Origin of the sequence: Streptomyces sp. NPDC090106 (genome assembly GCF_044747265.1) — a bacterium.
In the GTDB taxonomy this organism is placed as follows: domain Bacteria; phylum Actinomycetota; class Actinomycetes; order Streptomycetales; family Streptomycetaceae; genus Streptomyces.
Map to the genome: position 1 here is coordinate 504,876 of NZ_JBIVDS010000004.1, position 111,629 is coordinate 616,504.

At 71.0% G+C, this 111,629-nt stretch carries 100 protein-coding genes, 4 tRNA genes and 1 riboswitch (2 of these 105 cut by a window edge); of the genes, 55 read left to right on the forward strand and 49 right to left on the reverse strand.

The window, feature by feature from the left end:
* The 3 genes from ACIPSE_RS16060 to ACIPSE_RS16070 all read right to left on the reverse strand — a co-directional run.
* A protein-coding gene (locus ACIPSE_RS16060) for an MFS transporter (RefSeq protein WP_401662747.1) crosses the window boundary here: on the reverse strand, nucleotides 1–1,140 show its 5' portion. Its footprint begins 126 nt before the window's first position; only the first 1,140 of its 1,266 coding nucleotides appear in the window; it begins with the start codon at nucleotides 1,138–1,140; its stop codon lies off the left edge, out of view.
* A gap of 98 nt (nucleotides 1,141–1,238) precedes the next feature.
* A complete protein-coding gene (locus ACIPSE_RS16065) occupies nucleotides 1,239–2,321 on the reverse strand; it encodes an inositol-3-phosphate synthase (RefSeq protein ID WP_401662749.1) in 1,083 nt (360 codons plus the stop codon).
* A gap of 46 nt (nucleotides 2,322–2,367) precedes the next feature.
* The gene (locus tag ACIPSE_RS16070) at nucleotides 2,368–3,060 is read right to left on the reverse strand and encodes a PadR family transcriptional regulator (RefSeq protein WP_401662751.1); all 693 of its coding nucleotides are present in this window, start codon (nucleotides 3,058–3,060) and stop codon (nucleotides 2,368–2,370) included.
* Nucleotides 3,061–3,423: 363 nt separating this feature from the next.
* Between ACIPSE_RS16070 and ACIPSE_RS16075 the strand changes: the two genes are divergently transcribed.
* Complete coding sequence (locus ACIPSE_RS16075; protein WP_401662753.1) at nucleotides 3,424–6,033, forward strand: transglycosylase domain-containing protein; 2,610 nt, start codon at nucleotides 3,424–3,426, stop codon at nucleotides 6,031–6,033.
* A 164-nt stretch (nucleotides 6,034–6,197) separates the two neighbouring features.
* A complete protein-coding gene (locus ACIPSE_RS16080) occupies nucleotides 6,198–7,781 on the forward strand; it encodes a glycosyltransferase family 87 protein (protein ID WP_401662755.1) in 1,584 nt (527 codons plus the stop codon).
* A 102-nt stretch (nucleotides 7,782–7,883) separates the two neighbouring features.
* Here the strand turns inward: ACIPSE_RS16080 and ACIPSE_RS16085 are convergent, their stop codons facing one another.
* The 3 genes from ACIPSE_RS16085 to ACIPSE_RS16095 all read right to left on the reverse strand — a co-directional run bounded on the left by ACIPSE_RS16085 (nucleotide 7,884) and on the right by ACIPSE_RS16095 (nucleotide 10,605).
* The gene (locus ACIPSE_RS16085; protein WP_401662757.1) at nucleotides 7,884–8,915 is read right to left on the reverse strand and encodes an alanine racemase; all 1,032 of its coding nucleotides are present in this window, start codon (nucleotides 8,913–8,915) and stop codon (nucleotides 7,884–7,886) included.
* A gap of 74 nt (nucleotides 8,916–8,989) precedes the next feature.
* Complete coding sequence (gene femX / locus ACIPSE_RS16090) at nucleotides 8,990–10,111, reverse strand: peptidoglycan bridge formation glycyltransferase FemX (RefSeq protein ID WP_401662759.1); 1,122 nt, start codon at nucleotides 10,109–10,111, stop codon at nucleotides 8,990–8,992.
* A gap of 179 nt (nucleotides 10,112–10,290) precedes the next feature.
* Nucleotides 10,291–10,605, reverse strand: a complete 315-nt coding sequence (locus ACIPSE_RS16095) for a hypothetical protein (RefSeq protein WP_401662761.1) — start codon at nucleotides 10,603–10,605, stop codon at nucleotides 10,291–10,293.
* Nucleotides 10,606–10,869: 264 nt separating this feature from the next.
* Here ACIPSE_RS16095 and rpsF point away from each other — a divergent pair, with 264 nt between their 5' ends.
* The 4 genes from rpsF to rplI all read left to right on the forward strand — a co-directional run bounded on the left by rpsF (nucleotide 10,870) and on the right by rplI (nucleotide 12,597).
* Complete coding sequence (gene rpsF / locus ACIPSE_RS16100; RefSeq protein WP_010353482.1) at nucleotides 10,870–11,160, forward strand: 30S ribosomal protein S6; 291 nt, start codon at nucleotides 10,870–10,872, stop codon at nucleotides 11,158–11,160.
* A gap of 81 nt (nucleotides 11,161–11,241) precedes the next feature.
* Nucleotides 11,242–11,838: a single-stranded DNA-binding protein gene (locus ACIPSE_RS16105; protein ID WP_401662763.1), complete on the forward strand. Its 597-nt coding sequence runs from the start codon at nucleotides 11,242–11,244 to the stop codon at nucleotides 11,836–11,838.
* A 57-nt stretch (nucleotides 11,839–11,895) separates the two neighbouring features.
* Nucleotides 11,896–12,132 (forward strand): 30S ribosomal protein S18, encoded by a 237-nt coding sequence (rpsR, locus tag ACIPSE_RS16110; protein WP_003949403.1) that lies wholly within the window; start codon nucleotides 11,896–11,898, stop codon nucleotides 12,130–12,132.
* A gap of 18 nt (nucleotides 12,133–12,150) precedes the next feature.
* A complete protein-coding gene (gene rplI, locus ACIPSE_RS16115) occupies nucleotides 12,151–12,597 on the forward strand; it encodes a 50S ribosomal protein L9 (protein WP_401662765.1) in 447 nt (148 codons plus the stop codon).
* A 206-nt stretch (nucleotides 12,598–12,803) separates the two neighbouring features.
* Here the strand turns inward: rplI and ACIPSE_RS16120 are convergent, their stop codons facing one another.
* Complete coding sequence (locus ACIPSE_RS16120; RefSeq protein WP_401662767.1) at nucleotides 12,804–14,141, reverse strand: MATE family efflux transporter; 1,338 nt, start codon at nucleotides 14,139–14,141, stop codon at nucleotides 12,804–12,806.
* A 459-nt stretch (nucleotides 14,142–14,600) separates the two neighbouring features.
* Here ACIPSE_RS16120 and dnaB point away from each other — a divergent pair, with 459 nt between their 5' ends.
* Entirely contained in the window at nucleotides 14,601–16,073 is a 1,473-nt protein-coding gene (gene dnaB, locus ACIPSE_RS16125) for a replicative DNA helicase (RefSeq protein WP_401662769.1), read from the forward strand.
* 52 nt (nucleotides 16,074–16,125) lie between these two features.
* Nucleotides 16,126–17,511 (forward strand): serine hydrolase domain-containing protein, encoded by a 1,386-nt coding sequence (locus ACIPSE_RS16130; RefSeq protein WP_401662771.1) that lies wholly within the window; start codon nucleotides 16,126–16,128, stop codon nucleotides 17,509–17,511.
* A 169-nt stretch (nucleotides 17,512–17,680) separates the two neighbouring features.
* On the opposite strand, the gene ACIPSE_RS16135 is transcribed toward ACIPSE_RS16130, so the two are convergent.
* Nucleotides 17,681–18,133, reverse strand: a complete 453-nt coding sequence (locus ACIPSE_RS16135; protein WP_401662773.1) for a GNAT family N-acetyltransferase — start codon at nucleotides 18,131–18,133, stop codon at nucleotides 17,681–17,683.
* Nucleotides 18,134–18,188: 55 nt separating this feature from the next.
* On the reverse strand, nucleotides 18,189–18,647 hold the full coding sequence (locus ACIPSE_RS16140) for a MarR family winged helix-turn-helix transcriptional regulator (protein ID WP_401662774.1): 459 nt from the start codon (nucleotides 18,645–18,647) through the stop codon (nucleotides 18,189–18,191).
* Nucleotides 18,648–18,787: 140 nt separating this feature from the next.
* Between ACIPSE_RS16140 and ACIPSE_RS16145 the strand changes: the two genes are divergently transcribed.
* The gene (locus tag ACIPSE_RS16145) at nucleotides 18,788–19,996 is read left to right on the forward strand and encodes an MFS transporter (RefSeq protein WP_401662776.1); all 1,209 of its coding nucleotides are present in this window, start codon (nucleotides 18,788–18,790) and stop codon (nucleotides 19,994–19,996) included.
* A gap of 65 nt (nucleotides 19,997–20,061) precedes the next feature.
* Here ACIPSE_RS16145 and ACIPSE_RS16150 read toward each other — a convergent pair whose 3' ends face one another.
* Nucleotides 20,062–20,928: a GNAT family N-acetyltransferase gene (locus ACIPSE_RS16150; protein ID WP_401662778.1), complete on the reverse strand. Its 867-nt coding sequence runs from the start codon at nucleotides 20,926–20,928 to the stop codon at nucleotides 20,062–20,064.
* Between the two features lie 169 nt (nucleotides 20,929–21,097).
* Here ACIPSE_RS16150 and ACIPSE_RS16155 point away from each other — a divergent pair, with 169 nt between their 5' ends.
* Both ACIPSE_RS16155 and ACIPSE_RS16160 read left to right on the forward strand, forming a co-directional pair.
* Entirely contained in the window at nucleotides 21,098–21,730 is a 633-nt protein-coding gene (locus ACIPSE_RS16155; protein WP_401662780.1) for an HAD family hydrolase, read from the forward strand.
* Between the two features lie 393 nt (nucleotides 21,731–22,123).
* The gene (locus ACIPSE_RS16160) at nucleotides 22,124–23,773 is read left to right on the forward strand and encodes a globin domain-containing protein (RefSeq protein WP_401662782.1); all 1,650 of its coding nucleotides are present in this window, start codon (nucleotides 22,124–22,126) and stop codon (nucleotides 23,771–23,773) included.
* 124 nt (nucleotides 23,774–23,897) lie between these two features.
* On the opposite strand, the gene ACIPSE_RS16165 is transcribed toward ACIPSE_RS16160, so the two are convergent.
* The 5 genes from ACIPSE_RS16165 to ACIPSE_RS16185 form a co-directional block, all read right to left on the reverse strand.
* Nucleotides 23,898–24,380, reverse strand: coding sequence for an NUDIX domain-containing protein (locus tag ACIPSE_RS16165; RefSeq protein WP_401662784.1), 483 nt, complete (start codon nucleotides 24,378–24,380; stop codon nucleotides 23,898–23,900).
* Nucleotides 24,381–24,434: 54 nt separating this feature from the next.
* Entirely contained in the window at nucleotides 24,435–25,340 is a 906-nt protein-coding gene (locus ACIPSE_RS16170) for a LysR family transcriptional regulator (protein ID WP_401662786.1), read from the reverse strand.
* 308 nt (nucleotides 25,341–25,648) lie between these two features.
* The gene (locus tag ACIPSE_RS16175) at nucleotides 25,649–26,788 is read right to left on the reverse strand and encodes a cystathionine gamma-lyase (RefSeq protein WP_401662788.1); all 1,140 of its coding nucleotides are present in this window, start codon (nucleotides 26,786–26,788) and stop codon (nucleotides 25,649–25,651) included.
* Nucleotides 26,785–27,276: a low molecular weight protein-tyrosine-phosphatase gene (locus ACIPSE_RS16180; RefSeq protein ID WP_401662790.1), complete on the reverse strand. Its 492-nt coding sequence runs from the start codon at nucleotides 27,274–27,276 to the stop codon at nucleotides 26,785–26,787. The genes ACIPSE_RS16175 and ACIPSE_RS16180 overlap by 4 nt, the downstream gene beginning before the upstream one ends.
* 6 nt (nucleotides 27,277–27,282) lie before the next feature.
* Nucleotides 27,283–27,660: a phage holin family protein gene (locus ACIPSE_RS16185; RefSeq protein WP_401662792.1), complete on the reverse strand. Its 378-nt coding sequence runs from the start codon at nucleotides 27,658–27,660 to the stop codon at nucleotides 27,283–27,285.
* A gap of 60 nt (nucleotides 27,661–27,720) precedes the next feature.
* On the opposite strand from ACIPSE_RS16185, the gene ACIPSE_RS16190 reads away from it, so the two are divergent.
* The 4 genes from ACIPSE_RS16190 to ACIPSE_RS16205 all read left to right on the forward strand — a co-directional run bounded on the left by ACIPSE_RS16190 (nucleotide 27,721) and on the right by ACIPSE_RS16205 (nucleotide 29,990).
* Nucleotides 27,721–28,038, forward strand: a complete 318-nt coding sequence (locus ACIPSE_RS16190) for a cupin domain-containing protein (protein WP_067436029.1) — start codon at nucleotides 27,721–27,723, stop codon at nucleotides 28,036–28,038.
* A gap of 189 nt (nucleotides 28,039–28,227) precedes the next feature.
* Complete coding sequence (locus tag ACIPSE_RS16195; protein WP_401662794.1) at nucleotides 28,228–28,440, forward strand: DUF5326 family protein; 213 nt, start codon at nucleotides 28,228–28,230, stop codon at nucleotides 28,438–28,440.
* Between the two features lie 278 nt (nucleotides 28,441–28,718).
* On the forward strand, nucleotides 28,719–29,453 hold the full coding sequence (locus tag ACIPSE_RS16200) for an IclR family transcriptional regulator (protein WP_401663125.1): 735 nt from the start codon (nucleotides 28,719–28,721) through the stop codon (nucleotides 29,451–29,453).
* A 99-nt stretch (nucleotides 29,454–29,552) separates the two neighbouring features.
* Nucleotides 29,553–29,990, forward strand: coding sequence for an SsgA family sporulation/cell division regulator (locus ACIPSE_RS16205; RefSeq protein WP_401662796.1), 438 nt, complete (start codon nucleotides 29,553–29,555; stop codon nucleotides 29,988–29,990).
* 303 nt (nucleotides 29,991–30,293) lie between these two features.
* Here the strand turns inward: ACIPSE_RS16205 and ACIPSE_RS16210 are convergent, their stop codons facing one another.
* The gene (locus tag ACIPSE_RS16210) at nucleotides 30,294–31,838 is read right to left on the reverse strand and encodes a YibE/F family protein (RefSeq protein ID WP_401662798.1); all 1,545 of its coding nucleotides are present in this window, start codon (nucleotides 31,836–31,838) and stop codon (nucleotides 30,294–30,296) included.
* Between the two features lie 71 nt (nucleotides 31,839–31,909).
* Nucleotides 31,910–32,099: riboswitch (TPP riboswitch) on the forward strand.
* Between ACIPSE_RS16210 and thiC the strand changes: the two genes are divergently transcribed.
* Nucleotides 32,092–33,897, forward strand: a complete 1,806-nt coding sequence (gene thiC, locus ACIPSE_RS16215) for a phosphomethylpyrimidine synthase ThiC (RefSeq protein WP_401662800.1) — start codon at nucleotides 32,092–32,094, stop codon at nucleotides 33,895–33,897. (Overlaps the previous riboswitch by 8 nt.)
* Before the next feature lie 220 nt (nucleotides 33,898–34,117).
* Here thiC and ACIPSE_RS16220 read toward each other — a convergent pair whose 3' ends face one another.
* The 3 genes from ACIPSE_RS16220 to ACIPSE_RS16230 form a co-directional block, all read right to left on the reverse strand.
* Nucleotides 34,118–34,981, reverse strand: coding sequence for a hypothetical protein (locus tag ACIPSE_RS16220; RefSeq protein WP_401662802.1), 864 nt, complete (start codon nucleotides 34,979–34,981; stop codon nucleotides 34,118–34,120).
* A 193-nt stretch (nucleotides 34,982–35,174) separates the two neighbouring features.
* On the reverse strand, nucleotides 35,175–36,245 hold the full coding sequence (locus tag ACIPSE_RS16225) for a metallophosphoesterase (protein WP_401662804.1): 1,071 nt from the start codon (nucleotides 36,243–36,245) through the stop codon (nucleotides 35,175–35,177).
* A 277-nt stretch (nucleotides 36,246–36,522) separates the two neighbouring features.
* Nucleotides 36,523–37,635 (reverse strand): LacI family DNA-binding transcriptional regulator, encoded by a 1,113-nt coding sequence (locus ACIPSE_RS16230; RefSeq protein ID WP_401662806.1) that lies wholly within the window; start codon nucleotides 37,633–37,635, stop codon nucleotides 36,523–36,525.
* Nucleotides 37,636–38,045: 410 nt separating this feature from the next.
* Here ACIPSE_RS16230 and hisC point away from each other — a divergent pair, with 410 nt between their 5' ends.
* The 6 genes from hisC to ACIPSE_RS16260 all read left to right on the forward strand — a co-directional run bounded on the left by hisC (nucleotide 38,046) and on the right by ACIPSE_RS16260 (nucleotide 48,631).
* A complete protein-coding gene (gene hisC / locus ACIPSE_RS16235) occupies nucleotides 38,046–39,125 on the forward strand; it encodes a histidinol-phosphate transaminase (protein ID WP_401662808.1) in 1,080 nt (359 codons plus the stop codon).
* A 250-nt stretch (nucleotides 39,126–39,375) separates the two neighbouring features.
* A complete protein-coding gene (locus ACIPSE_RS16240) occupies nucleotides 39,376–40,890 on the forward strand; it encodes a cytochrome ubiquinol oxidase subunit I (RefSeq protein ID WP_401662810.1) in 1,515 nt (504 codons plus the stop codon).
* Nucleotides 40,891–40,908: 18 nt separating this feature from the next.
* Nucleotides 40,909–41,916 carry a cytochrome d ubiquinol oxidase subunit II gene (cydB, locus tag ACIPSE_RS16245; RefSeq protein WP_401662812.1) on the forward strand — a complete coding sequence of 336 codons (1,008 nt, stop codon included), beginning with the start codon at nucleotides 40,909–40,911 and terminating at the stop codon, nucleotides 41,914–41,916.
* 60 nt (nucleotides 41,917–41,976) lie between these two features.
* Nucleotides 41,977–45,480, forward strand: a complete 3,504-nt coding sequence (cydD, locus tag ACIPSE_RS16250; RefSeq protein WP_401662814.1) for a thiol reductant ABC exporter subunit CydD — start codon at nucleotides 41,977–41,979, stop codon at nucleotides 45,478–45,480.
* 269 nt (nucleotides 45,481–45,749) lie between these two features.
* Nucleotides 45,750–47,435 (forward strand): GAF domain-containing sensor histidine kinase, encoded by a 1,686-nt coding sequence (locus tag ACIPSE_RS16255; protein WP_401662817.1) that lies wholly within the window; start codon nucleotides 45,750–45,752, stop codon nucleotides 47,433–47,435.
* A 128-nt stretch (nucleotides 47,436–47,563) separates the two neighbouring features.
* Nucleotides 47,564–48,631, forward strand: a complete 1,068-nt coding sequence (locus tag ACIPSE_RS16260; RefSeq protein WP_401662819.1) for a M23 family metallopeptidase — start codon at nucleotides 47,564–47,566, stop codon at nucleotides 48,629–48,631.
* Between the two features lie 16 nt (nucleotides 48,632–48,647).
* Here the strand turns inward: ACIPSE_RS16260 and ACIPSE_RS16265 are convergent, their stop codons facing one another.
* The 6 genes from ACIPSE_RS16265 to ACIPSE_RS16290 all read right to left on the reverse strand — a co-directional run bounded on the left by ACIPSE_RS16265 (nucleotide 48,648) and on the right by ACIPSE_RS16290 (nucleotide 54,930).
* Nucleotides 48,648–49,532 carry a Cof-type HAD-IIB family hydrolase gene (locus ACIPSE_RS16265; protein ID WP_401662821.1) on the reverse strand — a complete coding sequence of 295 codons (885 nt, stop codon included), beginning with the start codon at nucleotides 49,530–49,532 and terminating at the stop codon, nucleotides 48,648–48,650.
* Between the two features lie 50 nt (nucleotides 49,533–49,582).
* Complete coding sequence (locus ACIPSE_RS16270) at nucleotides 49,583–50,485, reverse strand: LLM class flavin-dependent oxidoreductase (protein ID WP_401662823.1); 903 nt, start codon at nucleotides 50,483–50,485, stop codon at nucleotides 49,583–49,585.
* Nucleotides 50,486–50,637: 152 nt separating this feature from the next.
* A complete protein-coding gene (locus ACIPSE_RS16275; RefSeq protein WP_401662825.1) occupies nucleotides 50,638–51,186 on the reverse strand; it encodes an RNA 2'-phosphotransferase in 549 nt (182 codons plus the stop codon).
* Nucleotides 51,187–51,308: 122 nt separating this feature from the next.
* The gene (locus tag ACIPSE_RS16280; RefSeq protein WP_401662827.1) at nucleotides 51,309–52,229 is read right to left on the reverse strand and encodes a MerR family transcriptional regulator; all 921 of its coding nucleotides are present in this window, start codon (nucleotides 52,227–52,229) and stop codon (nucleotides 51,309–51,311) included.
* A 71-nt stretch (nucleotides 52,230–52,300) separates the two neighbouring features.
* Nucleotides 52,301–54,058, reverse strand: coding sequence for an SDR family oxidoreductase (locus ACIPSE_RS16285; RefSeq protein ID WP_401663127.1), 1,758 nt, complete (start codon nucleotides 54,056–54,058; stop codon nucleotides 52,301–52,303).
* 29 nt (nucleotides 54,059–54,087) lie between these two features.
* Nucleotides 54,088–54,930: a M24 family metallopeptidase gene (locus tag ACIPSE_RS16290; RefSeq protein ID WP_401662829.1), complete on the reverse strand. Its 843-nt coding sequence runs from the start codon at nucleotides 54,928–54,930 to the stop codon at nucleotides 54,088–54,090.
* A gap of 280 nt (nucleotides 54,931–55,210) precedes the next feature.
* Here ACIPSE_RS16290 and ACIPSE_RS16295 point away from each other — a divergent pair, with 280 nt between their 5' ends.
* The 6 genes from ACIPSE_RS16295 (at nucleotide 55,211) to ACIPSE_RS16320 (ending at nucleotide 59,443) form a co-directional block, all read left to right on the forward strand.
* A complete protein-coding gene (locus tag ACIPSE_RS16295; protein WP_401663129.1) occupies nucleotides 55,211–56,188 on the forward strand; it encodes an ABC transporter ATP-binding protein in 978 nt (325 codons plus the stop codon).
* Nucleotides 56,178–57,086 carry an ABC transporter permease gene (locus tag ACIPSE_RS16300; protein WP_401662831.1) on the forward strand — a complete coding sequence of 303 codons (909 nt, stop codon included), beginning with the start codon at nucleotides 56,178–56,180 and terminating at the stop codon, nucleotides 57,084–57,086. Before ACIPSE_RS16295 ends, ACIPSE_RS16300 begins: the two co-directional genes overlap by 11 nt.
* Nucleotides 57,083–57,994 (forward strand): ABC transporter ATP-binding protein, encoded by a 912-nt coding sequence (locus tag ACIPSE_RS16305; protein WP_401662833.1) that lies wholly within the window; start codon nucleotides 57,083–57,085, stop codon nucleotides 57,992–57,994. Before ACIPSE_RS16300 ends, ACIPSE_RS16305 begins: the two co-directional genes overlap by 4 nt.
* 10 nt (nucleotides 57,995–58,004) lie before the next feature.
* Nucleotides 58,005–58,724, forward strand: a complete 720-nt coding sequence (locus ACIPSE_RS16310) for an ABC transporter permease subunit (protein WP_401662835.1) — start codon at nucleotides 58,005–58,007, stop codon at nucleotides 58,722–58,724.
* A 133-nt stretch (nucleotides 58,725–58,857) separates the two neighbouring features.
* Nucleotides 58,858–59,091, forward strand: a complete 234-nt coding sequence (locus ACIPSE_RS16315; protein ID WP_401662837.1) for a hypothetical protein — start codon at nucleotides 58,858–58,860, stop codon at nucleotides 59,089–59,091.
* Nucleotides 59,092–59,358: 267 nt separating this feature from the next.
* Nucleotides 59,359–59,443 (forward strand) — tRNA-Ser (locus tag ACIPSE_RS16320).
* Nucleotides 59,444–59,503: 60 nt separating this feature from the next.
* Here ACIPSE_RS16320 and ACIPSE_RS16325 read toward each other — a convergent pair.
* From ACIPSE_RS16325 to ACIPSE_RS16365, 9 genes are all read right to left on the reverse strand, one after another.
* On the reverse strand, nucleotides 59,504–60,322 hold the full coding sequence (locus tag ACIPSE_RS16325; RefSeq protein WP_401662839.1) for an HAD family hydrolase: 819 nt from the start codon (nucleotides 60,320–60,322) through the stop codon (nucleotides 59,504–59,506).
* Nucleotides 60,319–61,596, reverse strand: a complete 1,278-nt coding sequence (gene serS, locus ACIPSE_RS16330; protein ID WP_401662841.1) for a serine--tRNA ligase — start codon at nucleotides 61,594–61,596, stop codon at nucleotides 60,319–60,321. Before serS ends, ACIPSE_RS16325 begins: the two co-directional genes overlap by 4 nt.
* A gap of 591 nt (nucleotides 61,597–62,187) precedes the next feature.
* On the reverse strand, nucleotides 62,188–63,120 hold the full coding sequence (gene pheA / locus ACIPSE_RS16335; RefSeq protein ID WP_401662843.1) for a prephenate dehydratase: 933 nt from the start codon (nucleotides 63,118–63,120) through the stop codon (nucleotides 62,188–62,190).
* A gap of 90 nt (nucleotides 63,121–63,210) precedes the next feature.
* Complete coding sequence (gene efeB, locus ACIPSE_RS16340; RefSeq protein WP_401662845.1) at nucleotides 63,211–64,512, reverse strand: iron uptake transporter deferrochelatase/peroxidase subunit; 1,302 nt, start codon at nucleotides 64,510–64,512, stop codon at nucleotides 63,211–63,213.
* Nucleotides 64,513–64,518: 6 nt separating this feature from the next.
* On the reverse strand, nucleotides 64,519–66,432 hold the full coding sequence (locus ACIPSE_RS16345) for a copper resistance CopC/CopD family protein (protein ID WP_401662847.1): 1,914 nt from the start codon (nucleotides 66,430–66,432) through the stop codon (nucleotides 64,519–64,521).
* 25 nt (nucleotides 66,433–66,457) lie between these two features.
* A complete protein-coding gene (locus tag ACIPSE_RS16350) occupies nucleotides 66,458–66,919 on the reverse strand; it encodes a copper chaperone PCu(A)C (RefSeq protein ID WP_401662848.1) in 462 nt (153 codons plus the stop codon).
* Nucleotides 66,916–67,569 (reverse strand): SCO family protein, encoded by a 654-nt coding sequence (locus ACIPSE_RS16355; RefSeq protein WP_401662850.1) that lies wholly within the window; start codon nucleotides 67,567–67,569, stop codon nucleotides 66,916–66,918. The genes ACIPSE_RS16350 and ACIPSE_RS16355 overlap by 4 nt, the downstream gene beginning before the upstream one ends.
* Before the next feature lie 101 nt (nucleotides 67,570–67,670).
* Nucleotides 67,671–68,417 (reverse strand): YcnI family protein, encoded by a 747-nt coding sequence (locus ACIPSE_RS16360; protein WP_401662852.1) that lies wholly within the window; start codon nucleotides 68,415–68,417, stop codon nucleotides 67,671–67,673.
* A gap of 168 nt (nucleotides 68,418–68,585) precedes the next feature.
* Entirely contained in the window at nucleotides 68,586–69,488 is a 903-nt protein-coding gene (locus ACIPSE_RS16365; protein ID WP_401662854.1) for a hypothetical protein, read from the reverse strand.
* A gap of 231 nt (nucleotides 69,489–69,719) precedes the next feature.
* On the opposite strand from ACIPSE_RS16365, the gene ACIPSE_RS16370 reads away from it, so the two are divergent.
* From ACIPSE_RS16370 to ACIPSE_RS16380, 3 genes are all read left to right on the forward strand, one after another.
* Nucleotides 69,720–70,169, forward strand: a complete 450-nt coding sequence (locus ACIPSE_RS16370) for an ATP-binding protein (protein ID WP_401662856.1) — start codon at nucleotides 69,720–69,722, stop codon at nucleotides 70,167–70,169.
* A 93-nt stretch (nucleotides 70,170–70,262) separates the two neighbouring features.
* Nucleotides 70,263–71,207, forward strand: a complete 945-nt coding sequence (locus ACIPSE_RS16375) for an intradiol ring-cleavage dioxygenase (protein WP_401662858.1) — start codon at nucleotides 70,263–70,265, stop codon at nucleotides 71,205–71,207.
* A 9-nt stretch (nucleotides 71,208–71,216) separates the two neighbouring features.
* Entirely contained in the window at nucleotides 71,217–72,044 is an 828-nt protein-coding gene (locus ACIPSE_RS16380; RefSeq protein WP_401662860.1) for a triphosphoribosyl-dephospho-CoA synthase, read from the forward strand.
* A 59-nt stretch (nucleotides 72,045–72,103) separates the two neighbouring features.
* Here the strand turns inward: ACIPSE_RS16380 and ACIPSE_RS16385 are convergent, their stop codons facing one another.
* Nucleotides 72,104–73,588: an aminopeptidase P family protein gene (locus ACIPSE_RS16385; protein WP_401662862.1), complete on the reverse strand. Its 1,485-nt coding sequence runs from the start codon at nucleotides 73,586–73,588 to the stop codon at nucleotides 72,104–72,106.
* A 100-nt stretch (nucleotides 73,589–73,688) separates the two neighbouring features.
* Nucleotides 73,689–75,203, reverse strand: a complete 1,515-nt coding sequence (locus ACIPSE_RS16390) for a PP2C family protein-serine/threonine phosphatase (protein WP_401662864.1) — start codon at nucleotides 75,201–75,203, stop codon at nucleotides 73,689–73,691.
* 448 nt (nucleotides 75,204–75,651) lie between these two features.
* Here ACIPSE_RS16390 and ACIPSE_RS16395 point away from each other — a divergent pair, with 448 nt between their 5' ends.
* Together ACIPSE_RS16395 and ACIPSE_RS16400 are read left to right on the forward strand one after the other, a co-directional pair.
* Nucleotides 75,652–76,317 (forward strand): bifunctional DNA primase/polymerase, encoded by a 666-nt coding sequence (locus ACIPSE_RS16395; protein ID WP_401662866.1) that lies wholly within the window; start codon nucleotides 75,652–75,654, stop codon nucleotides 76,315–76,317.
* Between the two features lie 57 nt (nucleotides 76,318–76,374).
* A complete protein-coding gene (locus ACIPSE_RS16400) occupies nucleotides 76,375–77,025 on the forward strand; it encodes a hypothetical protein (protein WP_401662868.1) in 651 nt (216 codons plus the stop codon).
* A gap of 254 nt (nucleotides 77,026–77,279) precedes the next feature.
* On the opposite strand, the gene ACIPSE_RS16405 is transcribed toward ACIPSE_RS16400, so the two are convergent.
* The 3 genes from ACIPSE_RS16405 to ACIPSE_RS16415 form a co-directional block, all read right to left on the reverse strand.
* Nucleotides 77,280–78,269: a DUF5926 family protein gene (locus tag ACIPSE_RS16405; protein ID WP_401662870.1), complete on the reverse strand. Its 990-nt coding sequence runs from the start codon at nucleotides 78,267–78,269 to the stop codon at nucleotides 77,280–77,282.
* Nucleotides 78,270–78,387: 118 nt separating this feature from the next.
* Nucleotides 78,388–79,020, reverse strand: coding sequence for an ATP-binding protein (locus ACIPSE_RS16410; protein ID WP_401662872.1), 633 nt, complete (start codon nucleotides 79,018–79,020; stop codon nucleotides 78,388–78,390).
* A gap of 161 nt (nucleotides 79,021–79,181) precedes the next feature.
* Nucleotides 79,182–79,991: a glycerophosphodiester phosphodiesterase gene (locus ACIPSE_RS16415; protein WP_401662874.1), complete on the reverse strand. Its 810-nt coding sequence runs from the start codon at nucleotides 79,989–79,991 to the stop codon at nucleotides 79,182–79,184.
* A gap of 313 nt (nucleotides 79,992–80,304) precedes the next feature.
* On the opposite strand from ACIPSE_RS16415, the gene ACIPSE_RS16420 reads away from it, so the two are divergent.
* The 4 genes from ACIPSE_RS16420 to ACIPSE_RS16435 all read left to right on the forward strand — a co-directional run bounded on the left by ACIPSE_RS16420 (nucleotide 80,305) and on the right by ACIPSE_RS16435 (nucleotide 83,100).
* Nucleotides 80,305–81,762 (forward strand): S1C family serine protease, encoded by a 1,458-nt coding sequence (locus tag ACIPSE_RS16420; RefSeq protein WP_401662876.1) that lies wholly within the window; start codon nucleotides 80,305–80,307, stop codon nucleotides 81,760–81,762.
* Nucleotides 81,763–81,831: 69 nt separating this feature from the next.
* A tRNA-Ser gene (locus tag ACIPSE_RS16425) sits at nucleotides 81,832–81,918 on the forward strand.
* A gap of 371 nt (nucleotides 81,919–82,289) precedes the next feature.
* Nucleotides 82,290–82,730 carry a hypothetical protein gene (locus tag ACIPSE_RS16430; RefSeq protein ID WP_401662878.1) on the forward strand — a complete coding sequence of 147 codons (441 nt, stop codon included), beginning with the start codon at nucleotides 82,290–82,292 and terminating at the stop codon, nucleotides 82,728–82,730.
* A 10-nt stretch (nucleotides 82,731–82,740) separates the two neighbouring features.
* A complete protein-coding gene (locus ACIPSE_RS16435) occupies nucleotides 82,741–83,100 on the forward strand; it encodes a TIR domain-containing protein (protein ID WP_401662880.1) in 360 nt (119 codons plus the stop codon).
* A gap of 43 nt (nucleotides 83,101–83,143) precedes the next feature.
* Here the strand turns inward: ACIPSE_RS16435 and ACIPSE_RS16440 are convergent, their stop codons facing one another.
* Together ACIPSE_RS16440 and ACIPSE_RS16445 are read right to left on the reverse strand one after the other, a co-directional pair.
* Nucleotides 83,144–83,575, reverse strand: coding sequence for a hypothetical protein (locus tag ACIPSE_RS16440; RefSeq protein WP_401662882.1), 432 nt, complete (start codon nucleotides 83,573–83,575; stop codon nucleotides 83,144–83,146).
* Nucleotides 83,576–83,699: 124 nt separating this feature from the next.
* Nucleotides 83,700–84,569 carry a bifunctional DNA primase/polymerase gene (locus ACIPSE_RS16445; protein ID WP_401662884.1) on the reverse strand — a complete coding sequence of 290 codons (870 nt, stop codon included), beginning with the start codon at nucleotides 84,567–84,569 and terminating at the stop codon, nucleotides 83,700–83,702.
* 359 nt (nucleotides 84,570–84,928) lie between these two features.
* Here ACIPSE_RS16445 and ACIPSE_RS16450 point away from each other — a divergent pair, with 359 nt between their 5' ends.
* The 6 genes from ACIPSE_RS16450 (at nucleotide 84,929) to ACIPSE_RS16475 (ending at nucleotide 91,406) form a co-directional block, all read left to right on the forward strand.
* Entirely contained in the window at nucleotides 84,929–85,243 is a 315-nt protein-coding gene (locus tag ACIPSE_RS16450; protein WP_401662886.1) for a hypothetical protein, read from the forward strand.
* 218 nt (nucleotides 85,244–85,461) lie between these two features.
* Nucleotides 85,462–86,421 (forward strand): bifunctional MaoC family dehydratase N-terminal/OB-fold nucleic acid binding domain-containing protein, encoded by a 960-nt coding sequence (locus ACIPSE_RS16455; RefSeq protein ID WP_401662888.1) that lies wholly within the window; start codon nucleotides 85,462–85,464, stop codon nucleotides 86,419–86,421.
* A gap of 11 nt (nucleotides 86,422–86,432) precedes the next feature.
* Nucleotides 86,433–86,828, forward strand: a complete 396-nt coding sequence (locus ACIPSE_RS16460) for a MaoC/PaaZ C-terminal domain-containing protein (RefSeq protein ID WP_401662890.1) — start codon at nucleotides 86,433–86,435, stop codon at nucleotides 86,826–86,828.
* Nucleotides 86,825–87,991, forward strand: a complete 1,167-nt coding sequence (locus ACIPSE_RS16465) for a lipid-transfer protein (RefSeq protein ID WP_401662892.1) — start codon at nucleotides 86,825–86,827, stop codon at nucleotides 87,989–87,991. The genes ACIPSE_RS16460 and ACIPSE_RS16465 overlap by 4 nt, the downstream gene beginning before the upstream one ends.
* 1,004 nt (nucleotides 87,992–88,995) lie before the next feature.
* Nucleotides 88,996–89,565, forward strand: coding sequence for a SigE family RNA polymerase sigma factor (locus ACIPSE_RS16470; protein ID WP_401662894.1), 570 nt, complete (start codon nucleotides 88,996–88,998; stop codon nucleotides 89,563–89,565).
* Between the two features lie 164 nt (nucleotides 89,566–89,729).
* Entirely contained in the window at nucleotides 89,730–91,406 is a 1,677-nt protein-coding gene (locus tag ACIPSE_RS16475; RefSeq protein ID WP_401662896.1) for a long-chain fatty acid--CoA ligase, read from the forward strand.
* Between the two features lie 39 nt (nucleotides 91,407–91,445).
* Here the strand turns inward: ACIPSE_RS16475 and ACIPSE_RS16480 are convergent, their stop codons facing one another.
* Nucleotides 91,446–95,462 carry a PAS domain-containing protein gene (locus tag ACIPSE_RS16480; protein ID WP_401662898.1) on the reverse strand — a complete coding sequence of 1,339 codons (4,017 nt, stop codon included), beginning with the start codon at nucleotides 95,460–95,462 and terminating at the stop codon, nucleotides 91,446–91,448.
* A 256-nt stretch (nucleotides 95,463–95,718) separates the two neighbouring features.
* The gene (locus tag ACIPSE_RS16485) at nucleotides 95,719–96,144 is read right to left on the reverse strand and encodes an SSI family serine proteinase inhibitor (protein ID WP_401662900.1); all 426 of its coding nucleotides are present in this window, start codon (nucleotides 96,142–96,144) and stop codon (nucleotides 95,719–95,721) included.
* Nucleotides 96,145–96,294: 150 nt separating this feature from the next.
* Between ACIPSE_RS16485 and ACIPSE_RS16490 the strand changes: the two genes are divergently transcribed.
* From ACIPSE_RS16490 to ACIPSE_RS16500, 3 genes are all read left to right on the forward strand, one after another.
* Nucleotides 96,295–96,385: transfer RNA gene (locus tag ACIPSE_RS16490), tRNA-Ser, on the forward strand.
* A 199-nt stretch (nucleotides 96,386–96,584) separates the two neighbouring features.
* Nucleotides 96,585–96,657: transfer RNA gene (locus ACIPSE_RS16495), tRNA-Arg, on the forward strand.
* 69 nt (nucleotides 96,658–96,726) lie between these two features.
* A complete protein-coding gene (locus ACIPSE_RS16500) occupies nucleotides 96,727–97,368 on the forward strand; it encodes a signal protein (protein ID WP_401662902.1) in 642 nt (213 codons plus the stop codon).
* Between the two features lie 3 nt (nucleotides 97,369–97,371).
* Here ACIPSE_RS16500 and ACIPSE_RS16505 read toward each other — a convergent pair whose 3' ends face one another.
* The 3 genes from ACIPSE_RS16505 to ACIPSE_RS16515 form a co-directional block, all read right to left on the reverse strand.
* Nucleotides 97,372–97,581, reverse strand: a complete 210-nt coding sequence (locus ACIPSE_RS16505; RefSeq protein ID WP_401662904.1) for a hypothetical protein — start codon at nucleotides 97,579–97,581, stop codon at nucleotides 97,372–97,374.
* Between the two features lie 229 nt (nucleotides 97,582–97,810).
* Nucleotides 97,811–98,365, reverse strand: coding sequence for a hypothetical protein (locus ACIPSE_RS16510; protein ID WP_401662905.1), 555 nt, complete (start codon nucleotides 98,363–98,365; stop codon nucleotides 97,811–97,813).
* A gap of 239 nt (nucleotides 98,366–98,604) precedes the next feature.
* Nucleotides 98,605–99,126 (reverse strand): MarR family transcriptional regulator, encoded by a 522-nt coding sequence (locus tag ACIPSE_RS16515; RefSeq protein ID WP_401662907.1) that lies wholly within the window; start codon nucleotides 99,124–99,126, stop codon nucleotides 98,605–98,607.
* A gap of 81 nt (nucleotides 99,127–99,207) precedes the next feature.
* On the opposite strand from ACIPSE_RS16515, the gene ACIPSE_RS16520 reads away from it, so the two are divergent.
* From ACIPSE_RS16520 to ACIPSE_RS16555, 8 genes are all read left to right on the forward strand, one after another.
* Entirely contained in the window at nucleotides 99,208–99,567 is a 360-nt protein-coding gene (locus tag ACIPSE_RS16520) for an HGxxPAAW family protein (RefSeq protein WP_401662909.1), read from the forward strand.
* Between the two features lie 57 nt (nucleotides 99,568–99,624).
* Nucleotides 99,625–100,530 carry a DUF2797 domain-containing protein gene (locus ACIPSE_RS16525; RefSeq protein WP_401662911.1) on the forward strand — a complete coding sequence of 302 codons (906 nt, stop codon included), beginning with the start codon at nucleotides 99,625–99,627 and terminating at the stop codon, nucleotides 100,528–100,530.
* A 101-nt stretch (nucleotides 100,531–100,631) separates the two neighbouring features.
* Nucleotides 100,632–101,372 (forward strand): response regulator transcription factor, encoded by a 741-nt coding sequence (locus ACIPSE_RS16530; protein ID WP_026179246.1) that lies wholly within the window; start codon nucleotides 100,632–100,634, stop codon nucleotides 101,370–101,372.
* Nucleotides 101,369–102,991, forward strand: coding sequence for an ATP-binding protein (locus ACIPSE_RS16535; RefSeq protein ID WP_401662914.1), 1,623 nt, complete (start codon nucleotides 101,369–101,371; stop codon nucleotides 102,989–102,991). The genes ACIPSE_RS16530 and ACIPSE_RS16535 overlap by 4 nt, the downstream gene beginning before the upstream one ends.
* A 14-nt stretch (nucleotides 102,992–103,005) precedes the next feature.
* On the forward strand, nucleotides 103,006–104,526 hold the full coding sequence (locus ACIPSE_RS16540; protein WP_401662916.1) for a glycosyltransferase: 1,521 nt from the start codon (nucleotides 103,006–103,008) through the stop codon (nucleotides 104,524–104,526).
* Complete coding sequence (locus ACIPSE_RS16545) at nucleotides 104,523–106,748, forward strand: ArnT family glycosyltransferase (protein WP_401662918.1); 2,226 nt, start codon at nucleotides 104,523–104,525, stop codon at nucleotides 106,746–106,748. Before ACIPSE_RS16540 ends, ACIPSE_RS16545 begins: the two co-directional genes overlap by 4 nt.
* Before the next feature lie 110 nt (nucleotides 106,749–106,858).
* Nucleotides 106,859–108,229, forward strand: a complete 1,371-nt coding sequence (locus ACIPSE_RS16550; RefSeq protein ID WP_401662920.1) for an MFS transporter — start codon at nucleotides 106,859–106,861, stop codon at nucleotides 108,227–108,229.
* Between the two features lie 73 nt (nucleotides 108,230–108,302).
* Nucleotides 108,303–109,061: a TetR/AcrR family transcriptional regulator gene (locus ACIPSE_RS16555; RefSeq protein WP_401662922.1), complete on the forward strand. Its 759-nt coding sequence runs from the start codon at nucleotides 108,303–108,305 to the stop codon at nucleotides 109,059–109,061.
* A gap of 15 nt (nucleotides 109,062–109,076) precedes the next feature.
* Here the strand turns inward: ACIPSE_RS16555 and ACIPSE_RS16560 are convergent, their stop codons facing one another.
* Entirely contained in the window at nucleotides 109,077–109,547 is a 471-nt protein-coding gene (locus ACIPSE_RS16560) for a PPOX class F420-dependent oxidoreductase (protein ID WP_401662924.1), read from the reverse strand.
* A 285-nt stretch (nucleotides 109,548–109,832) separates the two neighbouring features.
* Between ACIPSE_RS16560 and ACIPSE_RS16565 the strand changes: the two genes are divergently transcribed.
* Nucleotides 109,833–110,549: a GAF and ANTAR domain-containing protein gene (locus tag ACIPSE_RS16565; RefSeq protein WP_401662926.1), complete on the forward strand. Its 717-nt coding sequence runs from the start codon at nucleotides 109,833–109,835 to the stop codon at nucleotides 110,547–110,549.
* 30 nt (nucleotides 110,550–110,579) lie between these two features.
* Here ACIPSE_RS16565 and ACIPSE_RS16570 read toward each other — a convergent pair whose 3' ends face one another.
* Nucleotides 110,580–111,401, reverse strand: coding sequence for a YceI family protein (locus tag ACIPSE_RS16570; protein WP_401662928.1), 822 nt, complete (start codon nucleotides 111,399–111,401; stop codon nucleotides 110,580–110,582).
* Nucleotides 111,402–111,484: 83 nt separating this feature from the next.
* Nucleotides 111,485–111,629 carry the 3' end of an MFS transporter gene (locus ACIPSE_RS16575; protein ID WP_401662930.1) on the reverse strand. Its footprint extends 2,360 nt past the window's final position, so the window shows 145 of its 2,505 coding nt (coding positions 2,361–2,505); its start codon lies off the right edge, out of view; the stop codon is at nucleotides 111,485–111,487.

Sequence of the window (111,629 nt, forward strand, 5' to 3'; positions counted from 1 at the left end):
GAAGGCCACGTTGAACAGCACGTCGTAGACCGAGAAGACGCGGCCCCGGAACTCGTCGTCGACCGCTGACTGCACGAGGGTGTCCGTCGAGATCTTCGCGCCCTGGGTGGTCAGGCCCAGGACGAACGAGGCGGTCAGCATGGGCACGGTGGCGAAGGGGAGGCCCAGCGCCGGTTCCAGGACCGCGGCCGTGCCCGCGCACACCACGATCCAGCGGCCGGGACCACCGAGCCGTCGCGTGGCCCACGGTGTCACCAGGGCGGCCACGAAGAAGCCGGCGCCCGAGATGCCCAACGCCAGGCCCAGCAGGGCCAGTCCGTCGTCGGTCGTGTCGGAGAACGCGTAGCGGCACAGCATCAGCAGCATGACCAGCAGAGCGCCGTAGCAGAACCGCATCAGGGTCATCGAGGCGAGCGCCCAGGCGGCCTCCCTGCGGGGTTCCCCGGCCAGATGGCGTACGCCGGCCCTGAGGTCGCGTGCCGTGCCGGAGAGGGCCGCCGTGAGGCCCGGCCGGACCAACGCGCGGTCGGGGCCGAGCAGTTCCCGGGAGATGCGCAGCGAGGCCAGCGCCGCACACAGATACAGGGCGGCCCCGAGAAGGACCACGGCGGCGTCGGAGTCCGCCACCACCAGGCGGACGACGAAGGCGAGACCGCCGCCCAGAGTCGCCGCCAGCGTCCCCGCGGTCGGGGAGAGAGAGTTGGCGACGACCAGGCGCTCGTCGTCGACGACCCGGGGCAGTGCGGCGGACAGGCCCGACAGGACGAAGCGGTTGACGGCGGTGACGCACAGGGCGGAGACGTAGAAGAGCCAGTCGGGGACATGGCTGACCATCAGGACTGCCGTCGCCGAGGCCATCAGGGCCCGCACGAGATTGCCGTAGAGGAAGACCTGGCGGCGGCGCCAGCGGTCCAGCAGGACGCCGGCGAACGGGCCCACCAGGGAGTACGGGAGGAGCAGGACCGCCATGGCGGAGGCGATCGAGGCGGCCGAGGTCTGCTTCTCCGGGGAGAAGACGACGTACGCGGCGAGCGCGACCTGGTAGACGCCGTCGGCGCCCTGGGAGAGCAGACGTACCGCGAGGAGGCGCCGGAAGCCCTGGAAGCGCAGCAGAACGCGCAGATCACGGACGACGGCCATGGGCACAGCCTCACACAGGGGGAGGGCTCCCGGGTGGGTGACCACCCGGGAGCCCTCGATTCAGCCCTGGCAGGAGCGTTTTTGACCGGGAGTGAGCTTTAGCGCTCGACCTCGCCCTTGATGAACTTCTCGACGTTGGCGAAGGCCTCGTCGTCGAAGTACTGGACCGGCGGGGACTTCATGAAGTACGAGGACGCCGAGAGGATCGGGCCGCCGATGCCGCGGTCCTTGGCGATCTTCGCGGCGCGCAGGGCGTCGATGATGACACCCGCGGAGTTCGGGGAGTCCCAGACCTCGAGCTTGTACTCCAGGTTCAGCGGGACGTCGCCGAAGGCACGGCCCTCGAGGCGGACGTAGGCCCACTTGCGGTCGTCGAGCCAGGCCACGTAGTCCGAGGGACCGATGTGGACGTTCTTCTCGCCCAGGTCGCGGTCGGGGATCTGCGAGGTGACGGCCTGCGTCTTCGAGATCTTCTTCGACTCGAGGCGGTCGCGCTCCAGCATGTTCTTGAAGTCCATGTTGCCGCCGACGTTGAGCTGCATGGTGCGCTCAAGACGGACACCGCGGTCCTCGAACAGCTTCGCCATCACACGGTGCGTGATGGTCGCGCCGACCTGGGACTTGATGTCGTCACCGACGATCGGGACGCCCGCCTCGGTGAACTTGTCCGCCCACTCCTTGGTGCCGGCGATGAAGACCGGGAGGGCGTTGACGAAGGCGACCTTGGCGTCGATGGCGCACTGGGCGTAGAACTTCGCCGCGTCCTCGGAACCGACGGGCAGGTAGCAGACGAGAACGTCGACCTGACGGTCCTTGAGGATCTGGACGACGTCGACCGGGGCCTCGGCGGACTCCTCGATGGTCTGGCGGTAGTACTTGCCGAGACCGTCCAGGGTGTGGCCGCGCTGGACCGTGACGCCCTTGTTCGGGACGTCGCAGATCTTGATGGTGTTGTTCTCGCTGGCACCGATGGCGTCCGAGAGGTCGAGACCGACCTTCTTCGCGTCGACGTCGAAGGCGGCGACGAACTCGACGTCACCGACGTGGTAGTCGCCGAACTGGACGTGCATCAGGCCGGGCACCTTGGACGCCGGGTCGGCGTCCTTGTAGTACTCGACTCCCTGAACCAGCGACGCGGCGCAGTTGCCCACACCGACGATGGCTACGCGAACCGAACCCATTCCGGTTGCTCCCTGTGTGTGTACGAAGTGAGGCCGTGTTCGGCGCTCACGTGGTGGTGTCGTCGGGCGAATCGGGCCGGGGGATGTCCCCGGACCGTGGCAGGTCGCCCGGCGCTCCAGATGTGTTGTTCTGCGGTGATGACTGAGCGGGCTCCCCGGACGTGGCACCGCGGAGGTCCCGTCCGGCCCGCTCACTCTCGATGAGCTCGTTCAGCCAGCGCACTTCGCGCTCCACGGACTCCATTCCGTGGCGCTGGAGCTCAAGGGTGTAGTCGTCGAGGCGCTCCCTGGTGCGCGTGAACGACACGCGCATCTTCTCCAGGCGCTCCTCCAGGCGGCTGCGGCGGCCTTCCAGCACACGCACGCGCACATCGCGCGAGGTCTGGCCGAAGAAGGCGAAACGCGCGGCGAAGTGCTCATCCTCGTACGCGTCGGGGCCGGTCTGGGAGAGCAGCTCCTCGAAGTGCTCCTTACCTTCCGCCGTCAACCGGTAGACGATCTTCGCGCGGCGGCCGGTGAGGGGGGCCGCGAGGGCGTCCTCGGGGGTGTTCGCCGATTCCTCGATCAACCAGCCGTTGGCGACCAGCGTCTTGAGACAGGGGTAGAGCGTCCCGTAGCTGAACGCACGGAACACACCCAGCGACGTGTTGAGTCGTTTGCGCAGCTCATAGCCGTGCATCGGGGACTCGCGGAGCAGACCGAGGACGGCGAACTCAAGGATCCCGGAACGCCGGCTCATGCTCGCCTCCTCTCGTTCTGCACCGTCTTTATGTCGTGCTGATGTATCGAGTCGATACATCAGCACGATAGAACGCCCCTCCCGCTGCGACAAGTGGGGGGATGGTGAACGGGATCACATCACCGATTCGTTGGAAGCAAGTTGCCTGATTTGGGGTGAACTTCGGGGCTAGGCAGGTTTTGACGGTGCGTAGTCTGTGCGCCATGCACACCACCGGGAACCGAGTGACGTCTGGGGGCGTCGTCGTGCTCGGTGCAGTACGGGTGAATGCGACAGCGACCACATCCGTACTTCGGGGGGACCGGAAACCAGCCGCCGTTTCCAGGCGCGCAAGGGTGCGCCTGCCCGAGGAGTAGTCGTTCGATGAGCGAGCACCGTCGCAAACCGCCGCAGCCGCAGGGAGGCGGACGTGCCGCGGCCCGACGCGGCCAGTCCGGCTCGTCCTCCGGCCGCCGCGCGGCACCGCGTGGCGCCACCGGATCTCCTTCCGACGCGTATGGGTCGGGTTCACACGGACCGGAAGCCGAGGAGCAGCCGTACAGCGGCCGCGCCGACGCCCGGCGCGCGACGCAGAGAGGCGGAAGCCGCCGCAGAGCGTCAGAACCCACCGGCCGCGGCGGACGCCGCGCCGACGCCGCCGGTCCTGGACGAGGACGAGCCACCACATCCACCAAGAACCGGATCGTCGACTACCCGCGCGCCGGCAAGTACGGCTGGCAGCGCTGGGTGCCGTCCTGGCGGCTCGTCTCCGGACTCTGCATCGCCTTCGTCGGCGGTCTCGTCGCCGTGGCGGGCATCGGGTACGCCATGGTCGGCATCCCGAACGAGAACGCCGCGGCCAAGTCCGAGAACAACGTCTACTACTGGGAGGACGGCAGCCAGATGGTCGCCACCGGTAGTGGCGCCAACCGGCAGAACGTGGGCATCGACAAGATTCCCAAGGCCATGCAGTTCGCGGTGATCTCCGCCGAGAACAAGAGCTTCTACACGGACTCCGGTGTCGACCCCATGGGTATCGCCCGAGCGCTCGCCAACATGGCGCGCGGCGGGGACACGCAGGGTGGATCGACCATCACCCAGCAGTACGTGAAGAACACCTACCTGAGCCAGGAACAGACCGTCTCCCGCAAGTTCAAGGAGATGTTCATTTCCATCAAGGTGGGCACGAAGCTCACGAAGGACGAGATCCTCCAGGGCTACCTGAACACCTCGTACTACGGTCGCGGCGCCTACGGCATCCAGGCCGCCGCGCAGACCTACTACGGCAAGGACGCCGAGAAGCTCACGGTGTCCGAGTGCGGGTTCCTCGCCGCGCTGCTGAAGGGTCCGACGTACTACGACCCGGTCGACAACACGAGCTACGACCCGACCGCGACCAAGGCCGCCAACACCAAGCGTTCCCAGGAGCGCTGGGGCTGGATCCTCGAGCAGATGCACAACGACGACCGCATCACGGACGCCGAGTACCAGAAGGCCATCAAGAAGTACCCCGCGCCCCAGGGCCTCAAGGCGACCAAGGGCATGACCGGGCAGATCAGCTACCTCGTCGACACGGCCAAGAAGTACGTGCTGGCCCACTCGGACATCTCGCAGACCGAGTTCGACCAGGGCGGCTTCCAGATCTACACGACCTTCGAGAAGGACAAGGTCGACGCCCTCACCAAGGCCGTCAAGAAGATCGAGAAGCAGAAGATCGACCCGGACAAGCGCGACAAGGACAAGGACGTCCAGTTCGGCGCCGCGTCGGTGCGGCCCAACGACGGTGCGATCGTCGCGCTCTACGGCGGCGCCGGTTACGAGAACAACCGCTTCACCAACAACGCCGACACCTCCGGCGTCCCCGTGGGTTCGACGTGGAAGCCGTTCGTGCTGGCCGCGGCGATGGAGTACGGGACGTACAAGGACCGCGAAGAGGGCGTCTCACCGCTGAGCAAGTACAACGGCGACGACCATCTCAAGGTCAGGGAGAACGACGGCAGTTACGTCCTGAACAAGGACCAGTCCGTCTTCTACCAGGAGAACGAGAGCGACTATCCCTGGGGCTACATCTCCTTGCGGAAGGCGATGGAGCAGTCCGTCAACACGCCGTTCGTCCAGCTCGGCATGGACGTGGGGATGAAGAACGTAGAGAGCGTGGCCAAGAAGGCGGGCATCCTCGACCAGAGCTTCGAGACGACGAACGCGTCCTTCGCGCTCGGTACGTCGACTCCCAGCGCCATCCGCATGGCCGACGCGTACGCGACCTTCGCTGCCTCCGGCAAGCAGGCCGATCCGTACTCCGTGACCAGCGTCAAGCGCAACGGTCAGGAGATGGGCGGGTTCGACAAGCCCAAGGTCAAGCTGGCCATGCCGGAGAACGTGGCGAACAACATCACCGACGTCCTCGAGAACGTCATCGAGAACGGTACGGGTCAGAACGCCAAGGCCCTGGGTCGCGCGGCGGCCGGCAAGACCGGTACCACCGACGAGAACAAGTCCGCCTGGTTCGTCGGGTACACCCAGCAGTTGTCGACGTCGATCGCGATGTTCCGTGAGAAGGACAGCAAGCTGCTGTCCATGAACGGCACCGCGGGTGTGGACTCCATCCACGGTGGTGACATCCCGACGCTCATCTGGACCGAGTACATGAAGGCGGCCCTCAAGGGCGACAGCGACCCCGGCTTCCCGGACGCCGAGAAGATCGGTGAGATCCAGGACGGGGAGGGCGCACCGTCCCCGACGCCTTCCGTCACCGTGACGCCGAGCGAGACCCCGACGGAGACCGTCACGCCGACGCCCACGCCGTCCCTGACCGCTCCCTCGCCCTCCGCGAGCGAGACCTGCACCATCGGCTGGAACTGCGAGGAGACCACCGGCGGTACGGACACCGGCGGTACGGACGGAGGCACCACCTCCAGTCCGTCGGCCACGGAATCCGAGGACACGACCAGAGGCAATGGCAACGGTGGGCTCTTCGGAGGCTCGTCGGGATAGCAACCGGTAACTGATGAAAAGGATCGGGGGCGACCGCGCGGTCGCCCCCGATCCTTTTTCTTTGATGTGTTTCACGTGAAACGTCGGTTTCACGTGAAACGCTCCGCCACCGCGCTCCCGCCGTCCTCGCCCCGTTCTCAGACAGGTACGGCAGGATGTGCCCCATGCCCAGCGCAGAGACGACGCCGACGAGCGTGCATGAGCCGGACCCGGTGCGGCCGACCAAGGACGACGAGATCGCCGCGAGCGGCAGTGAGCTGATCGGCGGTCCCATCGGGCGGCGCGCGCTGCTCGGGACGTCCTGGTGGACCCCCGTGCGGATCATCGCGCTGGTGGCCATCGGTGTGTTCGCCCTCGGCCTGGTCCAGAAGGCGCCCTGCTACAACGGCGCCTGGTTCTTCGGGGCCAGCTCGCAGTACACGCACGCGTGCTACTCCGACATCCCGCACCTGTACGCCGGGCGCGGCTTCGCCGACGGGCTCGTGCCGTACTTCGACAAGCTCAACGGCGACATGGAGTACCTCGAATACCCGGTCCTGACCGGTGTGTTCATGGAGGTCGCCTCCTGGCTCACGCCGGGCAGCGGAACCATCCAGGACCAGGAACAGTGGTACTGGATGGTCAACGCCGGGATGCTCATGGCGTGCGCGGCCATCATCGCGGTCTGCGTCAGCCGCACCCATGCCCGCCGCCCCTGGGACGGTCTGCTGGTCGCCCTGGCGCCCGCCTTCGCGCTCACGGCCACCATCAACTGGGACCTGCTGGCCGTCGCTCTGACGGCCGCGGCGATGCTGATGTGGTCCCGGGGCCGCTCGCTCGCGTTCGGCGTCCTGCTGGGCCTTGCCACGGCCGCCAAGCTCTATCCCGTCTTCCTGCTGGGCGCGCTGTTCGTGCTGTGCTGGCGCGCCGGCAAATGGCGGGAGTTCGGGAAGGCGCTCGGCGGCACGGTCGTCGCCTGGCTGGTCGTGAACCTTCCGGTGATGCTCCTCGCCTGGGACGGCTGGGCGAAGTTCTACGAGTTCAGCCAGGAGCGGGGCGTCGACTTCGGCTCCTTCTGGCTGATCCTGGCCCAGAACTCGAGCGACCCGCTCAGCACCGAGACGGTCAACACCCTCGCCACGCTGCTGATGCTGCTGTGCTGCGCCGGTATCGCCGCGCTCACCCTGACCGCCCCGCGCCGGCCGCGCTTCGCCCAGCTGGCGTTCCTGATCGTTGCGGCGTTCATCCTCACCAACAAGGTCTACTCGCCGCAGTACGTCCTGTGGCTGGTCCCGCTGGCCGCCCTGGCCCGCCCCAAGTGGCGTGACTTCCTGATCTGGCAGGCGTGCGAGGTCGCGTACTTCCTGGGCATCTGGATGTACCTCGCCTACACGACCAGCGGAGACGCCCACAAGGGGCTGCCCCAGGAGGGCTACCACTGGGCCATCGCCATCCATCTGCTGGGCACGCTGTACCTGTGCGCCGTGGTCGTGCGCGACATCCTCATGCCCGAACGGGACGTGGTGCGCAGGGCCGGTGACGACGACCCCTCGGGCGGGGTGCTCGACGGGGCGGACGACGTGTTCGTCCTCGGCCCCGCCGCCCATCCCCCGCGCCACGCGGCCCACTTCGGCGGTCCCCAGGTGGAGTGGGGCGACCACCAGGAGGCGGCTCCCTCCGCGGGGCCGGGTGCTGCCGGCGGACCTGCCGCCTCCGGGGGACCCACCGCGTCGGGGGGACCCGCAGCTTCCGGAGGTAGTTCGCTCTGAGCGAACAAAGCGTAGAGGTGCCACGCGAAAGGCCGTACACGGACAGTCCGTGTACGGCCTTTCAGCTGTTCGTAGGAGGTCGGTCGCCCGCCGGTGCGGCGGTCAGCGGTCCACGATGCGGTCGAACTGCGTGGTGGTGTGCCGCAGGTGGGCCACCAGCTCCTCGCCGACCTTCGGCTCCGGGGCGTCGGAGGGGATGAAGAGGATCGACACCTGCATGTGCGGCGGCTCGGCGAACCAGCGCTGCTTGCCGCCCCAGACGAACGGGGCGAGGTTCCGGTTGACCGTGGCCAGGCCGGCGCGGGCGACGCCCTTGGCGCGCGGCATGACGCCGTGCAGGGCCTTGGGGGCCTCCAGACCCACCCCGTGCGACGTTCCGCCCGCCACGACCACCAGGAAGCCGTCCGAGGCCGCCTTCTGCTGCCGGTAGCCGAACCGGTCGCCCTTGGTGACGCGGGTGACGTCGAGGACGGCGCCGCGGTACTCGGTGGCGTCGTGGTCCCCCAGCCACAGCCGGGTGCCGATGCGGGCGCGGAAGCGGGTCTGCGGGAACTGCTGCTGGAGGCGGTGGAGTTCGTCGGCCTTGAGGTGGCTGACGAACATCGTGTGCAGCGGCAGCCGGGCCGCCCGCAGCCGGTCCATCCAGCCGATGACCTCCTCGACGGCGTCCGAGCCGTCGGTGCGGTCCAGCGGCAGATGGATGGCAAAACCTTCCAGCCGGACGTTCTCTATGGCCGAGTGCAGCTGCGGCAGGTCCTGCTCGCTGATGCCGTGCCGCTTCATCGAGGACATCACCTCGATGACCACACGAGCACCCACGAGGCCGTACACGCCGTCGATGGACGACACCGAGCGGATGACGCGGTCCGGCAGCGGCACGGGCTCCTCGCCGCGCCGGTACGGCGTCAGCACCAGCAGGTCACCGCTGAAGTAGTCCTTGATGCGCGCGGCTTCGTACGTCGTGCCGACGGCGAGGACGTCCGAGCCCAGCCGCGTGGCCTCCTCCGCCAGCCGCTCGTGCCCGAACCCGTAGCCGTTGCCCTTGCAGACCGGGACCAGGCCCGGGAACTGCTCCTGCACGTGCTTGTGGTGCGCCCGCCAGCGCGCGGTGTCGACGTAGAGGGTGAGCGCCATGGCCGGACCTGGAACCTTTCTCGTGGCTGCGGTGTATCAGAGGTATGAGAGCTATTGAAGCGAAGGATGCCGCCTCAGCGGCGCGACATGTAGATGTCGAGCGCCTTGTGCAGCAGCTTGTTGAGCGGGAAGTCCCACTCGCCCAGGTACTCCGCCGCCTGACCGCCCGTGCCGACCTTGAACTGGATCAGGCCGAAGAGGTGATCGGTCTCGTCCAGCGAGTCGGAGATGCCGCGCAGGTCGTAGACGGTCGCGCCGAGCGCGTAGGCGTCGCGGAGCATCCGCCACTGCATCGCGTTCGAGGGCCGGACCTCACGGCCGATGTTGTCGGAGGCGCCGTAGGAGTACCAGACGTGTCCGCCGACGACCAGCATCGTCGCCGCCGCCAGGTTCACGCCGTTGTGCTGGGCGAAGTACAGCCGCATACGGTTGGGGTCCTCGGTGTTGAGGGCCGTCCACATGCGCTGGAAGTACGACAGCGGGCGGGGCCGGAAGTGGTCGCGCACGGCCGTGATCTCGTACAGCCGCTGCCACTCCTCCAGGTCCTGGTAACCGCCCTGGACGACCTCGACGCCGGCCTTCTCGGCCTTCTTGATGTTGCGGCGCCACAGTTGGTTGAAGTTCTTGTGGACCTCTTCCAGGGACCGGTTCGCCAGCGGCACCTGGTAGACGTAGCGGGGCTGCACGTCGCCGAAGCCGGCCCCGCCGTCCTCGCCCTGCTGCCAGCCCATCCGGCGGAGCTTGTCGGCGACCTCGAAGGCGCGCGGCTCGATGAAGTCGGCCTCGATGTCCCGCAGCCGCTTCACGTCCGGGTTCTGGATGCCGGCCTTGATGGAGGTGGCCTCCCAGCGCCGGATGATCACCGGCGGGCCCATCTTCACCGAGAAGGCGCCCTGGTGCTTGAGGTGGGCGAGCATCGGTTCCAGCCAGTCGGTCAGATTCGGCGCGAACCAGTTGATGACCGGGCCCTCGGGCAGATACGCGAGATAGCGCTTGATCTTGGGGAGCTGGCGGTAGAGGACGAGACCGGCGCCGACCAGCTCGCCCGTCTTCTCGTCGAACCAGCCGAGGCTCTCCGAACGCCACTCCGCCTTGACGTCAGCCCAGGCCGGGACCTGCATGTGGCTCGCCGCAGGCAGGCTCTGGATGTATGCCAGATGCTGCTCGCGACTGATCGTCCTCAGGGTCAGGCTCATTCGGGGCGCTCCTCGGGCTGGGGTGTCCCCATGGGTTCAGGGGCTCCGGCTCTCGCGCCGAAGCCTACTGCGCCTGGCGGGCGCCCTGACTGGGCCGTACGCAACCCGCGCCCCGGCCGGTGGCGACCGGGGCGCTCAGAGGAGCTGTGGGAGTTGTGGGACGGGCGCTGCGGCCGGGGTCAGTTGATGACGCCGCCGAAGAGCCCACCGTGGGCCATGCCGAGGAAGAAGCCGATCGCCGCGGCGCCGAGACCCAGGATCAGCCCGAAGCGTTCGCGGGTCGTCTCCGAGATCCACTGGCCGTAGGCGCCGGTGACGATCCCCACCAGGCCGGTCCAGGAGCTGAGCAGATGCAGGCTGTGGAACATCGACGTGACGAAAGCCGTGAAGCCCAGCACCAGGGTCACCGCGAGCAGGGTGTCCTGGAGGGGATGGGGCTTTCCGTCCGTCGCGAAGAGACCTCCGACGGTGTTCGGTCGCATTACCTGTGCCATGGGGCACCTCCTGCGGAAGGCGGCGCATCGTAGCGCCATACACACCCGATGTGTACAGATTGTCGGTCCTGGCGGCCGGATTTCAACCGGAAGCCGGTGTGCGGGTAGTCTGTACCGTCTGCACTGGTGTCTGCCCATGTCACGACCGGGACTACCGCGAGGAAGCCCCGATTGTCAGTGGCGGCCGATACCGTTGCGTACGCATCACAACCCTCCTGCCACGGAACGACCGTGGCCGCTGAGTCCAAAGGAGGTGGGTTCCACATGCGTCACTACGAGGTGATGGTCATCCTCGACCCCGATCTGGAGGAGCGCGCTGTCGCCCCCCTGATCGAGAACTTCCTCTCCGTCGTCCGTGAGGGCAACGGAAAGGTCGAGAAGGTCGACACCTGGGGCCGTCGTCGTCTCTCGTACGAGATCAAGAAGAAGCCCGAGGGCATCTACTCGGTCATCGATCTGCAGGCTGAGCCCGCGATCGTCAAGGAGCTCGACCGCCAGATGAACCTGAACGAGTCGGTCCTCCGGACCAAGGTCCTCCGCCCCGAGACCCACTGAGCTCCTCCGCTCAGCTGATCTCGGGATTCGAGTAGCAGCAACCAAGCAGCCAAGCAGCAAACCCGCCGAGAGGTTCCCCCAATGGCAGGCGAGACCGTCATCACGGTCGTCGGCAATCTTGTCGACGACCCCGAGCTGCGCTTCACCCCTTCCGGTGCGGCGGTCGCGAAGTTCCGTGTCGCGTCCACGCCCCGCACCTTCGACCGTCAGACGAACGAGTGGAAGGACGGCGAGAGCCTGTTCCTGACCTGCTCGGTCTGGCGTCAGGCGGCGGAGAACGTCGCGGAGTCGCTCCAGCGAGGCATGCGCGTCATCGTGCAGGGCCGGCTGAAGCAGCGGTCCTACGAGGACCGTGAGGGCGTCAAGCGCACGGTCTACGAGCTGGACGTCGAGGAAGTCGGCGCCAGCTTGAAGAACGCCACGGCCAAGGTCACCAAGACGGCCGGCGGTGCCGGTCGTGGTGGCCAGGGTGGTTACAACGGCGGTGGCGGCCAGGGTGGCGGCGGCTGGGGTGGAAACTCCGGCGGCGGCCAGCAGGGCGGCGGAGCTCCCGCCGACGACCCGTGGGCGACCGGCGCTCCCGCCGGTGGCAACCAGGGCGGCGGTGGCGGTGGCGGCTGGGGTGGAAACTCCGGCGGCGGCGGTGGCGGCGGCTACTCGGACGAGCCCCCCTTCTAGGTCCTCGGACCAAGGGTGGGTCGTACCCACACTTCTTGATCACACAGGAGAAACACCATGGCGAAGCCGCCTGTGCGCAAGCCTAAGAAGAAGGTCTGCGCTTTCTGCAAGGACAAGGTCACGTACGTGGACTACAAGGACACGAACATGCTGCGGAAGTTCATTTCCGACCGCGGCAAGATCCGTGCCCGCCGCGTGACCGGCAACTGCACGCAGCACCAGCGTGACGTCGCCACGGCCGTCAAGAACAGCCGTGAGATGGCGCTGCTGCCCTACACGTCCACCGCGCGCTAAGGGAAGGGTGACCGAATAATGAAGATCATCCTCACCCATGAGGTCTCCGGCCTCGGTGCCGCTGGCGACGTCGTCGACGTCAAGGACGGTTACGCTCGCAACTACCTGATCCCGCGGAACTTCGCGATCCGTTGGACCAAGGGTGGCGAGAAGGACGTCGAGCAGATCCGTCGCGCTCGCAAGATCCACGAGATCCAGACCATCGAGCAGGCCAACGTCGTGAAGGCGCAGCTCGAGGGCGTCAAGGTCCGTCTGGCCGTCCGCTCCGGCGACGCCGGTCGTCTCTTCGGTTCCGTCACCCCGGCCGACGTCGCTTCGGCGATCAAGGCTTCCGGTGGCCCCGAGGTCGACAAGCGCCGCATCGAGCTGGGCTCGCCGATCAAGACCCTGGGCGCCCACGAGACCTCGGTGCGTCTGCACCCCGAGGTTGCCGCCAAGGTCAGCATCGAGGTCGTCGCGGCCTGATCGCCGCGCTCGTCCTGAGCAGTGCTGAGAGGGGCCGTACCCCGCCGGGTACGGCCCCTTTCGCATGCCCGGGCTCTCTCCTTCCCGGTGAAGGCTTGTCGGCTGCGATGTTTCACGTGAAACGTGACGGGCTGTGCTGTTTCACGTGAAACGGTCGCTGGGCCGCTAGGCCGGTGCTGAGCGGTTCGCGCGGTCGAGCCGATCGGTCAGCGGGTCGCGCCGGTGACGATCCAGCGACCTGAACGGGCTCGGATCCACAGCGTCAGCATGCGCATCGTCATCATCAGCGTCATCGCTCCCCACAGAGCGGTGAGGCCACCGCCGAACGCCGGCACCAGCAGGGCCACGGGGGTGAAGACCGCCAGGGTCAGCACCATGGCCCACGCCAGGTACGGTCCGTCGCCCGCTCCCATGAGGACCCCGTCGAGGACGAAGACGATGCCGCTGATCGGCTGCGACAACGCCACGATCAGCAGAGCGGGCAGAGCGGTGTCCTTCACCACCGGGTCACTGGTGAACAGCGGCAGGAACAGTGGTCGGGAGAGTACGACCAGAACGCCCAGGACGACTCCGGTCGCGATGCCCCACTCCACCATGCGACGGCATGCCTGCCGGGCGCCTTCGGCGTCGTCGGCGCCGAGGTATCGGCCGATGATGGCCTGTCCGGCGATGGCGATGGCGTCCAGGGCGAAGGCCAGCAGACTCCACAGGGACAGGATGATCTGGTGGGCCGCGATGTCGGCGTCGCCCAGGCGGGCCGCGACGGCTGTGGCGATCATCAGGATCGCGCGGAGCGAGAGGGTGCGGACCAGGAGCGGAACGCCTGCCTGCGCCGAGGCTCTGATGCCGGCGGCGTCCGGGCGCAGCGAGGCGCCATGGGCGAGGGCGCCCCGGACGACCACGACGAGGTAGACGACCGCCATGCCCCACTGGGCGATGACGGTGCCCCAGGCGGAACCGGCGATCCCCAGGTCGGCGCCGTAGACGAGACCTGCGTTCAGGACGGCGTTGGCGACGAAGCCTCCGATGGCGACGTAGAGCGGGGTCCTGGTGTCCTGGAGCCCCCGCAGCACACCGGTCGAGGCGAGGACGACGAGCATGGCGGGGATGCCGAGCGACGAGATCCGCAGATAGGTGGTCGCGTAGGGGGCGGCGGTGTCCGAAGCGCCGAAGAGATCCACCAGGGCCGGAGCCAGGGGGAGTACGGCGGCGATCACCGCCGCGCCGAGCAGAAGCGCCAGCCAGATGCCGTCCATCCCCTGGCGGATGGCGGCCTGGAGGTCACCGGCCCCGACACGGCGGGCGACAGCGGCCGTGGTGGCGTAGGCGAGGAAGACGAAGACGCTGACCGCTGTCATCAGGAGAGCCGAGGCGATGCCCAGTCCCGCGAGTTGAGCCGTGCCGAGATGGCCGACGATGGCGCTGTCGGCCATGACGAAAAGGGGCTCGGCGACGAGTGCGCCGAACGCCGGTACGGCCAGGGCGACGATCTCTCGGTCGTGCTGGCGCCGGGTGGCACGCGGGGTCGCGGGAGCATGTGTCATGAGCATCAATCTAATCGTCCACAGGTAAGAGATGCAATGGCAATACGCCCCTTACCTATGGTCTGGCGGCGTGAGCTTTGGCGCACGGCTTGATGTGATCTTGGCCCGACTGGGAAAGTTTTTCTTCTGCACAGCCGGTGGACGGCAATCATGCAGGTCAGAGCGGATTGTGCGCGACCGGGGCGAGCTTGTTCACAGGGCTGTCCACCGGGTCGTGCACAGGTTTCGCCGAGTTCTCCACAGCATCGGGGCCGTCGTCCACATGGCCTGTGGATAACCAGATTGGCTGACGGTGCCGACGGGCCTACCGTAGTCCGGCGCCCGCTCCGTTCGTCGGCCTGAGAACCATCACAAAACCGACGCGCCAGAACCGGAGTTGGGCCTCTGATTTGTCAGTGCCGTGCCGTAGAAATGAGGGGCACGGCGAGGTCCGCTCGGCGGACGGGAGGAGGTGGCTCGGTGAGTATTTCCGAGCCCTTGGACGACCCGTGGGCCGAGAGCGGTCCCAGCGACCGTCTGCCTGCCTCACGCAGACGCGGCGAGGGCGGCCGGGGACGCGACGACCAGCACGACCGCGGCCGGGAGAACGGCGAGTGGGACGGCTCGGGCTCGGCGTTCGAGCGCGTTCCGCCGCAGGATCTCGACGCCGAGCAGTCCGTGCTCGGCGGCATGCTCCTGTCGAAGGACGCGATCGCCGACGTCGTCGAGGTCCTCAAGGGCCATGACTTCTACAAGCCGGCGCACGAGACGATCTTCCAGGCGATCCTCGACGTCTACGCCAAGGGCGATCCGGCCGACCCCATCACGATCGCCGCCGAGCTCACCAAGCGCGGCGAGATCAACAAGGTCGGCGGCGCCTCGTATCTGCACACCCTCGTCCAGACGGTGCCGACGGCCGCGAACGCCGAGTACTACGCGGAGATCGTCCACGAGCGGGCCGTGCTGCGCCGGCTGGTCGAGGCGGGCACCCGGATCACGCAGATGGGCTACGCGGCGGACGACGACGTCGACGAGATCGTCAACCGCGCCCAGGCCGAGATCTACGCCGTCACCGAGCAGCGCACCAGCGAGGACTACCTCCCGCTCGGCGACATCATGGAGGGCGCGCTCGACGAGATCGAGGCGATCGGCTCCCGCAGCGGCGAGATGACCGGTGTGCCGACGGGCTTCACCGACCTCGACTCCCTCACCAACGGTCTGCACCCCGGCCAGATGATCGTCATCGCGGCCCGACCCGCCATGGGCAAGTCGACGCTGGCCCTGGACTTCGCGCGGGCCGCGTCGATCAAGAACAACCTGCCCAGTGTCATCTTCTCCCTCGAAATGGGCCGCAACGAGATCGCGATGCGTCTGCTGTCCGCCGAGGCGCGCGTGGCCCTGCACCACATGCGCTCCGGCACCATGACGGACGAGGACTGGACGCGCCTCGCGCGCCGGATGCCCGAGGTCTCGGCCGCGCCGCTCTACATCGACGACTCCCCGAACCTGTCGATGATGGAGATCCGCGCCAAGTGCCGCCGGCTGAAGCAGCGCAACGACATCAAGCTCGTGATCATCGACTACCTCCAGCTCATGCAGTCCGGCAAGCGTTCCGAGAGCCGTCAGCAGGAAGTCTCGGACATGTCCCGAAACCTCAAGCTGCTGGCCAAGGAGCTGGAGGTCCCGGTGATCGCGCTCTCGCAGCTGAACCGTGGTCCCGAGCAGCGCACGGACAAGAAGCCCCAGGTGTCCGACCTGCGTGAGTCCGGCTCCATCGAGCAGGACGCCGACATGGTGATCCTGCTGCACCGTGAGGACGCCTACGAGAAGGAGTCCCCGCGCGCGGGCGAGGCCGACATCATCGTGGGCAAGCACCGTAACGGCCCGACGGCGACGATCACCGTCGCCTTCCAGGGCCACTACTCCCGCTTCGTGGACATGGCGCAGACCTGACCTGGGCCTAATGCGCTCGACGCTCAGGCACCGGCCGGGGTGGACTGGGGGCATGACGACATCCCAGGAAGAGCTGCTCCCCGCCACGCGTCGGGCCTTGCTGCACCGCATTGCCGTGGCCCAGGCCGAAGGACGGGCGCCGTCGCTGGTCGCGGCCGTCGTACGGGGCGGCCGGGTGGTGTGGCACGGGGCGCGGACCTCCGTCGACGGGCACGGTCCGGACGAGAACGTGCAGTACCGGATCGGCTCGATCACCAAGACCTTCACGGCTGTGCTCGTGCTGCGGCTGCGGGACGAAGGAGTACTCGCCCTCTCGGATCCGCTGGAGAAGCATCTGCCGGGTACGGGAGCGGGGGAGGCCTCCGTCGCCGAACTGCTCGCGCACACCGGCGGGCTGGCGGCCGAGTCGCCCGGACCCTGGTGGGAGCGCACCCCGGGTTCCCTCCGGCCCGAGCTGGGCGACGTGCTCGGTGAGCAGCCCCGGCTGCATCCGGCGGGGCGGTGCTTCCACTACTCGAACCCCGGCTACACCGTGCTGGGCGCACTGGTCGAGAAGCTGCGCGGCGCCCCGTGGGAGGAGGTGCTCCGGCGCGAGGTGCTCGAACCCCTGGGCCTGGACCGTACGAGCGCCCAGCCCTTGGCCCCGCACGCGGGCGGCTGGGCGGTGCACCCCTGGGCCGATGTGCTGCTGCCCGAACCCCTGGAGGACCTCGGCCTGATGGCGCCGGCCGGACAACTCTGGTCGACCACCGGTGACTTGGCGAAGTTCGCGGCCTTCCTGGCACACGGCGACGACCGGGTGCTGAGCGCCGAGACGGTACAGGAGATGCGGACGCCCGCCGCGCCCGTCGAGGCCACGGACCTCGTGGACGGCGTCGGCTACGGGCTCGGGATGCAGCTCCAGCACCGCGACGGGCGGCTGCTGACGGGGCACTCGGGGTCTCTGCCGGGCTTCCTGGCGAACCTGACCATCAGCGTCGCGGACGATGTCGCCGCCGTGGTGCTGGCCAACTGCACCTCGGGCCCCCTGCTGGGCTCGGTGGGTGCCGACCTCGTCCGGATCGTCGCCGAGGCCGAACCCCGGATTCCCGAACCGTGGCGGCCGTTGCCCGAAGTGGATTCGGCGGTGCTGGAGTTGGCGGGCCAGTGGTACTGGGGCACGCATGCGTTCGTCCTGCGGCTCACCCCTGAGGGCGGTGTGTCACTGGCCCCGCTGGCCGGCGTCGGACGGCAGTCGCGGTTCCGGTCGAACGGTGACGGCACCTGGACCGGACGAGAGGGCTACTACGCCGGAGAGGCGCTACGGGCCGTACGGCGGCCTGACGGCACGGTGAGCCATCTGGACCTCGGCTCGTTCGTGTTCACGCGTCAGCCGTACGAGGAGGGCGCTTCCGTGCCGGGTGGGGTGGATCCGGAGGGGTGGCGGGGGATCGGCTGACGGTCTCCGGCGGACAAGACGCCGTGTTTCACGTGAAACACGGCGTCTTGTCCGAAGAGCCTGCCCTCCTGCCCTCCTGCCTCCTGGCACCAGGTCCCAGGAGGCACCAGGCACCAGGCACCAGGCTTCACCTCACCCCAAGTCCACCCTCCAGCGGCGCTCCCGCGTATCAGAGCGAGAGCTTGAACCCCACGTGCGACGCCTCGAATCCCAGCCGCTCGTAGAAGCGGTGCGCATCCGTACGGGAGGCGTCTGAGGTCAGCTGCACCAACTGGCATCCCTGGCGCCGGGACTCGTCGACGGCCCACTCGATGAGCTGGGTGCCCAGCCCGCTGCCGCGCTCGTCGGCGTGGATGCGGACGGCTTCGATGATCGACCTGGTGGCACCGCGTCGGGACAGCCCCGGGATCACCGTGAGCTGGAGCGTGCCGACGACGCGGCCCTCGCGTTCGGCGACCACCAGGTGCTGGTTCGGGTCGGCGGTGAGCCGTTCCAGGGCGGGCAGATAGACGGTGAGGTCGTCCGGCGACTCGCGGAGTGCGCCCAGCGGGTCGTCGGCGAGCATGGCGACGATCGCGGCGATGTCGTCGACACCGGCAGCGCGTATTTCCAGATCTCCCATGCGGGTCAGCCTAGGCAGCCGCCGTGCGCGCCGGCGTGCTGCGGTGGCTTGCGGCTCAGACGGGGGCCTTCAGCGTTTCCACGGCATGGACCAGCGGCGCCAGCTCGGGGTTCTTCGCCGCCTCGTCGAGCGCCTCGCGCAGAGCGGCGTCGTTCGTCGGACGCGCCTCTTCGAGCAGGGCTAGGCCTGCCGCGGTGACGTTGGTGTAGATGCCGCGCCGGTCGGTGGGGCACAGGTAGCGGCTCAGCAGCCCGCGGTCCTCGAGGCGGGTGACCAGCCGGGTCGTGGCGCTCTGGCTGAGCACGACGGCGTCGGCGACCTGCTTCATCTGGAGATGACCGCCCACCCCGTCGTGCTGGCGGCTCAGGACGTCCAGCAGGGAGTACTCCCGCACGCTGAGGTCGTGGTGGGACTGGAGGGCCCGCTCGATGTGGGCCTCGATCCTCCCGTGCAGCAAGGAGAGGGCGCACCAGCCCTGGGCGAGGGCGGTGAGTGCGGGGTCTGTCGCTGTCATGGGCCTTCCTTCGTCCCGGGGCGCGTGAATCCAGGATAGAGCAGCGTCGCAATATCCAGCTCTTGCAGATATAGCGCGTCTGCAAGTATTGTGTGTGAACGTAAGAAGCTCCTGCAAGTAACTGGGAAGGTGCACACTCCATGCCTCTCGCGCTTCTGGCCCTGGCGATCGGGGCCTTCGGCATCGGAACGACCGAGTTCGTGATCATGGGCCTGCTGCCCGAGGTCGCGGGCGACTTCGGGGTCACCATCCCCACGGCCGGGTTCCTCGTCACCGGCTACGCCCTCGGCGTGATGTTCGGCGCCCCGCTGATGACCGTCCTCGGCACCAAGATCTCCCGCAAGCGGATGCTGATGCTGCTGATGGGCCTGTTCATCGCGGGCAATCTGCTCTCCGCCCTCGCCCCGAGCTTCTCGGTCATGCTGATCGGCCGCGTGGTCGCCTCCCTCGCGCACGGAGCCTTCTTCGGCATCGGATCGGTGGTCGCCGCCGAGCTGGTCGCTCCGGACAAGAAGGCCGGCGCCATCGCGATGATGTTCACCGGCCTGACCGTCGCCAACGTGGTGGGCGTCCCGCTGGGCACCCTTGTCGGACAGACCGTCGGCTGGCGCTTCACCTTCGCCATCGTCGCCGCGCTCGGCGTCGTCGGCCTCGCCGGGATCGCCAAGCTCGTCCCGGACCTGCCCAAGGCCGAGGGCGTCCGCCTCCGCCACGAACTGGCCGCCTTCAAGAACACCCAGGTCCTGCTCGCCATGGCGATGACGGTCCTCGGCTTCGGTGGCGTGTTCGCCGCGATCACCTACATCGCGCCGATGATGACTCAGGTCGCCGGTTTCGCCGACGGCTCGGTCACCTGGCTGCTGGTCCTGTTCGGCCTCGGCATGGTCGGCGGCAACCTCGTCGGCGGCAAGTACGCCGACCGCGCCCTGATGCCGATGCTGTACGTCTCGCTCGGCGCCCTGGCCGTCGTCCTCGCGCTCTTCACGCTCACCGCGCACAACAAGATCCTCGCGGCCGTCACCATCGCGCTGATCGGCGCACTGGGCTTCGCCACGGTGCCGCCCCTGCAGAAGCGGGTCCTCGACCAGGCCCACGGCGCCCCGACGCTGGCCTCGGCCGTGAACATCGGCGCCTTCAACCTCGGCAACGCGCTCTCCGCCTGGCTCGGCGGTCTCGTCATCGGTGCCGGCCTCGGCTACACGGCCCCCAACTGGGTCGGTGCCGTCCTCGCCGCCGCGGCTCTGGCGCTCGCGGTCCTGTCCGCCGTCCTGGAGCGCCGGGACAGTGCGCCGAGCATGGTCGTCGCGGGTGCCGTCCCCGCCGAGGCGCAGGCCGTGGCACACCACTGAGCCCCTCCGCGTACGACACCGTGCCGGTCCCCCCGAGGGACCGGCACGGTCGTGTGCCCGTGCGGTCAGCCGGCCGCCACCGTCACCGGTGCGAACCGCCGGCTCCAGTCGCCGGGCAGTTCCGGGATGCCGTACGTCATGACCGAGTTGAAGGAGACCGAGGCCAGGCCGTGCTCCTTCGCCCAGGCCAGCAGCTCCTCGTGGCGCACGTCGATGTCGGTGCGCAGCGGGCGGTCGGTGTGGTCGGCCAGGGAGGCGATGAGGGCCTTGGCCGTCTCCGTGTCTCGCGCGACCAGAGGGCCGACGACGTGCTGGTCCATGTTGGGCCAGGCCCCGGCGTAGCCGATGAGCCGCCCGTCCTCCTCGGCGACCCGCAGCTGATCGGCGAAGGCGGGCAGGCGCGTCACGATGTGGGTCCGGTCGCTGCCGAACACCTCCTCGTCGAGCCGCAGGATGGCCGCGAGATCCCCGCCGGTGGCCGGACGGGTGGCGACGGCGGACCGGTCGCCCCGCGCCGTGAAGTGTCCGCGCACCATCTCCACCCGGCCGGTCACCTTGAAGCCCAGCTCCTCGTAGAGCGGGCGGCCGAACGGCGTCGCGTGGAGGGTCAGCGGAGTGGTGCCCATCTCCGCGATGAGATGACGCATCAAGCGCCGGCCCACTCCCTGGCGGGCGTGCCGTCCGGCGACGAGCACCATGCCGATGGCGCCCAGTTCAGGGCGGTGCTGCGGCCCGTACTCGGTGATGACGCAGGCGCTGACGAGACCCCCCTCGGGATCGTCGATGCCGTACCCCTGCCCGGCGGTGAGGAGGAAGCCCCACTTGTGTTCCTCGCGCGGCCACCCCCGGTCCTCGGACAAGTCGGCGCAGGCGTTGAGATCGCGAAGCGTCAGACGGCGGATGGGCAGAGAGGCGAGGGAAGACATCGGCACGCAGGTCAGGCTGTCTGACGGGCCCCCTTGGCGTCCACCTGTTTCCGTAGAGACGTACGAGCTTTTGGCCATGTCGTAGCCGACTGCACGGTACGTCGACAGCCGGATGGTGTTTCACGTGAAACATGGGCGAACCCAGGCAGTCGGCGGCCCGCTAGCCTCGCTCACCATGGCCAGACTTCATCTCTTCGATCTCGACGGCACCTTGCTCTACGGGACCTCCGCCCCCATGGAGATCTCCCGTCAGATCGGGCGGGAGGCCGAGACGGTGGCGCTTGAGCGGGCGATCTCGGCGGGGCTGATCGACCCGCCGGAGTACGCGCGGCAGGTGCACCTGTTGTGGACGGAACTCGCCGAGATCCATGTGGCGGCGGCTTTCGCGGGAGCGCCCTGGCTGGCTCGAATTCAGGACGTCTGGCGGGAGATCAGAAGCAACGGCGACTACTGCGCCGTCATATCGCTCTCGCCCTCGTTCTTCGTCGAGCGGCTCACCGACTGGGGCGCGCACGCGGCATACGGTTCCCGCTTTCCGGCCGTGCCGTTCACCGAGCCGGTCGACCCGGCCGGAGTGCTCAACGCGGCTGCCAAAGTGCTGATTGCCGACCGATTGTGCGCAGAGTTCGGGGTCGTCCGAGCGGATTGCGTCGCTTATGGGGACTCGATGTCGGACAAGGACCTGTTCGGTGTGGTTCCGGTGTCTGTCGCGGTCAACGCCGATGCTCATCTGGCCGGTCTGGCGACCCACTCCTATGCCGGGAGGGATCTGTGGGAAGCCTACGAATTGGTGCGTGGCGCCCGGTAATTGAAGGAATAGCGGGTTGGTGACCGTGCCTGGTCGGTGGCAGAGCAAGGGGGGACTTGTGTGGGCCGCCGGTGCCGGTAGGGTCGACTCCGGTTCTCGTTCGGTGCGGGGATGGACACCAGGCACCGACCAAGAGCAAGGCGATGCAGCCTAACGGGACGGAGAGATCGAAGACCCGCATTTTCGGTTATGCGACCGAGGTATCCGGAGGCGGTGCGATGCTGCGGTGAGAGCGCTGCGGCCAATGTCACACTCTCGCCTTACTTGTCCGTATGGATCGTGAATCCGGGTTGAATGTGGCCGCGATGATCGTGGCCATGAGCGGTGAAAGCAAGCCGTCTGCGGGGGAAGCAGGCACATTCCGACCGAGGAAGTGCGCAGACCGACCGAAAGATGTTCGAGGCGAGGCACACCATGGACGCTCCGACCACCACGCCGGCCGACAACGGCACTTCCGGCGGCGGGGGCGGCTGGTTCACCCCGCGCAAGCAGCCGGAGGCGACACCGGGCACCGAGCAGGAGACCGCCGAGGGCAGCCGCCTCGCGGCACTGCGTCCGGTGGGCAGGCCCCAACAGGGCGCTGAGGAGCCCCCGTCGGCACCGGCCACGACACCGCCCGCCCACACCCCCGCACCGGCGGCTCACACGCCCACACCGGCGGCTCACGCCCCCGCACCGGCGGCCCGCGCCGCCACACCGCCCGCCCAGGCCGCCGCGGCACCCGCGGAAGCCGACGCACCGCACCCCGTGGCGGAGCCGGCGCCCCCGATATCCGTCCCGGACAGGCACGCATCCCCCATATCCGCCCCGGCCCAGCAGGCGCCGCCGATATCCGCCCCGCCCGGCATGCGTGAGGCACCCCGGGCGCACGCGCCCGCCGAACCCCGGGTGCCCCTCCAGCGTCCGGCCGCCGCCGCGGTGCAGGAGGGCTCCCCCGACGCGATCCTCGTCCGCCGGACCATGGCGGAGGTCGGACCCGTGGCCGACAAGGTCACCTCGTACTTCTACGCGCTGCTCTTCGTCCGCCACCCCGATCTGCGCTCGCTCTTCCCCGCCGCGATGGACACCCAGCGCGACCGGCTGCTCAAGGCGCTGCTGACGGCGGCCGAGCACATCGACAACACCCCGGTCCTCGTCGACTACCTCCAGAACCTCGGCCGCGGCCACCGCAAGTACGGCACGCATGCCGCGCACTACCCGGCCGTCGGCGAGTGCCTCATCGGCGCCCTGAACAAGTACGCCGAGCGGATCTGGGACGCGGAGGTCGAGGCGGCCTGGGTACGGACGTACACGAAGATCTCGCAGGTGATGATCGACGCCGCCGCGGCCGACGAACTGCGCGCCCCCGCCTGGTGGCACGGGGAGGTCGTCGCACACGACCTCAGGACGCCGGACGTCGCCGTGATCACCGTGCGCCCGGACCAGCCGTACCCCTTCCTCGCCGGGCAGTACACGAGCCTGGAGACGCCGTGGTGGCCGCGGATCTGGCGGCACTATTCCTTCGCTTCGGCGCCCCGCACGGACGGGCTGCTGTCGTTCCACGTGAAGGCCGTCCCCGCGGGCTGGGTCTCCAACGCCCTGGTGCACCGCGCCCGGCCCGGCGACGTCATCCGGCTCGGTCCGCCGGCCGGCTCGATGACCGTGGACCACACGACCGACAGCGGGCTGCTCTGCCTGGGCGGCGGCACCGGCATAGCGCCCATCAAGGCTCTCGTCGAGGACGTGGCCGAGCACGGTGATCGACGCCCGGTCGAGGTCTTCTACGGCGCCCGCACCGATCACGACCTCTACGACATCGACACGATGCTCAGGCTCTCCCAGTCCCACCCGTGGCTCTCGGTCCGCGCGATCATCGACCAGCAGGCGCGCGTCCAGCTGCCGGAAGCCATCCGCGAGTACGGCCCCTGGAACGGCTTCGAGGCGTATGTATCGGGCCCGCCCGGCATGATCCGCAACGGAGTGGACGCCCTCAGGAACATCGGCATCCCGGCGAGCCGCATCCGGCACGACTCGGTGGAGGAACTCGTCGTCATCGGCGACTGACCCCCACCGCCCGAAACCCGCTGTCCGAACTCCACCGCCCGAAACCCGCTGTCCGGACCGTCCGGGAGCCGCTGTCCGGACCTGCTCGTTCCAAGCCCGTTGCCCGACCCCGGGCGGCAGCCGCTCAGCCCAGATCCGGCGCGTGCATCGCCCGCACACCCTCGATGTTGCCGTCCAGATAGTGCCGCAGCGACAGCGGGACGAGATGGACGGAGGCGATACCGACCCGGGTGAAGGGCACCCGCACGATCTCGTACTCGCCGATGGGCTCGTCGACCTCGGGCCCGTGCCGCAGTGAGGTGTCCATGGACCCCAGCCGGCACACGAAGAAGTGCTGGACCTTCACGCCGGTCGTACTGGCGTCCTCGCCGATGTGCTCGACGGTGTCCACGAAGCAGGGCACCACGTCGGTGACCTTGGCGCCGAGTTCCTCGTACACCTCGCGGTGCAGGGCGTCGACCACGGTGCTGTCCGTCGGCTCGACCCCGCCACCGGGAGTGAGCCAGTAGGGGTCCACACCGGGCTTGGTGCGCTTGATCAGGATCAGGTCGTCGCCGTCCAGCAGAACGGCGCGCGCGGTGCGCTTGATCACGGGTCGGACGGTCATGGGAGGAATGTGGCCCGGATGGTTCCACGTGAAACATCGTGAAAAGCCATCAGGTCACCCCCAGTCCCCAGCTGCCCGCAGCAGCCATTCGTAGGCCCGCGCAATGTGCGGCATCGCCAGCGTGCCGGTGCGCACCACCAGGAAGTACGTCCGCAGCGGCGGCACCGCGGGATGGTGCAGCGCGACCACGTCACCGCGCTCCAGTGCCGCCGCGCACAGGTAGCGCGGCAGGACCGCGATACCGGCGCCCGCCGCCGCGCAGGCCAGCACCGCGCGCAGATCGGGAACGATGACGGTGCCGGGAGCGGCCGGGCGGGAGTCGAAGACGGAGGCCCAGTAGCGCGAGACGAACGGCAGCGACTCGTGCACCTCGATCAGGGGGATCTCCTCCAGCGCGTGTGCCCCCTTGCGGCGCAGCGCTCCGGTACCGAGCCGCTGGGCCCAGTGCGGGGAGGCGACCAGGACGTGCACCTCGTCGCAGAGCGGAGTCGCGGTGAGCAGCGCACCGCGCGGGCGGGCCGTACTGATGGCCAGATCATGATGTCCGGCGGCGAGCCCTTCCAGGCTCTCCTCGGCGTTGCCGAAGCTGGCGCGCAGCGCGAATCCCTGGCCCGCCTCCCCGGCCAGCTCGGTGAGCGCGGGAAGGGCCCGCTCGGCGGTGAACTCGGGCGGTCCGGCGAGATGCAGGGTGCGTACCGAGGAATCGTCGTCGAGGCCGGTCTCGGTGATCTCCACCAGGGCGTCCAGATGCGGCGCGGCCTTGTGGGCGAGTTCGTCGCCGATGCTGGTCGGAGTGACGCCGCGGGCCTGCCGCAGGAACAGGGGGCGGCCCAACTGCCGTTCCAACGTGCGGATCTGCGAGGTGACGGCGGGCTGCGAGAGCCCGAGGAGCGCTGCGGCGCGGGTGAAGGAGCCGGCCCGGTGCACGGTCACGAAGGTCCGCAACAAGGCCAGATCCATGCCGTGCCCTCCCCTTCGTCGCCTGCTCACATACGTCGGCGGCCTGTTCCCGGCCCCCCGGCCGCGCCCAACTATAAATATGTCGATAGGTCTCTGTCGCTACTGTGATTGGACACTGACACAGAGTCAACTAGCCTTGGTCGCGCGGTTCTTCGCGCGCGGAACCGAGGACGGTCCGAGCCACGAGGGGGGAGGCTCGGACCGTCCGTTGTGCGTAGAGGGCCACCGACCGGCGGGTACGTGTAGACGTCATCCGGTCGACGGGTGTGCCGACGGCGGTGCCGACAGGCAGGCGAGGGCGCGGAACCTCAGCCGGACGACTCCGCGAGCGCGTTCAGGACGTCGGCTACCAGATCCGCGGTGTCCTCGGCGCCGGCCGAGAAACGGACGAACCCCTCGGGCACCGCGTCCCCGCCCCAGCGCCCGCGCCGTTCGGCGGTCGAGCGCACCCCGCCGAAGCTCGTCGCCTCGTCCACGAGCCGCAGTGCCGCGAGGAACCGCTCGGCACGCGCGCGCGTGGGCAGCGCGAAGGAGACCACACACCCGAAGCCGCTCATCTGCCGCGCCGCGACCGGGTACGAGGGGTCGCCCGGCAGCCCCGGATAGCGCACCGCGAGCTCCTCGGAGCAGTCGCGCAACGCCTCGGCGACCGCGAGCGCGTTGGCGGCCTGCCGCTCCACCCGGAGCTGGAGCGTGGCGATCGACCGGTGCGCGAGCCAGGCCTCCATGGGTCCCGGGATCGCCCCCACGAGCTTGCGCCAGCGGCGCACCGCGGCCATCGCCTCGGGGTCACGGCCCACGACGTAGCCCAGGAGGAGGTCTCCGTGGCCCGTGAGCTGCTTGGTGGCACTGGCCACGGAGAAGTCGGCGCCGAGCGCCAGCGGACGCTGTCCCAGGGGCGTGGCGAGGGTGTTGTCGACGGCGACGAGCGCGCCACGCGCGTGCGCCGCCTCCACGAGCCGCCGGATGTCGCACACGTCGAGCCCCGGGTTGGACGGCGACTCGATCCACAGCAGCCGCGCCCCGTCCAGCGCCTCCAGCTGAGCGTCCCCGCCCGTCGGGGCGACGCGCACCTCGATGCCGTACGCCTCCAGCTGCGCGCGGACCAGGGGCAGCGCCTGGTAGCCGTCGTTCGGCAGGACCACCGTGTCGCCGGTGCGCAGCCGGGAGAAGAGCACCGACGAGATGGCGGCCATGCCGGAGGCGAACACGAGCGCCTCGACGCCGTCCTCGCCGGGCGCCTCCAGTTCGGCGACGGCCCGTTCCAGCAGCGTCCAGGTCGGGTTCTCGTCACGGCCGTAGGTGTAGGGCCCCGCGACGTCGCCCGGCAGATGGAAGTGGGCGGCGAAGACCGGTCCGGGCAGGGTGGGTTCGTTCTTGACGGGCTCGGGCAGTCCGGCCCGCACCGCGCGCGTGCCCTCCCCGCCCGCCCCGGTCGACTCGCTCATTCGGAAGATCCCTCCACGTCCGCGCGTACGGCGGCGAGCAGGCCCTCGCTCGCCGCCTCCACCATCTCCAGGCACTCCTCGAAGCCGTCCCTGCCCCCGTAGTACGGGTCCGGTACGTCGAGGTCGTCGCCCGCCGCCGGGTCGTAGGAGCGCAGCAGGCGGACCTTCGCCGCGTCCTGTCCGGTGGGGGCGAGTCGCCGCAGGGCCTTGAGGTGGCCGGCGTCGAGCGCGACGATGAGGTCGCGGTCGGCGAACCAGGACGCCTGGAACTGACGGGCCGTGTGGGCGCCGTCGTATCCGTGCTCCTCCAGGACGGAGACGGTGCGCGGGTCGGCGCCGTCGCCCTCGTGCCAGCTGCCCGTGCCCGCGCTGTCGGTCTCGACGAGGCCGTCGAGACCCGCCTCCGCGACGCGGGCGCGGAAGACGGACTCGGCCATCGGCGAGCGGCAGATGTTGCCGGTGCAGACGAAACAGACGCGGTAGGTCATCAGGGCTCAGTCACCGTCGGGCAGGACGACGTTCAGCGCCCACGACACGATCGAGATGATCAGGCCGCCGACCACCGCGGTCCAGAAGCCCTCGACATGGAAACTCAGGTCCAGCTTGTCCGCCAGCCACGAGGTCAGCAGCAGCATCAGGGCGTTGACGACCAGGGTGAACAGACCCAGCGTCAGGATGAGCAGGGGCAGGCTGAACAGCTTCACGATCGGCTTGACCAGGAAGTTCACCACACCGAAGAGCAGCGCGACGAGGATCAGGGTCCCGATCTTCTTGCCCGTGCTGTCACCGGTCAGGGTGATCTTGTCCAGCAGCCATACGGCAACCGCCAGGGCGCCTGCGTTGGCGATCGTCTTGACTACGAAATTCTTCATGTGTCTGATCGTGGCAGAAGAGATCAGATTCGAGCAGTGGGACGAGGGCGGACAACAGCGATGAAGGCATTCCGGCTGGACGAACTGGAGGCGGAGCGCGCCGCGAACGAGGGCGCCTACCTGCAGTTTCTGCGGGAACGGCACATGTCGGTCGGCCTGTACGCGCTGGACGCCGGCGAGCATGATCCACAGAAGCCGCACAACCAGGACGAGGTCTACTTCGTCGTGAGCGGCCGTGCGGCGATCACCGTCGGCATGGAGACCACGCAGGTGGCCCGCGGCAGCGTGGTGTACGTCCCGGCCGGGGTCGCCCACAAGTTCCACCACATCAGCGAGGACCTGCGGGTCATGGTGGTGTTCTCTCCACCGGAGAGCTGAGCCGTCACCTCGGGGTTCCCTAGGGGATCAGTCAGGGGAGGACAAGGGGTCCTGGGCCCCCGCCGGGCTCCTGCTCGTCCTAGCATCGAGTGCAGGACATCGAAGGACCGAACAGGACCGAACAGGGCCTGCGAACAGGACCCGGCGCGAGCGGCGCGAGCATCGGGCGGAGAGGTAAGGACGAGAGCAATGGGAGAGATCTTCGCGGGACTGCCCTGGTGGGTGAAGTGGATCGCGGTGCCGGTCATCGCCCTGGTCGTGTTCGGCGGACTGATAGCGAGCGTCGTCGGATTCGTCATCTGGCTGCTCTTCAAGGCCCTGCTGTTCGTGGCTCTGGTCGGCGGACTCATCTACATCGTGCGGAAGTTCATGTCGAACTCCTCCTCGCGCAGCGACTGGTGAGGACGGCGCGGCGGTCGGCCGGGCCCGAGCGGGGGATCGGGGACCGGTAACGGGAACCACGGGTTCCCTCGGGCGGGGGAAGTTTTCGGTACAGGCGGTCTCCGGGCGGCGACGGACGGTTAGAGTCCCAAATCCCCCTCGCGCTACGGGAGCACCCCTTGGCCACGGTCGACAGCCCACCCGCAGAGCTCCACGTCCCCCTACAGCCGAAGCAACCGGAACACTCGGCGAGCACGCGGCAGCCGGAACAGCAGGAGCAGCCCCCCACCGCCACCCTCATCGGCTCCGTCCAACGCGCGATGCGCCTCCTGGAGTGCGTCGCCGAGCACGAGAACGGCGCCCCCGCCAAGCAGTTGGCCCGTGAGACCGGGCTGGCCCTCCCCACGGCGTACCACCTGCTGCGCACCCTCGTGCACGAGGGCTATCTGCGCCGGGACAAGGGCCTGTTCTTCCTGGGCGAGGCGGCGGAACGGCTGAGCAGCAGCAGCGCGAAGCAGAAACGTCGCAGCACGGTCGCGGAGACCCTGGCCCACTGGCGGGACGCGATCGGGGCCCCCGTGTACTACGCGATGTACCGGGACGGCGAGATCGAGGTCGTCTGTGTCGCGGACACCCCGGGCAACCGGGCGGTCGAGGAGTGGGCCGACTTCCGTGAGACGGCACACGCGCACGCCATCGGCCAGTGCCTGCTCTCCCAGTTGGGCGAGGACGCGCGCCGCGACCACCTCGACCGGTACCCCGTGCGGACGGTCACCCCGTACACCGTGCGTGACAATGACGCGCTGTTGCGGCGGCTGGGCCGGGCCCGGCGGATGGAGCCGCTCTTCGAGCAACAGGAGTACGCCCTCGGCACGGTGTGCGCGGCGATCCCCATCACGGTGGGTCCCACCGCCGCGACGATGGCCATTTCTCTCCCCTTCCATCAGGCCGACCGTCTGGTGGAGGCCACGCGCCGTCTGCAGGACGAGGTGGGGCGGCTGCTGGGGTCGTTGGCGATCTCTATCAGTATCTGAAAACTCACTCCTTGTGATCTACCGTGTACGTTCAGCAAGATTCGTGCAGTGTCAAAGGGTTCATTCCCGGCCAGTCGACGGCAGATGACGGGGTAGGCGATGCGCGAGTCCGTACAGGCAGAGGTCATGATGAGCTTCCTCGTCTCCGAGGAGCTCTCCTTCCGCATTCCGGTGGAACTGCGGTACGAGACCTGTGATCCCTATGCCGTGCGGCTGACGTTCCATCTGCCCGGAGACGCGCCCGTGACCTGGGCGTTCGGGCGGGAACTGCTGATCGACGGAGTGGGGCGGCCGTGCGGCGAGGGGGATGTGCGGATCTCCCCGGCCGAGGCGGACACGCTCGGTGAGGTGCTGATCCGGCTTCAGGTCGGCGGCGACCAGGCGCTGTTCCGTTCCTCGGCGGCGCCGCTCATCGCGTTCCTCGACCGCACCGACAAGCTGGTGCCGCTGGGCCAGGAGGGTGCGCTCGCCGACTTCGACGACCGCCTGGAGGAGGCGCTGGACCGGATCCTGGCGGAGGAACAGAGCGCGGGCTGAACCGAGAGGCCTTGGCGAGGGGGGAAGGCTTCACAGCGGCGCGTGGGGCGTCGCAGGAACGCTTCTCCTCGGAGCGGCAGAGGCGGCAGCAGCGGCAGAGACGGCATGAGCGGCGGAGGAGGCAGGGGCGCAACGGCCCCCGCCACCCACCGCTCCCGTGCCTACTCGGGCCACCGCTCCTGTGCCGGCTCGGTCCGGGGTTCCGGCGCCGCCTCCGGCCGCTGATCCGGTCGCCGCTCCGGTGGCTCACGAGGTCGCTTCGCGGCACCGCCCGCGGTCACCGCTCCGTGGTACGGCCCCCTGTCACCGCTTCCGGCGTCGTCCCCTGCCTCCGCGTGCCGGTGTCGACGGGGCGCCCGCCAGGGCCGGTTCGCCGCCGCCCGGTACGGGGGCCGGGCCCGGGCGGTCGGCGGCGACCACCAGGGCGGCCAGCGCCGTGGTGACCGGCACCGAGGCGACCAGGCCGATCGAGCCCACCAGCGTGCGCACGATCTCCTCGGCGACCAGCTCGCTGTTGGCGACCGTCCCGACGCTGCTCTGCGCGATCGAGAAGAGCAGCAGCAGCGGCAGGGCGGCGCCCGCGTAGGCGAGGACGAGGGTGTTGACCACGGACGCGATGTGGTCGCGGCCGATACGGATGCCCGCGCGGTACAGATCGCGCCAGCCCATCGAGGGGTTCGCCTCGTGCAGCTCCCAGACCGCCGAGGTCTGGGTGACGGTCACGTCGTCGAGGACACCGAGCGAGCCGATGATGACGCCGGCGAGCAGCAGACCGCTCATGTCGATCGACGGGTACAGGCCGTGGATCAGACCGGTGTTGTCGTCGGTGTTGCCGGTGAGGGCCGCCCAGCCGATGAACAGCGAGCCGAGGACACCGATCAGCAGCAGCGAGATCAGGGTGCCGAGGACCGCCACCGAGGTCCGTGCGGACAGGCCGTGGCACAGATACAGCGCGATCAGCATGATCGCGCTGGACCCGATGACCGCCACGACCAGCGGGTTCGAGCCCTGGAGGATCGCGGGGAGGATGAAGAAGTTCAGGATCATGAAGCTGATCGCGAGCGCGATCAGCGCCATCACGCCTCGCAGTCGCCCGACGACCACGACGGCGAGCGCGAAGATGCCGGCCAGCAGCGCCATGGGGAAGCGCCGGTTGACGTCGGTGACGGAGTACTGGAGATCCTTCGGGGCCGAGGGCTCGTAGGCGACCACGACCTTCTCGCCCTCGTGCAACTGCCGGGTCTGGTCCGGCTGCACGATCTCGGTGAACGTACGGCCCTTGTCGTGGCCGGTGTCGACGCGGATCGTGGCCTTCTTGCAGTCGCCGTCGGCCTCCTGCTGGGCGGAGGAGCCCTCCGCGGTGGACGTGTCGCCGGTCGGGGTCCCGCCCGAGGCGTTCACGGACTTGCAGCTCACCGAGACGACCTTGGTGACCGTCGCCTGCTGTGTCTGCCGGTCGAAGCCGACGCCGGTGCGCTCGTGCGCCGGGGCGCCCCCGGGCCACAGGACGACGAGCCCGGCCACCACGGCGACGCCGAACGGGATCAGGATCGCGGCGATGACCTTGCGCAGATGCTTGGAGACGGGCGCCGCGGGGCCATGGCTGTGCCTGTGCCCGTGCCCGTGACCGCCGCCACCGCCTGTTCCTCCGCCCCCGCCTCCGCCCCCGCCACCGTTCCCGCCGGAGCCTCCGGGCCCATGCCCGGGCCCGTGCCCAGACGCCTGCCCGTGCCCATGCCCCTGCCCATGTCCGTGCCCGTGGTCCTGTCCGCCGCCGTTGGGGTGGCCGTGCGAGGGCCCATGGGGCGGCTCATGAGGTGGGTACGGAGGCTGCGGTGTCGTGGTCACCGCCCGATCATCGCAAGAACGCCAGGGGCCCCCTGTTCACCGCGCCCGAATTGACGCTAGCGTGGGGCCACCTTTGTACACGCGGGAGCTCGGAGCACCGGGCTGAGAGGGCGCTGACCTCCGTCCCAGCGATGTTTCACGTGGAACGTCGTCACCTGTGAGTGACGTTCCCCACGAAACGTCGGCGGACGGAAAACGCTGCGTCGACCGCCGAACCTGTTACCGGGTAATGCCGGCGTAGGGAGTAGGTCTCATGACCATCAAGGACGCACGCACGCCTGCCTCCAGCCAGGACGAACAGCCCGTCGAGGGCCAGAACGCCACGGAGGCCGGGAAGTCCATCGGCTGGCACAAGGCGTACGTCGAGGGCTCGCGCCCCGACCTTCGGGTGCCGGTCCGTCAGGTGCATCTCACCAACGGGCAGTCGGTCACCCTGTACGACACATCGGGCCCGTACACCGATCCGCTCGCGGAGACGGACGTCCGCCGGGGGCTGGCGCCGCTGCGGGAAAACTGGATCATCGCCCGCGGTGACACCGAGGAGTACGCGGGCCGTCCCGTCCGCCCCGAGGACGACGGCATCAAGCACACCTCGCCGCGCGGCGGGAATCTGCGCAACCTGGACGCGGTCTTTCCGGGCCGGCCACGGGTGCCGCGCCGTAGCCGTGACGGCGGTGCGGTCACGCAGCTCGCGTACGCGCGCCGGGGCGAGATCACGCCGGAGATGGAGTACGTGGCCGTCCGGGAGAACGTGGCCCCCGAAGTGGTCCGCGAGGAGATCGCGGCGGGCCGCGCGGTGCTGCCGGCGAACGTCAACCACCCGGAGATCGAGCCGATGATCATCGGCAAGCGGTTCCTGGTGAAGGTCAACGCCAACATCGGCAACTCCGCGGTCACCTCGTCCATCGAGGAGGAGGTGGAGAAGATGACCTGGGCCACCCGCTGGGGCGCCGACACGGTCATGGACCTCTCCACCGGTCGCAACATCCACACCACCCGTGAGTGGGTGCTGCGCAACTCCCCCGTCCCCATCGGCACGGTGCCGCTCTATCAGGCGCTGGAGAAGGTCGACGGCCGTGCCGAGGAGCTGACCTGGGAGATCTACAAGGACACGGTCATCGAGCAGGCCGAGCAGGGCGTGGACTACATGACCGTCCACGCGGGCGTGCGGCTGCCGTACGTCCCGCTGACCGCCAACCGCAAGACGGGCATCGTCTCGCGCGGCGGCTCGATCATGGCCGCGTGGTGTCTGGCGCACCACAAGGAGAGCTTCCTCTACGAGAACTTCGAGGAACTGTGCGAGATCCTCGCCGCGTACGACGTGACCTACTCGCTCGGTGACGGCCTGCGGCCCGGGTCCATCGCGGACGCCAACGACGAGGCGCAGTTCGCCGAGTTGAGGACGCTCGGGGAGCTGAACACGATCGCCAAGAGCTTCCACGTACAGACCATGATCGAGGGCCCCGGGCATGTCCCGATGCACAAGATCAAGGAGAATATCGACCTTCAGCAGGAGATCTGCGAGGAGGCCCCCTTCTACACGCTCGGCCCGCTCACCACGGACATCGCGCCCGCCTACGACCACATCACCTCGGGTATCGGCGCCGCGATGATCGCCTGGTGGGGGACGGCGATGCTCTGCTACGTCACGCCCAAGGAGCACCTGGGCCTGCCCAACCGTGACGACGTGAAGACCGGCGTCATCACCTACAAGATCGCGGCTCACGCGGCGGACCTCGCCAAGGGCCACCCCGGCGCCCAGGAGTGGGACGACGCACTGTCGGACGCCCGCTTCGAGTTCCGCTGGGAGGACCAGTTCAACCTGGCCCTCGACCCGGACACGGCACGCGAGTTCCACGACGAGACCCTCCCGGCGGAACCGGCCAAGACAGCGCACTTCTGCTCCATGTGCGGACCGAAGTTCTGCTCGATGAAGATCTCCCAGGACATCCGCCGCCGCCATGGCGGAAGTCAGGCGGAGGTCGAGGAGGGCATGGCGCAGAAGTCGAAGGAGTTCGCGGCGGCGGGGAACCGGGTGTATCTCCCGATCGCGGACTGAGCCGCCCGTACGGCCACCGCTCCCTGGATCCCGACGCCGGGGAGCGGCGCCGGTGCGGTCGCTGTTCTGGTGGGGCGCTCCTCGCCGGACGGCCCGCCCCGGACGTGCCGGGGCGCGACGGTTCCCACGGCGTCGCGCTGGTCACGCGTGAGCCGACCGGCGTGCGCTCCCCCGGGCGGTTCGCCCCGCAGGGCTTCGTGGTGGGGAGCGCAGGCCGGGGTTATTCCGGCTGGTGCTCCGGGCCACCGAAGTCCGGGCTGGTGTAGTCCGGGCTGCTGAAACTCGGGCGGGGGCCCGCGGGACCGTCGTCGGGGCTGGTGAACCCCGGGCGGTCGTAGCCGAGATGGGGCATACGGCTGGGCGCGGGCGGTGCCGGGCGGTGCAGGGCCGCCGCCGTGCCCGGGTCGGCGAGCGCCTCCCGCAGGAACGGCAGGACGCCCCGGACGAGCAGGGCTTCCCGCCAGGCTTCCCTGGCCCGGGCGACCTCCCCGTTGAGCTCGGCGTTCACGCTCGTGTCGAGCGAGGGCCGGTTGCGCAGGGCCGTCAGCAGCAGCCCCACCGCGGCGACGAGGATCGCGACCGCGGCCATCGCTCCGAACACCCATCCCGTGGTCAGCATCGTCTTCGCGAACGTCTGTTCGGGGTCGAGCATTCTGAGGATGTATCCGACGAGCAGGAAGATCGCCGCGGCGGTTCCGGCGAGGACGGGAGCCAGCACCGCGACGACGGCCACGGCGCCCGCGCCGGCCGTCTCGGTGACCTCTCCCATGGTGGCCGCGAGCCCCACCGTGCTGGAGCCGGACTCCGTGGAGCCGGACTCCCGCACGGTCGTCGGGGTGGACGGCGCCGGATGGCGCAGTTCCTCGCGGACCTTCACGTAGTGCTGGTATTCCGTGGCGGCTGCCGCCGTGATCAGCGCGGTGGCGTTGAGCGCCATGGTGCGCAGCTGTTCCGGGTTGAGACGCTGGCCTATCGCGGCCAGTTCCGGGCGGTGTGGGGCGGAGCGCAGCGCCTCATCGAGGATCCGCTCGTACTCCTGGCGGTCCTCGCTCAGCAGGTGCTGCGGAACGCTGTTCATGTGCATCCCCCGATGCTCCGTAGGGCTTGGGGCTCGCATGGCGACGAGCCGTCGGGCAGAAACGGAGGGGAGCCTGCTACGGATAAGCCGATGGTAGAGCGGCGACGGCACGCGGTGACAGGGGGTTTCCAGAAATTGGGCCCTGGCCGGCGTCCTTCCCGCCGGGTCCGTTCCTGGGCCATGCCTGCCCTGGAGGCGTTCAGATATCCAGCGGAAGTTCCTGGACCAGCAGCTTTCCGGCCATGGTCACTCCGCCGTCCATCGCGATGGCCAGCCCTTCCGCGTACACGTGCGGTCCCTCGACCACGGGCGGGGAGTTGTCCTCGCCGTCCTCGGAGCCGACCTCGCCCAGCAGATAGGGAATCGGGCTGTGACCGTGAACGATCCGGGTGCCGCCGTACGTATCGAGCAGGGAGCGGACGGCGTCGGCGCCGCCCTCGTCGCGGAAGGAGAAGCGCTTGGTGAACTTCCGGAACAGATCCCACACCTCGTCCGCGTCATTGCGCGTGATCGTCTCGCGGACGGTGTCGTTGACCGCCTCGATCGAGTCGCCGTAGTCGAGGTAGGCGGTGGTGTCGGAGTGGACGAGGAGATGTCCGTCGACCGACTCCATGGCGTCCAGACGGGCCATCCACTGGAGGTGGTGGTCCTGAAGGCGGTCCATGTCGGTCTTCTGGCCGCCGTTGAGCAGCCAGGCCGCCTGGAAGGTGGCGGTGCCCGCGCCGGAGTTGACCGGGGTGTCGCCGAACCGCTTGGCGCCGATGAGCAGCAGCTCGTGGTTGCCCATGAGCGCCTTGCAGTAGCCGCCGGCCGCGGCGGCCTCGGCGGACAGCCGCATCACGAGGTCGATGACGCCGATGCCGTCCGGGCCGCGGTCGGTGAAGTCGCCGAGGAACCACAGCCGGGCGGTGCCCGCGCACCAGTTGCCCGCGGAGTCGATCAGCCCCTTCTCCCGCAGGGCCGCGACCAGTTCGTCGAGGTAGCCGTGGACGTCGCCGACGACGTACAGCGCGCCCGGTCCGTCCACGGGCTGCGGCTGCGCCACGACGGCCGGATCCACACTCACCTGGAGGGTGTCCCCGCGGTTGATGACCGGCAGATCGCGCTCGGTCGGCGTGTAGCCCTCGGGCACCTCATGAGCCGGTACGACGTCGCCGGGATGTGTGCTGTGGCCGTACGGGCCGGTCTCATGGACGTACGCCGGTACCCGGAAGTCGGGCAACGTCGCCGTCCGTTCCGTCTCGGGTCCCTGACCGGCCCCCTGAGTCATCAGACCCCTCCACCATCGCGCCGCATCTGCACCGCTTGGGACTGCCTGGTCGCAGCGGCCCGCGGTGTCGTGGGCCCATCATAGGAATGCGGATCGCGCCGTGTGATGACCCAGGGGTGGTGAATCGGCGCAAGAGACCGGTCCACCGCGGCTTTCGCCCCGATTGGGCAGGGGTTCGCCCCCCGGCTGACAGCCCCGCCTCACAGCTCCGCCTCAGCTGACGCCCCGCGTCACTCCTCTTCCCGGGACCGCGTCACTCCTCGTCCGGCGACCCGGGTCACTTCTCTTCGGGCGACCGCGGCGGACTCACGGTCGTGCGCGGTGTGCGCCGCTGGGACGAGGTGCGCACGATCAGCTCCGTCGGTATCACCTGCTCGACGGGCTGGTTCGCGTCGACCCCCTCGATCGCGTCGATCAGCAGCTGCACCACGGCCGTCCCGATGCGCCGCGGCTTCAGCGAGAGCGTGGTGATGGGCGGCTCGGTGCTGGCGTAGACGGTGGACTCGCTGCAGCAGACCAGAAGCAGGTCGTCCGGTACGCGCAGTCCGTAGCGGCGGGCGGCGGCGAGCAGGTCGGTGCCGTTGGGGTCGAAGAGGCCGTAGACGGCGTCGGGCCGGTCGGGCCGGGCCAGCAGCCGGTCGGCGGCGACGGCGCCCGCGCACGGGTCGTGCGCCGGGTAGGCCTCGTAGACGGGGTCCTGGCCGACCCGCTCGCACCAGTGCAGATACGCGGTGGTCGACAGATGGGTGTACGTGTCGGTCGAGGTGCCGGTCAGCAGCCCGATCCGGCGGGCGCCGGCGTCGGCGAGATGGTCCAGGATGCCGAGCACGGCGGCCTCGTGGTCGTTGTCGACCCAGGCGGTGACCGGGAGTTCACCGGCCGGGCGGCCGTCGGAGACCACCGGTAAACCCTGCCGGACCAGCTCGCTGACCACGGGGTCCTGGTCGGAGGGGTCGATGACGACCGTGCCGTCGAGGGCGACGTTCGACCACACGTCGTGGCGCGAGGTCGCGGGCAGGATCACCAGCGCGTAGCCGCGGGCGAGCGCGGCGGAGGTGGCGGCTCTGGCCATCTCGGCGAAGTACGCGAACTCGGTGAAGGTGAAAGGTTCATCCCCGTACGTGGTCACGGTCAGGCCGATGAGGCCCGACTTGCCGGTACGGAGGGTTCGGGCGGCTGCCGAAGGGCGGTATCCGAGCCGGTCGGCGACCTCGCGGACATGGCGCCGGGTGGCGTCCGGGAGCCGGCCTTTGCCGTTGAGGGCATCGGAGACGGTCGTGATGGAGACTCCGGCGGCGGCGGCAACGTCTCTGATGCCCGCCCGACCCGGCCGGCTGCCTCGACGTGAGGTTTCCGCGCGGCTCACCTGGTGCTTCCCTGCTGCTGTCATGGCGAGCCGATAGTAGGGCTCATGCGGTGGGGTAGGGCGGACGCATATGCACGCGTTGACAGGCACGTTTCTGCATGGTCATAAACAGTCAATACCCTTTGAATTAAAGGGACTTGAACGATCCAATGGCACTACGTGACTTGTCGACGCGCATGGGCCTGCCAAGTTCTCGATGTTTCGAAGAGGTCTCAACTCACCTTCACGGGTGATGCGCGCCACGGCGCGAGCCACCGGCGCATAGATATATGTGACCGCGCCCCTCGATTCGTGCGTGTTCATGGCGTGATGCCGGTGATGCCCATGGGGCTTGTGAGGTTTGCGCTCACCGGTTCGCACGGGCGTCCAATCCTCATAAGGTGAGAAGTATTGGCGGCCGGCCGTCATGGGCCGGTGATCATGAGGAGGTTGCGGTGAGCGAGACGAGCCCCAGGCTGCGCGCCGAGCTGGAGGGTATTCCCACCTACAAGCCGGGCAAGCCCGCCGCGGCCGACGGCCCCGTCGCCTACAAGCTGTCCTCCAACGAGAACCCCTATCCGCCGCTGCCGGGCGTGATGGAGAGCGTCACGGCCGCCGCCTCGTCCTTCAACCGGTACCCGGACATGGCCTGCACGGGCCTGGTGAGCGAGCTGGCGGACCGGTTCGGCGTCCCGCTCGCCCATGTTGCCACCGGCACCGGCTCGGTCGGTGTCGCGCAGCAGCTGATCCAGGCGACCTCGGGGCCGGGCGACGAGGTCATGTACGCCTGGCGGTCCTTCGAGGCGTACCCGATCATCACCCAGATCAGCGGCGCGACCTCGGTCAGGGTGCCGCTGACGCCGGGCGATGTGCACGACCTGGACGCGATGGCCGCCGCGATCACCGAGCGGACGCGGCTGATCTTCGTCTGCAACCCCAACAACCCCACCGGCACGGTCGTCCGGCGGGCCGAGCTGGAGCGGTTCCTGGACCGGGTGCCCGGCGACGTGCTGGTCGTGCTCGACGAGGCGTACCGGGAGTTCATCCGTGACGCCGAGGTGCCGGACGGCGTGGAGCTGTACCGGGACCGGCCCAACGTGTGCGTGCTGCGGACCTTCTCCAAGGCGTACGGCCTCGCCGGGCTGCGGGTCGGGTTCGCCATCGCCCATGAGCCGGTCGCGGCGGCGCTGCGCAAGACGGCGGTGCCCTTCGGTGTGAGCCAGCTCGCGCAGGACGCGGCGATCGCCTCGCTGCGCGCCGAGGACGAGCTGCTCGGCCGGGTCGGCTCGCTGGTGGGTGAGCGCACCCGGGTGGTGGAGGGGCTGCGGGCCCAGGGCTGGACGGTGCCCGAGACGCAGGCCAACTTCGTGTGGCTGCGGCTGGGGGAGCGCACGGCGGACTTCGCGGCGGCGTGCGAGCGGCACGGCGTGGTGGTCCGGCCGTTCGCCGGCGAGGGCGTGCGGGTGACGGTCGGCGAGACCGAGGCGAACGACATCTTCCTGAAGGTGACGGAAGCGTTCCGCAAGGAGCTCTAGCCGTCGCCGTCCCTCCTGGCGGGAGCCGAGTCCCTGCCAGGAGGAGCTGGCCCCCTCCCTGCGGCCGGTTCCGGGCCGGGAGGGGCCGACCGGCCCAAGCGGGGCCCCCCTTTCGTCGTCGAAAATCCGTACGTCATAATTGCTTGTGAATGTGAACGCGTTCACAAGCGTGTCCTGATTGCTCCGCTGTTGAGCGTGACATAAGGGGCAAACTGCCGCTGTATGACAGCGACGTAAGGAGGCTGACGACGTGGACCTGGCTCTGGCGCCGGAGACACTGGCGCGCTGGCAGTTCGGCATCACCACCGTCTACCACTTCCTCTTCGTCCCCTTGACGATCTCGTTGGCCGCGCTCACCGCCGGACTGCAGACCGCCTGGGTGCGGACGGAGAAGGAGAAATACCTCAGAGCCACGAAGTTCTGGGGGAAGCTCTTCCTGATCAACATCGCGATGGGGGTGGTCACCGGCATCGTGCAGGAGTTCCAGTTCGGCATGAACTGGTCCGACTACTCGCGGTTCGTGGGTGACATCTTCGGGGCCCCGCTCGCCTTCGAGGCGCTGATCGCCTTCTTCTTCGAGTCGACCTTCATCGGCCTGTGGATCTTCGGCTGGGACAAGCTGCCCAAGCGGATCCACCTGGCCTGCATCTGGATGGTGTCGATCGGCACGATCCTGTCGGCGTACTTCATCCTCGCGGCCAACTCGTGGATGCAGCACCCGGTCGGCTACAAGATCAACGAGGCGAAGGGGCGGGCCGAGCTCACCGACTTCTGGCAGGTGCTGACCCAGAACACCGCCCTCGCCCAGGCCTTCCACACCCTGTCCGCCGCCTTCCTCACCGGCGGTGCCTTCATGGTGGGTGTCGCCGCCTTCCACCTGCTGCGCAAGAAGCACATCGTCGAGATGAAGACCTCGCTGCGGCTCGGCCTGGTCACCATCGTCATCGGCGGTCTGCTCACGGCGATCAGCGGTGACACGCTCGGCAAGATCATGTTCCAGCAGCAGCCGATGAAGATGGCCGCCGCCGAGGCCCTCTGGGACGGCGAGGCACCCGCGCCCTTCTCGGTCTTCGCCTACGGGGACGTCGACGAGGGCCACAACAAGGTCGCCATAGAGATCCCGGGCCTGCTGTCCTTCCTGGCCAACGACGACTTCGACTCGTACGTGCCCGGCATCAACGACGTCAACAAGGCCGAGCAGGAGAAGTACGGGCCGGGCGACTACCGGCCCAACATCCCGGTCGCCTACTGGGGCTTCCGCTGGATGATCGGCTTCGGTATGACCTCGCTCGCCATCGGCGCGCTCGGACTGTGGCTGACCCGCAAGAAGTTCCTGCTGCCCCAGCACCTCAGGGTCGGCGAGGACGAGATCCCGCACCTGGTCCTGCTGCCCCGGGGCAAGAAGCCGCTCAGCCCGAAGCTCACCACCTGGTACTGGCGCTTGGCCGTCCTCACCATGGGCTTCCCGCTGATCGCCAACTCCTGGGGCTGGATCTTCACCGAGATGGGCCGTCAGCCCTGGGTGGTCTACGGCGTGCTCCAGACGCGTGACGCGGTCTCCCCCGGCGTCTCGACGGCCGAGGTCCTCATCTCGATGTGCACCTTCACCGCGCTCTACGCGATCCTCGCCGTCATCGAGGTCAAGCTGCTCGTGAAGTACATCAAGGCCGGCCCGCCGGAACTCACCGAGGCCGACCTCAACCCGCCCACGAAGATCGGCGGCGACCCTGCGGACGCCGACAAGCCGATGGCCTTCTCGTACTAGGCCGAGGGAGAGCGAGTCATGGAACTTCACGACGTCTGGTTCGTGCTCATCGCCGTCCTGTGGACCGGCTACTTCTTCCTGGAGGGCTTCGACTTCGGGGTCGGCATCCTCACCAAGCTGCTCGCCCGCGACCGGACTGAGAAGCGGGTGCTGATCAACACCATCGGCCCCGTCTGGGACGGCAACGAGGTCTGGCTGCTCACGGCGGGCGGCGCCACCTTCGCCGCCTTCCCCGAGTGGTACGCCACGCTCTTCTCCGGCTTCTACCTGCCGCTGCTGATCATCCTGGTCTGCCTGATCGTCCGGGGCGTGGCCTTCGAGTACCGGGTCAAGCGGCCCGAGGAGAACTGGCAGCGCAACTGGGAGACGGCGATCTTCTGGACCTCGCTGATCCCCGCGTTCCTGTGGGGCGTCGCCTTCGGCAACATCGTGGGCGGCGTGAAGATCGACAAGGACTTCGAGTACGTCGGCGGCTTCTGGGATCTGCTCAACCCCTACGCCCTGCTCGGCGGACTGGTGACGCTCACGCTGTTCACCTTCCACGGCACGGTGTTCACCGCGCTCAAGACCGTCGGGGACATCCGGGAGCGGGCACGCAGGCTCGCCCTGCGGGTCGGGCTCGTCACCGCCGTGTGCGCGCTGATCTTCCTGCTGTGGACCCAGGTCGACAGTGGTGACGGCAAGAGCCTGGTCGCCCTGGTGGTGGCCGTCGCCGCACTGCTCGCCGCGCTGGTGGCCATCCGGGCCGGGCGTGAGGGCTGGTCGTTCGCACTGTCGGGCGTCACCATCGTGGCCGCCGTGGCGATGCTCTTCCTGTCGCTCTTCCCGGACGTCATGCCGTCCTCGCTGAACGAGGACTGGAGCCTGACGGTCACCAACGCCTCGTCGAGCCCTTACACCCTGAAGATCATGACCTGGTGCGCGGGGATCGCCACGCCGATCGTGCTGCTCTACCAGGGCTGGACCTACTGGGTGTTCCGCAAGCGGATCGGTACGCAGCACATCGCCGTGGACGCCGCGCACTGAGTCCGAGTTGGGGCACGTTTCACGTGAAACGTGCCCCATGACCAAGAGGGTGTGTTTCACGTGAAACCGATCGACCCGCGTCTGCTCCGCTACGCCCGAGCCACCCGGCTGTTCATGGTGGCGGTCGTCGGCCTGGGAGTCCTCGGAGCGGCGCTGGTCATCGCCCAGGCGATGCTGATCGCCGAGGTGGTGGTCGGCGCGTTCCAGCACGGTTTCACGGCGGCCGAACTCCGCACTCCCCTGCTGCTGTTGGTGGCCGTCGCCGGTGGCCGCGCCCTGGTCTCCTGGCTCACCGAACTCGCCGCCCACCGGGCGAGCGCGGCGGTGAAGTCGGAGCTGCGGGGGCGGCTGCTGGAGCGGGCGGCGGTACTCGGTCCCGGCTGGCTGAGCGGTCAGCGCACCGGCTCGCTCGTCGCGCTTGCCACCCGCGGCGTGGACGCCCTCGACGACTACTTCTCGCGCTATCTGCCGCAGTTGGGCCTCGCGGTGGTCGTGCCGGTCGCGGTGCTGGTGCGGATCGTCACCGAGGACTGGGTCTCGGCGGCCATCATCGTCGGCACGCTGCCTCTCATCCCGGTCTTCATGGTGCTCATCGGCTGGGCCACCCAGTCCCGGATGGACCGTCAGTGGCGGCTGCTGTCCCGGCTGTCGGGGCACTTCCTGGACGTCGTCGCGGGCCTGCCCACCCTCAAGGTCTTCGGCCGGGCCAAGGCGCAGGCCGAGTCCATCAAGCGCATCACCGGCGAGTACCGCCAGGCCACGATGCGTACCCTGCGCATCGCCTTCATCTCGTCCTTCGCCCTGGAGCTGCTCTCCACGCTCTCGGTGGCCCTGGTCGCCGTCACCATCGGCATGCGCCTGGTGCACGGCGAGATGGACCTCTACGACGGGCTCGTCGTCCTCGTCCTGGCCCCCGAGGCGTATCTGCCGCTCAGGCAGGTCGGGGCGCAGTACCACGCGGCGGCGGAGGGCCTGGCCGCGGCGGAGGAGATCTTCGAGGTCCTGGAGACGCCGGCGCCGGTGCCCGGGACCGTGCCCGTGGGGGACGGGGCGCTCCCTCTCGCATTCGAGGGGGTCGGTGTCCGGTACCCGGGCCGCTCCGGGGACGTCGTCGCCGACGTGTCGTTCCGGGTCGAACCCGGGGAGACGGTCGCCCTCGTCGGCCCGAGCGGGGCGGGCAAGTCGACGCTGCTGAACGTGCTGCTGGGCTTCGTGGCGCCCGCCGAGGGGCGGGTGCTGGCCGGGGGAGTCGATCTCGCCGAGGCCGACCTGGAGCAGTGGCGCTCCCGCGTGGCGTGGGTGCCGCAGCGGCCTCATCTGTACGCCGGGACCATCGCCGAGAACGTGCGGCTCGCGCGCCCCGACGCGGACGACACCGCGCTGCGGCGGGCCCTCGCGGACGCCGGGGCGCTGGAGTTCGTCGACGCGCTGCCGGCGGGCGCCGAGACCCTGCTCGGCGAGGACGGTGCCGGGCTCTCCGCCGGGCAGCGGCAACGCCTGGCGCTGGCCCGGGCGTTCCTCGCGGACCGGCCCGTGCTGCTGCTGGACGAGCCGACGGCGGCGCTCGACGGGGCGACCGAGGCCGAGGTCGTCGCGGCGGTGCGGCGGCTGGCCGTGGGCCGTACGGTCCTGCTGGTCGTGCACCGCCCGGCGCTGCTGGGGGTCGCGGACCGCGTGGTGCGGCTCGCGGAACCGGCCGCCACTCCCCCCGCGGGCGGCGAGAACACCGTGGCCGCGCCCGTGGCGGCCTACGCCGTCGAGGGGAAGCCCACCGGGTCCGAAACCCACCGCGAGGCCGAGGCGGGCGGGTCCGCGCTCGGAGCCCTCGCCCGGGTCCGGGCCATGTCCGGTGCCCGGCGCGGCCGGCTGGCGCTGGCCCTGCTGCTCGGGAGCCTCGCGCTCGGCTGTGCCGTGGGGCTCATGGCGACCTCGGGGTGGCTGATCTCGCGGGCCTCGCAGCAGCCGCCGGTGCTCTATCTGATGGTGGCCGTGACGGCGACGCGGGCGTTCGGGATCGGGCGGGCCGTGTTCCGGTACGCGGAGCGGCTGGTGTCCCACGACGCCGTGCTGCGGATGCTGGCCGACACGAGGGTCGCCGTCTACCGGCGCCTGGAACGGCTGGCCCCGGCCGGGCTGCGCGAGCGGCGGCGGGGCGATCTGCTGTCGCGGCTCGTCGCGGACGTGGACGCGCTCCAGGACTACTGGCTGCGGTGGCTGCTGCCCGCAGGCGCCGCCGTGCTCGTCTCCGCCGCCTCCGTGGGCTTCACCGCCTGGCTGCTGCCCGAGGCCGGTGCCGTGCTCGCCGCCGGCCTGCTGGTGGCCGGGCTCGGCGTCCCCGCCGTCACCGGCGCGGTGGCCCGGCGCGCGGAGCGCCGGCTTGCCCCCGCCCGGGGCGTGCTGGCGACACGGGTGACCGATCTGCTCACCGGCACGGCCGAACTCGCCGTCGCGGGCGCCCTGCCCGCGCGGACCGCCGAGGCACGGCGGGCCGACGGCACCCTCGCGCGGATCGCCTCGCGCGGCGCCACCGCGACCGCCCTCGGCGACGGGCTCACCGCGCTGGTCTCCGGCCTCACCGTCGCCGCCACCGCCCTCGTGGGCGCCCAGGGTGTCGCCGACGGACGGCTCGGCGGGGTCGCCATGGCCGTCGTCGTCCTGACCCCGCTGGCCGCCTTCGAGGCCGTCCTCGGGCTGCCGCTGGCGGTCCAGTACCGCCAGCGGGTGCGCAAGAGCGCGGAGCGCGTGTACGACGTGCTGGACGCGCCCGAGCCGGTCAGCGAGCCGGAGCAGCCGCGCCAGGCGCCCCGGTCGCCGTTCCCGGTCGCCGTGAAGGGGCTGACGGCCCGGCACGCCGGACAGGACCGCGACGCCCTCGCCGGGCTCGACCTGACCCTCGACGAGGGCCGCAGGATCGCCGTCGTGGGACCGTCCGGGTCCGGCAAGACGACCCTCGCCCAAGTGCTCCTGCGCTTCCTGGACGCGCGGGCCGGCGCGTACACGCTGGGCGGCGTGGACGCCGGGGCGCTGGACGGGGACGACGTGCGGCGGCTGGTGGGGCTGTGCGCGCAGGACGCGCACCTCTTCGACAGCTCGCTGCGCGAGAACCTCCTCCTCGCGCGCAAGGACGCCGGCGAGGACGACCTGCGCGACGCGCTCGGGCGGGCCCGGCTGCTCGACTGGGCCGACGGTCTGCCGGACGGGCTGGACACGCTGGTCGGTGAGCACGGAGCATGGCTGTCCGGGGGCCAGCGGCAGCGGCTGGCGCTGGCGCGGGCGCTCCTCGCCGACTTCCCTGTCCTGGTGCTCGACGAGCCCGCCGAGCATCTCGACCTGCCCACCGCCGACGCCCTCACGGCCGACCTGCTGGCCGCCACCGAGGGCCGGACGACCTTGCTCATCACGCACCGCCTGGCCGGGCTGGAAGCGGTGGACGAGATCGTCGTGCTGGACGGGGGGCGGGTCGTGCAGCGCGGCACCTACGCCGAGCTGGCGGCCGTCGAGGGGCCCTTGCGGGCGATGGCGGAGCGGGAGGCGGAGTCGGAGGTGCTGACGCTCACGGCGTGAGCGCCGGGCGGACGCACGGCCTCTGCGCGTGAGTGTCGGGCGGACAGGCGGTCCCGCGCGTGAGGTCCGGCCGGGCGCGCACGGCTCCTGCGGGTGAGCGTCGGCCGGACAGGCAGCCTCGTGCCTGAGCGTCGGGTGCGTGCCTCCGGCTCGTGCGTGCTGGGGGCGCCTCCGACTCCTGAGGGCCTGAGGGCCGGGCGCGCTCCGCCCGTCGGCGGCGGACCCGGTCTCGACTTTCTGTATCAAAGGGGACTAATTACGCTCGCCTCATGTCTCCGTCCACGCCCCCGGGCCCCGCGGCCACGACCCTGTCCGCCGAGCTGAGCGCGCGGGTGCCGCGGTTGCTGGAGGCCATGCGGTCCGTCGGCAGCGGCCTGGACCTGCACTCCACCCTGGACCGGATCTGCGAGACGGCCGCCGAGCTGACGGACGCCCGCTACGCGGCCATCGGGGTCGTCGACGAGGACGGGAACGGACTGGCCGACTTCGTCTGCCACGGCGTCGACGAGGCCACCGCCGACCGCATCGGGCGCCTCCCGGACGGGCACCGCGGGCTGCTCGGGGCGCTCATCCGCGACCCGCGGCCGGTCCGGCTCAGCGATCTGACGACCGATCCGCGCTCCTGCGGCTTCCCCGGGCACCACCCGGCGATGCGCGGCTTCCTCGGAGTCCCGATCCGTGTGCAGGGCGAGGTCTTCGGCAACCTGTACCTGACGGAGAAGCGCGGCGGCGAGCCGTTCGGCGACCACGACCTGGACCTGGTCCAGGTGCTCGCCACGGAGGCCGGGATCGCCATCGGCAACGCCCGGCTCTACGAGGCCGCCCAGCAGCGGGAGCGCTGGATCGACGGGTCGGTCGCGGTGACCACGGCCCTGCTGTCGGGCGGCGCCGCCGACGACGCCTTGCAGGTGGTCGCCGAGCAGACCCGCCGGCTGTCGGGGGCGGCGGCCGGGATCGTGCTGCTGCCCGCCGACGAGGGCGGCCTGGAGATCGTGGCCGTGGCGTCGGACTGCCCCTCGAACGCCCTCGGCACGATCGTCCCGCCGGAGAGCGGCCTCGTCGCCGAACTCCTCGACGGACAGGCCGTCTTCGTGGACAGCGCGGCCGACGACCCCCGTGTCGCCACCACCGGTCTCGCCCAGGACTACGGGCCCGTCATGATGCTGCCGCTGCACAGCGACGGCCGGGTCCTGGGCGCCCTCGTCACCCCGCGCACCCGCGGGGAGCGGCCGTTCACGGAGACGGAACGCGCCCTCGCGGTCCAGTTCGCCTCGCAGGCCGCGCTCGCGCTGATGACGGCCGAGGCCCAGCGCGACCGGGAGCGTCTCGCCGTCTTCGAGGACCGCGACCGCATCGCCCGCGATCTGCACGACCTCGTCGTCCAACGGCTGTTCGCCACCGGGATGATGCTGGAGAGCGCGCGGCGCGGATCGGTGGTGCCCGAGGTGCGCCAGGGCGTCGGCAAGGCGGTCGACGAACTCGACGTCACCATCCAGGAGATCCGCACCGCGATCTTCGCCCTCCAGCAGAGCCCCGCCGAGCCGCCCTCGGGCCTGCGCACCCGCGTGCTGCGGGAGATCAACACGGCCGCGGTGCCGCTCGGCTTCAAGCCCTCCCACCGGTTCGCCGGGCCGGTGGACACCCTCGTCGGCGATCTCGTCGGCAAGAACCTCATCGCGGCGCTGCGCGAGGCCCTCTCCAACGCCTTCCGGCACGCCCGCGCCTCCCGGATCGACGTCGTCGTCGACGCCACCGACACGCTGCCCGACGGCCGCCGCGCGGTACGGCTGAGCGTCGCCGACGACGGGGTCGGCATCCCCGAGAGCGGTCGGCGCAGCGGGCTGAGGAACCTCGCGCGGCGAGCCGAGTCCCTCGGCGGCGACAGCGGACACGGTCCCGGCATCGGGGCGGAGGGTGGCGGCACGACGGTGACCTGGCGGGCCCCACTGGCCTGAGACGCCGTCAAGCGGGCGCACGGAGGCCCCTGTTCGGTCGTACGGCTCCGCCATCCGGGGGCCCGCTGTCCCCCACCCGTACGACTTGAACAGGCCGTCCGCGTGACCCGCGGGCCAGGATCGCAGTCATGCGACGACCGTCCCGACGTCATCCGCTGCTCGCCCCGGCGCTGCTGTGCGCGCTCGCCGTGTTCGCGGCCCGCCCCACCGACGCCGCCGAGCGCCGGGAGCCGGGCCCGGCCTCCGACGCGGGGCTCAGCGCACAGGTGGCGAAGCTGTACGACGAGGCCGCCGCGGCCACGCAGAAGTACGAGGCGGGGCGGCGCGAGGCGGATGTGCAGCGGGTGCGGGCCCAGCGTCTGGAGGTGCTGCTGGACCGGGAGCGGCGGACGATCGGCGTGCTCCACGAGGACCTGGGCCGGATCGCCCGCGCCCAGTACCGCGGCGGCGGCGACCTGCCGCTCACCGCGCAGATCATCCTGGCCGGTTCGCCGGACGAGCTGATGCGCGGTCAGCAGGTGTTCTCCCAGACGAACCTGGCCGTCAACAACTCCATCGAGAAGAGCAGGCGGGCCGAGGCCCGGCTGGCGGCGGACGAGAAGAAGGCGTCCGCCGCGTGGCAGTCGCTGGAGAAGCGGAACGTCCGGCTCGCCGCCCTGAAGAAGGAGATCGAGCAGACCCTGGAGCAGGTGCGCGGCCAGTTGCAGGGCGAGGCGGATGTGTCGGTGGCGGCCGGTGCCTGCCGGGGCGCGGTCCGTCTCGACCAGCCGCAGGCCCCGCCGGCGCAGGGGGCGTGGGTGGCGCCCGTCGAGGGGTACGAGTTGTCGGCGGGCTTCGGCAGCGGCGGCTCGCGCTGGGCGAACCGGCACACCGGTCAGGACTTCGCGGTGCCGATCGGCACGCCGGTGCGGACGGTCGGCGCGGGCCGGGTGGTGAAGGTGTCCTGCGGGGGCGCCTTCGGCATCGCGATCGTCATCGAGCACGACGGCGGCTACTACACGCAGTACGCCCATCTCGCCTCGGTCGCCGTCGACCAGGGCGAGCGCGTCGAAGCCGGCCAGTGGATCGGCCAGTCCGGCACCACGGGCAACTCCACCGGACCGCATCTGCACTTCGAGGTCCGGGTCACCCCGGAACTGGGCTCCGGGGTGGACCCGCTGCCCTGGCTGGCGTCCCGCGGTGTCCCGCTCGGCTGATCCCGGGCGGGCGCCGCTAGGAGGCGGTGAGCATCCGCTCGATCACGACGGCCACCCCGTCCTCGTTGTTGTCGACGGTCCGCCCGGAGGCGGCGGCGACCACATCGGGGTGGGCGTTGCCCATGGCGTACGACCGGCCCGCCCAGGTGAGCATCTCGACGTCGTTGGGCATGTCCCCGAACGCGACGACCTCCTCGTGCGAGATACCGCGCTCGGCGCAGCACAGGGCGAGGGTGCTGGCCTTGGAGACGCCGGGGCCGCTGATCTCCAGCAGGGCGCTGGGGCTGGAGCGGGTGACGTTGGCGAGGGGGCCGATGGCGAGCCGGGCGAGGGTGAGGAAGGCGTCCGGGTCGATCGTGGGGTGGAAGGCGAGGATCTTCAGGACCGGCTCGTCGAGCCCGGGGCCGTCCGCGGCGAGGAGCTTCTCGGCGGGCTGGAGCTCGTCCGGGAGCTCCATGTGCAGCTTCGGGTAGTCCGGCTCCTGGTGGAAGCCGTACGTCTGCTCCACCGCGACGACGGTGCCGGGCGCCGCGTCCTTCAGCAGCCGTACGGCGGCCAGCGCGGTCTCCCGCTCCAGCTCGCGCACCTTCACGAACCGGTGGGAGCCGGGGCCGCCGTGCAGGTCGACCACGGCGGCGCCGTTGCCGACGATCGCCAGGCCGTGGCCGTGGACGTGGTCGCTGACGACGTCCATCCAGCGGGCGGGGCGGCCGGTGACGAAGAACACCTCGATGCCCGCGTCCTCGGCCGCGGCGAGCGCCGCGACCGTACGGGGCGAGACCGTCTTGTCGTCACGCAACAGGGTGCCGTCGAGATCGGTGGCGATCAGACGCGGCTTTATGTCGGCGGCCGGGGTCTCGGGCTGTCGAGTCGCTGAGGTCACGGGCCCATTCTCCCGCATATGCCCGCACGGCTGTGCGGGGGCCCGCACAGGTGAGACTCAGATGACACCTAGCCGAGCTGGGCCGCCGCTTCCATGGCGATCTGCTCGAAGACCTTCTCGTCGGCCGCGAAGTCCGAGTCCGGGATCGGCCAGTGGATCACGATCTCCGTGAAGCCCAGTTCCTGGTGCCGCCCCGCGAAGTCGACGAACGCGGCGAGCGACTCCAGCGGACGGCCCCGGTCCGGGGTGAACCCGGTGAGCAGGATCTTGTCGAGTTCCCGTACGTCCCGGCCGATCTCGGCGCAGGCGTCGGCGAGCTTGTCGATCTGTCCGTGAATGGCTTGAACCGACTGTTCAGATGTGCCGTTCTCGTACAGCTTGGGGTCGCCGGTGGTCACCCAGGCCTGTCCGTGGCGCGCGGCGAGCCGGAGCCCGCGCGGTCCGGTGGCGGCCACCGCGAAGGGCAGCCGGGGGCGCTGCGCGCAGCCCGGGATGTTGCGGGCCTCGTGCGCCGAGTAGAAGTTCCCCTCGTACGACACCGAGTCCTCGGTCAGGAGCCGGTCCAGCAGCGGTACGAACTCCCCGAGCCGGTCCGCCCGCTCGCGGGGTGTCCAGGGCTCCTGGCCCAGCGCGGTGGCGTCGAAGCCGGTGCCGCCCGCTCCGATGCCCAGGGTGATCCGGCCGCCGGAGATGTCGTCGAGGGAGATCAGCTCCTTGGCGAGGGTCACCGGGTGCCGGAAGTTCGGCGAGGTCACCAGCGTGCCCAGGCGCATCCGCTCGGTGGCGGTCGCCGCGGCCGTCAGGGTCGGCACGGCACCGAACCAGGGGCCGTCCCGGAAGGTCCGCCAGGACAGGTGGTCGTAGGTGTACGCGGTGTGGAAGCCGAGCTCCTCGGCCCGCTGCCAGGCGGCACGGCCCCCCTCGTGCCAGCGGAGGTACGGGAGGATCACGGTGCTCAGGCGCAGACTCATGGTGCGAGCGTATGCGGCGGCTCCCGTTTCACGTGAAACAGCCGCGCACGGTCGTCGGACGGGGCGCTGGGCCATCCGGCGCAGCCGCCGGCCCCGCAGTCGCTGGCCACACAGCCGCAGACCCCGCAGCCGCCGGCCCCGCAGACGACCGGTCAGTGCGCCTCGGGAAAGCGCAGGTACCCAGGCGGTACCGCCTGGGTGAGCCAGACCCCGTTGGCGCTGACGTGGAAGACATGGCCGTCCCGGTGCATGGCGCCCGCGTCCACGGAGAGCACCACGGGCCGTCCCCTGCGGGCGCCGACGCGTGTCGCCGTCTCGCGGTCCGGTGACAGGTGCACGTCGTGCCGGTTCATGGGCCGCAGCCCTTCGGCGCGGATCGCCTCCAGGTTCGGTGCGACGGTCCCGTGGTAGAGGTACGCCGGTGGTGCCGCCGGGGCCAGTCCGAGATCGACCTCGATGGTGTGGCCCTGGCTGGCGCGGATACGGGTGCCGTCGACGGCGAACCTTTTCTTGTCGTTCGCGGCCACGACGTGGTCGAGCTCCTCGCGCGTGAAGCGGAAGTTGTGGGCCGCCGCCGCGGCGATCAGCTCGTCGATCTCCACCCAGCCGGCCCCGTCCGGCGTCAGCCCGATCCGCTCGGGCTGGTGGCGCAGATGCTTCGACAGGTACTTCGACACCTTCACGGTGCGTCTTTCGTCCATCCGGTCAGCATGACGGGAGAGACGCGCGTCACGCATTTTCTTTTGGCCCGGATGTTTGGTCCACAACCAACTGTAGTTATCCACAGGCTACTTGGTGTTTCTGTGGACAACTCCCCGTCATGTCAGCCCCGTTCGTCAAGATCGACTGGGGGCGCCACATTTGACGTGAGCGCATCCAACCCCCGCGCCCGCACCTCCCGTTCGGCCGCCAGCGTGATGAACTCCGCCGCCCTCTTTGCCCCAACCAGCGCCTCCACGGCCCGGATCGTCTCCTCCGGCAGCACCACGGAGCGTGACATCGGAGCCACTTCGGTGCCCAGGTTCTTCCGCAGCTCGCGCACTGCCAACAGACGCATCGCCCGAGCGAGTTCCGCGTCCACGGTCTGCTGCGCGAGCGGTCGCAGCCGCCGCACGAGGGAGGCCGCCTCGGCCGCGTCCGCGTCCGTGGGGCGGTGCGGTCCGTCGAGGTAGCGGGCGAAGACATGCTCGGTGGTGAACTCCAGGAAACGGGCGGCGATGTGCTCGACCTGGCCCCTCAACTCCCGCAGATGGCCCGAGATCGCGGACAGCGGCACCCCGGCGGAGTGCAACTCGACGGCCACCGCCAGCTCTTGGGGGCTCGGTACGAGGAAGGTGTCCGCGTCGCCGGGCACCGGTTGCAGCACGCCCAGTTCCACGGCCTCGGCGACCGCCGCGTCGTCGGGGCGGTCGCCGAACCGTTCGGCGAGTGCGGCGCGCGAGATCCGCACCGCCTCCTCGTCGGTCCAGGGCCCGTCGACCTCGGCGGCGAGCCCGAGCACCCCGCCGAGGCCCCGGCCGGTGTCCCAGGCGTCCAGGAGTTCCTTGATGGACGCCAAGGTGTAGCCGCGGTCCAGGAGTTCGGCGATCTGGCGGAGCCGCACGAGATGGGCGTCGGTGTAGACGTTGGCTCGGCCGCGCCGCTCGGGCCGGGGGAGCAGGCCGCGGTCCTGGTAGGCCCTGATGGTGCGGACCGTGGCGCCGCTCAGGTGCGCGAGGTCCTCGATCCGGTACGCCTGCTCCACGCTCCCACGCCCTCCGTCCGCCGGGCCCCGCACCCCCCCGCATCCCCCCGCACCGCACCGTCCTCCCGCCCCTACACCGGCGGTTGTATCCGGGCCAGCGCCCGCAGCGCGCGCGGCGTGAGGCGGGACAGGAGGCGGGCGCCGCGGGCCTCCGCGGTGACGGGGACGACGGCCTCGTTGCGCACGACGGCGCGCAGGATGGCGTCGGCGACCTTCTCCGGCGGGTAGTTGCGCAGTCCGTACAGGCGCGCGGAGCGTTTCTGGCGCCGCTTCTCCTCCTCCGCGTCGACGCCGGCGAAACGCGCGGTGGAGGTGATGTTGGTGTTGACGAGGCCGGGGCAGATGGCGCTCACGCCGATCCCCTGACCGGCGAGTTCGGCGCGCAGGCATTCGCTGAGCATGAGCACCGCGGCCTTGGAGGTGCTGTACGCGGGCAGGACCCGGGAGGGCTGGAAGGCTGCCGCCGAGGCGATGTTGACGATGTGGCCGCCCTGTCCCCGCTCGGCCATCTGCCGGCCGAAGAGCCGGCAGCCGTGGATGACGCCCCACAGGTTGACGTCGAGGACCTTCTTCCAGTCCTCGGGGGTGGTGTCGAAGAAGGAGCCGGCCAGGCCGATCCCGGCGTTGTTGACGAGGACGTCCAGGACGCCGTGCTCGGCGGTGACCTTCGCGGCGAGCTTCTCCATGGCCTGCTCGTCGGAGACGTCCACGATCTCGGCCCAGGCCCCGGGCGCGCCGATGAGGCGGGACATCTCGGCGGTGCGGGCCGCGCTCTCGGCGTCCCGGTCGACGGCGATCACACGGGCGCCCGCCTCGGCGAAGGCGAACGCGGTGGCCCTGCCGATGCCGCTGCCCGCGCCGGTGACCAGCACGAGCTGCCCGCCGAACCGGTCGGCGTGCTTGCCGGTGGGCACCTCGACGGTCCTGCCGCCCTCGTGGGCGATGACGAACTCCTCGACCCAGGAGGCCACCTGGTCGGGGCGGGAGCGGGGTATCCAGTGCCGGGCGGCGAGGGTGCGGCGGGTCAACCGCGGGACCCACTGCTCCAGTTCGTCGTAGAGCCGCTCCGACAGGAAGGCGTCCCCGAGGGGCGTGATGAGCTGCACGGGCGCGTGCGCGTAGGCGTCGGCGCGGGGGCGGCGCAGCCGGGGGCGGACGTTGTCGCGGTACAGCCAGGCCCCGTGGGCGGCGTCGGTGGGCAGCGAGGAGGTGGGGTAGCCGTCGCCGGGGACGCGTTCGGCGCGTTCCAGCAGGCGCGGCCAGGTCTTGCCGAGCGGGCCGCGCCAGGCGAGTTCGGGCAGGACGGGGGTGTGCAGGGCGTACACGTACCAGGACTTGGCGCCCTGGCCGAGGAGCTGGCCGACGCGGCGCGGGGTGGGGCGCCTGATGCGGGAGTTGATCCAGTGGCCGAAGTGGTCCAGGGAGGGTCCGGACATGGAGGTGAAGGAGGCGATGCGGCCCTCGGTGCGGCCGACGGTGACGAACTCCCAGGACTGCACCGAGCCCCAGTCGTGTCCGACCACGTGCACGGGCCGGTCCGGGCTGACGGCGTCCACGACGGCGAGGAAGTCGTCCGTCAGCTTCTCCAGCGTGAACCCGCCCCGCAGCGGCTTGGGCGCCGTGGAGCGGCCGTGTCCGCGCACGTCGTAGAGCACGACGTGGAACCGGCCGGCCAGGCGTGCGGCGACCTGGGCCCACACCTCCTTGCTGTCCGGGTAGCCGTGCACGAGGACGACGGTCGGCCGGCCCTCCTCGCCCAGTTCGGCCACGCACAGTTCGACGTCGCCGGAGCGCACCCGGCGCTCGCGCGCGTTCTCCAGAGCCGCCATCGCCGTACCCTCTCCGTCTGCCGCCATCGTCATGCCCCCTCCGTCCAGCGCCGCACGTGCGGCAGATCGTCGTCGAGCCAGAACGCGCTCTCCCCGGGGTCGCTGGAGTCGGTGACGACGAGGATCTCCTCGAACTTCGCGCCCGTGCCCCGGAATCCGAGATGCGGTTCGACCGCCCACAGGCCGGGCCGCGGCGGGTGGTCGGAGAAGCGGTACGGCGACCAGAGCGGGGACCAGCCCTCGCGGTGGCCGTGCAGCGCGTCGGCGGCGAGGCCTTTGAGGGACTGGGTGCCGAACCCGAACAGCCGGGGTGACCAGCGGCGTTCGCGGACCCGGTCCACCTTGTGCGCGATCACGCCGAAGGGGTAGGCGCGGTGCCGGTTGGCGTAGCCCTGGCGGACCATGAGGCGGTCGACGTCCTCGTAGATCTCGCGCAGCGAGCGCCGCTCGCGCACCTGGCCGAGGATCAGCTCGCGATGGGCCCGCAGGTCGTCCATCAGCTTGTCCTGCACCGGGTTGAGGCCGAGGGAGCCGGAATAGCCGATGTCGGCGGTGAACCCCTCGTACACGGGTGCCATGTCCAGGATGAACGGCATCCCGGGCTCCAGGCGGCGGCCGGTGGGGAAGAACTGGAGGGGGACGCGGAAGTCCGTGAACGCCGTGCGGTCGCCGAACCAGGCGAAGGGCAGGTGGAACCAGTCCCGCACCCCGCGCTCGCGCAGCCACTCCCGCTGCATCCGCGCCGCCTCACGCTCGGTCACGCCGGGCTCCAGACGGGCCGCGACCGCTTCGGCGCATGCGTACGCCAGGCGCTGGACCGTTCTGAATCCCCGCAGTTCCGCGGCTTGTCCGCCTGCCACTGCCGTCGTCATGCCACCCCGTCCCACCAGTCCGCGTCGACTGCGCTACGTGCCCGTAATGTGACAGTGCCGAATGTGACAGTCGTTAGAGGCTGCGTCAATAGGCGGGGTCCGGCCTGTGGACAACTCCACCGGGCTTTACGTGTACCTCTCAAGAAGGGACCCAGGGGGAACCCGTAGCCCTCAGGCAGGAGCGACCCCTACGGACCCGTACCTCTGGAGGCTGATTCCAATCCAGCTCTGGAGTGTGACGACCGGCGCGCTCCCCCTCACTACCGTCGTGAGGGTGACTGTGATCGCGACCGAAAGCCTGAGCAAGCGGTACCCCCGGGTGACCGCGCTTGACCGGCTCTCCGTGGATGTCGGGCCCGGTGTGACCGGACTCGTCGGAGCCAACGGAGCCGGCAAGTCCACACTGATCAAGATCCTGCTGGGTCTGTCCCCCGCCACCGAGGGCCGCGCCGAAGTGCTCGGTCTCGACGTCGCCACCCAGGGCGGCGCCATCCGCGAGCGCGTGGGGTACATGCCCGAGCACGACTGCCTGCCGCCGGACGTGTCGGCCACCGAGTTCGTCGTGCACATGGCCCGGATGTCGGGGCTGCCCCCGGCGGCGGCCCGTGAGCGCACCGCGGACACCCTGCGCCATGTCGGCCTGTACGAGGAGCGCTACCGCCCCATCGGCGGCTACTCCACCGGCATGAAGCAGCGCGTGAAGCTCGCGCAGGCCCTGGTCCACGACCCGCAGCTGGTCTTCCTCGACGAGCCGACCAACGGCCTAGACCCGGTCGGCCGGGACGACATGCTGGGCCTGATCCGCCGCATCCACACGGACTTCGGCATCTCGGTCCTGGTCACGTCCCATCTGCTGGGCGAACTGGAACGCACCTGCGACCACGTGGTCGTCGTCGACGGCGGCCGGCTGCTGCGCTCCAGCTCCACCACCGACTTCACCCAGAGCACGACCACCCTCGCCATCGAGGTCACCGACAGCGACGAGCACCCGGACGGCACCCGCGCGGTCCGTGAGGCGCTCCACGCGCGCGGGGTGGACGTCCTCGACGCTGCGAGCGGGCTGCCCGGCGCGGGCCACATCCTCACGCTGACCGCGCGGGGCGAGGAGACCTACGACGTCGTCCGGGACGTGGTCGCCGACCTCGGCCTCGGCCTGGTCCGCATGGAGCAGCGCCGCCACCACATCTCGGAAGTCTTCCAGGACGACGCCCGCAGCGGCGACGAGCAGTACAAGGAGGCCGTCGGCCATGGCGGTTGAGCACCCGGTCACCGCCCCCACGGGCGATCAGACCCGCATCCACAACATCGGCTACCGCTCCTACGACGGCCCGCGCCTGGGCCGCTCCTACGCCACCCGCTCGCTGTACTCGCAGTCCCTGCGCGGCGCCTACGGCCTCGGCCGCTCGGTGAAGTCGAAGGTGCTGCCGATGCTGCTGTTCGTGGTGATGTGCGTGCCCGCGGCCATCATGGTCGCCGTCGCGGTCGCCACCAAGGCCAACGACCTGCCGGTCGACTACACCCGCTACGCGATCATCATGCAGGCCGTGATCAGCCTGTACGTGGCCTCGCAGGCACCGCAGGCCGTCTCGCGCGACCTGCGCTTCAAGACGGTTCCGCTGTACTTCTCGCGGCCCATCGAGACCGCCGACTACGTCCGCGCCAAGTACGCCGCCCTCGCCTCTGCGCTGTTCGCCCTCACCGCGACGCCGCTGCTCGTCCTCTACGTGGGCGCGCTGCTGGCCAAGCTCGACTTCGGCGACCAGACCAAGGGGTTCGCCCAGGGACTGGTCTCCGTGGCGCTGCTCTCGCTGCTCTTCGCCGGCATCGGCCTGGTCATCGCCTCCGCGACCCCGCGCCGCGGCTTCGGCATCGCCGCCGTCATCGCCGTGATGACGATCTCCTACGGCGCGGTCTCCACCCTCCAAGCCATCGCCGACGTCCAGGGCTCCTCCGGCGCCGTCCCGTGGATCGGCCTGTTCTCGCCGGTCACCCTCATCGACGGACTCCAGTCCGCGTTCCTCGGCGCGAGCTCGGCGTTCCCCGGCGGGGTCGGCCCGTCGAACGGCGAGGGAGCCGTCTACGTCCTGGCCGTCCTCGGCCTGATCGCCGCCGCCTACGGCCTCCTGCTGCGCCGCTACAAGAAGGTGGGCCTGTGACCACGCTCCGGATCGACCATGTCTCCCGCTGGTTCGGCAACGTGGTCGCCGTCAACGACATCACCATGACCATCGGCCCCGGGGTCACCGGCCTCCTCGGCCCCAACGGCGCCGGCAAGTCCACCCTCATCAACATGATGGGCGGCTTCCTCGCCCCGTCCACCGGCTCCGTCACCCTCGACGGGCAGCCGGTGTGGCGCAACGAGGAGATCTACCGGCACATCGGCATCGTCCCCGAACGCGAGGCGATGTACGACTTCCTCACCGGCCGCGAGTTCGTCGTCGCCAACGCCGAGCTGCACGGCCTGGGCGACAAGGCCGCCCAACGGGCCCTGGCCACCGTCGAGATGGAGTACGCGCAGGACCGCAAGATCCAGACGTACTCCAAGGGCATGCGCCAGCGCGTGAAGATGGCCTCCGCCCTGGTCCACAACCCCTCGCTGCTCCTGCTCGACGAGCCCTTCAACGGCATGGACCCGCGCCAGCGCATGCAGCTCATGGACCTGCTGCGGAAGATGGGCGACGAGGGCCGCACGGTGCTGTTCTCGTCCCACATCCTCGAAGAGGTCGAGCAGCTCGCCTGGCACATCGAGGTCGTGGTCGCCGGACGGCACGCGGCCAGCGGCGACTTCCGCAAGATCCGCCGGCTGATGACCGACCGGCCGCACCGCTACCTGGTGCGCTCCAGCGACGACCGCGCCCTCGCGGCGGCGCTGATCGCCGACCCGTCGACGTCCGGCATCGAGGTCGACCTCGCCGAGGGCGCGCTGCGCGTCCAGGCCGTCGACTTCGGCCGCTTCACCACGCTGCTGCCGAAGGTCGCCCGCGACCACGGCATCCGGCTGCTCACGGTCTCGCCGTCCGACGAGTCCCTGGAGTCCGTGTTCTCGTATCTGGTCGCGGCGTAGGAGGCCGAAGATGTACGACCCCACAGTCGCCCGACTCACCTACCGGGCCCTGCTCGGCCGCCGCCGGGCCCTCATCCTGGGCGCGCTGCCCCTGCTGCTGATCGTGATCTCCGTGATCGTGCGCGCGCTGGTCGGCGCCGACGACCAGACGGCGGCCGACCTGCTGGGCGGGCTCGCGCTCGCCACCATGGTGCCGATCATCGGCGTCATCGCCGGCACCGGCGCCATCGGCCCGGAGATCGACGACGGCTCGGTGGTGTACCTGCTGTCCAAGCCGATCAAGCGGCCCACGATCATCTTCACCAAGCTGATCGTGGCGATCGCGGTCACCATGGTCTTCTCGGCGCTGCCCACCCTGATCGCCGGGTTCATCCTCAACGGCAACGGCCAGCAGATCGCCGTCGCCTACACGGTCGCGGCCCTCGTCTCCTCCATCGCCTACGCCGCGCTCTTCCTGCTGCTGGGCACGGTGTCCCGGCACGCGGTCGTCTTCGGCCTCGTCTACGCCCTGGTCTGGGAGGCCCTGTTCGGCTCCCTGGTCTCGGGGGCGCGCACGCTCAGCGTCCAGCAGTGGTCGCTGGCCGTGGCCCAGAAGGTGGCGGGCGGCGACCTGGTCACCTCGGACGTCGGGCTGACCACCGCGACGGTGCTGCTGGTCGTGGTGACCGTCGCCGCGACCTGGTACGCCGGGCAGAAGCTGCGGACCCTGACTCTGGCGGGCGAGGAGTAGCCGCGGGCGGATCCGGCCGCGGCCCAGAGGGCGGAGGCCGGGGTGACGCCCCGCTTATTGACGAGGGCTTCACCCCGCCCCGGGCACACTGGTCCGAAGGGGACGCACGTCCGAGGGGACAAGGAGGACGGGGATGGCGGAGGCACCGTACGACGAGCCGGGCCGTTCCGGGGACGACACCTGGAACGACCTCGTGCTGGACGAGGACTTCATCCGCTCCGCGGAGACCTCCGAGCCGTCCGCCCGCGCCCGTATGCTCGCCGCCCGCTGGCGGACGGACGAGCCCGAGCCCCAGCCGTGGCGCTCGGACGAGCCGCCCGCGGGGTGGTTCTTCAGCAAGGGACGCCGCAGATGGTGGCGCCGGTAGGGCGCGTGCCGGGCGCCGTTTAATCGGTGGCGCCCAACTTGGCGTACAGGCACGATGGTTGTGTCCACGCCGCCGGGGCCGCACCCGGCGCCACCGACTGGGGAGGTGTTCGACGATGCCCCTGCACGGCACTGCGTCGAGCGCCCTTCAGGGCAGCCCGAGGCAGGCTCCGGAGTAGTTACCCCTCCGTCGAGCCCACCGCACGAGAGCTGCCCGGGCGGCCGCTTCGAGCACGCGGATTCCCACTTCGCGTGAGGCCGCCCACCCGGAGGATTGGCCGAGTGGTAAGGCACTGGCTTGCTAAGCCATGGTCAGGGGCGACCCTGCGCACGTTCGATCCGTGCATCCTCCGCAAGACACCGAAGGACCCGACCACACCGAAGGACCGGACCACACCGAAGGGCCGGACCCCTCAGCCGAGGAGCCGTTCCAGCACCACCGCGATCCCGTCCTCCTCGTTGGAGGACGTCACCTCGTCGGCCACGCTCTTGAGCTCGTCGTGGGCGTTGGCCATGGCCACGCCGTGCGCGGCCCAGCCGAACATCGGCACGTCGTTCGGCATGTCGCCGAAGGCGATCGTGTCGGCGGCCTTCAGGCCCAGCCGGCGCGCGGCCAGCGACAGCCCCGTCGCCTTCGACAGACCGAGCGGGAGCAGCTCCACGATGCCGGCACCGGCCATCGCGACGTTCACGAACCCGCCCGCGGACCGCCGTGCGGCCTCCGCCAGCTCGTCGTCCGACAGCTCCGGATGCTGTATGTAGATCTTGTTCAGCGGCGCGGTCCACAGGTCGGCCACGTCCGTGAACGGCGTCGCCGGAAGGTTCCCGGTGAGCGCGTACCCCGGTCCCGCGATGACGGCGCCGTCGAGCCCGTCCCGGCTCGCCGCCAGGAACAGCGGCCCGACCTCGGCCTCGATCTTCGCGAGGGCGACCCCGGCCAGCTGCCGGTCCAGGGTCACCGACGTCAGCAGCCGGTGCTCACCGGCGTCGTACACCTGTGCGCCCTGGCCGCAGACGGCGAGGCCGCGGTAGCCGAGGTCGTCCAGGATGTGCCGGGTCCAGGGCACCGCGCGGCCGGTCACCACGATGTGCGCGGCACCGGCCTCGGTGGCCGCGGCGAGCGCGGCACGGGTGCGGTCCGAGACCGACTCGTCGGAGCGCAGCAGCGTCCCGTCGAGGTCGGTCGCGATCAGGCGGTACGGGAAGCCCTCGGGGGCGGTGGAGCCGCTCACTTGGTGATCGGCTCCAGCACCTCACGGCCGCCGAGGTACGGGCGCAGCACCTGCGGCACGTACACGGAGCCGTCGGCCTGCTGGTGGTTCTCCAGGAGCGCCACGATCGTGCGCGGCACCGCGCACAGCGTGCCGTTGAGGGTGGCCAGCGGCTGGACCTTCTTGCCGTCGCGCATCCGGACGGAGAGGCGGCGCGCCTGGAAGCCGTCGCAGTTGGAGGCGCTGGTCAGCTCGCGGTACTTGCCCTGGGTGGGGATCCACGCCTCGCAGTCGAACTTGCGGGAGGCGGAGGAGCCCAGGTCGCCCGAGGCCACGTCGATGACCTGGAAGGGCAGCTCCAGGCCGGTCAGCCACTGCTTCTCCCAGTCCAGGAGCCGCCGGTGCTCGTTCTCGGCGTCCTCCGGAGCGACGTACGAGAACATCTCGACCTTGTCGAACTGGTGGACACGGAAGATGCCGCGGGTGTCCTTGCCGTACGTGCCGGCCTCGCGGCGGAAGCACGGGGAGAACCCGGCGTAGCGCATCGGCAGCTTGTCCGCTTCGAGGATCTCGTCCATGTGGTACGCGGCGAGCGGGACCTCGGAGGTGCCGACCAGGTAGTAGTCGTCCTTCTCCAGGTGGTACACGTTCTCCGCGGCCTGGCCGAGGAAGCCGGTGCCCTCCATGGCGCGCGGGCGGACCAGCGCCGGGGTGAGCATCGGCGTGAAGCCGGCCTCGGTGGCCTGCGCGATCGCCGCGTTGACCAGGGCCAGCTCCAGCAGGGCGCCGACGCCGGTGAGGTAGTAGAAGCGCGAGCCGGAGACCTTGGCGCCGCGCTCGACGTCGATGGCGCCGAGCGCCTCGCCGAGCTCCAGGTGGTCCTTGGGCTCGAAGCCCTCGGCGGCGAAGTCGCGGATCGTGCCGTGCGTCTCCAGGACGACGAAGTCCTCCTCGCCACCGACGGGGACGTCGGGGTGGACGAGGTTGCCGAGCTGGAGCGCGAGGCGCTTGGTCTCCTCGTCGGCCTCGTTCTGCTCGGCGTCGGCGGCCTTGACGTCGGAGGCGAGCTGGCCGGCCTTCGCCAGCAGCTCCGCCTTCTCGTCACCGGAGGCCCTGGGGATGAGCTTGCCGAGCGCCTTCTGCTCGGAACGCAGCTCGTCGAAGCGGACGCCGGACGACCTGCGCCGCTCGTCGGCGGACAGGAGAGCGTCGACGAGCGCGACGTCCTCTCCACGGGCGCGCTGGGACGCGCGCACACGGTCGGGGTCCTCACGGAGCAGGCGAAGGTCAATCACGGGGCCAAGGCTACCGGTGCGGGGTGAGGGCTCACGACTCCGTATTTCGCAACACGGCTTACATGCCGCTATGGGGCAATTGCGCCGCGTATCGAACGTGATCGTATGGGATGAGGTGAGATCGTGCGGTATCGGTGATCAGGTCAATTCCCGGGGCCGCCCTCCCCGGCGCGGGGCAGGCGCGGTGCGCCGGGTTGACTCGAATCCCTTGCGCGGAGCGGGACTTGGCGCACGGTTGTCCACAGTGGTCCACACCCTGCGAAGAGTTATCCACAGGGTGTGTGGGAGTTCTGTGGATTTCGGAATTGATCACCCCGAAAGCCGGACGTGACACCGTCGAATCAGAGCCCAAACCCCTCTCTATCACCACTTTCGGAGGAAAGTGGTCGCTCCAAAGGATTGCGGAAAGGAAAAGAGTGGACGAAGGGTGAACTGCGCCCTGGTGGCCGCCCGGGACCTTCAGGGGCCGATTTGTCGACAGACTGACCCCATGGAGTCGACTTGTCCCCAGGTCGAGATGCCAACCTGTGGATAACTCCTGTGGATAACTAAAATCAGCAGGTAGGACTGGGTGAGACTGGGGGGAAACGGTCAGAAACGCCCGTCCTGGCAGCGGGCCACCCAGTCCGAGGCCGCCACGAACTCCTCGTCGGACGTACCGCGCGGCTGGGTCCGCGCCTCGGCGGCCGTGATGTCCGCACGCGGGTACGAACCCAGGAACCGCACCTCCAGGCAGACCCGCTTGAGGCCCATCAGCGCCTCGGCGACCCGGCGGTCCGAGATATGGCCCTCGGCGTCGATGCAGAAGCAGTAGTTGCCGATGCCCTCCCCGGTCGGCCGGGACTGGAGCACCATCAGGTTGATCCCGCGGGTGGCGAACTCGCCCAGCAGATCGCGCAGGCCACCGGGGTGGTCGTCGCGCTGCCACAGCACCACCGACGTCTTGTCCGCGCCGCTCGGCGCGGCGGGCCGGGCCGGACGGCCCACCAGCACGAACCGGGTCTGGGCGTTCTCGGCGTCGTGGATGCCCGTCTCCAGGGCCTCCAGGCCGTACAGCGCGGCGGCGAACTCGCCCGCGAACGCCGCGTCGTACTGCCCCTCCTGGACCAGCCGGGCCGCGTCCGCGTTGGAGGCCGCCGACTCCCAGTGGGCGTCCGGCAGATTGCTCCGGAGCCAGTTGCGCACCTGCGGCTGGGCGGCCGGATGGGCGGAGACCGTCTTGATGTCGGCCAGCTCCGTGCCCGGCCGGACCAGCAGCGCGAAGGTGATCGACAGCAGCACCTCGCGGTAGATCATCAGCGGGGCGCCCGCGACCAGCTCGTCGAGGGTGGTGGTGATCCCGCCCTCGACGGAGTTCTCGATCGGCACGAACGCGGCCTCGGCCTCGCCCCCGCGCACCGCGTCCAGCGCGGACTGCACGGAGACGTACGGGATCAGCTCCCGCGTGGCCGCCTCCGGAAGCGTGCGCAGAGCCGCTTCGGTGAAGGTGCCCTCCGGGCCGAGATACGCATAGCTCGCTGGCATGCCCTCACCCTAATGGCCCTTGCGGACCCCGGCTCACAGCACTCACGACCGGGTGAACCCGCGTAACCTCACGCCCTCGGCCCGGTCGGGTCACCCCTCCAGCAGCCGCTGGCCCACGTACTCGCCCTTCGCCGCGCCGCCCGGCACGGCGAACAGACCGCTCGCCTCGTGGCGGATGTACTTCGACAGGGCGTCGCCGCGGTCGAGCTTGCGCTGGACGGTGACGAAGCCGGTCAGCGGGTCGGCCTGCCAGCAGACGAACAGCAGCCCCGCGTCCGGCACCCCCTTGGCGTCGAAGCCGTCGTGGTACGACCACGGCCGCCGCAGCATCGCCGCGCCCCCGTTCTGGTCGGGCCGGGTGATCCGGGCGTGCGCGTTGACCGGCACGACCAGGTCGCCGCCGGCGTCCGTCTTCTCCAGGTCCATCGCGGTCGTCTCCGCACCGCCGGACAGCGGCGCCCCGTCCGCTTTCCGCCGCCCGATGACGTTCTCCTGCTCACCGGTCGAGAGCTGCTCCCAGTCGTCCAGGAGCATGCGGATACGGCGGACGACGGCGTAGGAACCGTCGGCCATCCAGTCGGCGGCGCCCGTACCGGACGACGGCACGAAGATCCGCTCGTCGAAGTCGGACTCGCCCGGCTTCGGATTGCGCGTCCCGTCGATCTGCCCCATCAGGTTGCGGGCGGTCATGGGGCTCGCGGTGGCCCCGGGGGACCGGTTGAAGCCGTTCATCTGCCACCGCAGCCGCGCCGCGCTCCCCGCGTCCCGCTGGATCGCGCGCAGCGCGTGGAAGGCGACCAGGGCGTCGTCGGCACCGATCTGCACCCACAGGTCGCCGTCGCTGCGCGCCTTGTCGAGCTGGTCGGAGGAGAAGTCGGGCAACGGGTCGAGGGCCACCGGACGCCGCTTCTCCAGACCGGTCTTCGCGAAGAAGCCGTGCCCGAACCCGAAGGTCACCGTCAGCGCCGACGGCCCGGCGTCCCGCGCGACGTCCGTGTCGACGGAGGCCGCCGCCTCGCCCGCCATCAGCCGCCGTGCCGTGTCCGACCAGCGGCGCAGCAGGGCCGCCGCGCCCTTGCGCCCCGCACCCGTTGCCAGGTCGAACGTGACGAGGTGCCCGCGCGCCTGGAGACCCTGCACGATCCCCGGCTGATGTTTCCCGTGAAACATCGCCTCGCTCGCGCCGACCGAGGACAGCGGGGTCGCCTCGGCGGGCCGCGCCGCGTACCCCACGGCCCCGCCGGCCGCGCCGAGCACCAGACCGGTGGCACCGGCCGTACCGAGGAGACGGCGCCGCGAGACGCCCCGCCCCGGGGCTCCGGCGTCCTCCGAAACGCCGTCGTCGTGTGCCCCGGCAGGTGTGCGGGTGTCCGGAAGGGACTGGTCAGCCATGGTGGTTCAGCCGATCTGAGCGTTCTTGGAGACGGTGGTCTGGTCGATGTCGGAGGTCCGTACGGTCACGGCGATCTTCCAGTCACCGGCCATCGGGAGCTGCACACCGCTCGCCGACCAGTGGCCGGTGGTGATGTGGTCGGGGACGACGGGCAGCGGCCCGATGCTCTTGGACTCCAGCGTGAAGGACACCTTGACCTCGGGGACGTCGAAGCCCCGGCCGTTGGGCCGCTCCACGTAGACGTGCATCTCGTTGGCGCCCACGCGCGCGGGGTCGATGTCGATCCGCACGAGGCCCTTGCCGTCCTCGCCGCCGGTGTCGAAGGACATGTCGAGGGTGAGCGCCCCGGTCGAGGAGTCCGCCGCCGACGAGGAGGCGGCGGAGGTGGCCGCCTTGGCCTCCTCCTCGGTGCGCCCCGGCTCGGTCTGGGTCAGCACGGTCGTGACGGCCAGCAGGACGACGGCGACGCCCGCCTCCGCGAGCACGGAGCGCCGCAGACCGAACCGCTGGGGGTCGGCGTCCCGCTGCCGCTTGCGCTGCGCGGTCTCGACGGCGGCCTGCTGCCGGGCGAGCTGAGCGGCCCGCTCGCCATCGCCACCGCCGGTGGCGCCACCGGCCGATTCCCCGCCGCCCGAGCCTGCGCTGACGTGCGCCTTCTCCCGCTCCTCCGCGTCGCTCTCCCCCTCCGCGTCCGCGGCCTCGCCCAGCCGTCCCGTCCACCGCCGCGAGATCCAGGCGATCCCGACGAGCACCACCACGAGCCCGATCTTGGAGAGCAGCAGCTGCCCGTACGTCGTGTCGGTGAACGCGGACCAGGACCCCAGCTGCCGCCAGGACTGGTAGACGCCCGTGCCGACGAGCGTGAGGACGCTGTAGAAGGCCACGTCCGAGAAGCGCCGCACGGCACCCCGTTCGATCGGTGTCCGCGACCGGTACAGGGTGACGAGGAGCGCCGTGAGCCCGCCCAGCCAGGTGGCGACGGCCAGCAGGTGCAGGACGTCGACGGGCATGGCGATACCGGTCTGGAGCCCGGTCGAGGCGTGCTCGGCCAGCGCCCAGCTGGAGGCGAGTCCGGCGGCGACGACGGTCCCGCCGATCGCCAGCCCGAAGGTGAGGTCGCGCTTCTCGTCGTCCTCGCGCTTGTCGTAGGCGCCGAAGAGCACCGCGATGAAGAGCGCGGCGGCGGCGAGCAGCAGCAGCCGGGAGACGAGCGCGGCACCCGTCTTGGTCTGGAGGACCTGGCCGAGCAGGTTCAGGTCGAAGATGTCGCCCACGGCGCCGCTGCTGGTGTACGAGCCGCGCAGGAGCAGCAGCAGGAGCGTGGCGGAGGTGAGCGCGAGCCACCCGGAGACGACCAGGCGTTGCAGTGACCGCACCCCGGAGCCGCGCGGCCAGCACGCCAGGACGAAGGCGGCGCCGCCGATCATGACGATGAACCCGGCGTAGGAGACGTACCGGCCGAAGCCGTAGAGCCAGCCGACGACCCCGCCGCCGGCGTTCTGGTCGGACACCGAGACGGACGTCTTCGACGGCGCCCCGACGGAGAAGGTGTAGGCCCCGGCGACGGGGTGGCTGTCCTCGGAGACGACCTGGTAGGTGACGGTGTAGGTGCCGTCGGGCAGTCCGCTGTGCAGCTGGACGGCGTACGTCGTGCCGGTGAGGTTGGCCGGCTTGCCCGTGTCGACGCGCTTGCCCTTGGGGTCGAGGACGCGCAGCGAGTCGTCGGACAGGGCGACCTTCTCGGAGAAGGTCAGCGAGACCTGGGTCGGGGCCTTGTCGACCACCACCCCTTGCTGGGGGTCGCTGCCGGTGAGCGCGGCGTGCGCGGAGGCCGGCCCGGCGCCGCCGAGGAGCAGTGCGGCGGCGGCGATCAGCAGCAGCACCAGGTTCCGCGCGCGGGGGGCGATGGTCTGCGTCAAGGGGTCCCTCCCTCGGTTCCCACCCTCAGTTCCCCGGGGTGTACGTCGCGGACTTCACCGGCATCTCGACGGTGACCGGGTCGGAGGTGGCGAAGTGCAGCTCGACGGAGACCGTCTCGCCCTCCTTCGGCTTCCGCTTCAGCTTCTCGAACATCAGATGGTTGGCACCGCTTTTGAAGACGAGTTGACCGTCGGCGGGCACGTCGAGGCTTGTGACCTCCTCCATGGCCGAGTCGACGGTCTCGTGCACGGTGACCTCGCCGAGGTCACTGGTGACGGAGGTCAGCTCGTCCTTCGTTCCGCCCGCGTTGACGACGGTGAGGAATCCGGCGGCCATGGAGTCGGAGACGGGCTGCGGCATATAGGCGCCGGTGACGGAGAGTTCGGCCCCCGAGCCTCCCGAGCCTCCCGAGTCGCCCGAGCCGCAGCCGGTCAGCAGCAGGGCGCCGGCCAGGCCGGCCGCGAAGAGCGCGGAGGACGGCCTCACGGCTTCTCCCCCTTGATGATCTTGGGGAGGTCGGCGGTGTAGTCCTTGACGTCCGCGTCCTCGCCGTACAGCAGGTATCCGCCGTCGGTCTTGGGGGAGAAGGCGACGACCTGGGTGCCGTGCGTCGAGACGATCTTGCCGTTCTTGTCCTTGTGCGGCGCCTCGACGGAGATGCCGAGCGTGCGGGCGCCCGCCTGGATGGTGTCGAAGTCACCGGTGAGGCCGACGATCTGCGGGTCGATGCCCTTGAGCCACTTGGCGAGTTCGGCCGGGGTGTCCCGGTCGGGGTCGGTCGTCACGAAGACCACGCGCAGCTCGTCCTGCTGGGCCTTGGACAGCTGCTTCTTGGCGACGGCGATGTTGTTCATCGTCAGCGGGCAGACGTCGGGGCAGTGGGTGTAGCCGAAGTAGATGAGGGTCGGCCGGCCCTTCGTCTCCGCGCGCAGGTCGTACTTGTCGCCCGCGGTGTCGGTGAGGACGAGATCCGGCTTCTCGAACGGCTGGTCGAGAACGGTGGCCGCCTTGTCGGAGCCGGCCTCCTCGGAGACCACGGAGACGGGCGAGGCGCTGTCGTCACCGCTTCCGCAGGCGGACAGGGTCAGGGAGGCGGCGGCGAGCAGGGCCGCCGCAGCGAACGTCTTCTTACGCATAGCAAAATGTCCCAGATGGAGAACTCTGTCGTGCACCGGGGCCGTCCGGCCCCTCACGAGGAACGGGCCGTACGGCCCCGGTGCGCGCTGGCGGTCGAACGTCAGGCGTCGGGGCCCGTGGTGCGGCGGCGGCCCGCGAGCACGCCGTAGGCCACGCCGAGCGCGCCCACGACGATGCCGACGACGCCGAGCACGCGCGCGGTGGTGTCACTGGAGTCGGCGGGCGCGGCGGCGGTCTCGGCCGAGGCCTTCTCGGCGGCGGCCGGGGAGGCGGAGGCCTCGGCGGACGACCCGTGGTGACCGCCCTCGGAGGCCTCGGACAGCGTCAGCACCGGCGCCGGGTTCTCCGGCTCCTCCTGGCCGTCCTCCTGGACCTCGATCCAGCGCACGACCTCCTTGTTGGAGTACGTCTGGACGGCCTTGAAGACCAGGTCGTCGGCGTCCTCGGGCAGCGCGCCGATGGAGATCGGGAACTTCTGGAAGAAGCCGGGCTCGACGCCCTTGCCGGTGGCGGTCCAGGTGACCTTGGAGACGGCCTCGGAGATCTTCTGGCCGTGCAGCTCGATCGGCTTGTCCAGCTTGGTCTTGGTGACCTTCGCGGTCCAGCCGCTGATCGGCTCGGGCATCGCCGAGGCGAGCGGGTGGTCGGTCGGGAAGCTCACTTCGAGCTTGGTGGTCGAGGCGTTGTCGCGCTCGTTGGGGACGCGGAAGTCGACGACCGCGTAACCGCCCTTGGCGGCGGTGCCTTCGGGCTGCACGCTGACGTGCGCGAAGGCGGGGGAGGACAGGACGACGACGGCCGTGGCGGCGACGGCACCGGCGGTGGCGAGACGACGAGAAGCCTTCATGAAAGGGAGCACTCCACTTCACGTGTGGTTTTGGAGTCGAAGAGGGGTACGCGCGCGGGAAGGTGCCGATGGTGCGTGACGAGTACGCGCGCGTGGCCGCACGACGGCGGCCCTCTTCCCACCGGGAAGTCCCTCGGAAGGGATTCCGCTAGGGAGGCTCGCGTCGTGTCAGGCGGCGAGGACGAGTCCGGCGGCGGGCGGCCCGCGCCGGATCACGGTGTGCTGCAACGCGGTGGTACGGGGCTCGGCGGGCGCGGGCGGAGCGGTGCGCGGCAGCCCCGCGGCCCGCGCCTCCGGCGCTCCCGGCAGCCCGGCCCGCAGGGCGCGCACCAGCGCGAGCGCCCCGCGCAGCGACCGTACGAGGGCTCCTTCGGCGACGCCGTGCGCCGACAGCCGGCTCAGCCGCGCCACGGCCAGGTCGCCGTGGCGCAGCACCCAGCCGGCGGCGAGCGCGGCGAGGAGGTGGCCCAGCAGCATCGGCACGGACGGCAGCAGCCCGAAGAGGGAACCGCCGGCCATGCCGTCCGAGGTCTGCTGCGCGGCGGCGGCGTGCGTGTGCGTGTCCGAGGCCGCCGGGTACAGGCGCGCCTCGCTGAGGATCCGCACCGCCTGGGTGGGGCTGATGGCCGCCGCGGTGGTCCCGCACAGCAGCCGGGCGGCCTGCTCGACGAGCGAGGCGTCGCTGACGGAACTCATGGAGCCCATCGACCCCATCGACCCCATGGAAGACATGGCGGACGTGGAGGACATGGACGCGGCGGCACCCGTGCCGCTCGCCGCGGCCGTCGTGGCCGCGGCCGTCGCGTGCTGTCCCATCCCGAACAGCGAGTGCAGCACGGTCTGTCCGGCCGCCAGCAGTCCGGTGATCCCCACGAGCGAGCGGGCCCGCCCGGCGAGGGACACGGCGACGGCGAAGACCCCGGCGAACCCGGCGGCCAGCGACCACGGCGGGACCGTGGCGCAGGAGGCCATCGTGTGCCCGGCCGCGGCCAGCACGACACAGACCGCGGCGAACACCGCGGCCCGCAGGAGCCGGAGACCGGTTCCGGTGTGCTGGTGGGGGGCAGTCATGGCGGCCCCATCATCGCACCGGCCCCGCCCCGCCCGTACGGCAGGTCCACAAGACGACGTACGGGCGATACGACGAGAAGGTCACCCTCTGATGTGAACCGTCCCGCATACCCCATCGGCCACCTGCCACGCATCCCCCATATGGGCGGTGTCACGTCGGCGGCGTGCTTACGGCCGGTCGCGAACGGCAATAGGTAACGGTATGTCGAGCCGCGGCCTGGAGGCTGGAACATGAGCATCTGGTGGTCACTCCACTTGCGGCGAGAGGCCGCGAGCGTGCCGCTCGCCCGGCGGCTGCTGCTCGGCACGATGGAGACCGCGGGCGTCGACCCGGACATCTCCTACGACCTCTCCGTCGCCCTCAGCGAGGCCTGTGCGAACGCCGTCGAGCACGGCGGCGACCTCGGCCCCGACGGCCCCTCGGAGGCGTACCGCGTCACCGCCTACCTCGACGGCGAGAAGTGCCGTATCGAGGTCGCCGACTCCGGCCCCGGCTTCACCCGTCACTCCCCGGCCCCGCGCCGCGCCGCGCACGAGGCGGAGAGCGGGCGCGGCCTGTGTCTGATCCGCGAACTCGCCGACCACGTCCACATCGGCAACAAACCGGGCCGGGGCGGCGCGGTGGTCAGCTTCGACAAGATCCTGAAGTGGAAGAAGGACTCACCGCTGATGGCGGTGTAGCGCGCACCCCGGACTTCAGCTTCCTCAGCATTCACAGGCCGCTCCCAGCGGGCTGAGAACTCCCTGACGGACGCCGCTCCTAGCTTCCTGATCATGACGGGAAACCACAAGGACAAGACGATCACCCGGCGTCGCGCGATCGCCGTGACGGGCGGCACGGTCGCCGCGGGCGGCCTCGCCGTCGCCGGTTACCAGTCGGCGTTCGCCGACACGGACACGACGGCCGACGCCACCGACACCGCGTCCGCGACGAGCACCAGCACCGGCGACGCGTGCATGACGCTCATGACGAGCGTCACCGAGGGCCCGTACTACCTCGACGGCGCCCTGGTGCGAAAAGACATCACCGAGGGCAAGAGCGGCGTCCCGCTCACGCTCCGTCTGACCGTCGTCGACGCCACCGACGGCTGCACCCCGGTCAAGGGCGCCGCGGTCGAGATCTGGCACTGCGACGCGTGGGGCTACTACTCCGGCTACACCACCGCCAACCCCGGCGGCTCGGCCCCCGCGGAGAGCGAGGACGGCTCGACCGCGAACGACCAGACCTACCTGCGCGGCTACCAGATCGCCAACGGCAACGGGGTCGTCAAGTTCGAGACGATCTTCCCGGGCTGGTACACCCCCCGCACCTGCCACATCCACGTCCGGGTCCACACCGGCGGCGAGAAGGCGGACGGCACCTACGAGGGCGGCACGGTCAACTACACCGGCCAGCTCTTCTTCGCCGACGACATCGCCGAGGAGATCTTCACGCTGGAGCCCTACTCCCAGCACTCCGGCAGCTACACCACCCTCGACAACGACATGGTGTACGACGGCGGCGGCGCCTCCAGCGGCCTGCTCACCCTCAAGGCCGTGCACAAGAAGGACCCGTCGAAGGGCTACAAGGGCACCCTCACCCTCGCCATCGACCCCGACGCCGAGGGCACCGGCGCGGGCAGCGGCGGCGGCACGCCCCCGAGCGACGCGCCGACGGGTGAGCCCCCGTCCGACGCTCCGTCCGAAAGTGCCACTGTCTCGGCCTCGGCCTCCTCGTAAGGTACGGCCATGACGAGCCGCGAGGACGAAGCGCTGGCGCACGCCGCCGTGACCGCGCTGACCGGGCAACTGGCCCTGGCCCCCAAGCCCGGCCTGCCCGATCCGCGCGACCTGGACGCCCGGGTGACCCGGGTGGACCACATCGCCCTGCGCTGGTCGGCGAAGGCGCTCGTACCCGGCCTCGCGGCCATGGCCGCCGCCGCCCGCCGGGCCGGTGAACCCACCCCGGGTCTGCGGTCGGAGCTGGGCGCGATCGGCCGCTGCACCGAGCACTCGGTGGGCCTCGCCGGCGGCGGTCACCGCGGCGCCCTGTGGGCGCTGGGCCTGCTGGTCGCCGCCGCGGCCCTCGACCCCGGGGCCAAGGGCATCGGCGTCGCCACGACCGCCAAGACCATCGCCCGCCACCCCGACAAGCGCGCCCCGCGCCGCCCCTCACGGGGCTCCTCGGTCTCCGCGAAGTACGGCGCCGCCGGCGCCCGGGGCGAGGCCCGCGCGGGCTTCCCCCATGTGCGCCGCGCCTACGACGCCCTCGCGGCGGCCCGCAGGTCGGGCGCCACGGAGGAGGAGGCCCGTCTCGACGCCCTCCTCACGGTCATGTCCACCCTCCAGGACACCGAACTCCTCTACACGGCGGGCCCCTTGGGCCTGCGGCACGTGCAGGCGGGCGCGCGGGGAGTGCTGGAGGCGGGCGGCACCTCGACACCGGCGGGGGCGGCGGCTCTCACCGCCTTCGACGCGGACCTGCACGCACGGGGCTGGAGCCCCAGGGGCAGCGCCGGCCTGCTCGCGGGCGCGCTGTTCCTGGACGCGATGCCGGCCCTGGTGAAGGCGGCGTAGGAACACCGACGGCCGGGCACCCCGCGGGGTGCCCGGCCGTCGTCCGTCTCACGGCACGCTCAGCCCTTGAGCGACGCCATCCACGCCTCGACCTCGTCGGACCGCCGGGGCAGCCCGTCGGACATGTTCCGGTTCCCGTCGGCCGTCACGAGGATGTCGTCCTCGATCCGCACGCCGATCCCCCGGTACTCCTCCGGCACGGTCAGGTCGTCGGCCTGGAAGTACAGCCCCGGCTCGACGGTCAGCACCATCCCGGGCTCCAGCACACCCTCGACGTACGTCTCGGTGCGCGCGGCGGCGCAGTCGTGGACGTCCATGCCGAGCATGTGGCCGGTCCCGTGCAGCGTCCAGCGGCGCTGGAGCCCGAGCTCCAGGACACGCTCGACGGGGCCCTCGACGAGCCCCCACTCCACGAGCCGCTCGGTCAGCACGCGCTGCGAGGCGTCGTGGAAGTCCCGGTACTTGGCGCCCGGCTGCACGGCGGCGATACCGGCCTCCTGGGCGTCGTACACGGCGTCGTAGATCTTCTTCTGGATCTCGCTGTACGTGCCGTCGACCGGCAGCGTCCGCGTGACGTCGGCGGTGTAGTACGTGTGCGTCTCGACGCCCGCGTCCAGCAGCAGCAGGTCACCGGAGCGCACGGGACCGTCGTTGCGCACCCAGTGCAGGGTGCAGGCGTGGGCCCCGGCGGCGCAGATCGAGCCGTAGCCGACGTCGTTGCCCTCGACGCGCGCCCGCAGGAAGAACGTGCCCTCGACGTACCGCTCGGAGGTGGCCTCGGCCTTGTCGAGGACCTTCACCACGTCCTCGAAGCCGCGGACCGTCGAGTCGACGGCCTTCTGCAGCTCGCCGATTTCGAACGCGTCCTTGACCAGGCGCGCCTCGGACAGGAAGACCCGCAGCTCCTCGTCCCGCTCGGCGGTGACCTTGTCGGTCAGCGCGGCCTCGATGCCCGCGTCGAACCCGCGGACGACCCGCACCGGGCCGGTCGCCTCGCGCAGCAGGCCGGCCAGCTCGCGCACATCGGCGGCGGGGATGCCGTACAGGGCCTCGGACTCGGTGAGCGAGTGGCGGCGGCCGACCCACAGCTCGCCCTGGCCGGAGAGCCAGAACTCGCCGTTCTCGCGGTCGGAGCGGGGCAGCAGGTAGATCGTCGCCCGGTGACCGCCGGGGACCGGCTCCAGGACCAGGACGCCGTCCTCGGTCTGGTTGCCGGTGAGGTACGCGTACTCGACGGAGGCGCGGAAGGCGTACTCCGTGTCGTTGGAGCGGGTCTTCAGGTTGCCGGCCGGGATCACCAGGCGCTCGCCCGGGAAACGGGCGGAGAGCGCCGCGCGGCGGGCCGCGGTCTCGTCGGCCTGCGCGATCGGCTGCAGGTCGTGCAGCTCGGTGTCGGCCCAGCCGGACTTCATACTCTCGGCAAGCTCGTCGGAGACGCCCGGGTACAGGCCGTTCTTCCGCTGCTTGACCGGCTCCTCGGCCTCGGTCTCCGGGCCCGCTGCGGTGGCAGCGTCTGTGTCAGCCGGGTTGAGCTCGTCGGCCACGGTCATCCTCCTCGATACGGCACTGGACCCCGTCCATCGTACGGTCGTACGGAAGGGGGCCCAGGGCCGGAAGACCTCTTACCGATACGCAGTCGGACGGCTACTCGAAGTGCGCGGCGAGCAGCACGACGTCGTCGTCGGACTCCGCCTCGTCCAGGCCGTCCGGCAGCACCGCGCGCAGCACGTGGTCGGCGATCGCGTCCGGGTCGCCGCGCAGGGCCTTCGGCACCCCGGCAGCCGCCGCGTGCAGCCGGGCGAAGGCGCGGTCGGTGGCGTCGCCGGTGCGGTGCAGGAGCCCGTCCGTGTAGAGCAGAACCGTCTCTCCGGGGTCGGCCTGGAACTCGACGCTGGGCGCCTCCCAGCAGGCGAGCATGCCGAGCGGCGCCGACACGGTCGTCTCCACGAACTCGGTGCGTCGCTCGCCGACCAGCAGCGGCGGGCAGTGCCCGGCACCGGCCAGCGTGATCTTGCGCAGGGCGGGCTCGCAGTAGGCGAACAGGGCGGTGGCGGAGCGGGCCGGCTCGGTGAGCCGCAGCAGCAGCTCCAGGTCCGACAGGACCGCGACCGGGTCCTCGCCCTCCATCACGGCGTAGGCCCGGAGCGAGGCGCGCAGCCGGCCCATCGCGGCGACCGCGCTGGGCCCCGATCCGGTGACCGACCCCACGGCGAGGCCGAGCGCGGCGTCGGGCAGGGGCAGCGCGTCGTACCAGTCGCCGCCGCCGCGCGGGCCGGTGCGGTGCCGGACGGCGAGCCGCATCCCGGCGACACGGGGGAGCCGGGACGGCAGCAGCTCCTCCGACATCGTCGCCAGGCACGCGCGCGTGCGCTCGACCTCGACCAGCCGGGCCAGGTGCTCGCTCGCGTGCCGGGCGTACAGGCCGACGAGGTGGCGCCGGCGCTCGGTGGGCTCGGCGGGCTCGTCGTACAGCCACACGGCGGCGCCGATCCGGCCCGTGGCCTGGGCCGTCAGCGGCAGCGCGTGGCTGGCTGCGTAGCCGAGGCGGGCGGCGACCTCGCGGTGGCGGGGGTCGAGTCCGTCCTCGGCGAGCAGGTCGGGTTCGGTGGTCTCGTCCTGGAGCCCGTCGAGGATGCGGCCGTAGGAGATGGCGCTGCGCGGCACCGTCTCGATGTGCCCGAGGTCGGCGCGGCCGAGGCCGAGGCCGATGGTGGTGTCGGGGCCGAGCCCGTCGCCGGGTTCCAGCACGACGAGGCCGCGGCGGGCGCCCACGAGGGCGGCTCCTGCGCGCAGCAGCTCGGTCAGCGCGTCCGTCAACGTCTCCGTGCGGACCAGGCGTTCCGTGAGCTCGTGCAGGGTCGTGAGGTCCGAGACCCAGCCCGCGAGCCGGTCCTGGAGCAGGGCGCCCGGAGCGGCGGGCGCGGCGACCGCGGAGGTGTCCGCCGGGGCCTCCGGGGCGGCGGGCGCGGGCGCGACAGTGTGTGCTGGCGAGGGAACCGTTGAATCGATTCCGGCCACTTTCGGAGGGTGAGGGGCGTTCATGGCGTCCGGCTTTCCGACCGGTGCGTATTGCTCAAAAGCATCGCAAACCCCCATGTCATTCTGCGCCGCTGGCGGTGTCTCCACATGTACACGCACTCGTGGAGGGATGTCCAGCATTGTCCTGCCGGGATTCCTGGTGTCCGTGTGTCACCCACGCCCCTCTTGCTAAAAGGCGAAGTTGGCCTAAAACTGCCTCAGGTAAAGGCCTATTGCGGTCGACTGGCCTTGCTCGACAGAGCGTCACAGCGGTCGTGATGGGTACGTACTCGGTGAAGGCCAGGGGTGGTTGACAGTCACCCGGAACCTGGTGACCGACCCGGGCGTCCTAACCACCGACGACCGTGCCCCATCCTCCCGTGGCGGAGGCGCGGAGAAACACGCGGGACGGCAAAACGCCAGACTTCGCCACCCCCGACGCCACGCCCATGCTTTCGATGGATGCAGGGTTCCCCTTGTCTCGGACAGGGTGTGATGCGCCAACAGGTACGCACAGTGCAGTGATCGACACATGGTGTGATGTGGCCCACGGTGTTGCCAGCGGTGCAACGGAAAGGAACGAGCGCTCATGCGCGAGATCCTCGGAAAGGCACGCAGGCTCCTGTCCCAGCGGAACGACGGGGAGCCTGATGTGTTCAGCGCGGCCCTGACCTTCGCGACGGAATGGCAGTGGCCCGTACTCCCGGGTGCGGCACCCGACCCCCAGGGCCGGGCCCGCTGCTCCTGCCCCGACCCCGAGTGCACGGTCCCCGGGGCGCACCCCTTCGATCCCGGACTCCTCGCCGCCACCACCGACGCGCGCATGGTCCGCTGGTGGTGGGCCAACCGGCCGGCCGCGCCGATCGTCCTCGCCACCGGCGGGACCGCCCCCTGCGCCGTCTCCCTCCCCGCCCTCGCGGCCTCCCGGGCGCTCGTGGCCCTGGACCGCCAGGGCATGCGCCTGGGCCCGGTCGTCGCCTCGCACACGCGCTGGGCGATCCTCGTCAAGCCGTACTCGATGGAACAGCTGGGCGAACTGCTCTACGCGAAGGACTTCGTCCCCGGCTCCCTGCGCTTCCACGGCGAGGGCGGCTACCTCGCCCTGCCCCCGTCCGAGACCGGCTCCGGCGCCATCCGCTGGGAGCGCGCCCCGCTGCCCGGCTCGGCCTCCCCGTGGGTGCCCGACGTCGAGGCCGTCGTGGACGCCGTCGTCGACGCCCTCACTCGTACGGGTGTGAGCGCGCCCGAGTTGTAAGGGTGTCGGGCGCGGGCGGAACCAGCCGCCCGCGCGCGGTCGTTATCGTCCCCTTTCATGAACCTTCGTCTCCTCGCCCTCGCGGGCGTCGCGGCATGCGCGGTGGCGCTTCCCCTGGCCGTGGCGTCCGCGGGCCAGGTCGGCGACAAGGCGCATACGGCGGTACGGGCGTCCGTGCGCGACGACGCCAAGGCGGCCCCGTCCACCGCCCCCACCGGCTCCCCCGCGTCCGACGGCTCGCCCCTGCTGCTGGGCCTCGGCATGGCCACCGCCGCCAACTGCGGTCCCGAACTCACCTCGCCCGAGGGCATCGAGGCGCAGACCTGTGTCCTCGCGCAGGGCGAGGAGACCTGGGCGCGCACCTACTACCGCAATGTCACCGGCCGTCCGCTGGACGCCGTGCTGAGCTTCATGGGGCCCGAGGGGCGCACGGTGCAGATCCACTGCCCGGTGGGCGCGGGCGACGAGCCGGGCACGTGCGAGACGCCGAGGGAGAGGGCCGCGGGGCGGCCGGCCGCGTACTCGGCCGTCGCGGAGTTCGCGGGACGGGCCGGGGACGGGCCGCTGCTGCTGCGCTCCGGGAGCGACTCCGGTGCACCGGCGGGAAGCGATGACGCGGACGGCTCCGGAAACGGCTCCGGAAACGACTCCGACGTTGGCTCCGCGGACACTTCCGCGAGCAACTCCGGTTCATCTACGGGCAGTTGACGATCAGAAGCGTTCCGTAAACGGATCCGCGCATGGAAAGACCCGGTTGCTGGCGACGGGGGATGCACCAGCAACCGGGCTACTCGAACGGTAACAAGAGATCGGCTGTTCGCAAATTCGATCTCGCGATTCCATCGGCTTTCCGGACACCGACTCACGTGCGGCCAGGGGGAGTTGCGATCGGTTCCGGCCGCGGGCCCCGGCCCGGACGGGCTGACCGACCAGTCAGCCGCCCGGACGTTCCGACCTGTGCGTCAGCTGAGCGTCACCTGTCGGTTGGTCAGGCCGCCGCGCGCGCGGCGCTCGTCGGCCGTGAGCGGTGCGTCCGAGGCCAGAGCGGCGTCGAGGCGCTCGGCGAACTCGGCCGCGGGCTTCTCCACGTCGTCCGCCGAGACCCCGCTCGGCAGGTCCCAGACCGGCACCGTCAGACCGTGCGCACGGAAGGAACCGACGAGTCGGGTGCCCTCGCCGAGGCTCGACCTCCCGGCCGCGTGCAGCCGCGCGAGCGCGTCCAGAAGCTGCTCCTCCGCGTGGGGCATGACCCACCGCAGATGGTTCTTCTCCGGCGTCTCGCACCAGTAGGCGGCGTCCACACCCTGGAGCTTCACGGTCGGGATGGCGGCGGCGTTGGCCCGCTCCAGGGAGGCGGTCACCTCCGGGGTGGAGTTCTCCGCGTCCGGCACCCAGAACTCGAAGCCCTCGTGCACGACTGGCTCGAACGCGCCTTCGGGGTCGAGCAGATCCTGCAGCCGGGGACCGTCGGCGGGGGCGCGGCGGCCCTGGACGGGCGTGCCGGGGTCGGCGGCCAGCGCGCGCCGGAGGGTGTCGGCGAGGTCGCGGCTGATGTCGCCGGACGCCGTGTCGTTCTGGAGGCCGAGCAGGACCGAGCCGTCGTCGCGGCGCAGCGCGGGCCAGGCCATCGGCAGCACGGTGGCCAGGGTCACCGAGGGCACGCCGTCGGGCAGGCCGTCCTTCAGGGGCAGCTCGACGGTGGCGGCGGGGACCAGCTCGCGCAGGGCCACCCAGTCGCACTCGCCGGGCAGGCCCTCGAACGGGCGCCGCACCAGCTCGGTCACGGCCTGGGCCGCGGCCCGGCCGTGACACGCCTTGTAGCGCCGGCCGCTGCCGCAGGGGCAGGCCTCGCGGGCGCCGACCACCGGTACCTGTCCGTCGGCGCCCACGGCGGGGGCCCCGCCGGTCCGCTGAGGGCGCTGGGCCTTCGTCTGGGGTCGCTTCTTGGCCATGGTGAGGTCTCCCGGTTACGGCTGGTCTCGTACGGGCGGGAGCCTAGCCGTTCAGGACGGGGGCGAAGGGAGCCTGTGGACAACCCGCCCGTGTCACCCCGGACGCCGTCGGACGCCGTCAGTCGAGGTCGTCGAACGCGTCCGCGAAGTCGAGCCGAGTCATCGGACGTACCGAGGGGACCGCCACGCGCGCGGCGAGAGCCTCGCGGCGGTGCGCGTCGCCGGGTTCGTCGTCGTGCACGACGACCCACACCGTGACCTCGCCGCGGGCGTCGTCCCGGACGCCCCAGTCGTCGGCCAGCGCGGTGATGATGTTCAGCCCGCGACCGCCGCGCGCGGTGACCGAGGGAGTGGCCGGGGCCGGGCGGGTGGGTCCGCCGCCGTCGGTCACCTCGACCGTGAGCCGGCCGCTCGGTTCCATGCGCCACGCGGCACGGACGTCGCCGTCCCCGGCCAGGGCGTCGCCCAGGGGCCGGCCGTGCTTGCACGCGTTGCTCAAGAGTTCGGAAAGAATCAGAACGGCATCGTCGATGACCGATTCCGACACTCCGCCGTTGCGCAGCTGCCCGCGCATGCGATGTCTCGCTTCTCCCACGCCCGCAGGGCCATGGGGTACGGCCATGCTCGACGACGCGGGCACCTCCTGTGCCACCACCAACGCCACCCCCGAGACCTCCTTCGCCCCACGCCACGGTGTGGATGCCCCATTGGCCTGAACCGGAAACCGGCCATGACGGGTCCGCTGACGCATTCGACGCGTTCGAACACGTTCCGAACGCGCCGGAGCACTCCCTGTAACCGACTGGCCGGATTTAACCGGTATGGCTGTGACAGAAGATGCTCCAGCGGACTCCTGTGGTCAAGGTTTCTTCACAGGTCTTTACCACTGACGCACACTCGGCTCCCGGGCGGTCACCGGCCGAGTTGGCGCAGGACCGCGCGGGGACGGTTGGTGATGATGGCGTCGATGCCGAGCTCGGCGCAGAGGTCCACGTCCTCCGGCTCGTTCACCGTCCACACGTGCACCTGGTGACCGGCGCGTTTCAGCCGCTCGACGTATCCCGGGTGGTTGCGGACGATCCGGATCGAGGGGCCCGCGATCCCCACTCCGGCGGGCAGCCGGCCGTCGCGCAGCCGCGGCGAGAGGAACTGGAGCAGATAGACCGTCGGCAGCGTCGGTGAGGCGGCCCGCACACGGTGCAGCGACCGGGCGGAGAAGCTCATGATCCGCACCGGGGAGTCGGCGGCGGAGGCGGGCGCGTCCAGGCCGAAGCGCTTGAGCAGCACCAGCAGGCGCTCCTCCACCTGTCCGGCCCAGCGGGTGGGGTGCTTGGTCTCGATGGCCAGCTCGACCCGCCGTCCCGCGTCCGCGACCAGCTCCAGCAGGCGCTCCAGGGTCAGGACGGAGGTGTCCTCGCGGTCCTCGGGGCGGTGCTCCCAGTCGGGCGCCTCGTCCCGGTTCCGCCAGGAGCCGAAGTCCAGGGCGGCGAGTTCGGCCAGCTCCAGCGCGGAGACCGCCCCGCGCCCGTTGGACGTACGGTTGACGCGTCGGTCGTGGACGCAGACGAGGTGGCCGTCGGCCGTCAGGCGCACATCGCACTCGAGCGCGTCCGCGCCGTCCTCGATCGCCTTCTTGTACGCGGCCAGGGTGTGCTCGGGAGCCTCTTCGGAGGCTCCGCGGTGGGCGACGACCTGAATGGTGTGCTGCCGTGCGTGGGTCACCGCGTCATGGTCCCACCGCGCGCGGGTACGCGGTGTAGGGGTCCCCCTCGGGGCCTCCCCGCCGTTTTCGGGAGGTGCTCGTGGGGCTGATGCCGAGATGCGCCCGGTAGGAGTGGAAGGTCCCATATAAAGGATGGCCGTGGACCCACAGCCACCGCTTATGGTGCTCTGACGGCCTGTGGGAAAAGCTGACGGCATACAAAAGCACCAGCACAGCTTCATCGCGCCGGACCACCGGCACGCGTGAACGAGCGTGACCCAGTGCGACCGAGAGCGACCCGAGGACAACAGCCGTGGATCGAGGAGAGCAGCTGTGAGCACCGAGAACGAGGGCACCGCGGTACCCCCGGCCCCGTCCGCACCTCCTGTGCCGGTGGATTCCCCCGCATCCTCCCCGCAGGCGCACACGCCCGGCGGCGGCGCGCCCACTACCCCGCTCCCGCCGACTCCCCCGAGCGCCCCCGGCGCACCGGAGCAGGAGCTGGTGCACGCGGGCCAGGCGCCCGCCTACGGCGCCGCGGGCGGCGAGACCCAGGGCTCCGCGCCGGACGCCTCCTGGCCCCCGCCGCCCCCGGCGACCCCCTCCTACGCCGACGGCGGTGACCACGGCGGCTGGGGCGCGACCTACGCGGCCCCCGAGCCCAAGCCCCGCGGCAACGGGCGCGGCGGACTGTTCGCCGCCGTCCTGGTGGCGGCGCTGGTCGCGGGCGGCCTGGGCGGCGGCCTCGGCTACACCCTGGCCAAGAACGACGACACGACGTCCTCGACGACGGTCTCCGCCTCCGACAGCGGCGGCTCCGTCAAGCGCGAGGCCGGCACGGTGGCGGGCGTGGCCGCCTCGGCGCTGCCCAGCACGGTCACCATCGAGGCCGAGTCCAGCAGCGGCGAGGGCGGCACCGGCACCGGGTTCGTCTTCGACACCGAGGGCCACATCGTCACCAACAACCACGTGGTCGCGGACGCGGTCGACGGCGGCAAGCTGACGGCGACGTTCCCGAGCGGCAAGAAGTACGAGGCCGAGGTCGTGGGCCACGCCCAGGGCTACGACGTGGCGGTCATCAAGCTCAAGAACGCCCCGAGCGACCTCAAGCCGCTCACCCTCGGCAATTCGGACAAGGTCGCGGTCGGCGACTCCACGATCGCGATCGGCGCGCCCTTCGGCCTGTCGAACACGGTGACGACGGGCATCATCAGCGCCAAGAACCGCCCGGTGGCCTCCAGCGACGGCACCGGCTCGAACGCCTCCTACATGAGCGCGCTCCAGACGGACGCGTCGATCAACCCGGGCAACTCCGGCGGCCCGCTCCTCGACGCGCAGGGCAACGTGATCGGCATCAACTCCGCGATCCAGTCCACCAGCAGCGGCGGCCTCGGCGGCTCCAGCCAGTCCGGCTCGATCGGCCTCGGCTTCGCCATCCCGATCAACCAGGCCAAGTACGTCGCCCAGCAGCTCATCAAGACCGGCAAGCCGGTGTACGCCAAGATCGGCGCCTCGGTCTCCCTGGAGGACTCCACGGGCGGCGCGAAGATCACCGACACGGGCGCGGGCGGCGGCGACGCGGTCGAGTCCGGCGGCCCCGCGGCCAAGGCCGGCCTCAAGCCCGGTGACGTGATCACCAAGCTCGACGACACCGTCATCGACTCCGGCCCCACCCTCATCGGCGAGATCTGGACCCACCAGCCCGGCGACAAGGTCAAGATCACCTACGAGCGCGACGGCAAGACCGACACCGTCGAACTGACCCTCGGCTCCCGAGAGGGCGACAGCTGACCCCCACGCGCGCGTGGGCACCGGTTACTCTTGACCCCGCGCCGCCGGGCCCCGGCCACGGCGCCGCGGGGTGGGTTGCCCGAGCGGCCTAAGGGAACGGTCTTGAAAACCGTCGTCGCAGCGATGCGACCGTGGGTTCAAATCCCACACCCACCGCAGGTGAACGGCCCCTGACCAGGTTGATCGGTCGGGGGTCGTTTTCGTGTGCGCTGACTGCGAGTCACCGCGATTCTTCGTCAGTTACCGGTGGATCCGGGACGGTTGATGGTCAGTGGCTCCGTCCGATGGGGCAAAGCGGTCCGATGGAGTTCCTTGTCCGGTGCTCCGACCGTGTCGGCCGACCGCCTTTCGTGGATCGCACCTGGCTCACCCCCTGAAGCCCGCCACCGCCTGCGTCGACTCCGTCACTGCCGAACGGAAGCTCCCCTGGATCGTTGCTTTCCGGGACAGCGGAGAGGCTCGTGTGCTCGGATGGCTGCTGGGCAGAGCGGCCATCGCAGAGGATGTGTGAGTCGAATGGTTTCCGAGTGACCGGTCCCACGAAAGATGAACTCGACAAGGATCAGCTTGATCAACTCCATGCGGCGACGGTGAAGGCCTCGGAGGCCTGCCTTGAGTTGAAGAAGCTCTGCGCTCTCATCGTCGTGCCGGTCGGTGCTGTAGTCGCCTCTTTCGGAGACAAGAAACCCGGGCCGTCTCTTTTCGTGGCGGGCCTTATGGTGATCCTTGGTTTCTGGATAGCCGACAGCTTCAGCTACTACTATCAGAGGAAGTTGCGAGGCGCCATGATTCCGATCTGGCAACGCCGGGCCGATAACTGTCTCGACGCATACTCGTTCGTTCCGACTTCAGGTGCCGTGAAGCCTTGGCGCGCGGCCTTCAATGCCTCTATGGCGTACTATCTCGTCCTTGCCGTGCTGGTTGCCATCGGTGCTTGGGCCTACTCGGTAGGCTGGCTGGACGGGTAAGGTGCTCCTCATGCGCTACTTCGTCAGCTATGCAAGGCGCGACAACAGCTTTGAGCGGTTGCATCGAATCAGAGGACTCTTGCACGGGGATGCGCGAGAGATCTATATCGACGATCTGGTGGATCATCAGCCGGATGATGACAGGTATCAGGTCGTGGTCGACGCATTGGCTGGCGCCGATGTCTTTGTGGCGGTCGAGTCGCGTCATTACCTTGCTACGGATTGGACGCGGTGGGAGTTCGAAACCGCTCTGCGAATGAACATCGAGATGGCTGCGATATTTCCCGACTCGTCATTGGTGCAGTCGACGGATTCTCGATGGCCATGGCTGGACTATGTCGTCAGCGGAATTGAATGTATTCGCCAGTAGGTGTGTGGATTTCGGATCGCTCACCGGCCGATTGGCTCACCGGTCAGAGCTCGTGGTCCCGGGCCAGGTCGTTCCAGGGCATTGTGGTCAGGGGGTCGTCCGGGTGGCAGGGGGACGGTAGGTCGGTCGTGGGCTGGAACCAGACGACCGTGAGGCGGGAGCGGTACAGGACCGGGTCGTGGGACGGGTCCAGGGCCGTGGAGCGGAAGGCGCCGACGCAGGCCACGGGCGGGAGGGTCTCCACGGGGCCGAAGCCGCCCGAGTACTGGTCCGGGTACTCGCGCGGGGGCGGGACCAGGTGGACCGGGGTGCGGGGGAAGTCGTTCTCGGCCGATCGCAGCAGGCCCTGGATCTTCATCTCGTTGACCACCCGGCAGGGGTAGCCCTCCAGCAGGCCGCCGTAGGTGGAGGACATGCGGAGTTCGGAGAGTTCGACACTGCGGCCGGAGGCGAGTACGAGGCGGGCCAGTGACATGGTCGGCACTCTAGGGCGGCGGTGCATGGGTGGTCCTCTGGATTTCCGGCCGGCGCCCCGGCTCGCGCTGTGCTTTCGGTGTCTCGGAAGGGCCGGATGCCCGGACGGCCCCGGCCCGCCTCCGTTACGGCTGGTGGCCTGTCATGCGGGCCGCTGACGCGAGCGTCGCCCGGGCCTCCCGTTCCGACAGGCCCGTGTTGAGGGCGGCCTCGACGAAGGGTTCGACGAGGGCGGGGCCGATGCCGTCCTCGTAGGCGCGGCAGGCGGCCCAGAACAGACGGGTGTTGCGCTGGCCCTCGTGCGCGGCGAGGACGAACTGGACGAGCCCCTGGCCGTGGTCGCCGGCCGCCGCGGGCGTCGGGTGCCGGGTCGCGCGGGGCGGTGGCAGCAGCAGACGCAGCAGGGCCGGCGGGCAGACGGCCGGGGCCAGCCGGGCGGTGCCCGGAGCGGTGCGGTACTCGCCCTGGTCGGTGCGGGAGCCGGGGCCGACGAGGTAGCCGCCGGCGCCGCGGATGTCGATGCCGGGGGCGAGGCGGCTCGCCGAGTTGGGGACGACCACGTCCGGCGGGCCGCTCAGCCAGAGGTGACGGCCACCGCTCGGGGTCAGGACGACGACGGTCGCCGGGATCGTGAACAGATGGCGCAGGGCCAGCTCGCGCAGGGCGGCCGAGGAGTCCGTACCGGACTTCGTGTCGAGGTCGAGGCCGATGAGGTGATGGGGCGGCAGGCCGCAGGCGATGCCGTAGCCGGTCGCCCAGGGCGCCGCGGCGAACAGGGCGCGGATCCGGGAGGGGGCGGTCGCGGCGTCGTACACGCCGTGGCCGAAGCGGCCGCACTCGCCGTGGCAGCGGGCCGGGTCGGTGTCGTCGCGGTGGGGGGAGCGCAGGGCCGGGAGCTTCGTCCGGGACAGCGGGATGACCGCCAGTCCGCGTTCGGCGGCGGACAGGGCGTGGGCGAGGGCCAGCGTCGTGGCCTGCCGGTCGGTGGTGGCCATGGCTCTATTTTCGTACGAGTGTTCGAAAAAGGGAAGGGCGTGCGGGCTCGACTCGCCGGGCGGCGCGAGTTGGCTCGAAAGCTGCCGGAACGCTTCCGCTCTTGCGGTGCTTGGGGAGGTGATGCCCCGCTCGGGCCTTTTCGGGCCTTCAGGTCGTGAAAGGGGTTTATCGACTTGTCCTCACGCTTCAGGGGGAATGGGGACTTCCGGGGTGGTTCGCCGGGGTTCCGGTGGGCAACTCTGGTCTCGCGACGTTGCGAAGGACACCGAGACAACGCCGAGGCGGTCGGCCAACTGCCCTGGCAAAAGCCTTACTTGACGTACTTCCGGCTCACGAGGCCGGGTTCTGGAGGAAGAACATGGCAAGCATCCGTACCGCCCGCGTCATCGCCGCCGTCTCCGCTCTCCCGCTCGCCGCGGCACTCTTCACCGGCGTCGCGGCGGCGGACAACGGCGCCATCGCGGACGACGGATCGAACGCGGGTGTCGCGAGCATCGTCGGCAGTGGGGTCGGCGGCACCAACAACGGCAACTCGTCCACCACGCAGCAGAGCGCGGTCGGCTCCGGCGCCTCGAACCAGAGCAACACCGCACAGGTCAACGGCTCCGCGTTCACGGCCATCCAGCAGGGCAACCACAACTGGTCCGTCAACTTCACCCCGCTGTGGTGGTGAACCGGGGCGGGACCATGAGGAGGGGAGGGGATCGGCCGGTGGGGACCCGCCGATCTCCCTGAAGTCCCCTTCGACCAGGTGTGTTTCTTGGGGTGTGACACCTCTGCGCGGCGGTGCCTCGGCACCGCCGCGCAGGCGTTTCCCGCCACCCGGCGGCACCTTGACAGGGGCCCTGATCTGACGGACAGTCAGAAACCGTCGGAGACGAGGGGGTTCCCATGGCCGACGGCGAGGAACGGGACGGCGACGGTCAGGGGATCGCGCGCCGGCTCAAGGCGTACGAGGGTCTGCCCGCCGTCGTCTCCGGCACCGGCAAGGACCCCGTCAACGCGCCGATGATCCGCCACTGGTGCGAGGCGACGGGCGACACCAACCCGGCGTACACCGGCCCGGACGCGATCGCGCCCCCCACCATGCTCCAGGTGTGGACCATGGGAGGCCTCTCGGGCCACACAGGCCCCACGGGCCGCTCCTCCGCCTACGACGAACTCCTCGCGCTCCTCGACGAGTCGGGCTGCACCTCGGTCGTCGCCACCGACTGCGAGCAGGAGTACCACCGGCCGCTGCGCCCCGGGGACGAGATCACCTTCGACGCGGTGATCGAGTCCGTGTCGGACCGCAAGACGACCAGGCTGGGCGCCGGGTACTTCGTCACGACCCGCATGGACGTGCGCGTCGGCCCCGACCTCGTGGGCACCCACCGCTTCCGCATCCTCAAGTACGCGCCCGCCGCCCGCCGGGAGAAGCGGCCCCCTCGGCCGCGCCCCGTCGTCAACCGGGACAACGCCGGTTTCTGGGAGGGGGTCCGCGAGGGCCGGCTGCTGATCCAGCGCTGCACCGCCTGCGGCACCCTGCGCCACCCGTGGCTGCCCGGCTGCAACACCTGCGGCCACCTGGGGTGGGACACGGTCGAGGCGAGCGGGACGGGCACGGTGCACTCGTACGTCGTCATGCACCACCCGCCCTTCCCGGCCTTCGCGCCCCCTTACGCGGTCGGCCTCGTCGAGCTCACGGAAGGCGTCCGGATGGTCAGCAACGTGGTCGGGGTGCCGTACGACGAGGTGCGGATCGGGATGCCGGTGCGGCTCGAATTCCGTGAGTACGAGGAGGAGTTGGTGCTCCCGGTGTTCCGCGCCGAGGAGACGGCCGGGCAAAGGTCTCGGGAGGCGGCCGTATGAGGACCGGAGAGATGAGGACCGGCGAGCGACTGCCTCCGCTGGAGATCGCGGTGACCCGCACCCTCGTCGTCGCGGGCGCGATCGCCTCCCGGGACTACCAGGACGTCCATCACGACGCCGAACTCGCCCGGAGCAAGGGGTCTCCGGACATCTTCATGAACATCCTCACCACCAACGGCCTGGTCGGCCGTTACATCACCGACCACTTCGGGCCGACGGCCGTGCTGCGCCGGGTCGCCATCCGGCTGGGCGCCCCCAACTACCCGGGGGACACGATGGTGTTGACCGGGGTGGTGGAGGCCGTGGACGGCGACACGGCGACGGTCCGGGTGGTCGGGGAGAACGGCGTCGGCAAGCACGTCACGGGCACCGTGACGGTCACCGTCCCCTCGGGGGGTGCCGGATGAGCGTACGGACACGGGACACGCTCGGCGGGCGGGCGGCGATCGTCGGGATCGGCGCCACCGAGTTCTCCAAGGACTCCGGGCGCAGTGAACTGACCCTCGCCGCCGAGGCGGTGGGGGCCGCCCTCGCGGACGCGGGGCTGACACCCGCCGACGTGGACGGGATGGTCACGTTCACGATGGACACCACCCCGGAGATCACGCTGGCCCAGGCCTGCGGGATCGGCGAGCTGTCCTTCTTCTCCCGGATCCACTACGGCGGCGGCGCGGCCTGCGCCACCGTCCAGCAGGCGGCGCTCGCGGTGGCGACGGGCACGGCCGAGGTGGTGGTCTGCTACCGCGCCTTCAACGAACGCTCCGGTCGTCGCTTCGGCTCCGGCGTGCAGCACCGCGAACCCTCCGCGGAGGGCGTGGCGCTCGGCTGGGTCCTGCCGTTCGGGCTGCTCACCCCGGCGTCCTGGGTGGCGATGGCCGCCCAGCGCTACCTGCACACCCACGGTCTGACCCCGGAGGCGTTCGGGCAGGTCGCGGTGGCGGCCCGGCGGTACGCGGCGACCAACCCGGCGGCGTACTTCCACGGCCGGCCCATCACCCTCGCCGACCACGCCGCCTCGCGCTGGATCGTCGAGCCGCTGCGTCTGCTGGACTGCTGCCAGGAGACGGACGGCGGCCAGGCCCTCGTCGTCACCTCGCCCCAGCGGGCCCGGGACCTGCCGCACGCGCCCGCGGTGATCACCGCCGCGGCGCAGGGCGCGGGGCGGGCCCAGGAGGCGATGACGAGCTTCTACCGCGACGACCTGGCCGGTCTGCCCGAGACGGGCGTGGTCGCCCGCCAGCTGTGGCGCACCTCGGGGCTCACCCCGGCCGACATCGACGTGGCGATCCTCTACGACCACTTCACGCCGTTCGTGCTGATGCAGCTGGAGGAGTTCGGCTTCTGCGGGAAGGGCGAGGCACCGGACTTCGTCGCCGCGGGGGCGCTGCCGCTGAACACCCACGGCGGTCAGCTCGGCGAGGCGTACCTCCACGGCATGAACGGCATCGCGGAAGCCGTCCGCCAACTCCGCGGCACCTCCCCCAACCCCGTCCCCGCCGCCCACCACGTCCTGGTGACAGCGGGAACGGGCGTCCCGACCTCGGGCCTGATCCTGACGGGGGACGCCTGACGGGGATGTCTGACGGGGGACGCCTGACGGGGGATTTCTGACGGGGGACGCTCGACAGGGGACACGCTCGACAGGGGACCCCTGACAGGGGACGTCGGACGCGGCTCGGCGCGGGCACGGCCCCCCCCGCGCACCGCCTCCGCTGCATCCCCCCGCCCACGCGGCCCCGCCCGACGAGCCGCCCACTCCGCGCGCGGGCGCACCCTGGCGAGCGCGGTGGCGGCGAGAGGGCGGCGTGCCGCGCCCCCGGACGGACTCACTTGTCCGGCCCGACGGCGGGTGCGGGTACGGCCCCCTGCCCACCGTCGGACACCTGGGGCCCGGAAGCTCCCGGCCTGCGCGGCCCCGGCGAGCAGCCGGTCTGTGCGGGCGCACCCGGCCGAGCGCACTCACCTGTCCGTCCTGACGGTTGGCGCGGGTACGGCCCCGCGCGTACTGCTCGCCGGCCCGGGTCGCGGCAGCCGCCCGCCCGCGCGGACCCCACCCGACGAGCCCCCTACCCGCGCGGCTCCCATCCAGCGAGCCCTCCACCCGCGCGGGCGCACCCCCTGGCGAGCACGGCCTCGGCGGAAGCGCGGCGTCCCGTGGCATCTGCGCAGGCCCATCCGCCCGGCCTGACGTCCGGTGCCGGTACCCGCCCTGCCCCGCACGAGCCGCCGGACTTCCAGCCCCCGGCACGGCGGGTCGCCGGCCCCCTCCCCGGTGCTGCCGGCCGTCTGCCCTCCGCCCCCGGTGCTGCCGGCCGTCTGCCCTCCGCCCCCGGTGCCGCCGGCCGCCGACCCCCTCCCCGGTGCCGCCAGCCGCCGGCCCCCGCCCCCAGCGCGCCCGAGGCCGCTCGTTCTCCGTCCCCCGGCGCATCCCCTGGGGGTCATCCCGCAGTACACCCCACCCCCTCGTCCACCCTCAGGAGGTGGCCGTACCCCCACCCCTACAACCTGAGGCGGAGTCCTCTTCGGGACCTGCGGCCGATGAGCCGGAGGGGGGCTCGCTCCTAGCGTGGAGCCATGACCACACCCGTCTGCACCAGCGCCTCGGACGCCGCGGTACCGGCGAGGCAGGCCCGCCCGTATGCGACGTACCCCTCGTTCTCGTCGTACGTGAAGGCCCGCCAACCGGTGCTGCTGCGTACCGCCCGTTCGCTGACCGCCAACCCGAGCGACGCCGAGGACCTGCTGCAGACCGCGCTGACCAAGACGTACGTGGCCTGGGAGCGGATCGAGGACCACCGGGCGCTGGACGGCTATGTGCGCCGGGCGCTGCTGAACACGCGCACCTCGCAGTGGCGCAAGCGCAAGGTCGACGAGTTCGCGACCGACGAGATTCCCGAGCCGGAGCCCGAGCTGGGCGTCGCCGACCCCGCGGAGCAGCAGGCGCTGCACGACGCGATGTGGCGGGCGATCATGAAGCTGCCCGCCCGGCAGCGGGCGATGGTCGTCCTCAGGTATTACGAGGACCTCAGCGAGGTCCAGACGGCCGAGGTGCTCGACGTGTCCGTGGGCACGGTGAAGTCGGCGGTCTCCCGCGCCCTCGGCAAGCTCCGCGAGGACCCGGAGCTGGGCCTCGCCCGCCGGTAAGCAGCCCGCAAGGAGCCCGCAAGGAGCCCGTAGGGAGCCCGCAGGGAACCGGTGGACGACCGCGCGTGTGAACGCAACGTGACGTGATCGATCACCGTTCCCTAGTGACATACCGCGCGGTATGTGAGCAGAATCAGCCCAACCCTTAACCCACCGCGCAGGCAATGTCGCCCCGGGAGGACGCCGTGCTCAGCACCATGCAGGACGTACCGCTGCTGATCTCCAGGATCCTGACGCATGGATCGACGATCCACGGCGCGTCGCAGGTGACCACCTGGACAGGCGAGGGCGCACCGCACCGCCGCTCCTTCGCCGAGATCGGCGCCCGCGCCGCCCAGCTGGCGCACGCGCTGCGCGAGGACCTCGGCGTCACCGGCGACGAGCGGGTCGCCACCCTCGCCTGGAACAACGCCGAGCACGTCGAGGCGTACTTCGCGATCCCCTCGATGGGCGCGGTTCTGCACACCCTCAACCTGCGCCTTCCGGCCGAGCAGCTCGCCTGGATCGTGAACCACGCCGCCGACCGGGTGATCATCGCCAACGGCACCCTGCTGCCGCTGCTCGCCCCGCTGCTGCCGCATCTGAAGACCGTCGAGCACGTCGTCGTCTTCGGCCCGGGCGACCGGTCCCTGCTCGACGGCTCGGCCGCGACCGTGCACGAGTACGAGGACCTGCTCGCCGGCAAGCCGACCGCGTACGACTGGCCGGAGCTGGACGAGCGGCAGGCCGCGGCCATGTGCTACACCTCCGGCACCACGGGCGACCCCAAGGGCGTCGTCTACAGCCACCGGTCGATCTACCTGCACTCGATGCAGGTGAACATGGCCCAGTCGATGGGGCTCACCGACCAGGACACCTCGCTCGTCGTCGTCCCGCAGTTCCATGTGAACGCCTGGGGGCTCCCGCACGCCACCTTCATGACCGGCGTCAACCTCCTCATGCCGGACCGCTTCCTCCAGCCCGAGCCGCTCGCCGCGATGATCGAGAGCGAACGTCCGACCCACGCCGCCGCCGTGCCGACCATCTGGCAGGGCCTGCTCGCCGAGCTCACCGCCCGGCCGCGTGACGTCTCCTCGCTCGGCCAGGTCACCATCGGCGGCTCGGCCTGCCCGCCCTCCCTCATGGAGGCCTTCGACAAGCTGGGCATGCGCGTCTGCCACGCCTGGGGCATGACGGAGACCTCCCCGCTCGGCACCATCGCCCGCCCGCCGGCCCAGGCCGTCGGCACCCCGGAGGAGTTCGCCTACCGGCTCACCCAGGGCCGCTTCCCCACCAGCGTCGAGGCCCGCCTCACCGGCCCCGGCGGGGAGCGCATCCCCTGGGACGGCGAGTCCGCGGGCGAGCTGGAGGTCCGCGGCCCGTGGATCGCCGGCGCCTACTACAACGGACCCGACGCCGAACCGCTGCGCCCCGCCGACAAGTTCAGCGAGGACGGCTGGCTGAAGACGGGCGACGTCGGCACCATCTCCGCCGACGGCTTCCTGACCCTCACCGACCGCGCCAAGGACGTCATCAAGTCCGGCGGCGAGTGGATCAGTTCGGTCGAACTGGAGAACGCGCTGATGTCCCACCCGGACGTCGCCGAGGCCGCCGTCGTCGCCGTCCCCGACGACCGCTGGGGCGAGCGCCCGCTGGCCACGGTCGTCCTGCGCGAGGGCTCCGACGCGACCTTCGAGACGCTGCGCGCCTTCCTCGCCGACGAGGGAAAGATCGCCAAGTGGCAGCTCCCCGAGCGCTGGACGGTCATCGCGTCCGTCCCCAAGACCAGCGTCGGCAAGTTCGACAAGAAGGTCATCAGGAAGCAGTACGCCGAAGGCACCCTGGACGTGACCAAGCTCTGAGACGGCACCCTTCGGCACCGACTGGGCCCCGCACCGGGCTCAGTTGGTGCCGATCCGTGCCAGCAGGTCCACGATCCGCGCCTGCACCTCGTCGCTCGTCGACCGCTCCGCGAGGAACAGCACCGTCTCCCCGGACGCCAGCCGCGGCAGGTCGGCCTGGTCCACGGCGGCGGTGTAGACGACCAGCGGCGTCCGGTTGAGCTGCCCGTTCGCCCGCAGCCAGTCGATGATCCCGGACTGGCGGCGGTGCACCTGGAGCAGGTCCATCACGACCAGGTTCGGCCGCAGATGCCCGGCCAGCGCCACCGCGTCCGCGTCGCTCGCCGCCCGCGCCACCTGCATCCCGCGCCGCTCCAGCGTCGCGGTCAGCGCCAGCGCGATCTCCGCGTGCTCCTCGATCAGCAGCACCCGCGGCGGATGCTGCTCGCTGTCCCGCGGCGCGAGCGCCTTCAGCAGGACGGCAGGGTCGGCCCCGTAGGCGGCCTCGCGCGTCGCCTGGCCCAGCCCTGCGGTGACCATCACCGGCACCTCGGCCGCCACCGCGGCCTGCCGCAGCGACTGCAAGGCGGTGCGGGTGATCGGGCCGGTCAGCGGGTCCACGAACAGCGCGGCCGGGAAGGCGGCGATCTGCGCGTCGACCTCCTCGCGCGAGTGCACGATCACCGGCCGGTACCCGCGGTCGCTCAGCGCCTGCTGGGTCGTCACGTCCGGCGCGGGCCACACCAGCAGCCGGCGCGGGTTGTCCAGCGGCTCCGGCGGCAGCTCGTCGTCCATCGGCTGCGGACGCGGCGGATCGGCCACCTCGACCGCCCCGCCGGGACCGTCCAGCGGCTCGGGCCCCTCGGCGGCGTTCTCGTCCGGCGCCCCTATGGCGTACGACCGTCCGGTGCCCTCCGTCGTCTGCGCGAGCCGGGACTGCCCGGCCAGGGACGGCTGGGGCTGCTCACCGCTCGGGTGCGGGCGCCCGGCCGGGTCCGGGGGCGTGCCGAGCTTGCGCCGACGGCCCCCGCCGCCCGGCTGGTGCGGGGCGGGTGTCGCCGTGGGCAGCTGCACCTGCGCGGCCTGCCGGGTGAACTCCACCCCCTGGCCCAGCGTCCGCACGCTGATCGCGCGCCCCTGCGTCGAGTTGGGGTCCAGCGGCGCCGGCAGGGCCTCGGCGGGCAGCGGCTGGGCCGCCCGCGGCTGCTCGGCCGCGACGGCCTCGGGCGGCAGCGGGGTCCCGGTCGCCGGGGTGCCGGCCTGCCGCGCGGCCGGTACGGGGGCGGCGTCGCCCTGCGCGGGCACGCTCTCCGCCGGGAGCGGCTGCGCGGGGGTCTGCCGCGCGGCCGGAGCGGGAAGCGCGGCGGCAGCCGGAAGCGGGGCGGGGGCCGGAAGCTGAGCGGGCGCCGGGAGCTGGGCGGGCGCCGAGGCCTGGGCCGGGACCGGCTGCGCGGGCACCCCGGCGGCCTCTCCCGGCTGCCCCACGGCCCGGCGACGGCGTCCCGTGGGCCCGCTCGCCGGGTGCGGCTGCGGCGGGGTGTGGTCGTCGGCCTGCTCGTGCGGGACGGCGTCGTGCCGCCCCTCGTCGACGAGCCCGGCGGCGGGTACGGGCATCGGCGCGGGCGCCTGCGCGGGTACGGACGCCGGGAGGGGCACCGCCTCGGCCTCGGGCGCGGAGACCTGCGCGGGCACCGGCACCGGACCACCGGCGCGCACCGGCTGCCCGGCCGTCCCCGTGCCGGGCCGGTCGGCCTCCGCGGGCGGCAGCGCGAACACCGCGCGCGGCGCGGCCTCCTGCGCGGCGGCCCGCTCACCCGCGGCGGCCAGCGCGCGGCGCCTGCGGCCGCTCGGCTGACCGGCATCCTCGGCGGAGCCCCCGGCAGGGCTTGCGGCAGGACTTCCGGCAGGACTTCCGGCGGGCGGCAACGCGGCCGGAAGCGCCGCCTGCTGGCCCGCCGCAGCGGGCGCGGGCACGCCCTGCGGCGGCACGCTGCCCAGTCCGTTCCCGGCGGCGGCGGTGCCCGCGGCGTGCTCGGCGGCGGTCACCACGGCACCCTCGGAGACGCCCCCGTCGCCGGCGGCGTCCTCGGCGGGCCGTCCCCGGCGCCGTCCGGTGCCACCGGAACCCGACTGCTCAGGACCGGCCTGCAAGGCGACCGGCGCCGCCTCCTCGGCGGCGCGCCTGCGCCGGCGACCGGTGGGGACGCCCGCGTCGGCGGGGGCCCCGTCCGGGGCGGCCTGGTCGGCCGCCGGGTCCTCGCTCTCCAGGAACGCGTCGACGGAGGACCGCCGGGCCCGCCGCCGTCCACCGGCCTCGGGGTGCGCCTCGGGCTGTGCCTCGGGGCGGGCATCGGGGTGGGCTTCGGGCAGGGCGAGTTCGGCGCCGACCGGAGCGGAGGCCGCCACCGCGCCCGCGCCGCCGCCGATCGGCACCTCCAGCACGTACGCGCTGCCGCTCATGCCCGGTACCTCGACGGTCTGGAGCACCCCGCCGTGCGCGCGCACGATCCCGCGCACGATCGGCTCGTGCACCGGGTCGCCCCCGGTGTACGGCCCGCGCACCTCGATACGGACGACCTCGCCGCGCTGGGCGGCGGCCACGACCACGGTGTTGTCCATGTAACCGCCCGCCGAGACGGGCGCGTTGCCGGTCGCGTCGACCCCGGCGACATCGGCCACCAGATGGGCCAGGGCGCGGGCGAGCAACTGGGCGTCGACCTCGGCCTCGATGGGCGGGGCGTGCACCGCGAACTGCACCCGGCCGGGCCCGACCAGCTCGATGGCGCCCTCGACACCGGCCGCGACGACGGCGTCCAGCATCACCTTGGTGCGGGCGATGCCCTGGCCGCTCTCCGCGTCGAGCCGCTGGAAGGCGAGGACGTTGTCGATGAGCTGGGTGATCCGCGAGTACCCGGCGGAGAGATGGTGCAGGACCTGGTTGGCCTCCGGCCACAGCTGCCCGGCGTCGTCGGCGGCGAGCGCGGCCAGTTCGCGGCGCAGTTCGTCCAGCGGTCCGCGCAGGGACTGACCCAGCAGTGTCAGCAGTTGCTCGTGCCGTCCGGCGAGCGCCTCGAAGCGGTCCTTCTCGCGCTCGCCGAGCGCGGCGTAGCGCTCCTCGCCGGCGGCGAGTTCCTCGTCGTGCCGCTCCTGGAGCTCCTCGGCCTCGGTGACGTGCTTCTGGCGCAGCGCGGTCAGTTCGGAGGCGTGCTCCTCGGAGAGCCGTTCCAGCTCGTCCTCGTGGGCCTTGTGCTGGGCGTCCTTCTCGGCGGCGAGCGCGTCGTAGGGGCGCCGGTCGGTGAAGGTCATGACGGCGCCGACGAGCTGGTCGCCGTCGCGCACCGGCGCGGTCGTCAGGTCGACGGAGACCTTGTCGCCCTTCTTCGACCACACCACCTGCCCGCGCACCCGGTGCTTGCGCCCGGAGCGCAGGGTGTCGGCGAGCGGGGACTCCTCGTAGGGGAAGGGGGTGCCGTCGGCCCGCGAGTGCAGCATCAGCTCGTGCAGTTCGCGTCCGCCGAGGTCGCTGGCCCGGTAGCCGAGGATCTGGGCGGCGGCCGGGTTGACGAGGACGATCCGCCCGTCGGTGTCGGTGCCGACGACGCCCTCGGAGGCGGCCCGCAGGATCATCTCGGTCTGCCGCTGCGAGCGCGCCAGTTCGGCCTCGGTGTCGACGGTGCCGGTGAGGTCCCGTACGACCAGCATCAGCAGCTCGTCGCCGCTGTAGCCGTAACCGTCGTAGGCCTGCTGTCCGTTCTCCAGGTTGGCGCTGGTGACCTCGACGGGGAACTCGGCGCCGTCGGTCCGGCGCGCGATCATCCGGGTCGGTTTGGTCCGCCCGCGCGGGTCCATGTGGTCGGGGCGCCGCATGGACCCCGGGATGAGCTTGGAGTCGAACTCGGGCAGCAGATCGAGCAGCCCCCGCCCCACCAGAGCCGTCCCCGGCGCCTCGAAGGCCTCCAGGGCGATCGTGTTGGCGTTGACGACGGTGCCGTTGGCGTTGACCAGCACCAACGCATCGGGCAGCGCGTCGAGTATGGCTGCGAGGCGAGCAGCGCCTCGGGATGGCCTGCTGCTCACGAGACGCTTCCTCCCTGTTACCGCACCTTGCCCACCGCTCGGGCCATCTTGCCAACCGGCCCGCGGCGTGTCACGCGAGGGAGTCTAAAGGCTGGGGATGTGCTCACGCCGCTGGATGAGAGGGAGGTCGCACGACGAAGTGACGCGGAACGTGTGCGCGCATCCACGACCACGGGCTTCCGCCGCGCACGGGCCGCGCGGGACATGTACGGCCGCCGGGCGTCCGCCATGGAACACCTGTGCGGACGCGGTCCGTTCACCGTGCCATATCGGGCAGTACGGGGACGAGCCGGTCCCAGCGCCCGATCTCGCAGCCGTCGCCGCGGTCGAACGACGCGTTCACCGGGCGCCCGGCCCAGGTTCCCGCGACATGGGCGGTGGCCGGACCGCCGTACTGCATGGTGCACATCGTGCCCGCGGGCACGGGGGCGAAGGCGTCGGTGCCCCAGCGGGCCCCGCGGTCGAGCGCGGAGCAGGCCCGGCCGGCGTCGGGGTGGCTGCCGCCGCCGGGGTGGCAGTACAGCTCGAAGGTGCCGTCCTTGCCGTCGCCCGCGTTCCGCACCGTGACGGTGAGGTGGTCGCCGGCGGCGCGGGCCTGGGCGGGTGCCGCAGGCAGGGAGAGCGCGGAGGTGGCGCCGAGCAGCAGCACGGGGGCGAGGCGGCGCGAGGTCTGGAGGAACATGACCTGACTAACGCGCCCGCCCCGGCCCGGTTGCGAAGTGCTTTGCTCTCTGGCCTGCGGGCCTAGTACCGTGGGAGCCGATTGGTGACAGCGCGCTCGACTGTGTCATCATCTGCACGCACCACTCGCGCTCGCGCGGGAGGTTGTGCTGGAGGCGTCGCCTAGTCCGGTCTATGGCGCCGCACTGCTAATGCGGTTTGGGACGCAAATCCCATCGAGGGTTCAAATCCCTCCGCCTCCGCGCAAGATCACGAAGCCCCGGTCCCAGGACCGGGGCTTCGTCGTTCCCGGGTTCCCCCGTCCGGGTCCATCTGGTGTCGTTTCCGCAGCTCACAAGGGGTGCGGCAAACGGATTTCACATGGCGGCGGCAGTCATGTAATGTTCTTCCTGTCGCCGAGAGCGGCCCGGAAGGGCAAGGAACGGCGGGAAAACAGAACAAGCACTCGTAGCTTAACGGATAGAGCATCTGACTACGGATCAGAAGGTTGCAGGTTCGAATCCTGCCGAGTGCACATCGGATGAAGGCCCCGGACGAAAGTCCGGGGCCTTTGTCGTGGGCCGGTTCGTTCTTGGGGGCGTCGATGAAGGCCGAGGGTGTCGGGGCGGGGCTCGTCGTGGTGGTGCTGGCGGGCCTGCTCGCGGGGTGCGGGCGGAGTGCGTCCGGCGGGTCGGAGGAGGCGAAGGACACGGCTGCCGGGACGGTCTCGTCCGCGGGGCCGGTCGGGCTCACCCCCGAGGTGCTGCAGAGCCGTTGGTGGAGCTGGGCGGGGTCGGAGCCCGAGGGGACGAACCCCGTGGCCGACGAGGACGGCGACGACTGTGCCCGCAACCAGCCCGAGGACGTGTGGTTCCTGGCGGGCACCTTCGGCACCCTGGCCGAGCGCGGCTGCACCGTCCCGGCGGGGACTCCTCTGGCATTCCCCCTGGTGAACCGGATCGGGACGCCCGCGGAGTGCGCCGCGTTCATGGCGGAGGCCGACGGTTCGGCGGTCCTGGACGGCGAGGAGGCCGACGCCGAGGTCTACCGGGACTCGCGGATCACCGTGCGGGGCGTCGACGGCAACCCCGTCACCGGCTCGGGCGGGAGCTTCACGGCCACCGGGTGCGGGATCTGGGTCCAACTGCCCGCCCCGGCCCCCGGACCGCACACGCTCACGATCCGGGGCCGGGCGGGCGACTTCTCGACGGGCGTCGACTACACCCTGACGGTGACCGGCGCGTAGGGCTCACGCCGCCGCCCCGGCCAGCCGGTGGAAGGCCTGGGTGGTGCGCGGGTGGGCCAGTTCGTCCAGGAGGTGGCGCCACTCGGGGTCCGCGGTGGCCGGGTGGGCCCGGTCCCAGGCGGTGAGCAGCGGGGCGAGGTCGCCGTCGCGGGCGTCGGGGACGGAGCCGGAGCCGGAGGTGCTGTTCGGCTGGGGGGCGGGCAGCGCGTTCATGGGGGAGCTCCTTCTAGCTGAGGGCTGAGGGCGGAGGTGCCTGACCGGCCGGACTCGCTGGACGTGCCGAACCGGCCGGACTTGCTGGACGTGCCGAACGTGGCGGACTCGCCGAACTCGCTTGTTCCGATGGTTCAACGATGACGCCGCCCGGTCGTCGCTGCCATGGCGCGACCCACCCGGTCCGGGGTGGGGCGGACCGCACCCCGTACGGGGGCGGGCCCCCGCCTCAGTGGGCCAGCCGCAGGCCGGCGGCCTCACGACGGGGCGCGGGGAAAGGCCGTACGGCGGTGGTGCCGGCCGAGGCGCCGAGGGCCCCGCGAGCACCGCGGCCTTCACCGCCTCCACCGCTTCCATCGTCTTCACCGCCTCCGGCGAAGACGAACAGCCGCAGCACCAGGAAGCGTCCGAGACCGGCGAGGCCGGAGGCGGCGAGGTAGACGGCCTGTTCGCACAGCGGTCCGGGCGCCGCCGCGACGGTGTGCAGCAGGAGCATCGCCGAGCAGGTCACCAGGTACGCGGCGGCCGCCGATCCCGTGGACTGGAGGTGGCGGCGCAGGCCCGCGCGGCGGCCCGTGCCGAAGGTGAACAGGGCGTGCAGTTCGGTGCAGAGCAGGGTCGAGACGACGGTGATCACGGCGTTCGCCGCGACCCAGGGCATCAGGCCGGCGAGCAGCGGGACCGCCGCGCTCGACAGGATGCCGATCCCGCCGCCGCACACCACGAACCGGACGAAGGAGGCGACCGGACCGACCTGCCGCTCCTGCGCGTGCTGGGTCTCCATGACGGTGTCCTTCCGGGCGGGATCGAGGTCGAGGCGGACAGTCGACCCCGGCCCGGATTCAGCGCGGCCTCAGTGGGACCTCAGCGCGGTTTCACGAGGTTTCACGGAGCTTCACGGCGGCTTCGGCGGCCCGGATCGTCCGACGTCGACGATCCCGTCCGGCGCCCCCGTCCGGCGATGGTGCGCCCACCCGGATCGGGGTGGTGCCCGCCCTACCCGGCGCCCTGGGCGAGGCCCCCCTACCCGGCGCCTCCGCGGTCCCCGGCCCCGGCCCCGGCCCCGTTCGGGTCCTGGCCCCGCAGCTCCTCGATGTACTCCAGCGCCAGCCCGGTCGTCCGGGTGAACCAGTCGGTGAGCACGGCGGTCTCGGCGGGGGAGTAGTCGGCGAACAGGGTGTGCAGCCGGGCGTAGTAGGGGCCGTAGAGGGCCTCGACGCGGGTGACCGCGGCGGGGACGGCGGCCACCCGGACCCGGCGGCGGTCCTTGGGGTCGGGGCGGCGGGTGATGAAGCCGCCGCGTTCCAGACGGTTGAGGATGCCGGTCATCGCACCCGTCGTGACATGGGCGTGCTCGGCGAGGTCGCCCGCGGTGAGCAGGTCCTCGCCGGCCTTCAGGACACAGCCGAAGCAGAGCAGGTCGGTGATGTTGAGGCCCAGCCGCTGGGCCATCTCCTGCTGGCCGAGCAGATGGGCCGCGATCAGCGCGTCCATCGCCTCCAGCGCCTGTGCCGGGGAGGCGGGGGGACGCGGCGTGGCATGCATCTTCTCAAATTACCTTAGCTTGTGAGAGATTAAGTGCCTGAACTTCTTACGATGTGAGAGATTCGAAGAGGGGGCAGGCGCATGAGCCAGTATGACGAGGGGCACACGGTCGCGGGCTGGACCGGAACCGCGATCGGCACGGCCGGTACGGCCCTGCTGGGAGCCGGGGTGTGTCTGGTGTCGGTGCCGCTGATCGCCGGAGGGCTCGTCGTGGTGGCCGCCGCTCTTCTCGTCACCTGGGTCCTGCACCTCGCCGGCTGGGGCAAGCCGCCGGGCGTCCGGCCGCGCGCCCAGTGGCCCATGGGCGCGCGCGACGCGGACGCGCGCGGCGGGCATCCGCGGTGCTGGAGCTGCCGGCTGGCGGGACGCGGCAGCCGGGCGACGGGTTCGGCGGTCGTGGTGTCGGGCGACGGGGAGGCGGAGCCGGCCCCGGTCCGCTGACCCCCTGTCCCCGGGCCCGGGGCGGGCTGTCGGTGGCAGCCCCTACGCTCAGGGGCGATGGCACGGACATGGAGGTGCACGGGGCTGCGCTGGTCGGCGGAGGGGCCCGTGCTGACGTGGGACGGGGGCCGGCGTTCCGCGCTGGGCCGGGGGAAGCGCGTGGCCTTCGGGGTCGCGGGCGAGGCGGTGCGGACCTGTGTGGGCGCGCGGGGGAACGCCTGCCCGGTGCGCGCGGCCGTGCCGGGGCGGAGCATCGGGGCTCGCTGCGAGGAGTGCGCGCGGCTGGACCGGGCGCACTCGGTCGCCGCCGACACGATCGCGGACGACCCGCGCCCGTACCGCGTCTATCTGGCCTGGTTCGGGCCCGGCATGCTCAAGGTCGGCATCACCGCGCAGGAGCGGGGGCCGGCGCGGCTGCTGGAACAGGGCGCCGTCTGCTTCACCTGGCTCGGCACGGGCCCGCTGATGGCCGCGCGGCGCACGGAGGAGCTGCTCCGGGCCGCCCTCGGCGTACCGGACCGGATCCCGTACGCCGACAAGCGCGCGGTACGGTCCGCGCTGCCCGGCACCGAGGCCGAGCGCACCGCCGAGATCGCCGCGCTGCACGCCCGCGCCCTCGCGCTGCCCGCCTGGCCGGAGTCGCTGCGGCCCGCTCCGTTCCGACCCGTCGACCATGTGGGCGTGTTCGGCCTCGCGGAGGTGCCCGCCGCCATGGGCGCGGTGAGCCGACTCGTCCCGGGCGGCACGGTGGACGGTCTGCTGGCCGCGGCGGCCGGGCCCGATCTGCATCTGCGCCCCGACCCGGCATCGCCAGGTGCGGCGGGAGGCATCGTCGTGCTCGATACCCGGCTGCTGACGGGGTGGGATCTGGTGCCTCTCGGCGCGGGGGCGCAGGTGCAGGAACTTTCGGTGCCCGTGCGGGAGTTCAGGTACGAGACGGTGGTGCAGGACGGTCTGTTCTGACAGACCTCCCAGGGGTTCCCTGAGAGGTCCCTGTGAGTTTCTCAGGGAATTCACAGGTTCCAGAAAGCGTGTTCTCAGAGGATCCAGACAGTGTGTCCACCATGACCACGACCTCGCCCCAGGGGCGCACCGAACTGCTGAGGCCGGACGGGAGCCCCGTCCGAGTGCTTGTGGTGGACGACGAGCTGTCGATCACCGAACTGCTGTCCATGGCCCTGCGCTACGAGGGATGGCAGATCCGGAGTGCGGGAGACGGCACCGGTGCCATCCAGACCGCACGGGAGTTCCGGCCCGACGCCGTCGTTCTCGACATGATGCTGCCGGACATGGACGGGCTGACCGTCCTCGGCCGTCTCCGCCGTGAGCTGCCGGACGTTCCCGTCCTCTTCCTCACGGCGAAGGACGCCGTCGAGGACCGGATCGCCGGCCTGACCGCCGGTGGCGACGACTACGTCACCAAGCCGTTCAGCCTCGAAGAGGTCGTGGCGCGGCTGCGGGGCCTGATCCGCCGTTCCGGCGCGGCCGACCGGCGCTCCGACTCCGTGCTGGTCGTCGGTGACCTCACCCTCGACGAGGACAGCCACGAGGTCTCGCGGGCCGGGGAGGGCATCCACCTCACCGCCACCGAGTTCGAACTCCTGCGCTTCCTGATGCGTAATCCCCGGCGTGTCCTCTCCAAAGCGCAGATCCTCGACCGCGTCTGGTCGTACGACTTCGGCGGCCAGGCCAATGTCGTCGAGCTCTACATCTCCTACCTGCGGCGCAAGATCGACGCGGGACGTGAGCCGATGATCCACACCCGGCGCGGCGCCGGCTACCTGATCAAGCCCGCGGCCTCATGAGCGGGCGACGACGGCCGCGTCCGCAGAAGAAGCGACTGGGCAAGCCGCGCACCCTGCGGACCCGGCTCGTCGTCGCATCCGTGGCACTGATCGCCGTGGTGTGCGCGGTGATCGGCACCGTGACCACGCTGGCGCTGCGCTCGCATCTGTACGAGCAGCTCGACGGCAAGCTCGGCGAGGTCGCCGCGCGTGCGGCGGGCAAGCCGCCCGGCGACGGGGACAAGGGCGGGACGAGCACCCTCCCGCGCACCGTCCAGGCGTTCACCCTCGACGACTTCGTCACCAACGGCCCGGTGCCCGAGGCCACGGTCATCGCGCAGGTCGAGAACAACTCCATCACCGACGCCAAGATCGGTGAGGAGGACGAGAACAGCACCGACTTCAACCGGATGCAGGCCAACGACCTCAGCGAAGCCGCGAAGGTCGCGCTCAACTCCGTCTCCCAGGACGAGAAGGAGCACACGGTCGAGCTTCCCGGCCTCGGTGAGTACCGGGTGGTGTTCAAGTCCTCGCAGAGCAGCGGCAAGAGCTACTACGTCGCCATCCCGACCTCCGACGTCACCAACACCCTCAGCACCCTCATCGCCGTGGAGGCCAGCGTCACCGCCGCCGCCCTCGTGGCCGCGGGCATCGCCGGCATGGTGATCGTCGGGGTGGCCACCCGGCCGCTGCGGCGCGTCGCCGTCACCGCGACCCGGGTCTCCGAACTCCCCCTGCACACCGGCGAGGTGCACCTCAGCGAGCGGGTCCCCGAGTCGGAGTGCGATCCGCACACCGAGGTCGGCCAGGTCGGCGCGTCCCTCAACCGGATGCTGGACCACGTCCACGGCGCCCTGCACGCCCGCCAGCAGAGCGAGATGCGGGTACGGCAGTTCGTCGCCGACGCCAGTCACGAACTGCGCACCCCCCTCGCCTCCATCCGCGGGTACGCCGAGCTGACCCGGCGCGGCAGAGAGCAGATCGGGCCCGACACCCGGCACGCGCTCGGCCGCATCGAGTCCGAGGCGGGCCGGATGACGCTGCTGGTCGAGGACCTGCTGCTGCTCGCACGGCTCGACGCGGGGCGGCCTCTCCAGTTCGAGCAGACCGACCTCATACCGCTCGTCGTCGACACCATCAGCGACTCCCGCGCGGCCGGCATGGACCACCAGTGGCGGCTCGACCTGCCCGACGAACCGGCGGTCGTGTCCGCGGACGCGGCCCGTATCCAGCAGGTGCTGGTCAACCTCCTGGGCAACGCGCGCAAGCACACGCCCGAGGGCACCACCATCACCGCCCGTATCCAGCGGCGCGGCCCCTGGATGTGCGTGGACGTCGAGGACAACGGGCAGGGCATACCGCCGGATTTGCTGCCGCATGTGTTCGAGAGGTTCGCGCGCGGCGACTCGGCGCGCTCGCGCACCACCGGGTCGACCGGGCTCGGCCTCGCCATCGTGCAGGCCGTGGCGACGGCGCACGGGGGCGCGGTGACCGTGGACAGCGTTCCCGGACGCACGGTGTTCACCGTGTATCTGCCGGCGCTTGCCCCGGCGTTGCCCCAGCCGGCTCCCGAAACGAATTGGCAATCGCACTCACAGGCACACCACAGTGCCAGCACATGGGTGCAACAGGGCGCTTGACCAGAGTCGTTGTCATGCGAACCGACTCTTCTCCCGGCACTCTGCCGGCGCGGGAGCACCTCCCGGCCACAGACGCCGGTACGCCTGTGCTGGACGTAGTGATCCCCGTCTACAACGAGGAGAAGGACCTCCAGCCGTGTGTGCTGAGACTGCACGAGCACCTCAGGCGCACGTTCCCGTACGCGTTCCGCATCACCATCGCGGACAACGCCTCGACGGACACCACCCCCCAGGTGGCGGCACGGCTGGAGGCGGAGATCGCCGAGGTCTCCCACTTCCGGCTGGAGCAGAAGGGCCGCGGGCGCGCCCTGCGCACCGTGTGGACCGCGTCGGACGCGCCGATCCTGGCGTACATGGACGTGGACCTGTCCACCGACCTCAACGCCCTGCTGCCGCTGGTCGCCCCGCTCATCTCGGGCCACTCCGATCTGGCGATCGGCTCCCGGCTCGCCCGCTCCTCGCGGGTCGTGCGCGGCCCCAAGCGGGAGTTCATCAGCCGCTCCTACAACCTGATCCTGCGCGGCTCGCTCCAGGCCCGCTTCTCGGACGCCCAGTGCGGCTTCAAGGCGATCCGGCGTGACGTCGCCCAGGCGCTGCTGCCGATGGTCGAGGACACCGGCTGGTTCTTCGACACCGAGATGCTGGTCATCGCCGAGCGCGCGGGCCTGCGCATCCACGAGGTCCCCGTCGACTGGGTCGACGACCCCGACTCCACGGTCCACATCGTCAGGACGGCGACCGAGGACCTGAAGGGCGTGTGGCGGGTGGGCCGGGCCCTGGCCACCGGCTCGCTGCCGCTGGACCGCGTCGCGCGGCCCTTCGGCGACGATCCGCGCGACCGCGAGATCCAGGACGTACCGAAGGGGCTGGCCCGCCAGCTCGTCGGGTTCTGCGTGGTCGGCGGTCTGTCGACCCTGTTCTATCTGCTCCTCTACAGCGGCTTCCGCACCTTCTCCGGCTCCCAGGTCGCCAACGCGCTCGCGCTGCTGGTCTCGGCGGTCGCCAACACGGCCGCCAACCGGCGTCTGACGTTCGGCGTGCGGGGGCGCGGCGGTGCCGTCAAGCACCAGGCGCAGGGGCTCGTCGTCTTCGGCATCGGCCTCGCGCTGACGAGCGGCTCGCTGGCCGCGCTGAACGCGGCGACCACCGAGCCCGCGCACTCCACGGAACTGGCGGTGCTGATCGCCGCCAACCTCGCGGCGACGGTGCTGCGGTTCCTGCTCTTCCGGGCCTGGGTCTTCCCCGACCGCGGTGAGTCGACGGTCGTGGCCCGTCACACGCCCTCCTCGCCCGCCCACGGCACGCAGGCGCCGTACCCGCCGCTGCCGCAGCGCCCGACGGCGGACCAGCACGTGGCCCCGCACCCGGACCGGTTCGCGAGCCAGGCCCCGTACCCGGCTTCGACGCCGGCCCCCTACGCGTACGACACCACCCAGTTCCGCGCCGGTGAAGCCGCGGACCGCGCCTGGGGCGACCCCACCCTGCACCTGCAGCCGGTGCGCCCGACCGACGCCGACCCGAGGGACTCCCGATGACCACCCACACCGATGAGACGAGCACGCGGGCCTGGGGGCCGCCGGAGGCCGAGGCCCCGGTGATCCCCGCGGCGCCCGAGGGCGGTGAGCCCCGTCAGCCGTTCGTGCGCAGACTGTGGCGCGGCCGGCCCGAGGACCCGCGCTGGGTGCGCCCGGCCTTCTGGGGCCTGCTCCTGGCCACCGCGGTCCTGTACTTCGCCAACCTCACCTCCTCCGGCTACGCCAACTCCTTCTACTCGGCGGCGGTCCAGGCCGGCAGCCAGTCCTGGAAGGCGTTCTTCTTCGGCTCGCTGGACGCGGCCAACGCGATCACCGTCGACAAGCCGCCGGCCTCCCTGTGGCCGATGGAGCTGTCGGTCCGGGTCTTCGGGCTCAACTCCTTCGCGATCCTGATGCCCGAGGTCCTCATGGGCATCGGCACGGTCGCCGTCGTCTACGCGTCGGTGCGCCGGCGCTTCAGCCCCGCGTCCGGCCTGATCGCGGGCGCCGTGCTCGCGCTCACCCCCGTCGCGGCGCTGATGTTCCGGTTCAACAACCCGGACGCGATGCTGGCCCTGCTGATGGCCGTGGCCTGCTACTTCGTCGTGCGGGCGCTGGAGGACGGCCGGACCAAGTGGCTGGTGTGGGCCGGTGTCGCCATCGGCTTCGCCTTCCTCGCCAAGACGCTCCAGGCCTTCCTGATCCTGCCCGCGCTCGCCGCCGTGTACGGCGTGTGCGCCCCGGTCACCGTCAGGAAGCGGATCGGTCAGCTCGCGGCGGGGCTCGCGGCGATCGTCGTCTCCGGCGGCTGGTGGGTCGCGATCGTCGAGCTGTGGCCGGCGTCCTCGCGCCCCTACATCGGCGGCTCGCAGAACAACTCCTTCCTTGAACTGACCTTCGGCTACAACGGTCTCGGCCGGCTCAACGGCGAGGAGACCGGCAGCGTCGGCGGCGGTGGCGGTGGCACGGGCACCGGCCAGTGGGGCGAGACCGGCTGGGACCGGATGTTCAACTCCGAGATCGGCGGCCAGATCTCCTGGCTGCTGCCCGCGGCCCTGATCCTGCTGGTCGCCGGTCTGGTGGCCACGCGCAAGCTCAAGCGGACGTCCGTGACCCGCGGTTCGCTGCTGGTGTGGGGCGGCTCGCTGCTCATCACCATGATCGTGTTCAGCTACATGGCGGGCATCTTCCACCAGTACTACACGGTCGCCCTCGCTCCCTACCTGGCCGCCGTCATCGGCATGGGCGCCGGCCAGCTGTGGGAGAAGCGCTCCGAGCTGTGGGCGTCGATCACCCTCGCGGCGGCCGTCGTGGCCAGCGCCGCGTGGGGGTACGTGCTGCTCAACCGCACCTCCGACTATCTGCCCTGGCTGAAGTGGCTGGTCCTGGTCGGCGGTCTGGTCGCCGCGCTCGGCCTGATCTTCGCGGGCCGCGTCAACCGGCAGCTCGCCCTCGCGGCGGCCTCCCTGGGCCTCGCGGCCTCGCTGGCCGGTCCGACGGCGTACACCATCAGCACCCTCCAGGAGGGCCACACCGGGTCCATCGTGACGGCCGGTCCGTCCGGCGCCAGCATGATGGGCGGCGGCGGTGGCTTCGGCGGTGGCGGCGGTGGCGGTGGCATGCCGGGTGGCGGCGGCCAGGGCCAGCAGAACGGCAACGGCTTCCCCGGCGGCGGCAACGGCGGCGGGACCGGCGGTACCGGCGGCTTCGGCGGCGGTATGCCGGGCCAGAACGGCAACTCGCAGGGCGGGAACTCCCAGGGCGGCAACGGCTCTTCGCAGAACCAGCAGGGCCAGAACCAGCAGGGCCAGAACCAGATGGGCGGCATGGGCGAGGGCGGCGGCATGGGCGGCGGCGGTGGCGCCGGCGGCCTGCTGAACGGCGCGACCGTCTCCGACGAGGCCAAGAAGCTCCTGGAGACCGACTCGGATCAGTACACCTGGGTCGCGGCGGCCATCGGCGCGCAGAACGCGGCGAGCTACCAGCTCTCCACCGGTGACCCGGTCATGGCGATCGGCGGCTTCAACGGCACCGACCCGTCTCCGACGCTGGCGCAGTTCAAGCAGTACGTCGAGGACGGAAAGATCCACTACTTCATCTCCTCCGGCTCCGGCGGCGGCATGGGCGGAAGCAGCAGCAGCGGCACGTCCTCGCAGATCACCGAGTGGGTCGAGGCGAACTTCAAGCAGGTGACGGTGGGTTCGTCCACGTTCTATGACCTCACGCAGAAGGCGAGCGACTGAGGCAGCGGCAGGGGGGTGAGGGGCGGTGGCCAGGACGGCCGCCGCCCCTCACCCCTTTCTCCGCAGGCGGCCGTTGTACGCCGTACAACGACTGTTCTACGGTGTACAGCATGTCTCACCCCCAGCGCTGGCTGATCCTCGGCGTCATCTGTCTGGCCCAGCTCACGGTCCTGCTCGACAACACGATCCTGAACGTGGCCATCCCGACCCTGAGGTCCGAACTGGGCGCCGCCACCGCCGACGTCCAGTGGATGATCAACGCGTACTCGCTCGTGCAGTCCGGTCTGCTGCTCACCGCGGGAAGCGCCGCCGACCGCTACGGCCGCAAGAAGATGCTGCTGACGGGTCTGGCCCTTTTCGGCATCGGCTCGCTGGCGGCCGGACTGGCCGACAGCACGGGCCAGTTGATCGCGGCGCGGGCCGGCATGGGCGTCGGCGGCGCGCTGCTGCTCACCACCACCCTCGCGGTCGCGATGCAGATCTTCGCCCCGGAGGAGCAGCCGAAGGCGATCGGGATCTGGAGCGCGGTCAACGCGCTCGGCTTCGCCTGCGGGCCGCTGATCGGCGGGTTCATGCTGGACCACTTCCGGTGGGGCGCGATCTTCCTGATCAACCTGCCGGTCGTGGCGCTCGGCCTGGCCGCCGTGGTGGCGCTCGTCCCCGAGTCGAAGGCCCCCGAGGGCGACCGGCCCGACCTGCCCGGCGCGCTGCTGTCGACCGTCGGCATGGCGGCCCTGGTGTACGCGATCATCTCCGGCCCCCAGCACGGCTGGACGTCGGTGCGGGTGCTGGGGACGGCGGCGGTGTCGGCCGTGGTGCTGGCCGGGTTCGCGTACTGGGAGAGCCGCGTCGAACACCCCATGCTGGACCCGCACTTCTTCCGCGACCGCCGGTTCACGGGTGCCGTCACCGGGGCGGTCCTCATCACCTTCGGCATGGGCGGGGCGCTGTTCCTGCTGACCCAGCATCTGCAACTGGTCCTCGGGTACGGCCCGTTGGAGGCGGGACTGCGCACGGCGCCGCTCGCGCTGACGGTCGTCGCGCTCAACTTCACCGGACTGTCGGCGAAGTGGACGGCGCGACTGGGCACCCCGGCGTCGATCGCCCTGGGCATGGTGCTGATGGCGGCCGGCCTCGGCTCCATCGCGCTGCTCGACACCGGCGGCTACGGCGGCACGCTGACCGGCCTGGTGCTGATCGGGGTCGGGTGCGCGATCGCCAACCCGGCGATGGCCCACGCCATCATGAGCGCGATCCCGCCCGAGAAGGCGGGCGTCGGCGCCGGGATCAACGGCACGCTGGCCGAGTTCGGCAACGGGCTCGGGGTCGCGGTGCTCGGCGCGGTGCTGACGTCGCGCGCCGCCTCGCAGGGGCTGGCCTCGGGGCTGGACGCGGGCCAACTGGTGGGCGCGGTCGCCGTGCTGGCGGGCGGGTTCCTCGCGGCGGGGCTGCTGCGGCGGGCGGAGCGGGTGGCCGTCTGAGAGCGCGTCGTCCCATGTCCCCGCGAGCCCCTCTAAGCTGGTCCTGGTGTGGAAAGTCCTGGAAGGTGCGCCCATGGGTGAGGCAGCCGAGCGTCGGGCCCGGACCAGCGTGTGGCTGGAAGGAAAGGCGCGGCGCACCGGGCGGGGCGGCGGCCAGCCCTCCGGTCTGGACCTCGACCGGATCACGTCCGCGAGCGTGGGGCTGCTCGACGCGGAAGGGCTCGCCCGGTTCTCCATGCGGCGGCTCGCGGCCGAGCTGAACGTGACGGCGATGTCCGTGTACTGGTACGTCGACACCAAGGACGACCTGCTCGAACTCACCCTCGACACGGCCTACGGCGAGCTGCGGCTGCCCGACGCGGACGGCACGGACGAGGACTGGCGGGACCAGCTGCGCACGCTGGCCCGCCAGTACCGGTCCCTGCTGGTCCGGCACCCCTGGATCTCGCCGCTGGCCGGCACGTTCCTCAACATCGGCCCGAACGCGCTGGCCTTCTCCCGGCTGATCCACCAGGTCGTCCGCCGCACCGGGGTGCCGGCCCACGGCCAGCCCGGCGCCATCAACGCCGTCTTCCAGTTCGTCTACGGCTTCGGCACCGTCGAGGGCCACTTCATCGCCCGCTGCGCCGACGCCGGGATGAGCCAGGACGCCTACTTCCGCCATGCGATGGCCTCCGCGACCCGCTCCCCGCAGGCCGCCGAGTTCCTCCAGGAGTCCGCCGACATCCTCGAGGCCCGCGGCGGCGACACGGTCGAGGAGATGCGCGACCGCGACTTCGCCTTCGCCCTCGACCTCCTGGTCAAGGGCATCGAGGCGATGGCGCGCACCTGACGCCGAGGGCTGGGGCTACTGCCCCTCGACCAGCCGCGCCGGGAACCCGCCGGTGGCCACCGGGCCCCAGCGCTCCGGGGTGACCCGGACGATGGACTTGCCCTGCCGGACCATGGCCTCCCGGTACTCGGCCCAGTCCGGGTGCTCGCCGGAGATGTTGCGGAAGTACTCCACGAGCGGCTCCACGGACTCCGGGGAGTCGATGACCTCGGCGCTCCCGTCGATCTGGACCCAGGGCCCGTTCCACTCGTCGCTCAGGACGACGACGCTGACCCGCGCGTCCCGCTTGGCGTTGCGCGTCTTCGCCCGCTCGGGGTACGTGGACATCACGATCCGCCCCGAGTCGTCGACCCCACAGGTCAGCGGCGAGGCCTGGGGGCTCCCGTCGGCCCTCCTGGTGAGCAGCAGAGCGCGGTGCCGCGGCCGGACGAAGTCCAGCAACTCGTCGAGGGAGACGGAGGTGTTCGTCGCGATGTTCGGTGCCATGGCCCCAGCCTAGGTCGTGGCCCAGGTCGTGTCCGCGAAGTCCCGCCTGCCCCGCGGGCGGCAGCCGGCGGCGGACGCCGTCGAGGAGGCGGAGTCGGTCGGGTCGATCTCGGCGGGCGGGACCACAGGAGCGACGCCGTCGGACAGACCGCGACGTACGGCCTGTTCGGGCCGATCGGCCCGGCACCACCGGCACGTGGGTGAACGGCTAAAGTGCTGTTCGTCCTGTGCTCGCAGTCGGGAATGTGCTGCGGAGCTCTCCTGCGCACGGCCATGTGGCCGTGCATGCCGAAGAGGTTCGTGGTGGCTGCGTCCGAGTTCCCTGATTTGCCCCGTTTTCTTGCCGGCTTCGAGCTGGCGGAGGCCCTGACGGTGGCGGCTCGACAACTGCATGACACGGTCACCCCGCACAGCACCCTGCGCACGGCCGTCCAGCTCGCCGTGCATCTGCTGCCCGGCGCCGACCACGTCGGCATCTCCGTGATCGAACGCTCCCATCACCGCCGTACGGTGGCCTGGTCCGACGACGTCGTGCGGACAGCCGAGGAGAGCGGACCCCTGACCGAGGGGCAGGCGCCCTACTGGGCCGATCTGTGGACCGCGCCCGTGGTGCGGGTGGACGACAGCCGGACCGACACCGGCGGGCGGACGCTGTCCGTACTGGGACTGCGCTCGGCCCTGGCCCTGCGGCTGCGCGCCGACCGCAGCCGGTTGACCGTGCTCACCGCGTACTCCCGCAGGCCGCACGCCTTCGACGAGAGAGCCACCCGGGTGGGTCGTCTGTTCACCGCCCATGTCAGCATCGCCTTCGACTCGGCCACCGTGCGCGAGCAGTTGACCCAGGCCATGCACACCCGGGATCTGATCGGTCAGGCGACCGGCATCCTCATGGAGCGCATGGACATGGACGCCGCGGAGGCCTTCGAGTCCCTGGTGAAGGCCTCGCAGCGGGAGAACGTCAAACTCCGTGACCTGGCCCGCCGCGTGGTCGAGACGCGCTGAGGCCCTTGCGGCGGAGCTGCGCGGGCCGGATCAGACCGTGGGCAGCGTCTCGCCGCGGACCGCCTGGATGTCCAGTTCCACCTTCAGGGTCGTGCCGATGGCCGCGATGCCCGCCGCGACGACCTGGTTGTAGTTCATGGCGAAGTCCTCGCGGCGCAGGGAGGTCGTCGCGCGGAAGGCGGCGCGGGTGCCGCCCCAGGGGTCGGCGCCGGTGCCGAGGTAGGAGAGGTCGAGGTCGACGGGGCGCAGGACGCCGCGCAGGGAGAGCTCGCCGTGGACGGTCCAGCGGTCGGTGCCCGCGAGGGAGACGCCCGTGGAGCGGAAGGTGATCTCGGGGTGGTTCTCGACGTCGAGGAAGTCCCCGGACCGCAGATGGTCGTCCCGCATGCCGTTGCCGGTGTCGATCGACGCGGCCCGGATGACCGCCTCCACCCGCGACTTGGTGACGTCGTCCGGGGCGATCTCGATCGTGCCGGCGAACTCCGTGAACCGGCCGTGCACGCTGGAGATCCCCAGGTGCTGGGCGACCGCGCCCACGCTGGAGTGGACCGGGTCGATGGTCCACGGACCGGGCGGCGGCAGCTCGGTGCCGCCCTGCCGGGCCAGCGTGACCGTGCCGATCTCGGCCCGCCCGCTCGCCGTGACGATCGCGCTCGACGCGGCGGGCGCGTATCCGACGGCGGTCACGATCACCGTGTACGCGCCCGGCGCCAGCGGGTTCGGGTCGCGTACCGCGCCCTCGTCGTCGGCCTCGACGCGCAGCACCTGCGCGCCGGTCATGTCGGCCAGCGTGACGACCGCGTGCGACACGGCCCAGCCGTCCCGGGTGCGGATCTTCGCGCTCAGTGCCATGTCCCATTTCTCCTTACAGCGACAGAACGGCCCGCGGGACGCGCCTCCGGTCGGGAGGACGTGCCCCGCGGGCCGGGGTGGAACTACTCGCCGGGGTGCGCGAGTTCGATGTCGTGGCCGCCGGTTCCCCGGCCGGCCACGCTGAGGGCCGTCGCCACCGGCGGGTAGCCCGTGGCGATGACGGTGTACTCGCCCGCGTCCAGGTCGGTGAAGGCGTACGCCCCGTCC

Excerpts from the sequence above, each read along its gene's own strand:
- ACIPSE_RS16065 (WP_401662749.1), bottom strand. The coding sequence starts at position 2,321 with ATGGGTTCGGTTCGCGTAGCCATCGTCGGTGTGGGCAACTGCGCCGCG.
- ACIPSE_RS16070 (WP_401662751.1), bottom strand. The coding sequence starts at position 3,060 with ATGAGCCGGCGTTCCGGGATCCTTGAGTTCGCCGTCCTCGGTCTGCTC.
- ACIPSE_RS16075 (WP_401662753.1), top strand. The coding sequence starts at position 3,424 with ATGAGCGAGCACCGTCGCAAACCGCCGCAGCCGCAGGGAGGCGGACGT.
- ACIPSE_RS16080 (WP_401662755.1), top strand. The coding sequence starts at position 6,198 with ATGCCCAGCGCAGAGACGACGCCGACGAGCGTGCATGAGCCGGACCCG.
- ACIPSE_RS16085 (WP_401662757.1), bottom strand. The coding sequence starts at position 8,915 with ATGGCGCTCACCCTCTACGTCGACACCGCGCGCTGGCGGGCGCACCAC.
- femX (WP_401662759.1), bottom strand. The coding sequence starts at position 10,111 with ATGAGCCTGACCCTGAGGACGATCAGTCGCGAGCAGCATCTGGCATAC.
- ACIPSE_RS16095 (WP_401662761.1), bottom strand. The coding sequence starts at position 10,605 with ATGGCACAGGTAATGCGACCGAACACCGTCGGAGGTCTCTTCGCGACG.
- rpsF (WP_010353482.1), top strand. The coding sequence starts at position 10,870 with ATGCGTCACTACGAGGTGATGGTCATCCTCGACCCCGATCTGGAGGAG.
- ACIPSE_RS16105 (WP_401662763.1), top strand. The coding sequence starts at position 11,242 with ATGGCAGGCGAGACCGTCATCACGGTCGTCGGCAATCTTGTCGACGAC.
- rpsR (WP_003949403.1), top strand. The coding sequence starts at position 11,896 with ATGGCGAAGCCGCCTGTGCGCAAGCCTAAGAAGAAGGTCTGCGCTTTC.
- rplI (WP_401662765.1), top strand. The coding sequence starts at position 12,151 with ATGAAGATCATCCTCACCCATGAGGTCTCCGGCCTCGGTGCCGCTGGC.
- ACIPSE_RS16120 (WP_401662767.1), bottom strand. The coding sequence starts at position 14,141 with ATGACACATGCTCCCGCGACCCCGCGTGCCACCCGGCGCCAGCACGAC.
- ACIPSE_RS16130 (WP_401662771.1), top strand. The coding sequence starts at position 16,126 with ATGACGACATCCCAGGAAGAGCTGCTCCCCGCCACGCGTCGGGCCTTG.
- ACIPSE_RS16135 (WP_401662773.1), bottom strand. The coding sequence starts at position 18,133 with ATGGGAGATCTGGAAATACGCGCTGCCGGTGTCGACGACATCGCCGCG.
- ACIPSE_RS16140 (WP_401662774.1), bottom strand. The coding sequence starts at position 18,647 with ATGACAGCGACAGACCCCGCACTCACCGCCCTCGCCCAGGGCTGGTGC.
- ACIPSE_RS16145 (WP_401662776.1), top strand. The coding sequence starts at position 18,788 with ATGCCTCTCGCGCTTCTGGCCCTGGCGATCGGGGCCTTCGGCATCGGA.
- ACIPSE_RS16155 (WP_401662780.1), top strand. The coding sequence starts at position 21,098 with ATGGCCAGACTTCATCTCTTCGATCTCGACGGCACCTTGCTCTACGGG.
- ACIPSE_RS16160 (WP_401662782.1), top strand. The coding sequence starts at position 22,124 with ATGTTCGAGGCGAGGCACACCATGGACGCTCCGACCACCACGCCGGCC.
- ACIPSE_RS16165 (WP_401662784.1), bottom strand. The coding sequence starts at position 24,380 with ATGACCGTCCGACCCGTGATCAAGCGCACCGCGCGCGCCGTTCTGCTG.
- ACIPSE_RS16170 (WP_401662786.1), bottom strand. The coding sequence starts at position 25,340 with ATGGATCTGGCCTTGTTGCGGACCTTCGTGACCGTGCACCGGGCCGGC.
- ACIPSE_RS16175 (WP_401662788.1), bottom strand. The coding sequence starts at position 26,788 with ATGAGCGAGTCGACCGGGGCGGGCGGGGAGGGCACGCGCGCGGTGCGG.
- ACIPSE_RS16180 (WP_401662790.1), bottom strand. The coding sequence starts at position 27,276 with ATGACCTACCGCGTCTGTTTCGTCTGCACCGGCAACATCTGCCGCTCG.
- ACIPSE_RS16185 (WP_401662792.1), bottom strand. The coding sequence starts at position 27,660 with ATGAAGAATTTCGTAGTCAAGACGATCGCCAACGCAGGCGCCCTGGCG.
- ACIPSE_RS16190 (WP_067436029.1), top strand. The coding sequence starts at position 27,721 with ATGAAGGCATTCCGGCTGGACGAACTGGAGGCGGAGCGCGCCGCGAAC.
- ACIPSE_RS16195 (WP_401662794.1), top strand. The coding sequence starts at position 28,228 with ATGGGAGAGATCTTCGCGGGACTGCCCTGGTGGGTGAAGTGGATCGCG.
- ACIPSE_RS16205 (WP_401662796.1), top strand. The coding sequence starts at position 29,553 with ATGCGCGAGTCCGTACAGGCAGAGGTCATGATGAGCTTCCTCGTCTCC.
- thiC (WP_401662800.1), top strand. The coding sequence starts at position 32,092 with ATGACCATCAAGGACGCACGCACGCCTGCCTCCAGCCAGGACGAACAG.
- ACIPSE_RS16220 (WP_401662802.1), bottom strand. The coding sequence starts at position 34,981 with ATGCACATGAACAGCGTTCCGCAGCACCTGCTGAGCGAGGACCGCCAG.
- ACIPSE_RS16225 (WP_401662804.1), bottom strand. The coding sequence starts at position 36,245 with ATGACTCAGGGGGCCGGTCAGGGACCCGAGACGGAACGGACGGCGACG.
- ACIPSE_RS16230 (WP_401662806.1), bottom strand. The coding sequence starts at position 37,635 with ATGACAGCAGCAGGGAAGCACCAGGTGAGCCGCGCGGAAACCTCACGT.
- cydB (WP_401662812.1), top strand. The coding sequence starts at position 40,909 with ATGGAACTTCACGACGTCTGGTTCGTGCTCATCGCCGTCCTGTGGACC.
- ACIPSE_RS16255 (WP_401662817.1), top strand. The coding sequence starts at position 45,750 with ATGTCTCCGTCCACGCCCCCGGGCCCCGCGGCCACGACCCTGTCCGCC.
- ACIPSE_RS16260 (WP_401662819.1), top strand. The coding sequence starts at position 47,564 with ATGCGACGACCGTCCCGACGTCATCCGCTGCTCGCCCCGGCGCTGCTG.
- ACIPSE_RS16265 (WP_401662821.1), bottom strand. The coding sequence starts at position 49,532 with ATGCGGGAGAATGGGCCCGTGACCTCAGCGACTCGACAGCCCGAGACC.
- ACIPSE_RS16270 (WP_401662823.1), bottom strand. The coding sequence starts at position 50,485 with ATGAGTCTGCGCCTGAGCACCGTGATCCTCCCGTACCTCCGCTGGCAC.
- ACIPSE_RS16275 (WP_401662825.1), bottom strand. The coding sequence starts at position 51,186 with ATGGACGAAAGACGCACCGTGAAGGTGTCGAAGTACCTGTCGAAGCAT.
- ACIPSE_RS16285 (WP_401663127.1), bottom strand. The coding sequence starts at position 54,058 with ATGGCGGCTCTGGAGAACGCGCGCGAGCGCCGGGTGCGCTCCGGCGAC.
- ACIPSE_RS16290 (WP_401662829.1), bottom strand. The coding sequence starts at position 54,930 with ATGACGACGGCAGTGGCAGGCGGACAAGCCGCGGAACTGCGGGGATTC.
- ACIPSE_RS16300 (WP_401662831.1), top strand. The coding sequence starts at position 56,178 with ATGGCGGTTGAGCACCCGGTCACCGCCCCCACGGGCGATCAGACCCGC.
- ACIPSE_RS16310 (WP_401662835.1), top strand. The coding sequence starts at position 58,005 with ATGTACGACCCCACAGTCGCCCGACTCACCTACCGGGCCCTGCTCGGC.
- ACIPSE_RS16315 (WP_401662837.1), top strand. The coding sequence starts at position 58,858 with ATGGCGGAGGCACCGTACGACGAGCCGGGCCGTTCCGGGGACGACACC.
- pheA (WP_401662843.1), bottom strand. The coding sequence starts at position 63,120 with ATGCCAGCGAGCTATGCGTATCTCGGCCCGGAGGGCACCTTCACCGAA.
- efeB (WP_401662845.1), bottom strand. The coding sequence starts at position 64,512 with ATGGCTGACCAGTCCCTTCCGGACACCCGCACACCTGCCGGGGCACAC.
- ACIPSE_RS16355 (WP_401662850.1), bottom strand. The coding sequence starts at position 67,569 with ATGCGTAAGAAGACGTTCGCTGCGGCGGCCCTGCTCGCCGCCGCCTCC.
- ACIPSE_RS16360 (WP_401662852.1), bottom strand. The coding sequence starts at position 68,417 with ATGAAGGCTTCTCGTCGTCTCGCCACCGCCGGTGCCGTCGCCGCCACG.
- ACIPSE_RS16365 (WP_401662854.1), bottom strand. The coding sequence starts at position 69,488 with ATGACTGCCCCCCACCAGCACACCGGAACCGGTCTCCGGCTCCTGCGG.
- ACIPSE_RS16370 (WP_401662856.1), top strand. The coding sequence starts at position 69,720 with ATGAGCATCTGGTGGTCACTCCACTTGCGGCGAGAGGCCGCGAGCGTG.
- ACIPSE_RS16375 (WP_401662858.1), top strand. The coding sequence starts at position 70,263 with ATGACGGGAAACCACAAGGACAAGACGATCACCCGGCGTCGCGCGATC.
- ACIPSE_RS16380 (WP_401662860.1), top strand. The coding sequence starts at position 71,217 with ATGACGAGCCGCGAGGACGAAGCGCTGGCGCACGCCGCCGTGACCGCG.
- ACIPSE_RS16390 (WP_401662864.1), bottom strand. The coding sequence starts at position 75,203 with ATGCTGGACATCCCTCCACGAGTGCGTGTACATGTGGAGACACCGCCA.
- ACIPSE_RS16395 (WP_401662866.1), top strand. The coding sequence starts at position 75,652 with ATGCGCGAGATCCTCGGAAAGGCACGCAGGCTCCTGTCCCAGCGGAAC.
- ACIPSE_RS16400 (WP_401662868.1), top strand. The coding sequence starts at position 76,375 with ATGAACCTTCGTCTCCTCGCCCTCGCGGGCGTCGCGGCATGCGCGGTG.
- ACIPSE_RS16405 (WP_401662870.1), bottom strand. The coding sequence starts at position 78,269 with ATGGCCAAGAAGCGACCCCAGACGAAGGCCCAGCGCCCTCAGCGGACC.
- ACIPSE_RS16410 (WP_401662872.1), bottom strand. The coding sequence starts at position 79,020 with ATGCGTCAGCGGACCCGTCATGGCCGGTTTCCGGTTCAGGCCAATGGG.
- ACIPSE_RS16435 (WP_401662880.1), top strand. The coding sequence starts at position 82,741 with ATGCGCTACTTCGTCAGCTATGCAAGGCGCGACAACAGCTTTGAGCGG.
- ACIPSE_RS16440 (WP_401662882.1), bottom strand. The coding sequence starts at position 83,575 with ATGTCACTGGCCCGCCTCGTACTCGCCTCCGGCCGCAGTGTCGAACTC.
- ACIPSE_RS16445 (WP_401662884.1), bottom strand. The coding sequence starts at position 84,569 with ATGGCCACCACCGACCGGCAGGCCACGACGCTGGCCCTCGCCCACGCC.
- ACIPSE_RS16450 (WP_401662886.1), top strand. The coding sequence starts at position 84,929 with ATGGCAAGCATCCGTACCGCCCGCGTCATCGCCGCCGTCTCCGCTCTC.
- ACIPSE_RS16455 (WP_401662888.1), top strand. The coding sequence starts at position 85,462 with ATGGCCGACGGCGAGGAACGGGACGGCGACGGTCAGGGGATCGCGCGC.
- ACIPSE_RS16460 (WP_401662890.1), top strand. The coding sequence starts at position 86,433 with ATGAGGACCGGCGAGCGACTGCCTCCGCTGGAGATCGCGGTGACCCGC.
- ACIPSE_RS16465 (WP_401662892.1), top strand. The coding sequence starts at position 86,825 with ATGAGCGTACGGACACGGGACACGCTCGGCGGGCGGGCGGCGATCGTC.
- ACIPSE_RS16470 (WP_401662894.1), top strand. The coding sequence starts at position 88,996 with ATGACCACACCCGTCTGCACCAGCGCCTCGGACGCCGCGGTACCGGCG.
- ACIPSE_RS16475 (WP_401662896.1), top strand. The coding sequence starts at position 89,730 with ATGTCGCCCCGGGAGGACGCCGTGCTCAGCACCATGCAGGACGTACCG.
- ACIPSE_RS16485 (WP_401662900.1), bottom strand. The coding sequence starts at position 96,144 with ATGTTCCTCCAGACCTCGCGCCGCCTCGCCCCCGTGCTGCTGCTCGGC.
- ACIPSE_RS16500 (WP_401662902.1), top strand. The coding sequence starts at position 96,727 with ATGAAGGCCGAGGGTGTCGGGGCGGGGCTCGTCGTGGTGGTGCTGGCG.
- ACIPSE_RS16505 (WP_401662904.1), bottom strand. The coding sequence starts at position 97,581 with ATGAACGCGCTGCCCGCCCCCCAGCCGAACAGCACCTCCGGCTCCGGC.
- ACIPSE_RS16510 (WP_401662905.1), bottom strand. The coding sequence starts at position 98,365 with ATGGAGACCCAGCACGCGCAGGAGCGGCAGGTCGGTCCGGTCGCCTCC.
- ACIPSE_RS16515 (WP_401662907.1), bottom strand. The coding sequence starts at position 99,126 with ATGCATGCCACGCCGCGTCCCCCCGCCTCCCCGGCACAGGCGCTGGAG.
- ACIPSE_RS16520 (WP_401662909.1), top strand. The coding sequence starts at position 99,208 with ATGAGCCAGTATGACGAGGGGCACACGGTCGCGGGCTGGACCGGAACC.
- ACIPSE_RS16525 (WP_401662911.1), top strand. The coding sequence starts at position 99,625 with ATGGCACGGACATGGAGGTGCACGGGGCTGCGCTGGTCGGCGGAGGGG.
- ACIPSE_RS16530 (WP_026179246.1), top strand. The coding sequence starts at position 100,632 with ATGACCACGACCTCGCCCCAGGGGCGCACCGAACTGCTGAGGCCGGAC.
- ACIPSE_RS16535 (WP_401662914.1), top strand. The coding sequence starts at position 101,369 with ATGAGCGGGCGACGACGGCCGCGTCCGCAGAAGAAGCGACTGGGCAAG.
- ACIPSE_RS16540 (WP_401662916.1), top strand. The coding sequence starts at position 103,006 with ATGCGAACCGACTCTTCTCCCGGCACTCTGCCGGCGCGGGAGCACCTC.
- ACIPSE_RS16545 (WP_401662918.1), top strand. The coding sequence starts at position 104,523 with ATGACCACCCACACCGATGAGACGAGCACGCGGGCCTGGGGGCCGCCG.
- ACIPSE_RS16550 (WP_401662920.1), top strand. The coding sequence starts at position 106,859 with ATGTCTCACCCCCAGCGCTGGCTGATCCTCGGCGTCATCTGTCTGGCC.
- ACIPSE_RS16555 (WP_401662922.1), top strand. The coding sequence starts at position 108,303 with ATGGGTGAGGCAGCCGAGCGTCGGGCCCGGACCAGCGTGTGGCTGGAA.
- ACIPSE_RS16560 (WP_401662924.1), bottom strand. The coding sequence starts at position 109,547 with ATGGCACCGAACATCGCGACGAACACCTCCGTCTCCCTCGACGAGTTG.
- ACIPSE_RS16565 (WP_401662926.1), top strand. The coding sequence starts at position 109,833 with ATGCCGAAGAGGTTCGTGGTGGCTGCGTCCGAGTTCCCTGATTTGCCC.
- ACIPSE_RS16570 (WP_401662928.1), bottom strand. The coding sequence starts at position 111,401 with ATGGCACTGAGCGCGAAGATCCGCACCCGGGACGGCTGGGCCGTGTCG.